Source organism: Alphaproteobacteria bacterium (assembly GCA_040216735.1).
GTDB lineage: Bacteria > Pseudomonadota > Alphaproteobacteria > SHVP01 > SHVP01 > CALJDF01.
On the sequence record JAVJOO010000004.1, the window covers coordinates 115,344 to 230,091 of the forward strand.

Here is a 114,748-nt window from a genome sequence, read left to right on the forward strand (position 1 = left end):
GCCAAAAGGGTTGCACCCAGATTAGCAAAACGTTAACCATGCTCGCGGTAGGAAGAAGCAGGACCGAGCTTTTTCAAACTGGGCAATCACATGCTTCATATGCGTATCTCATTTCGTTTTTCGTCGGTTCTCCGGTCGGCGCTGATCGTCCTTTTCCTCGTTGCGGGCATTGCAAACGCGGCGTCGGCGCAACTGCTCATCAGCCCGCTTCGGGTCATCTTTGAAGGGCGCGATCGTGCGGCGACCGTTATCCTGCGCAATCAGGGCAACAACGCGCAGACTTACCGCCTGGAATGGCAGGAGAAGGCGGCCACCCCCGACGGGCAATACGAAGAAGTTGCGGAACCCGGTCCGACCATGCGAATCGCAAGCCGCCATGTTCGTTTCAGCCCGCGCCAGGTTACGCTCGGCCCCGGCGAAACGCAGCAGGTCCGCCTTGCGCTTCGATTGCCGGCCGATCTCCCGCCGGGAGAATACCGTTCCCATCTCGCGTTTGTTGCGATCGACGAAAGCGCCCGCAGGGCGGCGCGGCAGTCGGCAGGCGGCGGCGCGGCCATTCAAGTATTCATGAACCTCGGTTTCGCCATTCCGATCATGATCCGCCACGGTCAAGGTGCGGCGGGCGCTCGCCTTGGCGGCGCCGAGTTCAACACCGACGAACTCAATCGATTGGGTCTTAAGGTCCAACTTCTTCAAGACGGGAATTTCAGCGCTTACGGCAGGCTGAAGGTTTTTCTGCGTAACACAACCAACGGACCGGAACGTCAAATCGGGTTGCTGCAAAACGTGGCGCTGTTCCCCGACGTTCAGTCCCGGACCTCGACGGTGCTCCTCGATACGGAGCCGTTTACTAGTGGGATCATTAGGATCCTCTACGAAGGTGCCGACGAATACGCCGGCCGAATATGGCTTGACCAAAGTTTTCAGGTAGGGAATTAGGCGCACCGGAACCGGAGCGCAGCCGTGCAGCGAAATGGCGACCAGGGAATTCGGCATGCAGTTGTGTGTGCTGCGGTTGGCCTTTGCTTCCTTGTCGCAGGCGGCCCGTCGGTCGCGCAGCAATCGTCGGGCCTGACCGGTCTTGCAGAGGAACTCCTCAAACGGCTTGAGAATCCGGAACGAGAATCCTCGGGCCCCGTCGAAGCGAGCGCCCCAGAAGGGCCCGTGGCGACCGCTCCCCTCATCCCACCACCGGCGCCCGCTGGAACGGATGAACCGCGACCCGACGATTTGCCGCCGGCCATCGCGGCCGCGCCGCCGCCGCCGCTAACCGGCCCCGAAGCCGACCTGGCCCGCCGGCTCCTTGCCCTGACCGACACCGAAGAAACGCAAGCCGACGCGCGGGAGCGTCTTGGACGTGAGTTCGTAAGCCGACTTCGCGGACCGTTACTCGACCGTCCTCTCGTAGAAGACGCTCCGGAGATCACTGAGGCGACCCTACGCCTCCAACGAGACGATGCGGGGATATTGGACGGAGAAGAACTCATTCTGGAAGTCCAGATTGACAACCGGCGATTCGTCCAATCGATCTTTACGATCAAGCAGGGCGACGGAATCATGGTCGATCTTGCGGAAATCTCGCAGCTTTTGGATTTCTCGATCGATGTCGATGCCGCAGCGGGGACGGCTTCTGGGTTCTTTATCGACCCGACCCATACGTTCGAATTGAATCTCGATCTCGGATCTGCGGTGATTGAGGGGGAGACTGTTCCGGTCGATCCAGCGGACGTACAGCGGACAGACGACACCATCTTCGTTCATAGCGACACCTTTGCCGCCTGGTTCGGGGTCAGATTGGATGTCGACTTTCGTTTACTCGTCGTCACATTGGTGCCGGAAACGCCGCTACCGCTCCAGCAGCGATTCGAACGTCAACAACGTTTTGCCGAGGCGCGCCGGGGCGCCATTCGTGCGCCTGAGCAGCCGTTCCAAGACGAACCCTATCGGCTCATCGCGCAACCTCTCATCGATGTGGCTTTGGCCTCGTCGTACTTTACGGCTCCTGGGCAGAGGGCGCGGACGACCCAAACCTATTCGGTTATCGGACGCGGCGACCTGGGCTTTGCGACCGGCGATGTGTTCCTTGGCGGCAACCAAGACGATCTGTTCAATTCCGCCCGTATTTCCTTGCGACGGGAAGATCCAACCGGCGGTCTGCTGGGGCCGCTCCAAGCGACCCGCGTGGAGGCGGGGGACGTTGCCGGCGTCGGCTTGCCGATCGCGAGCGGTGTCGGTGCGTTTGTGACGAACAATACGAGCGGCGTTCAGAATCTTGGCTCGACAACCGACTTCGTGGGGACCGAACAACCCGGGACGGACATCGAACTCTACCGGAACGATGTTCTCTTGAATCTGGTTACCGTCGGCGACGACGGACGCTACGAATTCCGAAACGTCCCGTTGCTGCTGGGTCAGAATAACTTCCAGCTGATCTTCTATGGGCCTCAGGGCGACCGGCGCGAACAACGCGAAGTGCGAAACGTTACCTCCGTCGGGGAACGCGCGAATTTGCCGACCTATTCGGCGGCGATCACAAAGCCGGGCAATCCCATTCTTCAACTCTCCGAGACAAACCTAGGGGATCAGCCGCTTGGCGCCGGCGTCACGGCCCAAAAAACTCTGGAGTCGGGGCAGAGCGTGAATGCCGGTTTGTCATTTACGAACGTCGAAGAACCGTCAACCGGCACGGTGCAAGCGGGATTCGGCTCACAACTTTACGGCGGGTTCGCGTCATTGAGCGCGACGTCGTCGCTGAACAAGGGCTGGTCGCTCAACAGTTCTTACCGGACTACCTTTCGAGATCAAAGCCTCAGCCTTCGTTACGACCTCACGCGCGCTTCAGGGACAGGGAACAACGATCGCTTTTCCGTCGGGCTCTCCGGATCGATCCCTGTTGCGGGCGCTTTTAGCTTACCGTATAGCGCCGATGCGTCGCGGTCCGTTGCCGGAACGGGCACGATCGTCGATCAGGCTACACTGCGCAATTCTCTTGGCAGCGGTCGGATTCGCGCCTCCAACAGCCTCGATTGGACGCGCACGGAGACGAACGCCGGTGTGACCCGTCAACTGAGCGGCTTGTTCTCACTGACCGGTTTGGTGTTTCCCGTAGTGGCAAGGCTCGGTACCAACTACCGCGTGATCGAGGAACAACGCCTGACGCAGCTAGACGCCGACTTCAATTGGACGGTCAACAGCCGAACGCAGGCGAGGCTTGGCCTGCAGCGTTTTTTGATCTCCCAGCGCGACGCGGTGAGCCTCGGCCTCAACTGGCAATTCGACCGCTTTATTCTCAGTCCCAGCCTGTCGTACGATTCGAACGATCAGCTCTTTGCGTTCGTCAACCTTCGCTTCTCCGCCGCGCGCGACCCCTTCAGCGGCAAGGCTATTCTCGCCGGCAACTCCTTTTCCAACGACGGCGCGGTTGCCGCGCGGGTCTACCGGGACGACAACCTCAATCAGGTTCTCGACCCCGGCGAGAGTGTAATCGAAGGGGCGCGAATCGAGGCCGTCCAATCCAATCGCTCCCAGCAGACGGACGAAGACGGCGTAGCGTTGGTGCAACGGCTACCGCCGTACCTTCTGACAGACGTTCGTATCCGGCCCGGCAGCCTGCCTGATCCCTTCTTGGCACCGGTCGGCACGGGGCGTTCAATTCTGCCGAGACCCGGATTCACCCATGTGTTGGAGTTTCCGGTAGCGTTGACAACCGAGGTCGATGGGACAGTCGTCGCCCTTCGACCCGATCAACCCCTGCTGCCGTTACCGGGAGCGACGGTGGAACTGCGCAACGCTGCCGGTGAGGTTGTCGACACCCAGACCACGTTGTTCGACGGTTTCTTTTTATTCGTCAACGTCTTACCGGGCGAGTACACGCTCCAACTCGCGCCGGAGAACGTCACGACGCAGGGATTTGTCATTCCTACGCCCCGTCGTGTCTCGATCGCCACGGCGGCCGAACCGGTGTTCGGGGTTCAGATTGTTACGGGCCCACCGGATATCGAGTTGCCGGTGCCCGCGGACGCCAAAATCGCCGGTGTTTCGATCGGTCAATACCCGACAATTGAAAGCGCCCAGGCGAGCCTGCGGGTGTACAAGGAACTCTTCCCCCAACGTCTCGGCAGCCTCCGCCTGATCACTGCGTTGGAAGAGCAGGCCTCTCCCTACGACCTTCTCCTTGGGCCGGTTTCCCGCGGAAACGCCGACAACATCTGTGCCCGTCTGGCTGAAGCCAAATCCCCGTGTGAGATCGTTCTGTTCCCGTATGTCGCCGAAGCGCCGATCGGACCGCCGGCACCGATCGAAAGAGAGGCGGAAGCTACGGACCCAGGTTCGAATACGCCGCTGCCGGCGCCGCCGCCTGTTGACCCCGATGTTCTCGTCGATCTCGGGCGCTACCCCAGCTCTGAACGGGCCGCAATCGCCTGGTCGTTGCTGCGCCGTCTTTACGCTAGCGACGTCGCCGGTGCCGAACGGCTGCCTGCCGCAAACTCCGGCGGCGAAGCTGATCTGGTGATCGGGCCGCTTGCGCGCACCCGGGCTGAATCGTTATGCGCGGCCCTCGGGGAGAGCGTACCGCGTTGCGCCCTTCGACCGATCGTGCCCGAAGTTCCTGTTGCCCTGGAAGCCCTGCCGCCGCCCGTATTGCCCGGTTTGAGTCCGGCTGAGCCTACGGTTGTCGCAGAACCCGTGCTGCCTGTTTTGGCGGCACCGCTTCCCCCGATCGCTGCGCCCCAACGAGCGCAGGCACAGTCGCCGCAGGAGGAGCCTGCGGAGGTTAGCGATCAAGGTGAAAGGGTGATTGCCGTGCGACTAGGCGACTTTGGCTCCCAGACCGGCGTGGATGCCGGTTGGCAATTGATGCGACGACTATATCCGGATGCCCTCGGCAGCGTGCGGCTGCTACATAGTGCCGAGTCGGTCGATGCGCGGCGTCCGCTTCTCGCCGGGCCGTTCAGCGAAATCGGCGCGCTCGCCGTGTGCGCCCGCCTTATCGCCGACGGACAGGCGTGCCGGGTTACCCAGGCGCGGTTGTGACTATTGCGTGCCGGTGAAGTCGCTGAGCACGCAATAGGCGTTGCGCGACTTCATCAAACGGCAAACTTCGTCGGCGCTGGCGGTATCAGTGAAGGGGCCTGCTTTGACGCGGTAGAACGTGCCCCGACCGCTGGAAAGATCGACCGCGCTGATTCGGTAATCCAGGCCGCCGAGCAAATCGCTGTGCGCGGCTTGCAGTTCCCGCCAACCCTGGCGGGCGGCTTCCAACTGGCGGAACGATGCGAGATGGACGCTGACCTGTTCGCCGGGGGCGACCGATGCTGTGATCGAGGTTAGTTGGGTTGGCGCGGCAGCGGGTTGGGCGGCGGGTGCTGGCGGTTGGATCGGGCGCAGCGATTGCGGTTGTCCCACCGGGGCGGGGGGCTGGGCTTGGTCGACCGGCCTTAGCGCCGGCGGATTAGCAGAAGCAACGGGTTGTGCCGGCGGCGGCTCGGCAGCAGGTGGGGGGGGCGCGGCGGCTTCCGGGGTTGCCGTCGGCACCCCAGGCGAACCGCCGGTGTCGGTCAGGCGCGACAGTTGCGTGAGAAGGATTCTGATGTCCCCTTCGATTCCCACGAGACGCTCGATACTGGGCTTCAGTTGTGCCAGTTCCTGCCGCAGCGACGTCACTTCTTGCTCTAAGCGGGCGATCCGTTCGTCCGAGGTTCCGCTGCCGAGCGGTGTCTCGTTCCGGGCAGTGGTTGCTTGTTGCGCGGCGACCGGCTGTGCCGCCTGGGCCGTTTGTGCGCTGTTTGCGCGGTCCCCGCCGGGGAAAACTGCCCCGCGGACGGAACTGCCGACCGACGAGAAGGCGCCGCCAATGGCATTGCAACTCCCGAGGGTCAGAACGAGCGCCGACAGGATCGCAATACGGCGCGAATGCCTGCCAAAGCTCCTCAAGACCATGCCGATCTGGTGATCCAAACTGTTTTGCACCCGGCCAATATTCAGGTCCACCATTCCCAATCGACGGCGGAATATGCCGAACGACCCCATTTGGGCACAGAATGTAGCATGGGGGAGGGCAGGGCTCTACCACATTTTGTGACAAATCAAGGTCATAACACGGGATCTACCCTTCAGCGCGGCGGATCGGCCAGAGGCGAAAGGCAACCCGGAAAAAAGGAGACTTTGGGCATCGACTGAATAGCGCCTAGCATGGGCGGCAGGAAAGGCTTCTCTGCGGGCCGATGGCCTGGGGGACGGGGGTAAAGCCGATGGCCGACCAGAAACGGTTCGAAGTTGTCGTCTACAATCGCGACGTGCGCGAACTCGTTGCGCGGCATGAACGTCACAAAGACCTCAAGGACGCCTGGGCCGAGAACCACTACCAGGAGGTCCGCGCAACGAGTGAAGATGAGGCACGGCGCAAGATCGAGGTCCGTCACCCCGCCCATAAGGGCTTCGTGGTCGAGGCGGTGCGCGAGATTCAGGCCTACGATGATGACGATGACGATGCGCCCTGACGGGCGACGAAGCGTCCTTAACCGCCTGTTAATCGACCGGGGATAATCTTGTCGGCATCGGTTACCGGAGTAGGTGTAGGCCAATGCTCATCGGCGCGCGGCGCTACGTTATCGTGGGCTTTGTTCTTCTGTTGGGCGGATGTGGCACGTCGTTTTCGTGCGGTTCCGAATTCGGCGCCCCGCCGGAGCGCGCTTTCTGGTGTGCGCCGGCCGCGGACCTCGGCAAGTTTTTCGAGGTGCCGCCGCCGCCACCTAAACCTGCGCCGGCCACGGTTTCCTGCACGAAGACCCTGGGCGAACGCGACTGCGTGGCCACAGGGGCCTAACATCGCGCCTACTCGTTTCGCTCAACGGCGACAGATTTGATCAACGCCGTCACCCGACGGCCCGGTTCCAGCCCCAGCTCGACGACCGAACGTTCGGTGATCCGCGCCAAGATCGTTACGCCCACATCGACCTGAATCTCGCGGTGGGCACGGTGTCGTTCGCCAAGCGCTGTGACGATTCCCGGCAAGCAGTTGAGCGTACTGATCTCGGTCGGCGCCGACGTCGCGATCGCCACATCGCGCGCCTGAATGCGCAATCGCAATGCGGTTCCAACCGCCCCTGGCACCGCCGGCACGATGAGGCGCCCCCCGGCGAATGCGACCGTTGTGAGGTGATAGGCCGTATCCTGACTCTCGATGGTGCCTGCCAAGACTGTTCCTGCATCGGAGCGGGCGATTAGCGGTGCCAGATCGAGCCGAGCGGTGATCTCCTGCACATTACCGGCGGCCAGAACCCTCCCCTGATCCATCACGATAAGCGTGTCGGCAAGCCGGGCGATTTCTTCGATGGCGTGGCTTACATAGACGATGGGCAGCGCAAGGTCGCGGCACAGTCCCTCGAGGAAGGGAAGGATCTCTCCGCGGCGGGCCGCATCAAGGTTGGCCAGTGGTTCGTCCATCAGCAAAAGCCGGGGACGCGAGAGGACGGCGCGGCCGATCGCGACACGTTGCTTTTCACCGCCCGACAGGCGGTGCGGCAGTCGAGAAAGGAGCGGCGCCAAACCAAGCAGGTCGACAACGTCGTCGAACGTAGGTTGGGGCCCCGGCAGCGCCCTACGCCGGCGACCGTAGACGAGATTGCGTCGCACGGTGAGATGGGGAAATAGGCGATCCTCTTGGAAGACGTAGCCGATGCCCCGGTGTTCGGTCGCCAAACTGACGCGGGCCGTTGAATCGAAGAGCGTCACGTCGTCCACCGCGATGCGGCCCGTATCGGGGCGCATCAAGCCGGCAATGGCGTTGACGACTGATGTCTTGCCCGCGCCCGACGCGCCGAACAGGGCGGTCACGCCGTCCCCCGATTCGAAGGTCGCATCGAGGGTAAAAGCGCCCATGGCTTTGCGGATGTCGACGCGAATCACAAGGGGCCGCCCCGGATTCGTGCAGCCACACGGCGGCTCAGGAATTCCGACAGCACCAATGCGAGCAAGGCCACGCCGATCGAGATCAAGACCAAGCGTAAAATGGCCGCGTCCGATCCTGGAATTTGCGTCAGGTTGTAGATCGCCAGCGGTAGGGTGCGGGTCTCGCCCGGAATATTCGAAACAAACGTAATCGTTGCGCCGAACTCGCCCAGGGAGCGGGCGAATGCGAGGACTGTGCCCGACAGGATGCCGGGCAGCGCCAGCGGCAGCGTAATGGTGGCGAACACCCGCACCGGACCCGCGCCAAGCGTGCGCGCCGCGGTCTCGATCCGTTTGTCGATCGCCTCGATCGATAAGCGAATGGCGCGTACCATCAGCGGGAAGGCCATCACCCCGGCGGCAACGGCAGCTCCTTTCCAGTTGAAGGCCAGCACGACACCGAAGGTATCGTACAGAAACGCTCCCACGACGCCTTGACGTCCGAACAGAACAAGCAGCGTGTAACCGACGATCACGGGCGGCACAACCAAAGGTAGGTGGAGGAGCCCGTCGACCAGCGCTTTGCCGGGAAACCTCGCCCGGGCGAGCAGCCAGGCGGCGAGGACTGCGGGGGGCAGTCCGACGAGGACGGCCCAGAGCGCGACACGCAGCGACAGCAAGACGACCTCGATCTCTTCGGCCGATAGCACCGTCATGCCTCCGGGAGAAAGCGAAAGCCGAAGCGTTCGAAGACATCTCGTGCCGCATTCGATGTCAGGTAATGCAAAAACGCTTCGCTTCCGGTCGTCGCGTTGCCGGCGACGGTGGCGATATCGTAGCGGATGGCCTCGTGCGTCCCGGCGGGGAAGGTGCCGACGATGCGCACGGCATCGCTCAGCGCGGCATCGGTGCGATACACAATGCCGAGCGGAGTTTCGCCGCGCGCCACGAAGGTGAGCGCGGCGACAGCGTCGCCCGCAGGGGCTAACCGGTTCGCGACCGTGTGCCACACGCCGAGTGTTTCCAAGGCTTGTTTGGCGTAGAGCCCAGCCGGTACATGCGTGGGATCGCCGATCGCCAGGCGGCCGTCGGACCCCAACGCTGCCGCGACGGCGAAACCGGGCGCGGGCTCCAGCGGTTCGGTGCGCGCCGCGGGCGCAATCAAGACAAGGTCGTTGCCCAACAGGGCGACGGTGTGGGCTGGGTCAACGACGTCCTTCGCCGCGAGGAACGCGATCCAGCGTGGATGGGCCGCGATGTAGAGATGGGCGGGCGCGCCGCGAGCGATCTGTTGCGCCAGGGCCGAACTTGCCGCGCCCGATACGGTAACGGCGACCCCGGTCTGCGCCGTGAAATCCTTCGCGGCCGCCTGAACCGCCTGGGCTACGCTTGCCGCGGCGAAGACTAGGACCGGCTGCGCTGCGCGCACCGGTCCCACGCTTCCAAGAAGGGCGGCAACGACAGCGATACACAGCGCGCGGACGGCAATCATCGGCGTAATATACGGCCATATATAACGCTGGGCGAAAAGAAAGGGCTGTCCGTGCAACCCTTTCTTTGCCGGCTTAAGTGCTCGCCGTTAGGTCCAGGTCTTACGGGCCGGCGATTTGATTTCAATCTGCGCGCATTCCTCCAGTGCTTCTGAGAAATGCGGCACGCCTGGCGGGTGGCGCCACACGTCGCCCGGACCGGCGATGAATTCTTTGTCGCCGATCTTCATCTTGAGTTTGCCGTAGAGCAGCGTCGCAACCGATTCGTGGTCGTCATGCTGGTGGATCGGGTCGATCAGGCCTTTGCCGCGCCAGGCTTTGAGCACCAGCATGTTCTCGGTCACCATTAACACCTTGAGCTTAAGCTCGCCCTGTTCGACCGCGCCTTCGACGGCGTGGATATCTTCCTCGGGGATGTCCTTGTCGGCGCGATAGAGGACATCCATCGGCGTCATCATGCGGTCTGCGGGTCCGTTCATTTTCTGCGTCTCCATTCGTAATGGGGTGGTGAAGTCCCTGAGGGTGATAGAGCGTTAGGCCGGGCGGTCGTCCGGATCGTAGTAATGGATTTCGAGGACGGTGCAGCCGGTATCGCTCGCGACCGGCCCGTGCCACGACCCAGGTGGGCGAACGGCGTAGGTCAGGGGCCCGAAACTTTCGCCACCCTTACCTTGCGCATCGTTCCCGACCCGCAGGTCGCCCTTGAACAAGAAGACCTCTTCCCAATAGTCGTGGACGAAGGGTTCGGTCGTGTAGGTGCCGGCGGCGATGGTCAGGACGCGGGTCCGGCTGCCGGTTTTGTTCTTCTCATCCAGGCTGCCGGAGATGATCTTTTGCTTGATCCCCTCAGGATAGCCCGCCGGCGTTTCCCACCCGGTGGCCATGTCGAGCTCATAGAATTCGTGGTGTTCTTTTGGGATCATGCCCGTTCCTCCCCGCTATTTTGCCGCAGTCTAGCGGGCGTCTGCGCACCTCGCTAGCGAAGCGCACCCCATAGATGCCGTTTTCTGCCATACTGGGGCCTCGCACCACGGAAGGGAGCCTCCGATGTCGTTGCAAGCCCATCACCCCATGTTGCCCGAACCGACCCACGATGAAGAGTCGCGGCAGGTCTTCATGAAGAGTATGCGCGAACACGTAACCGGTACGGTCACCGCGGGGAACAAGACGATCTACGAAGGTGCCGCGAAAAAATCCTTCGAACGTGCGATGGGCCGTCCGCCGCGCAATCGCCAGGAAGTGCGCAAGGCGATGATCGCCGAACCCTATCACCGGTATTGGAGCGCGTTCATGCGCACCACGCAGGAGATGATGTGGGATTCGGTGGGCGCAACGGTTGGCCGCACGATCGACGACCTGAACGGACGCGCAAAGAAGCGTGGCCGGACCAAGGGAACGCTGCGCCTGAACCCCGACCTGCCGCTGCCACGTTACGTGACCGCGGTCGATATCCATTGCATGCCCGGCAACTACACGACCGACGCGGCGCCGGACGACGTTTCCGCCGGCGCGCTCTATGACCGGGGCGTTTATCTCTACATGATGGGCGGTATGGGCGCGCACAACGAGTCCTGCGGCGCCACGCTGGTCGACCACCTCCAGACCAACTATGCAGACTTTGCACCGCGACGCATTCTCGACATGGGATGCGCCGTTGGGCACTCGACGTTGCCCTATGTCGACGCCTTTCCGGACGCCGAGGTGCACGCGATCGACGTTGGTGCGCCGATGCTGCGCTACGCTCACGCCCGCGCCGAGGGTCTGGGCAAGACGGTGCATTTTTCGCAGCAGAACGCCGAGCGCACCGACTTTCCCGATCAGTCCTTCGATCTCATCGTCTCGCACATCGCGCTGCACGAAACCTCATCCAAGGCAATGCGTAATATCATGGCCGAAAGCCGGCGCCTATTGCGGCCCGGCGGCATGGCGCTGCATCTCGAAGTGCCGCCGTTCGACGGCAAGGATCCGTTCGACCAGTACCTGACCGACTGGGACACCCACTACAACGCCGAACCGTTCATCGGCACGTTGCACGATTTCGATTTGCGCAAACTCATGCAGGACTCGGGCTTCGGGCATAACGAAGTGATCATGGACACGATCCCGGTCCACGTCAGCACCGACGACGGCAACGGCAACTACACCCACCATGTCGGTGGCTACCTACTAGCGCACGGCGGCAAGCGGGGGGCGTAACTGCGAGACCGCTCGCGACCACAGGCCAACCCAAACTCCTCCTCTCGGTAGAGGGGGAGGTCCAACCGCAGGCCGGGGAGGGGGCGGTGGCGAGCTTTTGTCAACAACCCCACCCTTGTCCTTCCCGTCATATCAGGGGACGGAAGGAGTCGTCCTAACGATTTCGGTCCGAGAACCTCGACCCGAATGTCCTGCGTGGGAGCGTCAGGCCTTCTCGCCATAAAGCGCCTTCGGGTCGGTTTCGACGGCGGCGATTTCGGTGAACGCGCCGCCGCGCACGGCGCGGTAGAAGCAATTGCGCCGCCCGGTGTGACAGGCGACGCCGGTTTGATCGACCATCACCAGAATCGTATCGCCGTCGCAATCCAGGCGAAGTTCCTTCAGTGCCTGAATCTGGCCCGAGGTCTCGCCCTTCTTCCACAACGACTGGCGCGAACGCGACCAATAACAAACGCGGCCCGAGGCCAGCGTCTCGCGGATCGCATCCGCATTCATCCACGCCATCATCAGCACTTCGCCGGTGTCGTGCTGCTGGGCGATTGCGGGCACTAAGCCGTCGGCGTCGAACTTGGTGGCGGCGAGGAGTTGGGTTAGTGCTGTGTCGGTCATGGGTAACTCGGCGGTTAGAGGTCGCCGGACCATACAGCGGCGACGTGCGGTCCGCCAAACGGCGCGGTCGTGGTTAGCGCAGTACTTCGTCCAGAAACGCAAAGACCGTGCGCCATGCCGCGAACTGCGCGGCGGAATTGCCTTGGGGGGTGCCGCCGAACCGCACCGCGCCCGGCGTTGTGGGCCCAATGCCGTCACCGTTCAGCGTCGGCCCTGCGTCGGCGTAGTTAAGGTGACGCACGCGGGCGCCGTGGCCTGCATCGGTCATGGCATCTGCAATTTCCCGCGCCATCCGCTCTGACGGTTGGAACCAATCGTCGGCGCCGGAGAGTAACAGAACCGGGCTCTCAATCCGTTCGACGGGAGTGCGCGCCGCGGCCACGGCTTCCTCGAAAAGCACTAGGCTCTTCTCAAGGATGTAGTAGTTGTGCCCGGTCCGGGCAAAGTCGTCGTCCCAATAGGCCAGCGGAACGTGGGGCCACAGGCGGCCGTCCTCGGTCCAGGGCGACCCGCTTTGCCTAGGGAATACGACCGAATGCGGGTTCGCTGCGACGACGGCGGCGAAGGCAGTTGGGTTTCGCGCTGCGAGCAAGAGAACGAGCCCCGCGTCCGGTCCGATCCCGAGCAGGGCGACCTTATCCGCAGCTACGTTCGGTTGTCGCTTTACCCACAACACCGCACCGTCGAAATATTCCAATGGCACTGCATTGGATGGCGGCGGCAAGTCTTCGACCCCGGTAAAAGCGAGGGCGAGAGTAGCGTAGCCCTGGCTTGCCAAACGCAATGCGATCGTCTGCGCGGTGCGATAGCCGAATCGCCCACCGGGCACCACCACGACCGGCCAAGGCGGCGGTAAGTTCGGTGTGACCCAGGTCCCGACCAACGCAGCGTCGCTGACCGCGCGCTGAGTAACGCCGCGCGCCGTTGTCGCAAACTCCGCGGTGGCCGAGGCCGACGTTCCGTCGGATAACGTCGCACGCAGGCTGACCCGGTTGACGCCGTCGCGGGTGAAGAAGAACTGCGGCAACTGTTGGGCGTATTTGCCGAATCCCCACTGCACCAAACGTTCTTGGCTACGTTTCATCGACCAAAACGGGCCAAGCGCGTCGACGCCTTCGTAGCTTCCCTCGAACGGCGGTTGTCGTCCGGGATCGACCGTACCTGCAACATCGAAGAGATAGACGTTTCGCGCCGACCAGGTATCGCCGAAGAAGTCGATTGCGCGGGTTTCAAGAACCACTTCTGTTCCTGGCACGCCGCCGCGGATTACGACGGCGAACGGTTCACCGGCGAGAAGCAACGGGGAGGGCAGGATATCGACGGCGAGATCGGCTGACCGTGCTGGTGTCGTGTTAAGCGCGCCCGCTGCGAGTGCAACGAGCGCGAACCGAATCCATGCGGGGCGGAAGAACGCCATGGCCAACCTCAAACCCTAGGTTGACGAACCGTAGCATTTTTGAAGGTTGGCGGGTACAGCCGCAGATCCGCGAACCATGCAAAGACCGGTCCTACGGACCGGCACGGTTACATCGCGGCGTTGAGGCGGTCGAAGGCGGCGGCGAGGTCGTCGATCAGGTCGTCGATGTCTTCGAGGCCGACATGGATGCGCATGCACTGGCCGCCCGGTTCCCACGTCGTCGCGGTGCGCATTTTTTCCGGCGCGGTCGGCATGCATAGGCTCTCGTAGCCGCCCCAGGATGCGCCCATGCCGAACAGCTTGAAGCCGTTGACCATCGCTTCGAGGGCGGGCCGCGGGCAGGACTTGATGACAAAGGCGAACAAACCGCAGGCGCCGGTGAAGTCGCGTTTCCACAGCGCGTGGCCGGGGTCGTCCGGCAGCGCCGGGTGGATCACTCGCACGACCTCGGGCCGGGTTTGCAGCCATCGGGCAATGCGCAGTCCCGATTCCATATGCTGGCGCAGGCGAACGCCGATGGTGCGGATGCCGCGCGCGCCGAGATAGAGATCGTCCGGCCCCGCGGCGAACCCCATGCTGTAGGTTGTGTCCTGTAACGCGTCCAGGCTTTCGGGGTTGGCCGTCACCGTGCCCAGCATCGCGTCGGAATGGCCGACGATGTATTTGGTCGCGGCTTGGATCGACAGATCGACGCCGTGGGCGAACGGCTTGAAGTAGATCGGCGAGGCCCACGTGTTGTCCATCAGCACTTTGGCGCCGCGTTCGTGGGCGGCGGCCGCGATCGCGGGGATATCCTGCACCTCGAACGTCAACGAGCCCGGCGATTCGGTAAACACAACCTTGGTGTTGTCTTTAATGAGACTGGCGATGTCGCCGCCGATCAGCGGATCGTAATAATCGGTGGTCACGCCGAGGCGCTTGAGCAACGTATCGCACAGCCGCCGCGTCGGCCCATACGCACTGTCCGACACGAGAAAATGCGCGCCCGTTTCCGCGTAGGTCAGGAGTGCACCCGACAGTGCGGCGAGGCCCGAGGGAAAGCTTACGCATCCCGCGCCGCCTTCGAGTTCGGCGACGGCCTCTTCGAACGCGTGGCTCGTCGGGGTGCCGCGCCGGCCATAGGCCATCACCGGTGGCTTGCGCTCGCGCAAGCCTTCGAGTTCCGCCAGGGTTTCCACCAGGACGGTCGAGACATGGTAGACGGGCGTGTTGACGGCGCCGCCATGGCGTTCCGGATGCCGTCCCGCGCGGACGATTTTTGTATCTTCTTTCATGGTGCGGCACTCATAGCATTGGGGGTGGAGGGGCGCTAGCGCGCGAGGTGCCTAGGCGTGAAAGTGCCAAGGCCCCGTTGCGCTGGAACGGATGACGGCGCTCATGCCGCGCTCTGTTTTGAGGGGCAGGGTACCGACCCGTAGGAGCAGTACACACAACAGTCGCCGGGTAGCGGACGCAGGACCTTGCCGCAGCCCGGGCAGTCATAAAAGAACTGACAAGAATCGGTGGGCATGGTTTCGAGCGCCGAGTGCCCGCAATCGGGGCAGGTCAGGCGCGATTCGAGAACCGTCGCCACCTCAGGTCTCGACAGGCGTATCGGTGCGGCCGCCCCATTCGGTCCAGGAGCCGTCGTAGACCGCCCACTTGTCGTGGCCGATGAGGTGCAGGCCGAGTGCCATTACCGACGCCGTAATCCCCGACCCGCAACTGGTAACGACGTTGTTCGAGAGATCGAGACCTGCACCCTGTAGCGCGGCACGGATCACCTCGGCATCCTTGAAGGTCCGGTCGGGGTTGAGGATGTCGGTATATACGAGGTTTTTCGCGCCGGGCATGTGGCCCGCCCGAAGACCGGGACGCGGGTCGGCCTCGGTGCCGTCGAAGCGACCCTTCGCGCGCACGTCGAGCACCTGTTCCTTTCGGCCCTTCACGAGGTCCAGCATTTGGTCGATGGTGCGCACAGCGCCGGAGTCGAGCTTGGCGCCAAAGGTTGCGCGCTCTGGCTTGGGCGTCACGGTTTCAAGCGGACGATTCTCCGCCTTCCACTTCGGCAATCCGCCGTTTAGGACCGCGACGTCGTAGTGCCGAAAGGCTCGAAACTCCCACCATACCCGCGCCGCGCTCTGCAGCCCGATGCCGTCGTAGACCACGACCCGATCGGCGTTGGTGATGCCCATCGCCCCGACGGCCTTCGCGAAGTCTTCTGCGGAGGGCAGCATGTGCGGCAAATCGGTATTCGGATCGGAAATCGCGTCGATGTTGAAAAACTGCGCGCCCGGAATATGTCCCGCATTGTACTCCGCTTCCGGATCGCGGTTCTGCGCTGGCAGGTACCACGATCCATCGAGCACCTTCACCTTGTCCAAGTTGTCGGCAAGCCAGTCGGTTTCGACAAGGGCGTCGGGGTGGCTATAGGGCATGGCTCAGATCCTCATAGTTGAAGACAGCTCAGGTTGGCATACGCCGACCGCTTAAGGGGACCGAAAATACCTCCCCCTGTCCGCAGGGGGAGGGTAGGGAGCCGGATTGTTCCAATCAAGGCAGGCGGTGGGTTAGGCGAACCGCAGATTGACCCGCCGGTTCTGGCGGCCCTTCTTTTCTATTTTGCCGATCTCGATGGCGCCGATCTCGCCGGTCCGTTTCACGTGCGTGCCGCCGCAGGGCTGGAGGTCGACGTTGTCGCCGATCCGCAGCAGCCGGACCCGTCCCGCGCCGCGCGGTGGCTGGACGGCCATGGTCTTGACCAGGTCGGGCTGGGCGTCGAGCTCGGCGTCGGTAATCCATTCATCGGTTACAGGATGGTCGGCGGCGATCAGCGCGGCGAGCTGCGCGGCGATGTCGTCCTTATCCAAAGTGGCTTCGGGAATGTCGAAATCCAGCCGGCCCTTTTCGTCCCCGACCGAGCCACCGGTAACGGGGTAGGGCAGGATCGCCGACAACAAATGCATGCAGGTGTGCATGCGCATGAGTTTGTGGCGCCGGTCCCAATCGATCGCCGCCGTCACCGTCGCGCCGACCGGCGGTGGCGCAGCACCCTCGGCCAACACATGCACGACGCTGCCCGGCGCCTCGCCTTTGACGGCGTTGACGACGGTCAGCGCCGTCCCGTCGCCCAGCATCAGCGTCCCGGTATCGCCCGGCTGGCCGCCGCCTTGGGCATAGAAGACCGTTCGGTCGAGTTCGATCCCGCCGTCGTGCACGGCGCTCACGGTTGCCGTGCAGTCCTTGAGGTAGGCGTCCTGGACGAACAGCTGTTCGGTCATCTCAAGCCATCCAATGGGGCACGGGCAGGCCCTTGTCCGCAAGGAACGCGGGGTTGAACATCTTGCTTTGGTAGCGCGTACCAAAGTCGCACAGGATGGTCACGATGGTGTGCCCGGGCCCCAGCGCCTTGGCCATGCGCACCGCGCCCGCGACGTTGATGCCGCTGGAGCCGCCCAGGACCAGCCCTTCCTGTTCGATCAAGTCGAACACGATGTGGAGCGCCTCGTCGTCGGGGATTTGGAATGGCAGGTCGACCGGCGCGCCTTCGAGGTTCTTGGTGATGCGGCCCTGACCGATGCCTTCGGTGATCGACGATCCTTCGGACTTGAGTTCGCCGTGGGCGTAGTAATTGTACAGGGCCGCCCCCATCGGGTCGGCAAGCCCGATCTTCACGTCGGGCTTTTGTTCCTTCAGGTACATGCCGACACCGGCCAGCGTACCGCCGGTACCGACGGCGCAGATAAAGCCATCGACGGTGCCGCCGGTCTGTTGCCAGATTTCCGGCCCCGTGGTTTTGAAGTGGCCTTGGCGGTTCGCGACGTTATCGAACTGGTTGGCCCAAATCGCGCTGCCGGGATTTTTGGCGTTCAACTCGTCGGCGGTACGGCCCGAGACTTTTACGTAATTGCCCGGATCCTTGTAGGGCTTGGCCGGCACGGGCCGCAGATCGACCCCGCACAGCTTCAGCATGTCCATCTTCTCTTGGCTCTGGGTCTCAGGGATGACGATGATGGTCTTGTAGCCCTTGGCGTTGCCGACCAAGGCAAGGCCGATCCCGGTATTGCCGGCGGTGCCCTCGACGATCGTGCCGCCCGGTTTGAGCGCCCCGGATTTTTCGGCGTCCTCGATGATCGCGAGCGCGGCGCGGTCCTTGACCGATCCGCCCGGGTTGAGGAACTCGGCTTTTCCCAGGATTTCGCATCCCGTCGCATCCGACAGTCGGTTCAGGCGGATCAGCGGCGTGTTGCCGACGGTATCGAGGAAGCCTTTGCGGATATCCATGGCGGGCCTAGGTCAGGGGAGGTGAGGCCTCGACCTTAAGGACCGCGCCAAGCTGCATCAAGCGCGGGACTAGCCCGGCAAGGCCGCGGTCAAACCGCCGTCGACGGTCAGCGCCGTACCGGTCACCCACTCTGCGTCGTCGCTGGCCAAATACAAAAACCCGTTGGCGATATCGCGGGCGAGGCCGAGGCGGCCCAAGGGATGCAAACCCGTGGCGAAGGCGCGCGCGGCCGCCGGATCGTCCTGGTCGTCGAAATAGCCCTGGATCATCGGCGTGTCGATGAATCCCGGGCATACGCAGTTGACGCGAATCCTGTCGCCCGCGCCGTCCTTGGCCATGCACCGGGTTAGCATGATGACGGCGGCCTTGGAGGCGCAATACGCCGCGTCCTGGGCAATGCCGATCTGGCCGGCGATCGAGGCGGTGTTGAGGATCACACCGCCTTTGCGCGCCTTCATGTGGGGCCACACCGCCTTGGACATCAGATAGATCGACTTCACATTGATATCCATCTCGGTATCCCATTGCGCTTCGCTCAATTGCTCGACGCTGCCGACGATGGTGATACCGGCGTTATTGACCACGATATCGAGGCCGCCGGTATGGTCGACTGCCTTGGCGATGGTGACGGAAACTTGATCGGCTTTGGTAACGTCCAATGTCAGGCCGATGGCTTTGCCGCCGATCTCCGCTGCGGTCTGCTGCGCACCCTCGCCGTTCTTGTCGGCGCATACGACGGTGCAGCCTTCTTCGGCAAACCGAATCGCCGTTGCCTTGCCAATACCCGAAGCTGCGCCGGTGACGAGCGCGGTCTTGCCCTTAAGACGCATGTCGAATCTCCCTACTGTGGTGAACGATCAGTTGTGGCGGTCGCGCGGCACATAGGTGCCGTCGCGGAGTTCGGCAAACAGATCCTCAACCAAAGGATGGTGAATGTCCGAATCGTCGTCGCTGCGCTCCAAGTGGCGTTCGGCGACGTAGGTCGTGTGCTCGCCGCCATCGACCAGCACGCTATACCAGGGCTTGTCCTTGGGTGGCCGCGAGCGGGCGACCTCTTCGTACCACGAATCGTCGAGGCTGAAGGTCGGATCGACGTCGTAGACGACGCCGCGGTAGCCTGCGCGGCGGTGGGCGACGATCTGGCCGACATGGAAACGGGCTCTTCTAGCGCTCACAGGTGACCTTTCGGCGGTCTGACGTGGTCTTCGGGGCCGGATCGGCTAGTCTGGCGGCCAACCCCAATGGAGAAGTCATAGGATGAAGAAAGGCTACAAGCAATTGGTCGACGAGGCCAATGCCGCGATCGAAACCATCGCGGTAAAGGAGGCTTTAGCGCTGGTCGGTGACGAAAGCGTGACGATCGTGGACATTCGCGATGTCCGCGAGCTGTGGCACGAGGGCAAGATCCCCGGTGCCGTTCACGCACCGCGCGGGATGCTGGAATTCTGGGTCGACCCCGACAGCCCCTACCACCGCGACGTCTTCGCCAGCGGCAAGAAATTCGTCTTTTACTGCAAATCCGGCTGGCGCTCGGCGTTGGCGGCCAAGCAACTCCAGGATATGGGTCTGGAGCCCGTGGCCCACATCGACGGCGGCTTCGGCGCCTGGGTCGACGCCGGCGGCCCGACCGAAAAGGTCGAGCAGAAGAAACCGAAGGGCTAGGGGACTACGCGCCGATTTGTGGGCAGAGCTTCTTCGGCGCGATTAGCTTGTAACTCTCCACCATCCAGCCCTTGAGTAGATTCACCGGAACGTCTTCACCCGGTTCGAACGACGCGGTGATCCATCCTGCCTTACCCAGGCCATAACCGGTCGCTTCGGTGAAGGGCAGGTGGCTGGCTTCGGCGTGGCTATCGCGCAGCTTGGCGGTGAACTTCAGCGCCTCGGGGCTACATACTAAGAACGTGAAGACCTTCTTGCGTACCTTGAACGCGCGGTCTCCCCAGGGCCATTCCTCAACCGCTTCGGGGAGGGACAGTGCATGGGTCACGAGTGCCGCCTCGGCGTTCTTGATCGACGCGGGCAGTTTGGAACTGGCCGGTGCCGCCATCGCTATTCGGCGGCGGCGCTTTGTTTTGTTGAGGCGATCAGCCGGGCTGTGGCTTCGCCTGCAAGCCTGCCCTGCGTCGTCGCGGTGAACAGCCCGGCCGCCGGAATGTAACCCCAGTCCGACGGTCCCGACGTCGAGCGCGCCGTGCCGCCCGCGGCAAACAAATTCGGCAGGAGCGATCCGTCCTCCCTGCGCACTTGCGCGTTGCCGTCGATGACAAGACCGCCCTGGGTGTGGAACAGCGCGCCGACCGATTTGACTGTGTACCACGGCGGGCCTTGCAGCGGCGTTTCGCTCGCGAAGTCGCGGCCAAACGAGTCTTTGCCGTTGCCGTTCTGCATGGCCATGACATCGGCCAAGGTTTTCTTGAGCGTTTCCAGCGGCATCTTGGTGATGGCGGCGAGTTCTTCGGTCGTGTCGGCCCGGCGCACCGCGCCGACCGCCATGGCTTCTTTATGTTCTTCGTACTTCATCACGAAGTCTTGGCGCTTTTGGTCGAAAATGAACCAGACATAGTGCTCGGGTTGTGCCGTGACCTTGCGGCCCATGCCCGAGATATCGGTCGATTCGTCGGTGAAGCGTTCGCCGTTCACGTTGACGACGATCCCGCCGTCGAGAATCACGATGTAATGGATCAACACCCGTGCCGGCTCGGCCAGCGCACCCAGCCCTTGAAATGCGGTCATGTCGCCGGTCGCGGCGCCCAGTTCCATCCCCCACCGAATGCCTTCGCCCTCGTTGCCCTCATGGCCGTGGTAGATCGCATCGGCCATTTCGGGAATGAACTGCTTGATCATGTCGCGGTTCGCGCCGAACCCGCAGGTCGCTAGGATCAGTGCGCCGCACCCGACCTCTTCGTCCGAGCCGTCGGGACGTTCGAAGCGCACTCCGCGCACGGTGCCGTCGTCTTCGGCAAAGACATCGACGACATGGGCATCGGTAATGAGGTCGACGCCCGCCGCTTCGCAGGCGTTCATCAAGCAACTCATCAACTCCGTACCGGTCTTGGTCGGTGTCGCGTGGATTCGCGCGCGCGAGTGCCCGAGCTTGGCGCCCCAATCGAGATCGACCTTGAGCGGAATGTTGTGCGTGGCGGTCAGCCAATCAACGGTCGCCCCGGACGCGTTGGCAAATACCCGTGCCAATTCGTGATCGGTCTGCCCGCGGGTCAGCTTGATGATATCGTCGGCAAACCGGTCGCCCGAGTCCTCAACGCCCGCTTCCCGCTGGCTCTTGGTCCCTGCCGCCGCGATGTTGCCCTGCGACATCGCCGTGGAACCGCGCGGCGTATGGTCCCGTTCGAGCAGAAGCACGTCCGCGCCGCCGTCGCGCGCCGCAAGTGCAGCGGTCATCCCCGCCGCCCCGGCGCCGACAACCACGACAGGCACGGTGTATTCGAAGGTCTTTCCAGCAGCGGGTTTAATCGGCATTGGCGGCTCCTATGGCGAGGGCACAGCCTAGCACAGCGCTGCGGCGGACCTAGCCTTTGACCTGCTTGGCCGCTTCGCGACCGGCGATGCGCCCCAGGACAGTCGCCGTCAGCAAACCGTTACCCGACAGGTAGCCCCAGCGCGACGGGCCAGACAGGCCGCGCGCGGCGCCGCCCCCGGCATAGAGGTTCGGCAGCGGTGTGCCGTCCTCGCGCAACACCTGGGCCTTGTCGTTGACTACCAGGCCGCCCTGGGTGTGAAACAATGCGCCGGTGATTTTGGCAAAGTGGTAGGGCGGCTCCATCAACTCGGTTTTGCTCCAGTCGCGGCCCCATGGGTCCGGCTTAGTGCCACTGCGATAGGCGTCGAGATCGGCGAAGGTCTGTTTGAGCGCGTCCAGCGGCAGGCCGGTCTGCTTGGCGATGCCCTCGACCGTGTCAGCCGTTTTGTGGGCACCCATCTCGATGCCGTTGCGGTAGTCGAGGAAATCGACGCCGAGTTTGTGTCCGCCTTCGTCCCAGATTTCCCACGCGACGCCCTCGGGTTGCGAAATGACGTCCACGGCTTGTTCCGAATAGCCGCGCACCTCGTTGGAAAAGCGTTCGCCGCCAAGATTCACTTGAATCCCGCCCTCAGTCAGGAGGCCCCAAAACAGCAAGGTCCCGTGCGGCTGGGTGACCGCGCCGTGTCCCTGATAGCCGCCCATGTCGGCGACGGCGCCGCCGAGCTGGCGCCCCCAATTGACCGCGTCGCCCTTGTTGCCGGTGTGCCCGAAGTACCAGGCGTCAGCCATTTCAGGGACGAACTCGCGCACCATTTCCGGGTTTCCGCCATAGCCGTTGCACGCGAGGATCAGGGCGTCGCAGCCGATGTCCTCGACGGCGCCGTCGGGCCGGGTAATTCGCACGCCGGTCACGCGACCGGTCGTTTGGTCGGCGAAGAGGCTGGTCACCGGGGCGGAGGTCGCGATATCGATCCCCTCGCGCCCGACCGCCTCGTTTAGCACCGCCATCAATTCCGTGCCGGTACGGTTGGGCGAGCCGTGCATGCGCCACTCGCTATGCCCGGGATATTTGAACCCGGTCAAAAGCGATAATGGCAGGCCGACGGTATCGACGAGCCAATCGACCGTGGACCCGCTGGCCTCGGCGACCCAATGCGCCATGTTGGGATCGTTCTTGTTCTTGGCCTTGGCGATCAGATCCTTCGCGAACTGCTCGGGCGAGTCCGTCACTCCGGCTGCCTTCTGCAACTTCGTGCCCGCGGCCGGGATCAAACATGTCGAGAGCGAGGACGACCCGCTCGGCGTCTCGTCGCGCTCCAGCAGCATCGCATCGGCGCCGTTTTCCTTGGCGGTCAGCGCGGCACTAATACCGCAGGCTCCGGCGCCGATAATGAGGACGGGGACCGAGATGTCGAAGGTCTTGTTTTCGGCGGGCAAGATCATGGCGATTTCCGGGTCAACGCAGTTTCAAGGGATGGGTTGATATAACATCGGTGGGCGGCGACTGACAGTGTTGCCGCCGGGCGGTCAGTGTGCGCGCACCAACCGACCAGGCAATTCGCCCGTCCAATCGCCGTCGCGCCGCGACACGACCCCTGATACGACCGTCGCGACGTAGCCTTCGGCCTGTTGCGACAAGCGCATCGCGCCCCCGGGAAGATCGTGGGTGGCCCGGGCGGCGTGCAGTTTGAGGCGGTCGTGATCGATCACGTTGATGTCGGCTTTCAATCCTGTCTTGAGGATGCCACGGTCGGGCATGCCCATGACCCGCGCGTGATCGCCGGTCAGCGCTTTGACGATCCAAGGGAGCGATAGGCGCTCGCCGTCGCGGTCGCGGCCCCAATAGGTCAGCAAAAACGTCGGCATGCTGCTGTCGCAGATCCGCCCGACGTGGGCCCCCGCATCTCCGAGGCCGATTTCCATTTCGGGGCGGCGCAGCATTTCCAAGCAGGTATCGAGGTTGTTGAACGCGAAGTTCCGTGCGGGCAAATAAAGCACGCCGTTCCCGTCGTTCTCCATCATGACGTCATAGGCGACGGCCAAAGGTGTGGTTCCCTTGCTTTCGGCGATCTTGTCGAGCCGGTCGCTGAGCGGCGGCGAATAGTTCGGCGGATCGCCCATGCGGTACAGCAGGTCGGCGCTGCGCGACATTTTCACTACGCGGTCGTCGGGGTTGGCGGGGTCTTCGTCGAGCAGACGGGCCCGCAGCGCCGGATCGCGCAAGGCAGCGACCCGCTTGGCCAGCGGCAGACTGGCAATGGCTTGGTAGGATGGGCAGGTCGTGAACGGGTTGTTGGTCATCTCCAGACCGAACAGCACGCCGACGGGTCGGGGCACGACCTGACCGTACATGCTGGCGCCGTTCTTGATGGCAGCCGCCGCGCCGTCGGCGATCTCGCGCCAGCGGTCGGGCGCGTCGCTGCCCTGCAGCATGGGGAAGTGGACCGGACGGCCCGATATCTCGGCGATGCGTCGCAGCATGTTGAACTCGGCCGAGACGCCGTTGACGCTGTTGAACTCCGACGCCGACATGAAATGCCCGCGCCCCTTGCGCGTCATCGCCAAGGCCAAGGCGAGCAGCTCGTCCTCGTCGGCTGTGGTTGAGGGGATGACGTCGCCGCTTCGCGCGCGATGCCCCGTCGCCCGCGATGTCGTGAACCCAAACCCGCCGGCTTCGATACCCTCTTCAACTAGCGCCGCCATTTGGCGGATGTCGGCGGGCGATGCAGGTTCGCGGCGAATGCCACGCTCGCCCATCACAAACACGCGAATCGGGACATGCGGGACGAAGGTGCCGAAGTCGACATCGGCGCGTCGCGTTTCGAGAACGTCCATGAATTCGGGGAAACTTTGCCACGTCCACGGCAACCCTTTGTCGAGGACGGCGGCGGGGATGTCCTCGACCCCATCCATCACATCGACCATGACGGCGCGATGCTCAGGTTTGCAGGGTGCGAAGCCGACGCCGCAGTTCCCCATCAGGACAGTCGTGACGCCGTGTTCGGAGCATGGGGTCAGATGCTGGTCCCACATCACTTGCGCATCGAAGTGCGTGTGAATGTCGATAAAGCCCGGTGTGACGAGGTGCCCTTTGGCGTCGATTTCTTCACTGCCGGCGTCCGCGACCTTGCCGACGGCTGCGATTTTGCCGTCCGTCACCGCGACATCGGCGTCAAAGGGCGCGCCGCCGGTGCCGTCGATAACGGTGCCCCCGCGGACAACAAGATCGTATTTCGCCATGTTCGTTCTCCCTCCCCAGGGCCGGCAATACCGCGACCTTGGCAATCCTAGCCCAGCCGGCGGCCTTATCCTTGTGGATTATAGACGAACGAAACGGCGACACGCCCCGTGGGCAGCCGCCCGTCTACTGGGGTAAACTGGCCCCAAGGGGTCCGCGACGGGAACACCCGGTCCGCCGACCCTGCATAGGGAGGACGTTGTGAGGATGGCTAAGGGAGCAGGTTTCTTCGTATCCGTCGTGGCAGTCGCCACGGCGGCACTCGTGTTTGATTCGGTCGGTGCACAGGCGCAAACGCTGCGCGTTTCGAACATCGGCAATCCGCCGAACCACGGCGACCCGACCACCAGCCTCAGCTACCAACACAGTTATACCTTCGAAGCGATGTTCGACGCTCTGACCACTGTCGACGGCGACGGCTCTGTGAAGGGACGGCTGGCGACAAGTTGGAAGAACGTCGATCCGACGACGTGGCGCTTTACGCTGGCGCCGGGTGTATCGTTCCATGCCGGCGCGCCGTTCAACGCCGACGCGATCGTCGCGGCGGTCAAACAATTGCAGTCGGACGATCAGAAGAAGTTCGGCGGTTCGGTCTACGGTAGTCTCAGGCATATCGTCGACGCCAAGAAGATCGACGATATGACGGTCGACGTCGTTACCGACCGGCCGGCGCCGATCCTCCCGCACGAGATCGCGGCGTTCCGCATTATCGACCCCAAAGCGTGGGCTGACTTGGGCCGCGAGAAGTTCGGCAACAGTCCGTCGGGTACCGGTCCGTTCCGCGCGACATCTTGGGACGATACCAAGGCCGAGATGACGCGGTTCGACAAAGGCGCCAGGAAGGCCAAGTTCGACGGTATCCTCATGTATTTCCAGCCTGAAGCGGCAACCCGCGTACAGGCTTTCCAAGGCGACGCAGTCGATCTCGCCTTCGGCATTCCAACCGATTCCGCCGGGTTGATCCGGCAGGCCGGCGGCACCGTGAACGAGGGGACGACGCCCTCGGTCTCGATCCTGGTCTTTAACATGAACAAGGGCGGGATCACCGCCGACAAGCGTGTGCGCCAGGCGTTCAACTACGCCATCGATAAGTCGTATCCCGAGACGTTGTTTAACGGGTTCGGCAAGGCGGGCAGCCAACCAGCGTCGGCGTCGGTCAACGGCTATCAGGCCGACATCAAGGCGTATCCATACGACACGGCAAAGGCACGCGCGTTGCTTGCCGAAGCGGGCTACGGCAACGGACTGACCGTCGATGCCGAGATCGTCAATAACAACGCGGATTTGACGAATCTGTACCAGCAAGTCGCCCAAGATCTGAAAAAGGTCGGAGTGACGATGAACCTAAAAATCATCACGCTACCCGATCTTTTCGGGCGAGTGACCGGGTCGAAGGAGTTCGAGGGTGAGATGCACATCATGAACTATGGTTCGAACCCGTCGAACGACGTCATGCGCTCGCTCAACGCGTTCCACTCCTGCACCGCAAGGGCCAAGTGGACCTGCCTGCCGGATGCCGAAGAGGCGATTAAAGGTGCGAACACCGAGTTCGATCCCGTGAAGCGCGCTGCGTATCTTCGCAAAATCGCGGAAGTCTATCACGACGAAGCGCCGGTCATCTTCCTCTACGAGCAGTTCGAACTCGACGCGACGTCGAAGAAGGTGAAGAACTACAAGAACGAGAATTGGCGCATTAACTGGGCCGATATCGAAATGGTGAAATAGGCCGCGTTTCATCGCCACGAAGAAAAGCTGCGGTGCCCAAAACGCCGCAGCTTTCTCTTTTGTGTGTGTCTCGTAGGAGAGAATCGTGCCCAAGGTGTTTGCGACCATCGACCGTCCGCCGCGCGAGCTCGTGGCGCAGGTGCGGCACTTGCGGCTCGACCAAATCGTCAAGGCGCTGGCGCCGACGCAGCTCATGGATTCGGCCATCAAACCGTTGGCGTTGCGTAACGTTCGAGCGGTCGGGCCGGCGGTGACGGTCGCATCGAACGGGCCCGATCCGATGCTTGGCATGATTGCCACGGGTGTAGCCCAGCCAGGCGACATCATTGTCGTTGCCGCGGGTGGCAGCACGGCTGGTTTTTCCTGGGGCGGCGGCTTGACGTTGTCGGCGGCAAATGTCGGCTGCGCGGGCGTGGTGGTCGACGGCGTTGTCATTGATGCGGGCGCGATCGTCGAGCAGGACACGCCGGTGTTCTGTCGTGGCGCGACGCTCCGCAGCGTACCGATCGCGGCAACGGGGTCGGTCAACGTGGCGGTGACCTGCGGCGGGGTCGTCATCCAACCGGGCGACGTGATCGTCGCGTCGCTGGATGGCGTATGCGTCATTCCGCGTGGCGACCTCGCGGATTTGATCGGCGTCGTGGTGCCAGAGTCTGCGCGCATTAACGCCAACATCGAGACGCTGAAGGCCAGCAAGAAGACGATCTTCGATCTGCGGGGAGGTCGGCAGTTCGCGGCCGACCTCGGCTTGGAATGGATCGACTAACGGCGGCTTTGAGAAATGCCGCATGGGACGAAAGTCTCCTGACACCATGCTGTCAGGAGGGGGTTGTTATGGTCTCCGGGCTGCAACGCACTGACCCAAACACGGAGACACACCGATGACCAATCCTTTCGTATACATGGAACTGCACCCGAGTAGCCCCGACAACGCCAAGTCTTTCTACGGCGATCTGCTGGGGTGGCGTTTCGCCGATATGGACATGGACGGCGCGACCTACACGATAGTCAGCACCGGAGCCGAGCCTTTCGCCGGGTTTGCCCCGTCGAACGGGGGTGCGCCCCATTGGCTGCCCTATCTGGGCGTCGCGGATCTCGATGCCGCGACGGCAAAGGCCAAGAATCTCGGTGCCAAAGTTGTGCAGCCCCGCGTCGATATTCCGGCCGGTAGCTTTGTCTGGATCGAGGATCCCGCCGGCGCAACTGTCGCCTTGTTTCAACCCAAAGGCTGAGGCTTTGGTATTCCTGGGGGCGAACGGGCCCTCAGGAATGCCGTCGCGCCCATTCGACGCCGTCGGCCCGGCGTTCTAGCATTCGCGATCACGCAAACTTTCGCAGGTGCGGTCGATTCTTTCGCCCGCATCCTACCAAGAGGCCCTATGCGCCGCGCTGATCGTCTTTTCGAGATTGTCCAAATGCTGCGCTCGCGCCGTTTCATGACGGCGGCGCAACTCGCCGGCGAACTCGAAGTATCGGAGCGGACGATCTACCGCGATATCAGCGATCTGATCGTGACCGGCGTGCCGATCGCCGGCGAGGCCGGCGTCGGCTACACCCTCGATAGAAAGTTCGATCTACCGCCGCTGATGTTCAACGCCGAAGAAATCGACGCGCTCATCCTGGGCTCGCGCATTGTGCAAAGTTGGGCCGATCCCGATCTGGCCGCCGCCGCCCATAGCGCACTGACCAAGATCGAGGCGGTGCTCCCCGAACCCCTGCGCATCAATATCGTCGAGAGCGCGCTCTTCGCCCCGCGCATCATGCCCGACACCGCCGTTACCGCGAACCTGGCCGTGGTGCGGCGCGCGGTCAACGACCGTTACAAGGTGACGTTTCGCTACACCCGGGCGGATGGCGAATCGACTAGCCGGGTCGTGCATCCGCTGGGTCTGTTCTATTGGGGATACGCCTGGGCGTTGGTCGCTTGGTGCGAGACCCGCGACGACTTTCGTAATTTTCGCCTCGATCGCATGGAGCAGATCGCGCGGCGCGACGAGAGGTTCGCCGACGTGCCGGGGCGAGGCTTGGCCGATTTCCTCAAACAACAGGGCCGCGAAAGGTGAAGGACTCCCGGGGACGGTGCCGTCCCCGGGAGCGGCGTTTTCAACCTTCGAGTTCGATCTCGTGCCAATTGATGGCACGGTTGAACAACCGGTAGTTCTTCACTTTCGGCGATAGACCGTCGATCACCGATCGTTCGTACATGTACGAAATCAACGCTTCGTCGTGATAGTGCTTCACGACCTGACGCACGAGTTCGGCGCGCTTGCTCTTGTCGAACTCCGCGTTGGCGGCGTCGATGGTGGGCTGGATCGACTTGTCGCAAATGAACGCGCCGAAGAAGCTGCACGAGTCGGTGGCAAAGGGGCGCATGACGTCGCCGGTCGGGAAGGACTCAACCAAGCCCATCCACATGTGGCCGTCCCACGGCTTTTGCCCGCGCAACTTGCCGAGCAAATCGGCCAACGCGATCTGCCGAAGCTCTAAGTTGATTCCCACCTGCCGCAGACTGTCGGCAATGAACTGCGACGTATCGGTGTAGTCGGTCGACGTTGGGATCAGTTCCATAATCAGGTTTAGACCGCCGCCGTGCCCGGCCTCCGCGAGCAATTTCTTTGCCTGCTCGGGGTCGTAGGGGTAGGGCTTAATGTCCGTTTGATGCCCAGCAACGGTACTTGCGCCCGACTGGCCGGCGGGAACCGTCAACCCACCCAGTACTTCCTTCACGTACTGGTCGCGGTTAATGGCAAAGTTGATCGCCCGCCGGACTCGGCGGTCCAGGATCGGCGCGTTGTCGGCCGTTGTTCGTTCTGGAACGGTGTTGAACTTGAACGACACCACATCGAAGATCTGGGTAATGTTAACCCGGTGACCGGAGGCGTCGAGGCGCGGAATGTCATCCGGGCTGAGGACCCAGGCGATATCGACCTGACCCGATTGAAGTGCGCTGACGCGTGCCGCGACCTCGGTGAGCGAATCGATGCGCAGCCGGTCGACCTTTGCTGGCCGCCAGGCGTCGGCAAACCGTTCGGCTTCTAGGGTTTCGCCGGTCCAACTCGTTACCTTGAAGGGCCCGGTCCCAATCGGTTTGACGGTGAAGCCTTCGATTCCGACATCCTTCTGGTAGTCGGCGTCCATAATTCTGAGCAATGCAAACCAGCGATCCAGAATCGGATTTGGCGTTTTGGTGGCGATTTCGACCGTTTGTTCATCGACTTTCTTGGCCCCGGCGAGGCCGAGGAAGTTCGCGGAAATACTGGTCTTGCCGGCGTCGTCGCTGATCAAGAACTCGACGTTCTTGACGATTTGATCGGCGGTCATCGGCGCGCCGTTGTGGAATTTTACGCCGTCGCGGATTTTGAAAACCCAGGTGGTCGGGTCTTTGACTTCCCACGATGTCGCGAGGCCGGGGTCGACCGACCCATTGCGATTCAAGTACGTCATGCTGTCGGCGAACGCCATCAACGGCAGGGTCGATTGGGCGCCGAACGCCATTTCGAACCGGCCCTTTTGTGGATTGAACCCGAAGTGCGCGACGCGGAGCGTTTTCTCCTGCGCCTGGGCGTCGTGCGCCGTGCCGAAGGCGACGGTTGCGGCGAGTACGGCGGCACCCGCAGCGGCAATAACCTGCTTCATTACTTTCTCCCTGTTTGGTCCTGGTTGTCCCAAAAACGGGGAATGCTAGTCCGATTGTCGCGGTGGACAAATACGCCCCGGCGGCTTGCCCACGGGGTGGTTTCTCGATTGCTAGAGATCTGGCTGCAGGGCGCTTTCGCGCCGGATCACGGTTCGCTTGGGTTCACGGCGCCGACGGTCATCACGCAATACGGTACCAGGTAGGAAATGACGATCTTCAGATAGGGCGGCATATGACTGGCCTTGACTAAGGACGGTCCGCATCGGTGCTGCAGGTCGCAGGGGTCAGCATAGCGCGATTGTCGGTCCGCGCCGGTGGGTGTCAAGCGTACCCGACAACGCGCGCAAGGGGCACGGGTCGGAGCCCGGCGGCTACCGCCCGGAACGCCCTTTCACATACAGAGTCGTGACAGGGTTGATCCGAGCGTCCGCCCTACATCGATCGGGATCCCGTGCCGAATTCGGGGTAGGCCTCGAGGCCGAGTTCGGCGCGGTCGAGACCCAGAGCTTCGCTTTCTTGGTCGGCACGGATCCCCATCGTGTACTTGATGGCAAACCATACGATTGCACTCGCCACGACGGTGAACGCCCCGATGGCCAAGATGCCTACAATTTGAGTGCCGAAACTGGCGTCGTTGTTGGTGAGGGGCACGGCCAGGGTGCCCCAAATGCCCGCCACCAAATGGGCCGAGATTGCGCCGACCACGTCGTCGACCTTGAATCTGTCGAACAGCGGGATGGCAACGACCGCGAGAATGCCGCCGACTCCACCGATCAAGATGGCTTCGAAGATCGAGGGGGTATCCGGCCCTGCGGTAATGGAGACCAAGCCGGCAATGGCGCCGTTGAGAACGAGGGTCAGGTCGACCTTTTTGTAAAGGATTTGCGCAAGCAGCATCGATGCCACGACGCCACCGGCGGCTGCCATGTTGGTGTTTACGTAGATATTGGCGATGGCAATCACATCCGCGGCCGATCCCATCGCGAGCTGGCTGCCGCCGTTAAAGCCGAACCAACCGAGCCATAAGATGAACGTTCCGAGAGTCGCGAGGGGCAACGACGATCCCGGCATCGGATTGACACGCCCATTTGCGTATTTGCCGCGCCGCGCTCCAAGGATCAGGCATCCGGTCAGGGCGGCCCAACCACCGACGGAATGGACTAGTGTCGACCCCGCGAAGTCGGCGAAACCCATTTCGCTGAGCCAGCCACCGCCCCACTGCCACGATCCGGTGATCGGATAAATAACAGCTGTGAGAACCACGACGAAGACCAAGAAGGACCATAGTTTGCTGCGTTCGGCGACTGCGCCCGACACGATCGATGCCGCGGTCGCAACGAAAACCATTTGGAAGAACCAGTCGGAGGAGGCGGCATAGTTGCCCGAGAAGTCGCCCGCGAGCGCAGCGCTGTCGTCGGCACGCCACCAGGAGATACTTCCGATAAATCCACCGTCAACGCCGGTGTACATCAGGTCGTAGCCGACGAGGTAGTAGGTGATCCCGGCGATGGCAAAGAGGGCGATGTTCTTTAGGCAAATCGTCGCGACGTTTTTGCTGCGCACCAGTCCGCTTTCAAGCATCGCGAAACCGGCCGCCATCCACATGACGAGGAATCCGTTCATCAGAAAAGAAAGCGAATTGAAGATGAAAGCGGTTTCGCTGACTTCCTGGGCCCACGCAGGCGTGGTGGCTAGGCAAAGAAGGCTGACGATGCTGACGCCGAGGGATTTGCGCATGGGGCTGACTCGCCTTTGGTCTAGGGGTTATTGAGCCCCATTACCCAAGAGTCGTGCCAGGTTCCGCGTGTCGAGCTAGGTAACTGAAATTAAAGGAAAAAATCTTCGAATCAGGCGCGGTAAGCTCTGCTTGGTGTCGATTTTCTGCATAGAACTTAGGCAGCGCCGTGCCATTGCCTATCTATTGTTCATTCCTTGACGCCGCCGAACACCATAAAGGCGCCCACGTTGCCGAAGTCGCCCGAGGCGAGCTCCCGGCGCCCGCGATTTTCGCGGTCGCGCCGCGCACTTGTTGCGGTCGTATAGATCACCTTGTCCCGCGCGAAGCCGACGTCGCTCGCCAGCTGCGGGAGGTCCAAGTCGTGCATCGGTCCGATAAAAGGTTCGTTGTTGAAATAGGTATCCCAATCCGGAACGAAGGCGTCGTAGGGATCCAGGCCACGCCAGTCGACCCCATCCATATGCAGCATCACGCCACCGGGCTTCAGGAGCCGGTGGCATTCGCGCAGGATGCGGGGCAGGGCGCGGCGGGAGGTTTCATGGATGATGATCTGCGACACGATCAGATCGAAATGGGCATCCGGAAAATCGGTCGTCTCGGCATTTTGTTGCGAAAAATGAACCGTCTTGCCCAAGGCTTGGGCCCGGGCGTGGGCATAGCGCACCATCGGCGCGCCGATGTCGAACGCATGCACTTCCGCGTTTGGAAAGGCGTCGCACCAGGGCAGTGTCCCGTGTCCGACTGAGCATCCCATGTCGAGGATTCGCTTAGGCGAAAGGCCGGGATGGTTCTCCTTGACCCACGCGACGAGGCTCTGACCGAAGTCGTCGTTGAGGGTCCCGCGCAGGCCCATCGAGAACAGATAGATACCGCGGTCGTACAGCGCGCCGGCGAAGAGATCGTCTTCGCCGAGTTCGCTGTGGTAGCCGCCTGGCATGCAATGAATATCGACTGCCGCGTGATAGCGCGGGATTTCCAGCGCCGGGTCGAGGCGCAGGGAACCTCGACCGCGGACCGTGCCCGCGCGGGCTTTCAGGTCGCTCCATCGACGTGCCACCGGTTCGCCGACCGAATCCCACATGAGCTCCTGTGCCGTACGCTTGAGCGCACTTGCAGCTTGGTAATAGGAATCTTCGGACAGGGCTCGTCGCACCTCGTGGCGCGTCGTTGGCACCCGGCCCTTGGCACGCCGAAAGGCGGGCTTGACCCGGTTCTCGTAGACCGATTTCGTGCCAGGCGCGACGTTCCCCGAAAGATGCGACTTCAGCCCTACAGCGAAGTGCTGCCGCGCCGCTTCGTCGTGATCCGCATCCACCAGTATTGCGTGTTTGGTTTGTGGCATGGCCGCTCCCTCGTAAGGCCGCAGTGTGGCGTCGGTGCGGGGCCGCCGCAAGCGGCACTCTTGCGCCGCGGCCCGCGCGCCGCGACACTGCGACCATCATGACCAGATTCGATATCCCTGCGATCCTCATCCCTGAACACATGGCGCTGCATGCGCGGCGGCATCCAAACAAGACGGCGTTGGTCTTCCACGACGACGCCCTCAGTTGGGGCGAATTCGACCGCCGCCAAAACCGGGTCGCCCAGGCGCTCGCCGCCCGCGGCATCGGGCGCGGCGACAAGGTCGGTATCCTCGCCGACAACAGCACCGATGCGGTGTGTGCCTATTTCGGTACGCTAAAAGCCGGTGCGGCCGTCGCGTCGCTGCCGACGATCGTTACCGCCGACAGCTTGGCGACGATGATCGCCGACTGTGCGGCCAAGGCGCTGATCGTGAGCGAAGGCTATCTCGACCGGATCGACGGCATCCGCACCGAACTGGATGTCGACCCGGCCGCTTTCATCGCGATCGGCGCGGCGCGGGCTGGCTGGCGGTCGTTCGACGAATGGCTGGCGGAGGCGAGCGACAGTGCTCCGGCTATCCGCAACGAACCCGACGACGATGCTTGTCTTATCTATTCCTCGGGAACGACCGGGGTCCCGAAGGGAATCGTGCTCACCCACCATTGCCGCCTCAACCACGCCTACCTGATGAGTGCGGAACAGCACTTCAACACCGATTCGGTGTTCATCGTCACGACGGCGTTGCACTCGAACACCGCATGGACTCTGTTGCTGTGTGCCTTCCTGTTCGGTGCCACGGCGGTGATCATGCCGAAGTTCGAGGCTGAGGAATGGTGCCGTTTGGTCGAGCGTTGGCGCGGTTCGGCGACGGTCATGGTTCCGGCGCAGTATCAGGCCATCCTCGATTCGCCGTCGTCCCAGTCGCGCGATTTGTCTTCGCTCAAGACCTTGGCCACGGTGGGATCCCACATGCGCGAGGGCATCAAGCGGCGCATGTTGGAAACTTTTCCGTGTGGCTACTACGAGGTCTACGGTCTAACCGAAGGCTTTGCGACCATCGTGCGGCCCGAAGACTTGCCCGCGAAGATCGTCTCGGTGGGCCGCGCCATGCTTGGCAACGACATCCGCATCATCGACGATTCGGGCGCCGAGCTGCCCCAGGGGGAGGCCGGCGAAATTGTCGGCTACAGCCCGATCCTCATGAAGGGCTACCACAACAGCCCCGACCAAACCGAGGCGGCGATATGGCGCGAACCGGTCAGTGGGAGAACCTTCCTGCGGTCCGGTGACGTCGGGCGACTGGACGAGGAGGGGTTCCTCTATTTGCTCGACCGCAAGAAGGACATGATCGTGTCCGGGGGCTACAACGTGTTCCCCGCCGATATCGAACGAATCTTGGGCGCCCATCCCAACGTGTACGATCTGTGCGTCATCGGCATTCCGCACGAACGCTGGGGCGAGACGCCGCTTGCCTTGATCGTGCCGACGCCTGGGGTCACCCCGGATCTTGTGGCGATGCGCGCCTGGGCCAACGAACGGCTCGGAAAGCATCAACGCATCGCAGCCATTGAGGTTCGCGACGAATTGCCGCGTAACCCGGCCGGCAAGGTAATGAAGGCCGAACTTCGCAAACCCTATTGGCAGGGACATTCCTGACATGGCCTACAAAGACATAAAGTATGCGGTGCGTGCGGGCGTCGCGACCATCACGATCAATCGGCCGCAGGTGCACAACGCTTTTCGCGGGCAGACTTGCGAAGAAATGGTCGATGCCTTCAACAAGGCGGCCTGGGACGACGACATCGGTGTCATCGTTCTGACGGGAGCGGGCAAGAAAGCCTTCTCGTCTGGCGGCGACCAGGGCGCCCACGACCATGTCTATGACGGACGGGGCACCATCGGGTTGCCGGTCGAAGACCTGCATTCGATCATGCGCGATGCGCCCAAACCGGTGATTGCCAAGGTGCGCGGCTGGTGCATCGGCGGGGGCAACGTACTGGCGACGATCTGCGATCTCACGATCGCGGGAGAGAGCGCGATCTTCGGCCAGGTTGGCCCGAAAATGGGATCGATCGACCCAGGATTCGGCACCAACCTTTTGGCGCGTCATGTCGGCCAGAAGAAAGCCAAGGAAATTTGGTTTCTTTGCCGCCGCTACAGCGCGTTCGAAGCGATGGAGATGGGGCTCGTCAACGCGGTCGTTCCTGATGCGCAACTCGATGCCGAGGTGCGGCGCTGGTGCGACGAAATTCTGGAAATGAGCCCGACGGCAATCGCGTTAGGCAAGCGGGCATTCAACGCCGAGACCGAATCGATTCGCGGTCTTTCCAATTTGGGCAACATCGCGGTGCGGCTGTACTACGATTCCCCCGAAGGTCGCGAAGGCGAACGTGCTTTTCGCGCTAAGCGCAAACCCCGTTTCAGGAAGGTGGCGCAAAAGCGTTGAGGGCGTCGGTTCTCGGTATCGACTCTTCGGCGATAAGGGCCCGCAGGTGATCGAGGGCGGCGGCGAGGTCGTCGCTCTTGTCGTCGCTGCGATAGACCGCAAATGCCGGTCGCGTGAATGCCGGGGCCGCGGCAATCCTGAATAGGATGCCTCGTTCGATTAGGGGCTGCACGACTCGCGATGGGAAGTAACCAGCGCCGCCAAATTCCAAGATGTATTGGAGGCCGATCACGCCGACACTGACCTGGAGGCCGGCGGCGTCGGTATCGGCAAAGGTTTGCTGATGACTGTTGAGGAAGGCCGATCCCCAATCGACAAAGACATAGGGAACGTTGGGCGAGTCGGCGTAATTCTGAGCGCTGCTGACTAGAATCAGCGACTCGTCGAGCAGCGGTTCCACGATGAGGCCCGAACGGGACTCCGGCGAATACAGTACGGCGACATCGAGAAACCCTTCGGTCATCTGTCGCATGAGGCCCTCCGGTTGATCGACGTCGCCTTGCAGCGCGACATCCGGCATTGCCGTTCTCAGCCGTCCTAGCCAGCGGACCAGAACCCGATCCCACAAACTGAGTTGTCCCCCGATGCGCAGACTGGCGCGGTAGGTGGCAGGTAGAGCAACCTCCTGCTTTGCCTGTTGCCAAACCCGTAGAATTGCCGTGGCGTGGCGTCTCAGGCGCCGCCCAGCAGGCGTGAGAACTGCGCCGGCGCGACCGCGGACGAAAAGTTGCCGCCCTAGAGCCAGTTCGAGTTCTTTGATCCGTGCGCTGACCGTCGACTGGGTAACATTTAGGCGCTCAGCCGCCGCCACGAATGTCCCGGCTTCGATGATCTCCAAGAAGGTGCGTGCTTGGACGTCGTCCATGTTAATCCATCGAAAAAAGCGATAGTAAATACATAAAACATTCGTTTGTTCGATGAAAGGTCTGAGACTACATTTCGTTGTGCCAGCAGATGCTGGTTTTTTTGGAGAAGACCCTACATGGACACGAAGAAACCCGGCGCGAAACCCGCCGCGTCCGCGAAGCCCGCTGCAAAACCCGGCATTTCCGCGAAACCTGGCGCAAAACCCGGTTCGGGAAAGAAATAGCTGATCGGTAGCTTATTTTCCGCGGTCCTCCCGGCCTTCGGCGTGGCGCGGAAAAGATCATCGATCGGTTGGAACGGCGCGTGACGAACCCCTAACGCGGTCCGCGCCATTTCCAGATCAAGGCCGTCCAGCTCTGCTGGACGGCCTTTCTCTATTTTGTGTCCGGGCTCTCGGGGTCGACGAGTAGGCGCTGAACCATAGCCGGGGTGATGTTGCCGCCGGTTACGAGGGCAACGGTCTTCTTCCCTGCGCTAACCCGCCCGGACAGGAATCCCGCAGCGGCGACGACGCCGGCCGGCTCTCCCAAAACCTTTCCACGGTACAAGAGCGTACGAAACGCCGACTCGATATCGATCTCGGTGACAAGAACGATCTCGTCGACGTAGCGCTGGACATGGGCAAACGGGAATGCCCCAGGCCGCACGGCGGAAAGCCCATCTGCAATACTGTCCCAATAGTCGATCGTCGCCGGTGTCCCGGCACGCAACGAAACGTAGGCCGCGTTGGCGCGCTCGGGCTGCACGCCGATGACGGCAACGTGCGGTGCGCTCTCCTTGATCGCTGTGGCGACACCGGCGATCAGGCCGCTACTGCTGACCGGCACCAGGACCTGTTCCACATCGGGCATTTGATCGAGTAGTTCCAGGCCCAGGCTCCCGTGCCCGGCGGGGATGGGGCGTTCCTCCCATGTATCGATGACGGTCATGCCCCGCTCCCGGGCGACGGCCTCGGCAGCCGGTTGCCGCGCCAGTGCATCGTTGCCGCAAAACACCACTTCTGCGCCATACCCGCGTGCCGCCTCGACCTTAAAGGGGCTGGTGCGGTCCATCATGACGACGACGATCGGGATATCGTGGCGCTGGCCGGCGAGCGCGAAGGCTTGGGCGAAGTTGCCGGAGGACGTCAGCACCAGGCCGTGCTTGAGATTCTGCGGGCCCATGACACGGATTGTGTTGAACGCCGCCCGCACTTTGTATGCCCCGGTGACCTGAAGATTCTCAAGCTTCAGGTAAAGCGATTCGCGCCCGATCTCCGAGGGCGTGCGGGCGAGGGGGACGATCGGGGTGCGCCGAACTATCGCCGGCAAATTTTCATGGGCGGCGCGAATCTCTTCCAAGGTGACGAATTGGGTCATACCACCAGTCCGGTAATGGCGAAGGATTCGATGACGCGCACGCCCGCTTCCTTCATCGCGGTAACCGCGCCGTTAACGCCCCGCTCATCGAGACCCCGGCAAGCATCGACGATCAGTACGGTGTCGAAGCCATGATTGCGCGCATCCATTGCGCTGAAGCGGACGCAGACGTCGGTTGCCAGACCAGTCAGGAAGACGCGGTCGATCCCACGCTCGCGCAGGTATCCGGACAAGCCGGTGGTCGTCGTGCGGTCGTTCTCGAAGAAGGCCGAGTACGAATCGATCTCAGGGCGAAACCCCTTGCGAATCACCAAGTGGGCGCGACCCTGGTCGAGGGCGGGATGAAAGGCGGCGCCGTCGGTCCCCTGGACACAATGGTCGGGCCACAACACTTGGTCGCCGTAATCGAGCGTGACCGTCTCGAAGGCCTTTCGACCGCGGTGTTGCGCGGCAAAAGAGGTGTGGTTCGCGGGATGCCAATCCTGCGTCAGGACGACGTTGTCGAAGTGAGTCTGAAGCCGGTTGACGATCGGTATGATCCCATCGCCCTCGGGCACGGCAAGGGCGCCGCCAGGGCAAAAATCGTTCTGGATGTCGATCGCCAACAGAACGTCGGTTTTGGAAGGCGCAAGGCGCATCAAGTCTCTTTCGGGTTCGCTTCGGGTCGGGAGACGAGTGGGAAGTATGCGGCGTGGCCCCAACTTGTCCAACGAAACTGTGGGCTGCGGCGCAGCGTGGGCGCCGCCGATCAAGTCGATTGGATCGGTTGACCCGGGCGCATACACTCCTGCGCGTCCGCCGCGACCTTCCTATTTCCGTCCCGCTATCCAAGGATCACGCCCATGGCTACCAAGGTACTGCCGATCGCGCATTCGATTCTCGATTCGCCGGCGCTGCGCGATCTCATCGCCGACGCTTACGAGTTGCCGCAGCCCGTCCATTGCGAACTGCTGACTCGGGGTATGAACGATGTCTACCTCGTCCGCGGCGGTGAGACGACTTACGCCAGCCGGGTCTGGCGGGCAGGGTTCCGGAGCGAAGCGGATGTGGCGTACGAGACGGCCTTCTTGAACTTCCTCGATGCGGCTGGCTTCCCCGTTCCCGAAGCGGTGCCGACCCGCGCCGGTACCCTCTATGTGCCGCTTCTGGCCCCCGAGGGTCAGCGCCACCTATCGCTGTTTCGTTGGGTCGCCGGTACGCCGTTCGCGGAGGACCCGGACCCGGCGATCGCGCACCGCCTGGGGGCCCTTTTTGGGCGCTTGCACCTGGCCGCCAAGGGATTCGCGCCGAAAGCCGTGCGTCAGATCGACAGTGCGGGCCAGCTCCGTCGTGGACTTCCCGCGCTACAACGCATGGTGGCCCACCGCGAAGGCGATAGCGCGTGGTACGCGCGCGCGGTAGAGGCGATGGCCACTGCGTTGAAAAAGCTTCCCGAAAAGGACGCACCGAAGGGGCCGAGTCACGGCGACTTCCATTGCCACAACGCCTTCATCGAAAACGACGAGATCACACTGCTCGATTTCGACAACTGCGGTGTCGACCATTGGGCCGCGGAGATCGTCAGCTTCACCTGGGCCAACGATTACATCGGCGGCTTCGACCCAGCCGTCAACGAATCGTTCGTCGCGGGCTACGAGAGCGAACGACCGATGGGGGCGGCCGAACGCGCGCTGCTTCCTCTATTCTATGCGGCCAAAGAGCTGCGCTTCTTGATCGGTTTTGCAAACAACGTGAACGCCGTCGGCCACACGCCGCTGCTCAATCCCGACTTGGATTGGTTTGCCGAGCGCACCCGCCGCCACATCGGCGCTCTGGGCATTCTTTAACCGGCGCGGATGATCGCCGAGACCGACCCGCCGCAGCCCGCGGCGCACGATAGCCCCTACCGCTGGGTCGTTCTGAGTGGAATCTGGTTGATCTATTTTTCCTTCGGTCTCCAGATCAATGCACTGGCGCCCCTGGTCGGTCCGATCAGCGTCGATCTTGGCCTCAGTTACTCGGCGATGGGGACGGTTCTGAGCGCGTGGCCGCTCTTTTATGTTTTCGCCTCCATCCCGTGCGGCGCGCTGGTCGATCGGATCGGGACGCGGCGCGCGCTCCTCATCGCGGCAGCGGTGATGTCGGCCTCGGCGCTCGCCCGCGTCGCTGCTGTCGATTTCTGGAGCCTATTTTTCGCGATCGCCCTCTTCGGTATCGGCGGTCCGTTGCTCTCGATCACGGCACCCAAAGCAGTCGCTAAGTGGTTCGTCGGACGCGAGCGCGGCTTGGCGATGGGGATCTACTTCACCGGCGTATCGATTGGCAGTGTCGCCGCCCTCGCTTTGTCGAACACTGTCTTGATGCCGCTCGCCGACGGTAACTGGCGGCTGGTGCTCTTTTTCTACGCGGCGATTACGGGGGTGGGCGGCGCGTACTGGTATGCCATTTCGCGCCGTAAAACGTTCCGCCGCGCGGATACCGGCGCGGACGAGGCGGGCAGGGGCACCGTGCGCCAACAAATCGCGGTATTCGGCTATCTGCTACGTATCCCCGCGGTAGTGCTCATTCTGTTGATGAGTATGGGCATGTTCTATTTCTACGATTCCACCACGAATTGGTTGCCCGAAATTCTCATCGCCCATGGATTGGCGCCGGGGCAGGCCGGCCTCTGGGCCGCAGCGCCGGTCGCGGTTGGGGTCGCCGCGTCTTTGCTCATTCCCCGCCTAGCGACGCCCGAGCGGCGCGGCGTCATTCTGTTGATGCTGTTCGTGTGTGTTGGGTTGGGGGCGGTGCTTCTGCTGTCGTCGAACCCGATCGCACTGGGCGGCGCATTTATCGGCCACGGGATCGCGCGCGGCGCCCTGATGACTGTCGCCCTAATGATGCTCATGGAAACCAAGGGTATTGCCGCCCATCAAATCGGTGCGGCGGGCGGGCTCTTCTTTACGGCGGCCGAGATCGGCGGCGTCTTCGGGCCATTGAGCTTTGGCGTTCTCTTCGATATCACCGGGACGTTTGCGGCACCCCTTTTCGTCCTGACAGGGGTTAGTGTCGCGCTTATCATCTTGCTCGGCCTACATCGGCGCGCGGTCGAACGCGACGCACCGCATGTCGCCGCGGTAACCTAAGGAATGACGGTTCTGACCAGTACACCCAGCGACGCCCGCGTGATCGATCCGGCCGGACACCCGTTTCGTTGGGCCATGCTGGGGGGCGTCTGGTTAATCTATTTTTCGTTCGGATTGCTATCGGCATCGATGGCGCCGCTCGTCGCGCGCATCACGGCGGATCTCGAGATCAGTCACACCGCGATGGGCAGCATCCTGGGAGCATGGCCCCTGGTGTATATCGTTGTGGCAATCCCATGCGGTGCGTTCGTCGACCGGGTTGGCCTGAAATGGTCGTTGTTCCTGGCTGCGTTGATCATGGCGACGTCGGGGGGACTGCGTGCAGTCGCACCCGATTTCTGGACCATGTTCCTCGCGGTCGGAATTTTCGGGATCGGGGGCCCGCTGATTTCCATCGGTGCGCCGAAGGCGATTGCGCAATGGTTCAAAGGCCCCGAACGCGGCCTCGCGATGGGCATCTATATCACCGGCCCTGCGCTCGGCAGTGTCCTGTCGCTCTCGTTGACCAATAGTGTGCTGCTGCCGTTGGTGGGCGGTGAATGGCGTTCGGTCCTACTGGTTCATGCCGGCTTGGTGGTCGCCGCTGGATTCGCATGGCTGCTCGTGGCGATGAACCCGATCAACCGCGCCGTCGAGGCCACGCACCGGCGCCGTGGCTCGATGGGCGAGCAGATCGCGGTCTTCGGTACGCTGCTGCGGATTCCGTCTGTCGTACTCGTGCTGATGATGAGCGTTGGGATATTTTTCTTCTATCACGGCATGGGAAACTGGCTGCCCGAGTTGCTGCGGCACGGTGGCATGGCGCCCTCGGCGGCGGGTCTCTGGGCCTCGTTACCCGTGATCGTCGGGATCGTCGGGTCGCTGGTGGTACCGCGCTTGGCCACACCGGGCCGCCGGTTCGCGATTCTGCTGATTTTGTTCGTCAGCATCGCCCTCGGCGCGATCCTACTGTTCAGCCCGGCGATGCCGAGCATCGTCGCCTCGCTCATCGTGCAGGGGCTGGGGCGCGGTTCTTTGATGGCCGTGGCGATGCTCATCTTGATGGAGACCCGCGGCGTGGAGGCCCAACATATGGGCGCGGCAGGTGGTCTGTTTTTCTCGGCTGCCGAGATCGGCGGCGTCCTTGGGCCGCTTACGATCGGCATGGTTTCGGACCTTACCGGTGGGTTCGACGGCGCCCTGTGGATGATGATCGCGATCAGCGGCGCCCTGGTGCTGCTGCTGTTCGCCCATCGCGCAGCCGAACGCCGGGCGGCTCTCCTGGCCGGTGCGAATTGACGTTTACTTGGTGAAGTGCGGGTTAAGAATCACGCCAAACGGGTTGCCGAATGGGTCGAACACGGCCGCCACGACGATGCCGCCGCCGACATCGTGCGGGGGTTCCAGCGCGGTTGCTCCCAAACCCAGTAATCGCTGATAGGCGGCTTCGGCGTCGCCGACGCCCCAATAACAAAGCATCGTCGGTGTCGCCGGCGGCGCAGTCTCAGCGGGCATCAAGCCAAGCTCGTAGCCCGACACACTGAAGCCGACATAAAAGGATTCGTCGAACGAGGGTGGAGAGCCGAGAACCTCGGTGTACCACGCCTTTGCAGCGTCCAAATCGGCGACCCGGTAAATGCATGTTTGAAGGTTGAGGAACGGACTTGTCGCGTCGGTCATGGGAACCCTCCTTCGGTGCGGCATCAGTGTAGCGCGCCCCGCCCTTGCGCGCTGTCGGCACTATGCCAGCATTGCGTCGGGGGCGGCGCCGGGTAGGATGATGAGATACAGGGGAGGAACGATGAACCAACACGTTATTCCGGCGGCCCATACCATTCTTGACGCCGTCGCGTTGGGCGAAGCGATCAACGCCCACTATGGATTGGGCACCCCATTCGTTTGCGAACTGCTGCACCGAGGGATGAACGATTTTTACCTCGTCCGTGCAGCCGGAAAAAAGTATGTGGCGCAGGTTTGGCGACCGGGTACGACGCCTGTCGACAAGGTCGACTACCAAATGGATTTTATGCTGCACCTAGATGCGGGGGGGATTCCTCTGCCGGTACCGCAGCGCGGAGCGGACGGATCGGGTCACTTGATCGTCGCTGGTCCCGAAGGCGAGCGCCCCGTCGCTCTATTTCGGTTCGTCGAAGGTAAGGCGTTCTCGTCGGACCCGACCGCGTCGGTGTCGCGCAAGATGGGCGTGATCTTCGGTCAGATTCATAAACTTTCGGAAGGCTGGGACCGGACGAAAGAGGCGCGCTTGATCGACCGCGAAAAGGGAATTGCGAGTTCCTTTCCCTACCTTGAAAAACTGGCCGCCCATCGCCCCGACGACCTCGCCTACTACCGCGAGGTGGCCGACGCGGTGACGGCGGGGTACCGCACGGTGAGGACGGCGGGGAACGTACCGTCGGGCGCTATCCATGGCGATTTCCATATCCACAATGCGTTCGTGCGGGCGAATGACGACGTAACCATCATGGATTTCGATGCCTGCGGCCTGGATTATTTCGCCCAGGAACTCATGAGCTACCGTTGGTCGATCGAGAAGAACGATTTGCCGATGTCGCTGTGGGAGGTGTTCTTGGAGGGGTACGAGACGGTGCGGCCGCTCTCCGATCTCGAGCGCAGCCATATCCCGCTGTTCCTGGTCGGCAAGGAGTTTCAGTACCTGTGCGGCTTTTCACGCGCGGTCAACGCGATCGGCCATGTCGCGTTCCATTTTCCAGGCTTCGACTGGTTCGCCGAAAGCGTGCGCCGCCATGTCGACGACGCCAAACTGCTTTAGGGACTCTGCACCGCGAAAAAGCGATTTGCGTCCAAGGAATTCGACAACGGCCCTGGGCCAATGGGGCCGATTGCTGTTAGAACACCGCTACTAGCGCCCCTTCAGTTCCCTAAGCGAGTCCGCCGTTGCCGACGCCCTTAGCTATCTTGCCCGTATCCGCCTTGCTACTCGGCGTGACCGGGCTCGTGGTCGGGACCGGCGTGTTGGGTGTGCTTCTGCCCCTGCGTGGTGTTGCCGAAGGATTCTCTACCTATGGCGTCGCCGTGATGGGCGGCGGTTACTTCCTTGGGTTCATCGCGGGATGTTTGCTGACGCCGAGGCTGGTCGAGCGCGTTGGCCACATTCGGCTTTTTGCCTCATTGGCGGCGATTTGCGCGGCGACCGTGCTGGTCCATGCGCTGGCGGTCAACCTGCCGGTCTGGATCGCCGCTCGTATGGTAACCGGTTTCGCCGTCGCGGGTCTCTACATCGTCATAGAAAGCTGGCTCAACCATCAAGCGACGAACGAGACCCGCGGACGGCTCTTCGCGGTCTACATGGTCGTGAATTTCGTTGCGCTGATGACGGGCCAGTTGCTGATGGTGGTGATGGAAGTCGGGGCGGTGACGCCGTTCCTCGTAACCTGCCTGGCCGTGTGCCTTTCGCTGGTGCCGGTAGCGTTGTCGCGGACGACGGCCCCCGTGGCGGAACCGACCGAACCGTTGAGCCTTCTCGCGCTCTATCGAATTTCGCCGCTCGGCACTGTGGGGTGCGTGCTTGTCGGCATCGCGAACGGCTCATTCTGGTCGCTCGGACCGGTCTTCGGCGCCGAGCAGCTCGGATCGACGGCGCTTGCCGCCGTCTTTGTCAGCGTCTTCGTTTTAGGCGGGGCGGTTGGCCAGTGGCCGATCGGGCGCCTGTCGGACCGTTGGGACCGTCGCAAAGCCATCGTCGTAACCTGCCTGGCGGCGGGTTTGGGCGGCGTACTGATGGTCGTTTGGCCAGGCGGTTCCTTGGCGACGCTGGTCTGGGGCGGGGTGACCGGCGTCTTCATGCTGTCGATCTACTCGCTGTGCGTTGCGCACACCAACGATCACGTTCAAAGCAAAGACTTCGTCGCGGCGAGCAGCGGGCTCTTGCTCTACTACGGACTGGGCGCTGTGAGCGGCCCAATCTTGGCTGCCGCGTTGATGTCCGAACTTGGGCCGCGCTTTTTGTTCCTGTGGACGGCTGTAGCCCACCTCGCGTTGGCGGGGTTTGCGATGTACCGCATGGGCCGCCGCGGCCCGGTCGCGGCGACCGATCGCGAGGACTTTGTACCGATGTTGCGGCCCGTGCCGGTCGCTACCGACATGGATCCGCGGGCGCCCACCGACTCTGCACCCTAGCGCCGAAAAAGCCCGCCGCCGCCTGTTGCCTGCCGTCCAAGCCGCCTAAACTGAGGTCATGTCCACTCCGCCCAAGCAAGAAGTCCACGTCAACGGACTGTTCCAGACCCCGGTCTTGGCGACGGTCCTGCCCGATAGCGTGACGCTCAGCCCGGCCCTCGAAAAAATCGTCCTGGCGCGCGAGAAATCCCATCCCTCGACCCAGCACAGCAACTTGGGCGGTTGGCAATCAGACACCGAGTTCTTGTCATGGGGCGGCCCCACCGCGGCATCGCTCGTCGGCCAAGCCCGCGCCTTGGTCGACCGGTTGACTGCCGATCGACATGGCCGGGCCGTGAAGGTCGACTGGCACATCAACGCGTGGGCCAACGTCAACCGCCTGCACCATGGCAACGAGTACCATACCCATGCCGGCTGTTTTTGGTCGGCGGTCTACTACGTCGCCGACGGCGGGATCGCCGACGACCCGGCCCTTGGCGGTCAGCTTGAGTTCGCCGATCCGCGCGGTGTCGGACCGGCGATGCACGCACCGCTGCTCGCGTTTAGTTTTCCCGGCGGGCAATCCCTCGGGGCATCCGAGTCGATCACGCCGCGAAGCGGCATGATGGTGATCTTCCCGTCCTTCCTTAGTCACGGGGTCCGGCCTTACCTTGGGAAGAGCGTCCGGATATCGATCGCCATCAACTTCTCTGCGACGCCGGCCCTAAATCCCTTGCTCGCTTAACGCGCAACGCGCCAAATCGCGCACACCGCCTGAACCCGAGGACCCTCGATATGCCGCTGCCTGTCGTTGCGATTGCCTTCAACCCCGAGGATGAACGCGTCCGCCGGGAATTCGACGATGGACTGGCCGGGAAAGCCGGTGTGGTGTTCCTGCCCTCGCTCGAAGACGCCGCGCGCATCGATGCGTTTACGTCGGCAAAGGCCGTTGTGGTGCGCGGATTCAAATCGGATTTGAGCTGGATCGATCCGAAGCTGATTGTGGGCAAGCTTATTCAGACGATGATCGCCGGCGTCGATCAGCTCCCCTTCGATAGCCTGCCGCCCGGCGCGATGGTCGCCCACAACGGCGGCGCTTTCGCGCCGCAGATGGCCGAGCACATCGTTGGAATGATTTTGGCGGCCAAAAAGGATCTACTGGGCCGGCACCAGGCACTGGCGCGTGGCGCGTGGATGCAAGCCGACGGGACCCGTGAACTGCGCGGGGACACTTGTCTGATTGTCGGGTTCGGCGGGATCGGCAAGGCAACGGCGAAACTTCTGCGTGCTTTCGACGTTCGGATCGAGGCAGTCAATCGCAGCGGGCGAACCGACGAGCCGGTCGATACGATCGGAACGCTCGCGTCGTTGAACGAGCTGCTCCCGCGGGCCGATATCATTGTGCTCTCCCTTGGTCTGAACGCGCAGTCGCGGGACTTGATCGATCGCGAGGCCCTGGCATCGATGAAACGCGATGCAACGCTGGTCAACGTCGCCCGCGGCGCGGTGATCGATGAGGCGGCGCTCTTTGAGCACCTCCAGGCAAACCCATCCTTCTACGCCTGCATCGACACCTGGTGGGGGGAACCGTATCCCGACCGCAAATTCAGCGCGGCCTATCCGTTTATCGATTTGCCGAACGTGATCGGCTCGCCGCATAACTCGGCCACGACCGGTACCTATTTCGTCAACGCTGCCCGTCATGCGGTTGCCAACGTCTGCCGCTACCTGGAAACCGGTACCGCAGAGCGCCTTGTCACCGAGGCCGATCGCCCCTGAACCCGGCATTTCCGACGCTGGATGCGCGACCCAGTTAGAAATAGCGGGGCCAAGGCTGGGGAAAGGACGCGCGCCGTGACGACGGTCACAGCCAACTCCCGAAACCCGTGGAATACTGCGGCATTGAGTAACCACGACGCGTAGTAAATTTTGTAAGGCGGTCCCCCCGCTGGCCCTGGAGGGGGACCGCCCTTTACCCCTGGGCCCTAAATGACAGTATCCTGCGACGGGCCGACACGCGTCGTTTAAGGGGATTGGAACTGTCGACTTCAAACGCTGGCCAAGACCGACCGAAGCTCACCGAGCGGCTGAACCGCGCGATGTCCAACGTCCCCACTCGACTCGGCGTCTGGCCCAGTGCGGTGCTGGCAAGCGTCTTGTTCACCCTCGTTCTGAATGCAGTAGCGCTTCTCTCCTTCTGGGTATTCGATCTTCCCGGATATAGGGAACGACCGGCGAATGGCGTCTTTCTCGCCATTATTCCGTTGGTTGTGGCCGTGCCGATTTGGTTGGCGGTATTCGCGGCGTTGGATCGGGCGAGACGCGCGGAACTTAGGGCCCGCGACAATGAAGCGAAGTTTCGGGACCTCGCCGAGGGGTCGGTCCAAGGCATTTGTATTCAACGCAATTTCGAGCCGCTCTATTGCAACCGGGCCTTTGCCGACATCTTTGGCTTTGGATCGGTGGCCGAAGCGCTCGAATCCGGCACGATGAGTTGGATGTTGCCCGAGGCGGCACGCACGGCGGCGCTCGAACGATCAAAAGAAAGCCGTCAACTCGGTCGTGCCCGCGAGGCCATACACCCGGCGTTCCGTAAAGACGGGAGCGAAGTGTGGGTCGAAAGTCATATCCAGCATGTCATTTGGGACGGGGTCGAGGCGGTTCAACTGACCGTCCTCGACGTCAGCGAACGCCGACAGATCGAGCGAATGAAGAACGAATTCGTTTCGACGGTCAGTCACGAATTGCGGACGCCATTAACCTCCATCAAAGGCGCCCTTGGCCTCCTCGAATCGGGCATGGTCGGACACATTTCCGAACGAGCCCAGGAAATCGTCACGATCGCCGCGAACAACAGCGACCGGCTCATTCGATTGATCAACGATATTCTCGACATTGAGCGTATCGAAGCCGGTCGCTCTTCGCTCCGCAGAGAATCCGTTGACCTCATCTCGTTGGTTCGGCTGGCGGTAGATCAGTCTATTGGATTAGCGCATGGCGAAGGGGTCAGCCTCTCGGTGCTCGACACACATACCCCTGTTCATGCCGAGGGCGACCGGGACCAACTCTTGCAGGTCTTGGTGAATCTTCTCGCGAATGCGATCAAGTTCTCGCCCCGCGGCACGGATGTGGTCGTGCGTGTCGTTTCTGCCGAAACGTCGGTGCGCGTCTCTGTGACCGACCGCGGTCCGGGCATCTCGGAGGAGTTTCGGCCGCATCTATTCGAGAAATTTTCCCAAGCCGATGCGTCGACTGCGCGCAAACACGGCGGCACCGGCCTTGGTCTCCACATCTGCAAACTCATCGTCGATCGTCATCGCGGCACGATTGGGTACCAGCCGGCCCCAGGTGGAGGATCGATCTTCTACTTCGACATTCCCAAGACGATCGCCGCGACAAGCCCAAAGCGCCTCGCGGCCGAGTAGGGCGGTGCCGGTTTGGCCGAGTGGCGCGGCGATCCCCCGCGTCGTAGGTGGAGCTTTCAGGTTGTTCGGCCTTTTTAGGGGGCGGAGATGACTCCCGACGAGGCGTTTGCGGAAGGAATCAAAGCGCTGCGACAAGGGTCGCCTGGCCGCGCCGAATCGGTGTTCCGCGATATCTTGAAGGTGGCCCCGGATCACGCGCCGAGCATCCATTTTCTCGGCGTCGTATTGTTCCAGGGCGGCCAACGCGACGAGGCGCTGAAAATGATGACGCGCTCAATTGCTTTGCGGCCGAAAGAGGCGTCGTTTCACCAGAACCTCGGCGGCGCGTTGCGCGACCTCGGCCGCTATGACGAAGCACTACCGGTTCTGCGCCGCGCGCTTGACCTATCGCCTAACGATGCGACGGCGGCGGCCAATGTCGCCACGGTGCTGCACCGGCTTGGACAGCGCGGCGAAGCGGTAAACGCGGGGCAACACGCCTTGGCGATGAAGGATCGTCAGGCTGTCGCCCGCGCGGGGGTGGTTCCCCTTCGGGCGGACGCAATAGTGGTTCCACCGTTCCGAGCCGATGCGCCGGCACGCAATGTCATCGCTTTCTCGCTGTGGGGGAGCGGCGGAGAATATCTTGCTGGCGCGCTCGAAAACGCCGAGCTCGTCGGTACCGTCTACCCCGGTTGGACCGCGCGATTCTATGTCGATTCCACGGTTCCACAGCCTGTCGTCGGCGTTCTGAAGAAACTTGGCGCCGAGATCGTCGTCCGGCCGAAACCGCCACAGGCGGCGCGGGGGGCATTCTGGCGCTTCGAGGCAGCGAACGATCCGACCATCGACCGATTTTTGTGCCGTGACTGCGACGCCCGGCTCAACGCGCGCGAGGCGGCAGCCGTCGCCGAGTGGATCGACGAGGGGAGCGCTTTCCATGTCATGCGGGACAGCCCGGCCCATATCGAACTTGTCCTCGCGGGGATGTGGGGCGGCGTTGCCGGCGTTCTGCCGGCGCTGGGTCCGATGATCGAGGCCCAAATGACGCAGTACGGCGGCCGCTGGGCCGATCAGGTTTTCCTCCGTCAGGAAATCTGGCCTCGTATCCGTCCGGTCGCTCTCGCCCACGATTCGGTCTTTCAGATCGCGCGGTCGCGACCGTTTCCCAAGGGCGCAGACCTCGCGGCCGGTCGACATGTCGGTGGCGCAGTCCTGGCGGGTCGCCGCGGTAGCCTTTGAACGTCGGGCACGTCCGTCACCCGGTGGGCGGCCATTTGCCTTGGTTTCGCCCGGTTGCTGTCACCCACTCGTCATGAACCTCCTGTACTGGAAGGCGGATGATGAAGCGGGACGCCTGTACCGAATTGAGGCGGCGCCCATACAAGAGTTGGAAACGATGTATCACACGACACGCGACAAACTGGTTCCCTTGGACGTGCGACTGCCGGAGGCCGTTATCGCGCGGCTGGAGGCGACCGCCTACCGCGAGGGCGTGCGGCTCTCGGATATGATCCAAACGATAATCGAAACGGGGCTGGATACGCACAACGGACAGGAGATCCGCCGCGCCGCTTAACCCGTGACAAATCCGCGGCGCGGCTTCTGACCTATCCGCGGTCAGGTCGCCGGTTACTCTGCGGCCTGCCGGTTGGCCGGGTTGCGGGGATCCTCGGTCCACGGGGTATAGGGGCGTCCGTTATCGACACGTACCATCGTGATGCAGTTATCTACCGGACAGACCAACATACATAGATTGCAGCCCACGCATTCCGCATCGACCACTTCGTAGCGCCGAACGCCGTTACTGCGCGCGGTAATCGCTTGGTGCGCCGTATCCTCACAGGCGATGTGGCACAGCCCGCACTTAATGCATGCATCCTGGTCGATCCGCGCGACAATCTCGTAGTTGATGTCGAGGTTTTCCCACCGAACGTAGTTCTCGACGGCGCGTCCGCGCACATCGTCGATCGTGCGGTAGCCCTTCGAATCCATCCAATTCGACAAGCCGTCGATCATGTCTTCGACGATCTTGAACCCTTGATGCATGGCCGCGGTGCAGACTTGAACGGTCCCGGCACCCATTGCGATATGTTCGGCGGCGTCGCGCCACGTTGAAATACCGCCGATTCCTGAAATCGGCAAACCCGATCCGAACTCGCGGGCGATGTCGCCGATCATGCGCAGGGCGATCGGCTTGACCGCTGGGCCACAATAGCCGCCGTGACTCCCCTTGCCGTTGACCTCGGGTAGCGGCGACATCGTATCGAGATCGACACCGATGACGGAGGCCACGGTATTGATGAGCGAAACGGCGTCGGCCTTGCCATCTACCGCCGCCTGGGCGGGGAACAGGACGTCGTTGACGTTTGGCGTCAGCTTCACGATCACCGGTAAACGGGTGTGCTTCTTGGCCCACTCGGTGACCATCGTGACGTATTCGGGCACCTGGCCGACTGCGGCGCCCATGCCGCGTTCGGACATGCCGTGTGGACAGCCGAAATTCAGCTCCACGCCGTCGCAACCGGTGTCCTCCACCTGGCGGAGAATGGTTTCCCACGCGGGTTCCTCGCACGGGACCATCAGCGACACGACGATAGCCCGATCCGGCCACCGTTTTTTCACGTCTTTGATTTCCTGCAGGTTCACCGCGACCGGGCGGTCGCTGATCAGTTCGATGTTGGTAAATCCGGCAACCCGCGTGCCGTTGTAGCCGTTGGCGCCGTAGCGCGACGACACGTTCACGACCGGTTCGCCGACCGTCTTCCAAACCACGCCGCCCCAACCGGCTTCGAAGGCGCGTTCGACGTTATAGGCTTTGTCGGTTGGGGGGCCCGAGGCGAGCCAAAAAGGATTGGGCGATTTGATCCCGGCAAAGTTTGCGCGCAGGTCGGCCATGGTGGGTTCCTCTCTCGTTCAGCCGCGCAGGTCGCCGTCGATGGCGCGCGCGGCAATCTTACCGTCCTCGACGGCCTGTACCGTCAGATCTTTTCCGTCGATGCAATCGCCCCCGGCGTAGACGCCCTTGAGCGACGTGCGCCCCATTGCATCGGTAACGATGCGGCCGCCGCGTACGTCGAGGGGCTCCTTCGCACCTCCCTGAACGGGGTCGGCGACCAGAACCTGGCCCACCGCGGTCAACGCCATGTCGGCGGGGACCAGATAGGTCTCGCCGGTGCCTTCGATTCTGCCACCTGTCATGCGGGTGCGTTCGAACTCGACGCCGGTTAGGCCGCCGCCCGAGCCGACGAACCGTACAGGCTTGGACCAATATTTGATCTTCACTCCGTCGGTTTGCGCGAATTCCTGCTCGTGGTCTGTGGCGCCCATTTCGTCCGGGCCGCGGCGATAGATCATCGTGACATCGTCGGCACCGAGGCGGCGGCTCTGGATCGCCGCGTCGATCGCCGTGTTGCCGCCGCCAATGACAACGACCCGGCGACCGACGGCAAGCGCGGCGAGATCGGGGGCCTGCCGCAGCCGTGCAATGAAATCGACAGCCGGTTCGACGCCATCGAGGTCCTCGCCGGCGATCTCGATGGCGCGCACCCCCGTTTGGCCGATGCCCAGGAACACCGCATCGTAGTCGCGCCGCAGTCCCTCCAATGTCAGGTCTTTGCCGAGGGTCTTGCCGGTCTCGATCGAGATCCCGCCGATCCCAAGAATGAAATCGATCTCCCTTTGGGCGAAGCCGCCAACCACCTTGTAGGCCGCAATGCCGTATTCGTTCAGGCCGCCCGGCTTGTCGCGGGCATCGTACACGGTGACGGCGTGGCCGAGCCGGGCCAACCGGTGGGCGCATGACAGGCCGGCAGGGCCGGCACCAACGACGGCGACCTTCTTCCCGGTGGCTGCGGTGCGCGCGAACGGCTGTTCGCCGGTTTCGAAAAATAGATCGGTGGCGTAGCGCTGCAGCAAACCTATCGCGACGGGTTTGGTTTCTTGGGCGTCGCGCACGCAGGCTTCTTCGCACAGTTCCTCAACCGGACAAACCCGCGCACAGGCGCCGCCGAAAATGTTGGGTTCGAGAATATCGAGCGCTGCGCCGCGGATATTGTCCGTCGATATCTTGCGAATGAAGGATGGAATATCGATCCCGGTGGGGCAGGCTTCGACGCAGGGCGCGTCGTAGCAAAAGTAGCACCGGCTGGCCTCGATCAAGGCCCGCCGGCGGTCGAGAGGAACCCTGGCGTCGGTCTCGAACCCAGCGGCATAGGCTGCCGCATCGAGGCGTCCAGCGGCGATGTCACGTTGTTCTGCCATGGTTCCCTACCGACCAAAACGCAATACCAGCATGTTGCGGGTCGGCAATGCCAGTCAAAAAGGTGGCAATACCCCGTGCATGGTCCCTTCGAGGCAGTCGCTCCGCCGGTTAGATGCGCGCAATCCCGTTGCGTGCGGGCGCCGGAGTGCTATACCCGAGCGATCTTTCTCGACGGGGATGATCGATGAAACTCTTGAGCTACCGGCATAACGGCAACGATACCTATGGCGTGGCGCTCGACGACGGGGTTGCCGACCTTGGCCGCGAGTTCGCCGATCATTGGTCCAGCCTCGGCGATGCGATCGCCGACGGTGGATTGGACGATTTGATGCGGGCCGGCGCGGGCAAGTCCGCCGAAGTGCCCTACGCCGAGGTCGAGCATCTACCGACAATCGTCGCGCCGCCCAAAATCATTTGCGTTGGGCTGAATTACAAGACGCATATCGAGGAAATGGGGCGCGACGCCCCGGCCTACCCCATGCTGTTCGCGCGCTACGCCGATTCCCAGGTTGGGCACGAGCAACCGATGGTACGGCCCAAGGTCTCCGAACAGTTCGACTTCGAAGGCGAGCTTGCCTTTGTGATCGGGCGCTCTGGCCGGCACATCGCGGCCAAGAACGCGCTCGACTATATCGCTGGTTACACCTGCTTCAACGACGGCTCGATCCGCGACTATCAACGTCACACGACGCAGTTCATGCCGGGGAAGACCTTCTGGCATTCCGGGGCTATCGGGCCATGGATGGTCACCGCGGACGCCATACCCGATCCCACCGCGCTGTCCCTCACAACCCGGCTCAACGGGACCGTTATGCAAGAGGCGCGGACCGACGATCTGCTATTCGATATCCCGACCCTCATCGAATATCTCTCCAAGGTCGCCCCCCTGGTGCCGGGAACGGTGGTCGCCACCGGTACGACTGGCGGTGTCGGCGCCGGCCGCACGCCGCCGGTGTGGATGAAGCCGGGCGACGTCGTCGAAATCGATATCTCGGGGATCGGCGTCCTACGCAACCCCATCGTCGACGAGCGCTGAGTCGGTGAACCTGCCGCCGGTGTTCCAGCGACCGGCCCAAGAGGCCCGGTGTGCTATCCCTGGCGGCCTTTCGCTTCACTACCTCGATTGGCCCGGGGAGGGTGTGCCGGTCCTCCTCCTGCACGGCAACAAGTCCCATGCCCGGGTGTGGGACTTCGTTGTCGACGCGAGCGCGCTCGCGTCCCACCGATTCCTTGCACCAGACCTACGCGGTCATGGCCTGAGCGACGCGCCGCCCAGCGGCTACCGCATCGAAACGTTGGTGGACGACATCTGGGACTTTCTCGACGCGCTTTCTATTGATCGCGTGATTGTCGTCGGGACCGCAACAGGCGGCTACATGGCGTTGACTATGGCCGACGCACGGCCCGACATGGTTGCCGGGATTGCCGTCGTCGATTCGGGCATTTGGATCGACCCGAAGACGAACTTCGCCCCGCGCAAGCGGATCTACGCCGATCTGGAAACAGGACGGGCGGCGTTGGATCGCAGCGACCGATGGTCTGACGCGGCGAAGGATCACTACGCGCACCATTCGTTTCGACCGCTACGCAACCGGCAAGTCGAATACCGTCATTTTGAGCAAAGCGAGACCGCCGAAAGTCGCGCCGCCTTCGGTATCGAGGCCCTGTCCGTTGCGTGTCCCGCTCTACTGGTCCGCGGCGAACACTCGGATATCACATCCGCGGACGCGTTGGAGCGCTTGGCGGGTTACATCCCCCAGGCGACAACCACCGCCGTCGCCGACTCGGGCCACCATGTCCCCTTGGACAAACCGGCGGCATTCGCCAAAGTTGTCGATCACTTCGTCTTGACCTTGCGTTAACCGAATGGCGCAAAGAACGGTCGTGGTGGCGTCGGTTTCCCGCTAATGTAAGGCGCTAGTCAAAGGCGCCCCGGTTAGAGGGCGGCAGGTAGCAAGGGAAGCGACCGTGACGTCTGAGCCGCTACTTCGGGCCGAGGGAATTGAACTGAGCTTTGGCGGCGTGGCGGCGCTCAAACAAGTGTCGCTCGATGTTGCCGCCGGGGGCATCACCGCGCTGATCGGTCCAAACGGCGCCGGCAAAACTAGCCTGTTCAACGTCATTTCGGGGTTCCATCGCGCCGATGCCGGTCGCCTGGTTTTCGGCGGTAACGATTTCACCACGCTGGCGACTCACAAACGCGCAGCCCTCGGGATGGCGCGGACTTTCCAGAACATCGCGCTGTTTCCAGGGATGACGGTGCTCGACAACATCAAACTCGGCGCCCACACCCATTTGAAAACTGGCGTCCTCGCCGCGGGGTTGTTTTGGGGGCCGGCGCAGCGCGAGGAAACGGCGCTGCGGGCACGCATCGAACGCGACATCATCGATTTCCTCGAAATCGATCACATTCGCAAAACACCGGTGGCAATGTTGCCCTACGGTTTACAAAAACGTGTCGAGTTGGGCCGCGCGCTGGCGATGCAGCCCAAGCTGTTGCTATTGGACGAGCCGGTCGCGGGCATGAACCGCGAAGAGACCGAGGATATGGCGCGCTTCATCCTCGACCTACAAGAGGAGTGGGGGGTCACCGTTCTATTGGTCGAGCATGACATGAGCATGGTGATGGACATCTCCAACCATGTCGTCGTGCTGAACTTCGGTGAGAAAATCGCCGAGGGCCCGCCCGAACAAATTCAGAAAAACCCCGCCGTGATAGAGGCCTATCTCGGCGTTGCACAGGACGCAGCCTGATGAACCTCGCCTTCGTCATCGAGGACAGTATCACCGGCCTCATGACCGGTGGGGTCTATGCGCTTATCGCCGTCGGGATCGTCTTGGTGTTTCGCGCGACCAAGGTTTTCAACTTTGCCCACGGCACCGTCATGATGGTCGGTGCCTATTTCTATTACACCATCGCCCTGGTGCTGAACGATCTCGGGCTCGGGACGTGGGCGATCTATTTCATCGGCGTCCCGTTGACGTTGCTCGCCGCCGCACTGTTCGGCGCGGTCGTGGAGCGCATCGTCATGCGGCCGATGCTGGGGCAACATCCGTTCGCAAAGATCATGGTCACGATCGGTCTGATCTCCGTGCTGGAGGGCGGCGCGGCGGTAATTTGGTCGACCAATGCACAGTACCCGCCTGCGCTGGTCGGCTTGACCATGGATTTCGTTGCAGGATTGGCGGTTAACCGTCAGATGCTCGCAAGTTTCCTGATTGCGGGGCTGGTGTTTGCGTTGATCGCCATCCTGTTCCTCAAGTCTAAGGCGGGCGTGGCGATCCGCGCCACGGCATCGGACCAGTCCACGGCCTATGCGATGGGGATCAATGTTCCGCGCGTCTTCACCGTGACCTGGATGGTGGCCGCCGCCACGGGGGCGCTGGCCGGTATTCTGCTTGCACCGCTGAACAGCCTGACGCCGGTGTTGGGGCAGGTCGGATTAAGCGTCATTGCCGTGGTCATCTTGGGCGGCCTGGATTCGGTCATCGGCGTGTTGCTCGCGGCCTTTATCGTCGGATGGCTAGAGGCGATGGCCAATCACTTCCTCGGCGGCAACTTCAAGGAAATCGTGCCCTACGTTGTCGTTCTATTGATCATTCTTGTCCGTCCGCATGGCCTGCTCGGGACGCCCGACGTGGAGCGGGTCTAGTCCATGCTGATTGGCAACTACAAGGCAAGCTACGCCGCCGACGAATCGATCTTCGGCAGTTGGCCCATGCGTTACGGCTTCGCCGCGATGGTCGTGGTTCTCGCGGTCCTCCCCTTCGCGGCCAACAGTTTCATTGTCTTCCTCGCCGTTCAGGTCGCGATCTACACCGTCGCGATCACTGGCCTCAATATCCTAACCGGATACACCGGATTGATCTCGCTCGGCCATGGCGCTTTGGTGGGAGTTGGTGCCTACGCGACGGCGATCTTCGGTAACTGGTTGGGGGTGCCGTTCTGGGTCGTGATCCCAATGGCCGTCGTTACGACCGCCGTCATTGGTCTGGGTTTCGGCTTGCCGTCGTTACGGATTCGTGGGCTCTACTTGACCATCGCGACGTTGGCCGCGAGCTTCATCATCATTTTCGTCATCGAACACTGGAAGTCGGTGACCAACGGTGACAGTGGCATTACCCTCGCACCAGCGTCGGTATTCGGGATCGATCTGGTGAGCGACGCGCAAAAGTACGCGCTGATCGTTCCCATTGCAGTTCTTGCAGTGTTGTTCGCCCAGAATCTCTTCCGTACTCGCGTCGGGCGCGCCTTCATTGCGATCCGCGACTCCGACTACTCCGCGGAGATCATCGGTGTCGGGTTGACCCGCTACAAGCTTCTCGCTTTTGCGCTGGGCTCGGCCTATGCCGGGCTGGCAGGTTCGCTCTGGGCGTACAATTTTTTGGCATTGCTGCCGACCCAGTTCGAACTACAGCTCTCGATTGTATTCCTGGCGGCCCTAGTGGTCGGTGGCTCAGCGCGCACGCTTGGGCCGGTTTTCGGCGCTATTTTCGTGATCTTGATTCCCGAGTTTCTCAAATGGGTATTCGGATTTCTGACACCGTTCAGCCCGACCATCGTGGAATACACCGCGCCAGCCAACACAATCGCGTACGGCCTTTTGATAATTGTGTTTATGATCTTCGAGCCGATGGGTTTGGCGGCGATCTGGACACGATTCTGGCGCTATCTCAATTTGTGGCCATTTTCACCGTAACCAGTCCATCACCGAATCAAAGGGAGAGAAGCAATGAAAGTCGATCGTAGAACGGTACTCAAAGGCACCGCAGCGGTTGCGGCAGCTTCAATCATGGGCATGCCCGCGATCGTTCGCGCGCAAAGCAAGAAGTGGGTCTTTGCCGGTTCGTCGCCGTTGACGGGACCGTTTGCCCAAGCCGGCACCACGGCGCTCAAAGATCTGCTCGACTGGGTCGAGATGACCAACGACATGGGCGGTATTGCCGGTCGTCCGGTGGAACTCATCCACGAGGACTCGGGCTATGTGCCGACCAACTCGCTCGCGAACTTCAAGAAGGCGATGTCGGCCGACGAAAAGCCGATCTTCTACTCCGGCGACTCGACCGGCTTTATGAAGTTGGTGGCGCCAGAGTTGACCCGCACGCCGGTTCTGTGCGGTGGGACGTCGTTTGCTTCCGATCTCGCAAATCCGGCGACCAACCCGTACCAGTACATCGCGGGCCCGACCTACCAGGCGATGTTCGATATTTTGCTGAAACACGTGAAGGACAACGGCGGCAGCACAGTTGCGTTCGTCTACTCGGACACGGAATTCGGTCGCGATCCGATCGAACATGGCCGGGCGGCGGCGGCGGCGCTGGGCCTCAAGGTCGTGCACGAGGAAATCACCAAGGCCGCGGGTGCCGAGGTCCAGACTCACGTCGCCCAATTGCGCCGGGCGAATCCCGACTTCGTCATTTTGCACGGCTATGTCACCGGTGTGTGGCCGGAAATCATTGGCACCGCACGGGCATTCAAGATGGAGACCAAGTTCCTGGGCACGTTCTGGGGCATGGAAAAGGTCATCGCCGACGGCGTCACGGCCAAGGCCGGTCCGATCCTCGACGGCTATGCTGGTGTTCTCCCGTATCGCTATTTCTATGAAGCCAAGGACTCGGCGTCCTATTCGAAGTTCTTCGCCTTCAAGAAACAAAAGTACGGCGATCAATTCCCCGGCTATGTCGTGACCTGGTCGCTCCAACCGATGTTCAGCCACGAGTTGGCCAAGAACGCGATCGAAGCGACAGTCAAAGCGGACAAAGAAGTCAATGCCGCGAACCTGATCGCGGCCCTTGCGGCGATCAAGGACTGGGACTCCGGCGGCTACATGGGGCAACCCGTCACCGTGGTGAACCACTCGGTGCCGCAGGGCCGGGTCTACTCCTACAACGCGGAGAACAAGCTGTTCCTGCCGGTCTCCGATTGGATCGTCACGTAGGACAGCGCAACACGGCGGCGCCCTTGGCGCCGCCGAAGCGCGGGAGGGGCCGTTGCTGAGCGTCAGCAACATCGAAGTATATTACCACCGCGTGGTCCAGGGCCTGCGCGGGCTGTCCTTCGACGTGCCCGAAGGCAAGGTCGTCGCCTTATTGGGTGCCAACGGTGCCGGTAAGACCACGGCGCTCAAAGCTATTTCCGGTTTGTTGCCGTTGGAGAACGGCGAGGTCACGGCGGGCGACATTTTGTTTGGCGGGCGGTCCGTCCTACGCGACGAACCCCACACTTTGGTCCGGCGCGGCATGGGCCACGTGCGCGAAGGGCGGCGGGTATTCGCCGACCTCACCGTCCACGACAACCTTGTTGCTGCAAGCTTCGCCCTGTCGGGGCGCAAAGACGCACATCCCGATTTCGACGACATCTACGATCTGTTTCCGCGTCTCAAGGAACGGCGTAGCCAACTGGCGGGCTACCTATCCGGCGGCGAGCAGCAAATGCTTGCGCTTGGTCGGGCGTTGATCGGCAAGCCCCAGATTATTCTTCTCGACGAGCCCTCGCTTGGATTGGCACCCAAGCTCGTCCTCGAAATATTCGACACGATCTCGCGCATCAACGAAGAGCGCGGCGCGACGATCCTATTGGTCGAACAGAACGCCAATATCGCCTTTTCCCACGCCCATTACGGCTACATCTTGGAGAACGGCAGAGTCGCAATCGAAGGTGCGGTCGACAAACTGCGCAGCGACGACGACGTGCGCGAGTTCTACCTCGGCGTTGGTGGCGCGGAGCGCAAATCGTTCCGCGACGTGAAGCACTACAAGCGCCGCAAGCGCTGGTTAAGTTGAGGGGGTCATGGCGCTAGCCGAGAACATAGATGTAGCGCACGAACGCTCACCTGAGGTTCTCACGCTGCCTCGACTCCTGCGGCACCATGCGCGCACCCGGCCGAACGTAGCGGCCCTGCGGCAAAAGCGATTCGGCATTTGGAACGAACTGACTTGGGCAGAATACGAGCGCGCCGCCAGCCATTTTGCCCAAGGTTTGGCCGCGTTGGGCTATGGCCGCGGCGACCATATCGCGGTCTTGTCCGAGAATCGCCAGGAATGGGTCATCGCCGAACTCGGGGCGCACTTGGCTGGGGCGGTGGTGGCGGGGGTCTATCCGACCTCGCCGGCGCCCGAAATCCTCCACGTACTCGAACTCACCGAAGCGAAGGCGATCGTCTGCGAAGACCAAGAGCAAGTCGACAAAGTGCTCGAAATACGCGATCGCCTGCCGCTGCTGCGCCATATCGTCTATGTCGAAGGGAAGGGCATGGCAGGCTACGACGACCCCGGCCTAATGCCCTACAACGATGTGATGGAGTCGGGGGCTGCAGCCGCGCGGCGCGATCCCGGTTTTCTAGACCGCGCGTTGGCGGACCATGATCCCGACGACGTCGCCTTGATCGTCGGTACCTCGGGCTCGACGGGGCCGCCGAAGGCCGCCCTCATCACCTTCCGCAACATCGCTTTCGTCGGCACCGCGTCGGCGCGCAACATCGGCCAGACCCTGGAGGATTCGGCGGTTTCGTACCTGCCGCTCTGTCACGTCGCCGAACAGTTGTTTTCGGTCTTCTTGGCAATGAACGGTGGCTACGCCGTGAGTTTTGGCGAAAGTTTGCGCACAGTGCAGTCGGATCTACGCGAGATCGCGCCGACAATTTTCCTCGGGGTCCCACGGATTTGGGAAAAGATGCGCAGCGACATCCTGATTGGCGCGCGTAACACCGGTTTCCTGCAAGGCATCGTTCTACGCGCCGCCCTACGCGATTCGCGCCGCTTCGACGATCCATGGAAAACCGACTATAGCCTCGCCGACCGCCTGCGCCGCTGGCTTTGGGAACGTCTAGCCTACCGTCCCCTGCGCAACGCGGTGGGCCTCACCCGCTGCAAGATCGCGATTTCGGGCGCGGCACCGATTTCCCTCGAGACCCTCAAGTTTTTCCGCGGTCTCGGCATTCCGCTGATGGAGGGTTTCGGGATGACCGAAACCGCGGGGGCCTGCGCCATCCAATTGCGTGAGCGCAAAATGGCAGGACGCATCGGCGCACCGCTAGAAGGCATTGAGATGAAGACCGCATCGGATGGCGAACTCCTGATTCGTGGCGGCTGCGTCTTTGCCGGTTACTACCGCAATGAAGAAGCGACTCGCGAGGCGCTACGCGACGGATGGCTCCACACCGGGGATATCGCTGAGGTATTCGACGACGGGTCGGTCTCCATCGTCGATCGCAAGAAGGATATTGCGATTACCGCGGGTGGCAAGAACCTGACGCCCAGCCTGATCGAAAACGCGATAAAGGCCAGTCCTTACATCAAAGAATGCATCGTGGTCGCCGACGGACGCCGCTTCGTCACGGCGTTGATCCAGATCGACTTCGACATGATGGCGAATTGGGCGGAACGCGAGGGGATCGGATACACGACCTTCCGCTCGTTGGCCGAACATCCGCGGGTCCGCGAGCTAGTCCAGCGCGAGGTCGATCGCGAGAACGCGCAGCTCGCCAATGTCGAGCGGGTCAAGAAGTTCCACCTTCTGACCAAAGAGCTCGACCACGACGACGGCGAGGTCACCGCGACCATGAAAATTCGCCGCGCCAAGATCACCGAAGCCTACGAACGCGAAATCGCCGCGCTCTACGCGTAGCCGGTAGGCTGGTAGGCGGAATTCCTGAACGATGTCCGCGCCAGGACAGAGCGTCATAGAAGGTTCTGGGAATTTCAGTTCGATTCGTTGGAGAAACTCATCGACAGCCGATAGACCTGCCCTAGGATAGGGCCCGCGTCCATCGCGACGTCTTTGTCCAAGGGCACCGATGATCTTTCACGTCTGTAAATCCGCTGACTGGGAAGCGGCCAAAGCATCCGGCCGCTATGCAGGGTCGGCCGACGATACCCGCGACGGCTTCATTCATTTCTCGGCCATCGAGCAACTCCGCGAAAGCGTGGCGCGGCACCGCGCCGGTCAGTCGGGCCTGGTGTTACTGGTGGTCGATCCGACCCCGCTCGGCGAGGCGCTGAAGTGGGAGCCTTCGCGCGGCGGCGCGCTCTTTCCCCACCTTTATGGTTCCCTGCCGGTCGAAGCGGTGGCCGCGGCCCACGATCTTCCGCTCGGTGCAGACGGCGCTCATATCTTTCCGGAGTCGGTTTTCGCGTGACGACGGCCGGTTATTGCTAGGATCGTGTCAGAGAACAGGGGAGGAGTCATGTTTCCCATACGTCATTCGGTCGTCGACAACGTCGCGCTGGGCGAAGAGATTCGCCGGCGCTGGGATTTGCCGGGTCCTTTCCGGTGCGAACTGATCACCCGCGGTATGAACGACGTCTACGTCGTGCACAGTGGGAAGGACCGTTTCGCCGCCCGTGTCTGGCGCGCGGACAAGCACACCGCAGACAGCGTAACCTGGGAGCTCGACTATCTGGCCCACCTTAAGAAAAAGGGTGTCCCTGTCATCGCGGCGGTTCCCGACAGCCAGGGCGCGCTGTCCTTTGGGATCGACGCACCCGAAGGAACCCGCCGCGTTTGCCTGTTCGAATGGGCCGATGGCGATCAGTTCTTTGCCGACCCCAAGCCCGACTTGGCGCAGAGGGTCGGCGCCACGGTCGCGCGCATGCATGCCGCAGGCGCCGACTTCAAGGGCAAGACCGCCCGCCCGATCGACTTCCCCGGCGAAATCCGGCGTAAGTTTCCGGCGTTGCTGGCCCGCCTCGACGACCGCCCCGACGACCGGACCTACTACACCAAGGTCGCGGAGGCGCTTCCTGAAAAACTCGAAGCTGCATACGCCGCCGGAGTTCCCTACGGGCCGATCCACGGTGACATCCACCTCCGGAATGTCTTCGTCACTCCGGGCGATGGTTTCACCATTCTCGATTTCGACACCTGCGGCGAGGCGCATTTGATGCACGACTGCATGAGCCCCGCCTGGGCCAACACCTACTTCATGCATAACGGCAACAAGAAGATCACCCCCGAAACCACAGCCGCCTATATGCGCGGCTACGAAGAGGTCCGTCCGCTGGAGGACTTCGAGCGCGCCTGCCTACCCCTGTTCATGCTGTCCAAGGAATTCAGCTACATGTGTGGTATGTCCGACGGCGTCAATGTCGTCGGCCACATGTCGTTCGGCCCACACCATTTCGACTGGTTCGCCCAGTCGGTTCGTCGTCACGTCGCCGAGGCAGGCCTGTTTTAGTTCCGTCGGCGGGCGATCGTTTCGGCCGGGTTGCGCAGAAGTATTGCCGCAAGAAGGGCGATAACACCCGCGGCAACGACGACCAAAAAGCCGTCGATGATTGCCATGCCGAGCGGCTCTGCAGGCATCCCTATTAGGTTCGCCGGCACCGGGCCGCCCAGCCGCGTCGCCAACGAGTGGGTGACGACTGTTCCGACCACGGCAACGCCCATCACTTGGCCGGTCGAGCGGAAGTAGGTGACGTTGGCGGTTGCCGCGCCCATCAGGTGTTTCGGCGCCGAGGCCTGGGCCAGCAACGTGATCAACGGGAAGGTCGAGCCGATACCGAGACCGGCGATCACCATGCTCGCGATCGCATGGGGGAGCGAGGATTGCGGCGTCATCAGGGCCAGCATGATGCCGCCGGTGAGCAGCACCGCGCCGGCAACAAACGCCATCGTCTTGTAATTACCGAAGCGTCCGACGATTAAGCCTGTCAACGTCGCGCCGCCGATGAAACTGAGCATCATCGGTGTAATGGTCGCGCCAGACGATGTTGCGGACATGCCCAGCACGTTCTGCATGAATAGCGGCATGTAGGTCGCGATGGCCAACATTGCCGCCCCGGCCGTGAGCGCCAGGATCGCATTGCCGATGTACGCACGATCGTTGAACAACGACAGTGGCAGCAACGGCGTTGCAACCCGAGTTTCGACCGCGATGAAGGCGGCAAGCAAGACGATCGCGGCGGCAAACAACCCAATCACTTCGGTTGATCCCCAACCGTATTGAGCCTGGCCGCCCCACACGAGCCCGAGCAGCAGCGCGACGGTGCCCGCGGTGACCAGAACAGCACCGGCAAAGTCGATCCGCCGATGCAACGGCACACCCTGAACGTTACTGCTCTTGCCGGGGAGCGACGGCATGAATTTCCACAGAGCAGCGAAGGTGGCGAGGCCGACCGGCACCATCGCGAAGAAGATCCAACGCCAACGTGTCGTCTCGTCGACAAGGCCGTCGATCAACGGGCCGTTATCGGTGAACCAGCCGCCGACCACCGGGCCGACGATGCTGGCGACGCCGAAGGTCGCCCCGAACATGCCTTGCCAGCGTCCACGCTCCTTTGGCGTGAACAGGTCTCCCAAGGCGATCATCACCAACGTCATTCCCATGCCGCCGCCGATACCTTGGATCGCACGTGCCACGATCAGCACATCCATACTATTGGCGAAGCCGCCAAGAAGCGTTCCCGCCATGAAGACGACCACGCCGCCCAATAGAAAGCGCCGCGCGCCGAATTGATCCGACAACCGCCCGACGATAGGAACGACTGCAGTCATGCCGAGGAAATAGGCCGTCATCACCCAGGTGAAGCGGTCTAGTCCGTGCAATGAAATGATGATCTTGGGCAGCGCCGTGGACAATACCGTCTGGAACAACGCCTGCAGCAGCATCGTCGCCATCAATGAGCCCACGATCGACAGTACCGCGAGTTTCGACATGCTCTGTGCCGGAGACGTTTCGAGATAGGGGATCGTTGTCGTGCGGACGGTTTGGTCCATGGTGTTCCTTATTCGACGTTCGGGCGCGGTGCGCACCCGCTGGTCAGGCCATTGAGAATGAGATCGGTAACGGTGCGGCCGATTCGGTCGGGCGGTGTCGGTGCGTCGGTGAGGGTCGCGCCGCGCAACATGCCGAGAATGAGGGACGGCAGCAGGTCGGAGTCAGCGTCGCGGTAATCGCCGCGCGCGATACCGTCCTCGATGTTGTGTTTGACGACGGCCAGGAGACGTTCGCGGCGACTCATCATCAGGCGCCGCGCGTCCTCGTCGATTTCGGCTTTGCGCCGAGTCAGCATGCGTAGAAACGACTTGTGGCGTGTGAGGACGTCGGTCGCGACGCCGATCAAGGATACGAGGCGCGCCCGCGGCTCGGCGTCTTGTGCTTCGGCCTGCTCTACGCGCGCGCAAAGTTCGGACATGAATGAATCGAAACAGGCCAGGATCAAGGCCTGTTTGGACGGAAAATATCGGTAGAGCGTCGCCTTGCCGACGGCGGCGGCGGCGGCGACCTCGTTCATCTGGACCTGCTCAAGGTCGCCTTCGCGTAACAGGTCGACCGTAGCGTCGACAATCCGGTCGCGCCGTTCGGTCCGCCAGCGCGGTTCGGCGTCGTAAGAAATAGAACTCATGAGTTCTATTTCTAGGAAGGCACCCGCTTCGTCAACGGGAAACCGTGCGGACTGCCGGAAACCAGCAGAAACGGCTAAGGTCCGGGCATGGTCGCGGCGCGCGGCCGCTCGTTTGTTCGTCCCGGAGGGAACCCACCATGCACCGCGGCCTCGTGATTGTCCCGTTTCCCCTCGACGACGAGGGGGTTGCCAACCGCAAACTTCAATTGAAGTCGGTCAAGCTCGGTCCCGATATCGACTTCGATTTCCGTCCCGTGCTGGCAAGTTGCACCAGCTTCATGAGCGACCACGATTGGTTCTTGATGGATGCCGGTTGCTTGGAAGCGGGCCTCACCGCCCAGGAAGAAGGCTACGACGCAGTGGTGATCGACGCGACGTCGGACTCCGCGGTCCTCGCACTGCGCAGCGTGCTCGACATCCCGGTAATCGGTCCGGGCCGCACCGCCATGCTGTATGCATTGATGCTCGGATCGCGCTTCGGCATCTTGGCGATGAACGAAGCCGGGTGCCTCAATCACCGGCAGTGGGCCGAGCATCGCAATTTGTCGCAGTACCTCGCTGCGGTCGAACCCATCGGCGGCGGCAAGACCGATGTCGCCAAACTGATGACCGGCAAGGAAGAAGACATGTTCCCGCTGATGAAGGCGGCCGCCGAGCGCGCCATCGCCAAAGGCGCCGATGTCATCCTGCTTGGTTCGACCACGATGCACCAGGCCGGTACCTGGTTGAACGAGAACCTGCCGGTGCCGGTCGTCAATCCGGGGCCGCTGACCTACAAGATGGTCGAGACCATGCTAAGCCTTGGCCACACCCATTCGCGCACCGCCCATCCCCGGCCCCAGGTCGAGAGGCCCGGGATGATTCACGCTATGCTTCGCGCCGCCGCCGCCTTCGAAAAACGCGAAGCGACCGACGGTGCGGCGAGCGCCCCGAAAAAGAAGATCGCTGCCAAGACAACGAAGAAAAAGACGAAGGCAGCCAAGGGGAAGCCCGCGGCGGTCAAGAGTCGCGCCCGGTCCGGTGGGGCCAAGCCCAAGAAAGCGGCGCGCCGCACCAAGTAATGATCCGGCGCGAGCAAAACCACGCGGCAGCGGGCGTTATGCCCGGTAGGCCGCTGCGGCTTGCGTCAATCGCTGTCGGCCTCGTCCTGTTGGGTCTCGCATTGACGGACCCTGCCGCTGCCCAAGGGCAAAGCGCCCAAACCGTCCAGCGCGCCGCCGTCCACCAAACGCCCGGCGGCGCGATTGTCGACGGCGTTCCAGGGGGGCGGTCAGTGCAGGTGCTGTCGCGTCAGGGCGCGTGGGCGGAGATCGCTTACGACAAGGGCGGGATCGCGTTGAAGGGGTGGGTTGAACTCGCGCGCCTCCACCTCGGTGCGGGTGCGGCGGCGCTGCCGCAGCACAAACCTGAGCCCACGCTGCCCAAGGGTTCCTACGTGACGATCATGACCACCAACTTGGACTGCAAGGAGAAGGCGTTCGGTGACGGTTTTGAATCGTGCGCCGTCCATGTTCAGGCCACGGTGTCGCTGGATGCGGTGCCGCCCGCACGTCCGACGGTGCGGCTGTCCTGCGGCGCGGAAATTACCACCCATAGCCAGTTCTCGCCTTACAGCAAGGTGCGCGAAATGACGAGCAAGACGTTCCCACTCAATCGTGTTTTTTCCTTGCATCAGATGACCATCGATTTTCGCTTCCCAGGGCCGGTCACCTCGGTCGACGGCGAAGAAGTCCGTTGTCTTTTGCAACCCCTGACATAGAAATTAGGCGCCGATGGACTTCACGCTGAGCGACGAACAAAGGGCGATCCAGGACGCGGTCGGCAGGATCTGCGCCGGCTTCGATGAAACCTATTGGCTAACGCGCGACCGCGAGGGTGGCTTTCCCGCCGACTTCGCGAAGGCCATGGCCGACGACGGGTGGCTCGGCATCGCCATGCCCCAGGCCTACGGCGGGGCCGGGCTCGGCATTACCGAGGCTGCGCTCATGATGCAGACCGTCGCGGGCGGCCCCGGCGCGTTCGGGGCGGCCTCGTCGATCCACCTGAACATCTTCGGCCTCAACCCGGTTGCGGTCTTCGGCACGGCGGAACAGTGCGCGCGCATGATGCCGCCCATCATTGGCGGCGAGCATCGCGCCTGTTTCGGCGTGACCGAACCCGACGCGGGCCTCGATACCGGCAGCATTAAAACCAAAGCGGTCCGTAATGGTGATATCTACATCGTGCAGGGCCGCAAGGTCTGGACCTCGACCGCGCAAGAAGCCGATCACATTCTGCTCCTAGCCCGCACTAGTCCGCGCACCGAGGGGGCGCGCGGTACCGACGGCCTCTCGTTGTTCTATACCGCGCTGGACCGCGACTACGTGACGGTGCGCGAAATCGACAAGATGGGCCGCAAAGCCGTCGATTCGAACGAGGTGTTTATCGACGGATTGCCGGTACCGGCCGCGGACCTGATCGGGAAGGAGGGCGACGGGTTCCGCTACCTGCTGCACGGCCTCAACCCCGAACGCATCTTAGTGGCCGCCGAGGCCATCGGGATCGGTCGGTATGCCATTCAGCGGGCCGCCAAGTATGCCGGCGAACGGGTCGTATTCGGTCGCCCGATCGGACAGAACCAAGCCATCCAACATCCGCTGGCCGAAAGCTGGGCCGAACTCGAGGCCGCCGACCTTCTCATGCTCAAGGCCGCCCAACTCTACGACGCCGGTAAACCCTGCGGCGCCGAAGCCAATGCGGCCAAGTACCTTGCCGCCGAGGTCGCCTACCGCGCCTGCGAGCGCGCGGTTCTCTCCCATGGCGGCTATGGTTATGCGAAGGAATTCGTCGTCGAGCGCCTCCTGCGGGAAGTGATGATCGCGCGCATCGCGCCGGTGAGCCAACAGCTCATCCTGTGCTACATCGCCGAACGGGTGCTCGGCCTGCCCAAAAGCTACTGACCCTGGAAACGCGAAAGGGCGGCCCATTGGACCGCCCCCGCGTGAATAGGCGTAAACGCCCTTGGACTATCGTCCGTTCGTCACGACGCCTGCGAAGGTAGTCTCACCGTCGCCGCACCGAACTGGCGTTTGTCGCCACACATTCCGCTAGACAATGGATCACCTCCTTCTGATTTGTTGAAGACGCACAAACTCTAGTGCAAATGGAGAAGCGAGGCCAGATATCTTGTGGTTCATGCCCAAAAAATTTGCCCCAGAAAACCGCTCGTCGGGCGGCCATTCCCGCTAACATCCGCCTTCGTCGGTTGAATTGTCGCTGCATCTAGGGGGTATAGGAAGTTGACCGAAGACCGTCATATGGCGCCGTTTGAGGCACTCTTTCTGCGCGACGACGCGCTGGAGCGGGTGAAGATCGAATCGGTCGAGGGCGTCATGGAGCCCGAGGGCCTCTACCTCAAGGTTCTGATGGTCACCGACAACATGCTGGTCTTTAAGGCCTGGAAGATGAAGGGCATCACCGACCCGTGGCAAAAGCACGACGACCACGAATCGGTGGCGACATTGCTGGAGGGGAAACTGCGCATGCACATCGGCGACGAGGTGTTCATGTGCAATCCAGGCGACGTCTGGCGTCATCCGGTCGGGGTCTTGCACATGAGCGAAGCGCTGGAAGATTGCGTTCTCATCGAGATCAAGTCGCCGGCCCGAAAGACCTGGACTTAGGAAGACCCGGACTTAGAAACACCTGGACCTAGAGGAGCGGCAAGATGGGCGATGGACTGGCGTGGCGGATGAAGTTTGGGGTGGTGACGCCCTCGACCAATACGATCGTGCAACCGGAATACGACGATTTGCGCCCGCTCGGCGTGACCAACCACGTCGGGCGAATGCATATCCCGGACGATCCGGTGACGAACGACGCGGACTTTGAAGAACTCATCCGCCGGATCGATGTCGCGCTGGAAGAAGCCGTCGACCGCGTCATGACCTGTAAACCCGACCATATGATCCTGGGGATCTCGGCTGAAAGTATCTGGGGCGGCGGTCTCGAAGCGGCGGAATTGGTCAAGGCGCGGATGAGCAAGCGCTCCGGCGGTCTCGGCGTCACCCTTGCGGCCGATGCCTTGCCGGCGGCACTCAAGGCCCACGGCGTGGCCGGTAAGGTGGGGTTGCTCACGCCCTATATGCCGACCGCCGAACAGCACATCCAAAAATTCATGGACGATATCGGCTATGCGGTCAGTGGCATGGTGCATCTGGAGTGCGGCGGGCCGGTCGTCATCGCCCACACGCCGCGCAGCGCGTTGCGTGATGGGCTGCAGGCCCTGGTCGACGGCGGGGCAGATGCCATCGTTCAATTCGGCGCCAATCTGCCCATGGGCAAATTTGCCGCCGTTGCCGAACAATGGTTCGACCGACCGGTTATTTGTGTCAATGTCGCCACCTACTGGCACGCGCTACGATCCAACGGCATTACCGACCGTGTGGGTGGCTATGGCGCGTTGATGGAACGGTACTGAAGACCCGATGAAGCCCCTTGTGACCGCTCTTGCGGCGATGACCGTCGCGTGCCCCGAACCCGCACGCTTTGCCCGCTTCCTCACCGATGTGTGGGGTTGGGAGCAACTGGCTGATGGACCGATCGATGCCGATCTCGAGGCGACCTGGGGCGTCGCCGCCGGGAGTGCCGGCGATCGCTTCACGGTCTTGCGTTCGCCCGGCGCGAACCGGGGGATGCTCCGGCTTGTTACCGGACCGGCGCGCCAGCGGACGCGCCAACGCGCGGCCCATTGGGGAGGTTTCGAGATCGTCGTATCGCGGGATATCGACGACCTCTATGCAGCCATGCTGGACGATCCTGTGTCCGCTCCCATCGCCCCGCCGCAGGATTTCGATTTCACTGCCGTCAAGAGCAACATCCACAGGGCATTTAGCGCGCACCTGCCTGGCGGTACCCATGTCACCATGACGATGGCCGTGACCCAACCCGAGGGCCGAACCTTTCCCGAGACCGACGCCCAGGTCGGTTACATTTTCGAATCGCCCGTAAACACTCCGGACTACCCGCGGTGCCGCCGGTTCTACGGCGAGACGCTGGGCATGATCCCGCTCCTCGAATCGCAATCGACCGACGGCCCGATGCACGCAGCGTGGAACATTCCACCCGGGCCGCTCTACCGCCTCGACATCTTGAAAGGCGATGCGCCCGGCGCCGGTCTCGGCGCCGTCGAAATCCACGGGGTCGAAAGCGCGTTCATCGACGACAGTCCCAACGACCGGGCGCTGTTCGACGGCGGGACCTGCATGGCAACCCTTACGACGGTCGATCTCGATGCGGTCGTCGCGGCGGTGCGCGGCACGGCGGACGCGGGGTTCATCGGCCAACCGCGCACTGTACAGGCGGCGCCCTATTCCGGTGCGCGCACCTTTTGTTTTTTCGGCCCCGATGGGGAACGCGTTGAAGTCTGTGAGGCGATGTGGGCGTGATGCAAAGCGACGAAGCGGCACCTGAGGGCGAGGACACTCGCCCCGTCGTCATGGTGACACGCACCAAACGGGTGCGCCGCGGTACACCGTGGGTCTTCTCCAACGAAATCGAAATGAGCAACGCGACCAAGGCGATCCCGCCCGGGAGCGTCGTGCGCTTGCAAGAACAAATGGGCCGCCCGCTTGGGGCTGCTTTCTTCAACCCGCACAGCTTGATCGCGGCGCGTGTTTTTGCCGGTAAAGCAAGCCAAGTATTTGATCAGGCTTTTGTGGCCGACCGACTGCGGCGCGCCTGCGCTTTGCGTGACCGGCTCTACGCCGCACCGTTCTACCGCTTGATTCACGCCGAAGCCGACGGCCTGCCCGGCATCATCGTCGATCGTTATGGCGACGTTGCGGTCTGTCAACTCAACACCGCTGGCGCCGAACGCCACCGGGACGCGATCACCGGGGCCATCGCCGAAGTCCTGGGCACGCAGGCGATCGTCCTCAAGAACGACTCGCCCGTTCGCGAACTCGAAGGCCTCACCTTGTACGACGAGGTCATCGGTACGTTGCCCGGCGACCCGCTGATCATCGAGGAAAACGGCGCAACGTTCCTGGCGCCCGTCGCGGGCGGGCAGAAGACCGGCTGGTTCTACGACCAGCGCGACAACCGCGCCTTCGTTGCCTCTCTTGCAAAGGGTGCGCGGGTTCTCGATCTCTACTGCTACCTCGGTGGCTTCGGGATTCAAGCGGCAAAAGCCGGTGCCAGCCGCGTCCTTTGCGTCGACCGCTCCGAACAGGCGCTCGCGCTAGCCCGCGAAGCAGCCGTCCGCAACGGCGTGGCCGAGGTATGTAGCTTCGAGGCCCACACGTTGCCGGGATTCATGGAGGACTTTGCGGGCGGCGGCGAGCGTTTCGACATCGTCGTGTGCGACCCGCCTGCCTTCGTCAAATCGCGTAAGAACCTGGCAACCGGACTGAAAGGCTACCGCAAGCTCTTTCGCCTTGCCGCCGATCTCGTCACCCCGGGCGGCTTTCTCTTTGCGGCGTCGTGTTCCCACTTGGTCGAACGCGATGCGTTCGAGGACGAAGTGGCGCACGCGCTCTCACTGGCGGGACGCAAGGGACGGGTCTTGCGGGTAGCCGAAGCGGCGGCGGACCACCCCGCCCATCCGATGCTGCCGCAGAGCCGCTACCTCAAGGCAATGGTGTTACAGCTCGACTAAGGGATCTCAACCGACCGGCGGGCGCGCCATGTGCCATGCTGTGGCCGCTTGGAACGCGGCACCTGCCCGCAATACCGTGGCGTCGTCGTACCGTTTTCCCATCAGTTGCACGGCAAGCGGCAACCCATCCGATGACATCCCGGCCGGGATACCCAGTGCCGGGACGCCGAGGACGTTCGCCGGCATGGTCACGAGCGGCTTCTTGAAGAACTGAAAGGCGCCGACGCTGGCCGCCTTCGGTGCCGCGCCGGGCGCGCCAGGTGCTAGAAGCACATCTATATCGCGCATAGCCGCGACATAATGGGCAATCAGCGATTCGCGCAAACGCAGCGCCCGGGCGTAGTCGACCGCCCGGATGAACGGACCCAACGAAAGCCGCATCCGGGTGTGGTAGCTGTAGTCCTCGCGCCGGTCGCGCAAATCGCGCTCGTGCAACGCGTACCCTTCGACAATGGTGATGACGATTTGCGCGGTCGCGAAATCGTCGAACGGCGGCAGGTCGACGTCCCGAACCGTCGCCCCAAGGTCGCGGAAGGTTGCCGCCGCCGCGCGGTAGGCGGCGATCCCTTCGGGCGACACAGCGTCGTCCTGGGCCAGAGATCCGGCAAGGCCGATCCGCAAGCCCTTGGCACCATCGCCGAGGTTTGCGGTGTAATCCGGCCGGGCCTGCGCAACACTCCCCGGATCGGCAGCATCGTGTCCGGCCAGCGCGTTCAAGAGGATGGCGCAATCTTCGACCGACCGCGCCATCGGCCCGACGTGATCCAATGTCGCCGACAACGGAAAGACTCCAGCGCGGCTGACGAGTCCATAGGACGGCATCAGCCCGGTAATCCCGCAGTAGGCCGCGGGCAGGCGGATCGACCCGCCGGTGTCGGTGCCGAGTGCCCCAAGGATCTGACCGCTCGCCAGCGCCACACCGGCGCCGCTCGATGATCCCCCGGCGTAGCAGGCGTGGTTCCACGGATTGCGCGCCGGCCGAAACAGACTGTCGTCCGACGGGCCGCCGTAGCAGAACTCGGTCGTTTCCAATTTTCCCAAGAGAATGGCGCCGGCATCGCGCAGGCGCGTCCAGGCCGTCGCGTCGCGCGTCGGCACATTGTCGCGTAGCAATTTGGAGCCGACTGTGGTGCGAATGCCGGCCGTCTCGAAGGCTTCCTTGAGGGCGATCGGAATGCCGTGCAACGGTCCCTTGTATTGTCCAGCGGCGATTTCGGCCGCCGCCGCCTCGGCCTGGGACCGCGCCAATGCATCGGTTCGGGTGACGAAACTGCCCAGCGCGCCGTCGATGGCAGCAGCCCGCGCGATCATGGCGTCGGTGAGATCGACCGGCGAGAGTTCGCGCGCCGCGATGCGCCGCCCAGCTTCGGCGATCGAGATGTAGGCGAGGTCGTCGGTCATGGCCGTTTGCCGCGGGGCTGGGCAGGCGATTCGGTGAGGGGTCGGTCGTCCAACCTGGCGACGACCGTCTCGAGAATCGTGATCCCCTCGGTCAAGGTATCTCGTTCATCCTCGGGCATACGCAAGCCGGCGTCGTGCAGGACACGCGTGATTTCTTCTTTGGACACAGCTGATCTCATGGGAGGGCGATGAGCGAAGTATAGCGCTTGGATCGATGGACGCGATTCATCCGATCGTCTCTTCCTCTGCCATTTCCCATGGCGGTACCGGCCCGAAGGCCGCGACGACATGGGTGATGAAAGCGCGCACCTTGGCCGGGACAAACCGGCCGTGCGGATAGACGATGTAGATGCCCGACGCGTCGCCGAGGCTGTACTCCTGCAGAATTGGTTGCAAACGTCCGGTTCGGACGTCCGCGCCGAGCATGAACGCGGGCGCGGCGACGATCCCAGCGCCGCCCAGAAGAACCGTGCGCATAGCACCGCCGTTGTTGGAGATGAAGCGGCTGGCCACGCGCACTTTGTTCCGCTTGCCGTCAGGTCCGATGAGAATCCACTCGTTCGGGGCGGACGCGTAGCTGTAAATCAGGCAGTCGTGACCGGCGAGATCGTCTGGGGTCGCCGGTGTGCCATGGCGCTCGAGGTAGGACGGGGCAGCGCAGATGATCATCCGGTTGTCCGCGATTTTACGCGCCACGAGGCTCGAGTCGCGCAACTTGGCGATTCGAATCGCGAGGTCGAAGCCCTCGTCCACAAGGTCGACGTAGCGATCATTGAGTGTGAGGTCGAGCGTGATGTCCGGATAGTGCGCAAGGAAGGCAGGCAGGATCGGCGAGAGGTTCTCCCGCCCGAAATCGATCGGCGCGTTCACCCTAAGCAGGCCACGCGGTTTGGCGTGGAGCTGCGTGACGAGCGTTTCTGCCTCTACGGCTTCGGCGACGATCCGCGTCGCTTGTTCGTAAAGGACCGCGCCTGCTTCCGTTAGGCTCAGTTTGCGGGTCGTCCGGTGGAGGAGACGCAAGCCCAGTCGGCTCTCCAGCGCGGCTACGTGCTTGCTGACCGACGACTTAGACATCCCAAGTTTGCGTGCGGCGCCAGTAAAACTCGCCGCCTCAACGACATCGTTGAACACAGCCATGCTGGTCAGGGTGTCCACGTGGCTCCCGCCTATGTTTCTAAGTTGGAAACAGTATTTCCACTATTAGGTTAATTGTCTACAGGCTCTGCGGTTCGTATGTGTGCGGGAGAGGGGCAATTTAGCCCCATGCCAACCCCATCGGAGGCCTACGTCATGACCAAAGTTCTCGTTCTCTATTACAGCTTCTATGGCCATATCGAAGCGATGGCCAATGCCGTTGCCGAGGGCGCAGGCAAGGTCGGCGGCGTCGAGGTTTCGGTGAAGCGGGTTCCTGAGACCATTCCAGAGGACGTGCTTAAGAAGGCGCACGCCAAACTCGATCAGGACGCGCCCGTCGCAACGGTCGACGAACTGGCGAACTACGACGCGATCGTTCTCGGCATTCCGACCCGTTACGGTCGCATGGTCGCGCAAATGGCCAACTTTTGGGATCAAACCGGTCCGCTTTGGGCCAAGGGCGCCCTAGTCGGCAAGGTCGGCAGCATCTTCACCGCGTCGGCCACCCAACACGGTGGACAGGAAAGTACGATTCTCGGTTCGCTCCCGATGCTGCTGCATCACGGCCTTGTCTACGTTGGTCTGCCGTATTCGGCTCAGGGGCAAACCCGGATTGACGAAATGACCGGCGGCTCGCCCTACGGCGCCTCAACGATCACCGGCGGGGACGGGTCGCGCATGCCCAGCGACAACGAACTCGAACTGGCGCGCTTCCAAGGCCAACATGTGGCAGAAGTCGCCCGCAAACTTGCTGCCGGGGCGAAATAGGGTAGCCGTTGCAGACTGACTGGAACCAGGGTCCGGTCGATTTCCGGGCTCTGGTGACTGTCCCGCGATTTGCTACACTTACGTGTTCCATCCTCGGAAGGAGACGCAGGTGATTCGCAATCAGCGCCACCACGCCGTTCTACCCGACGCCACCCACGACGAGGCCGCACGCCAAGACTTCGTCGCGGGCTTACGCGTGCACATGATGCGCGAGGTTTCGTCCGGCAACCGGCCGCTCTATGACACCAAGGTCCGCCCAGCCTTTCACCGGACGCACGGCCGCGACCCTGTTGACCGCCACGAAGTTCGGCGGGCGATGGACAAGGAGCCGTATCACCAAGCCTGGGGATCGCTCCTGCGGACAACGCAGGAACTCATGTGGGAGTCCGTGGGCAGTTCGATCGAACGTCAGATGGACGACCTCGTCGCCCGCGCCGGCGCCAATCCCGTGCGGCCAAAGGGTAGCCTTAGGCTCGATCCCGGTCTTGCCGTCCCGCGCTATCAAACCGCGACCGATATCCACGTGATGCCCGGCAGCTACCATACCGACTTGGCCGACGGCGATCTCACCGCCGGCGCGATCTACGACAAGGGGCTCTATATCTACGCAATGAGCGGCCTCGGCGATTCCAATCAAGACATCGGGCGCGGATGCATTGCCTACCTCAAGCAGACGTTCCCCGATCTGCGGCCCCTACGCATCCTCGATATGGGCTGCACCGTCGGTCACTCGACCGTGCCGTTCGTGGAAGCCTATCCCGGCGCCGAGGTTCACGGTATCGATGTCGGCGCGGCGAGTTTGCGCTACGCCCATGCGCGGGCCGAATCGCTCGGCGCGGCGGTGCACTTCTCCCAACAGAATGCCGAACGGACAGACTTTCCGGACGGACATTTCGATTTGATTGTGAGCCACGTCCTGCTTCATGAAACCTCAGGTACGGCATTGCCCAACATCATCCGCGAGTGCCGCAGGCTCCTCGCGCCGGGCGGGGTGATGACCCATTGCGATGTGCCCCAGCGCGAGGGCGATGCCTTCGATCTCGCGATCCCCGATTGGGATACCTACAACAACAACGAACCCTTCATGGGCCGGATGCGCGATACCGATATGCGCGCTCTGTTCACCGATTGTGGTTTCGCGCGCAATCGATATTTCGACGGCTATGTCCCTAACGACGCGTTGAACCGCGACAAAAAAGTCACGTTCCGTGGTGGCGACGGCCGTAAAGGCAAGCCGTGGGCGGTTTACGGTGCGCGCCTGTAATCCATTTCGGTATCGACGCGGTATTCACTGAGAAGGCGGCGGTGATCGCCCCAGTGAAAGGAAATTTTGCTATGCGCACGATCTTCGTCTTGGCCGCGGCGCTGATCTTGAGCGCCTGCGGATCGATGTCGCTCAAATCGTTCGAGGGAACGACACCGCCCCTGGTTCTCGAAGACTATTTCGCCGGCGACACCCGCGCCTGGGGTATTTTCGAAGACCGCTTCGGCAATCTGCGGGCGCAGTTCACCGTCGATATAAAGGGCACCTGGAACGAACCGACCCTCGTGCTGGAGGAGGACTTCCTCTACGCCTCGGGCCGTGCCGACCGGCGCGTGTGGACGTTGACCAAATCACCGACCGGCGCGTACAGCGGTACGGCGGGCGACGTCATCGGCGCGGCTGCGGGCGCGGCATCCGGCAATGCCTTCAACTGGACCTACGTGATGGATCTGCCGGTCGGCGACCGGACCATCCGTGTGCGCCTCAACGATTGGCTGTGGCTCCAGCCGGACGGCGTCCTCATCAACCGGGCCCGCGTTACCAAGTTTGGCGTCGAGCTTGGCGAACTGACGATCTTCTTCAAGAAACCTTAGGCAACAACCGGGTCGCTGCCCTTGGTCAGCCCCGCCGTGACGTCACGGCGTCGGCCAGAACCTCGAGGCACGCAGCCGTGCGATCCCAGTCGAGGCAACCGTCGGTGATGCTCTGGCCATACACGAGCGCCTGACCGGGCTTCTGGTCCTGGCGGCCGCCGACAAGGTGGCTTTCGATCATGACACCGACGATCCGCCGGTCGCCGCCTGCCACTTGGGCGGCGATATCGTCGATCACGGCGGGCTGGTTGTCCGGGTTCTTGCCCGAATTGGCGTGGCTCGCGTCGATCATTAGCATCGGTGTGACACCCGATTTTTCGGCGACCGCGCAGGCCGCGGCAACGCTTGCGGCGTCATAGTTCGGCGCATCGCCGCCGCGCAGGATGATGTGGCAGTCCTCGTTGCCGGTGGTTTGGGCGATGGCGCATTCGCCGTTTTTGGTCACGGCCAGGAAATGGTGCGGGTTGGAGGCGGACTTCACCGCATCGACAGCGATCTTGATGTCGCCGCCGGTACCGTTCTTGAAACCGACCGGGCACGACAGGCCGGACGCCATTTCCCGGTGGATTTGACTCTCGGTCGTGCGCGCGCCGATGGCGGCCCAGGCGACGAGGTCGGCGAAGTATTGCGGCGTCGTGGTATCGAGGAACTCGCAGCCGGCCGGTACGCCCAATCCATTGATATCGGCCAGCAAACGGCGCGCGAGGCGGAGCCCCTTGTTGATTTTGAAACTGTCGTCGAGATCGGGATCGTTGATCAATCCTTTCCACCCGACCGTCGTACGCGGCTTTTCGAAGTAGACCCGCATGATGATTTCGAGTCGGTCGCCCAAGCGCGCCCGCAATGGCACCAGACGCTGTGCGTACTCCATCGCCGATTTCGGATCGTGAATCGAGCAGGGGCCGACCACGACGGCAAGCCGGTCGTCGCGCCCGTGCAGGATGCCCTGCAGGGCGTGCCGCGAGTCCGAAACCGTCTGCATCGCAGCAGGCGAGGGGGCGACCTCGCGCATTACGGTGTCGGGCGTGTTGAGCGCGATAATTTCTTTGATCCGCAGGTCGTCGGTGGCGATCGTCATCGTGTGTTCCTCGTGTTGTCCGTACCTGGGGCAACAAAAAAGCCGCCAGGTCGCTGGCGGCTGGGGAAATGGTCGTTCACGTGGTGCTAAGCCGTGCGAACCCCTCCCGCCGCCAGAGGCGCCGGATAGCTAAAGTAGAAATAGAGGGTCGCAAGGGCGTTGTTCATCGCCGCTTTATAGCGGGCGTTGGGGCCGCTGTCATCTCTGGTGCGCGCGGTGGCCTAGGCACCGGCTTCACCGGCGATCGCCGACAGAAAAGCGGGGCCGAAGTCCTTTAGCTTGGCCGGGCCCACGCCGTTGACTTCGGCCATCGCGTCCAGCGACTCCGGGCGTAGCGCGCACATGTGCTGCAAGGTCTTGTCCGAAAAAACGACATAGGCCGGAACGCCGCGCACCCGCGCAAGTTCGCGCCGCAACTCTTTGAGACGGGCCAGCAGAACAGGATCGATGTCGCCGATGTCGGGGGCCGGCGCTTTCGCTCGTTTCGCGGCGGCGGCGGCGGCGAGGGTGAATCCGGCCGCCTCGTGGTAGGCAAATTTCTCGTCGTTCTTGAGCACGCGCCGCCCGCGCTCGCTGAGCCGCAGGCCGCCATAGCGGTCGATGTCGATCACGAGATAACCGCCCGCAACCGCTTGACGGATGAAGGCCTGCCAAAAGGGTTTGGCCCTCGCCGCGCCGACACCGAAGGTCGGCAGCCGGTCGTGACCCAGTTTCGCGATGCGCTCGGACGTCTTGCCCAACAACACATCGATCAGGTGCGCGGTACCGAATCGCTCACCGGTGCGCAGGACGGCGGAAAACAGCATCTGCGCCTCGGTGGTCCCATCGACCATGTTGGGCGGGTCCTGGCAGATATCGCAGTTGCCGCAGGGTGCGGTGGTCTCGCCGAAATAGGATAGCAACGTAACCCGGCGGCACTGCGAAGCTTCGCAATAGGCAAGCAGCGAATCGAGCCGCCGGTGCTCGCGCCGTTTATGGTCGCCGTCCTCGCCGTCCTGTTCAATGAACTGACGGCGCATCCGGATGTCGTCCAATCCGTACACCATGAAGACGTCGGCGGGCGTCCCGTCGCGCCCCGCGCGGCCGACCTCTTGGTAATACGCTTCCATACTGCCGGGCAGGTTGAGATGAAAGACGAACCTGATATCCGGCTTGTCGATACCCATGCCAAACGCGATCGTCGCCACCATCACGACGCCGTCTTCGGCCATGAAGGTTTCTTGGTTTTCCTTGCGCACACTTGCGTCGAGTCCGGCGTGATAGGGCAGGGCTTGCACCCCGGCACTTTCAAGGAGGGTGGCGACTTCCTCCGTCAGTCGTCGGGACAGACAATAAACGATCCCGGATTGACCGCGGCGCGAGTCGAGAAAGGCGAGAAGTTGATCGCGCCATTTCGTCTTCGGGGTGACGCCCAGCCACAGGTTCGGTCGATCGAAGCCCTGGACCACGACCTCCCCACGGCCGCCAAAAAGTTTGTCGGCAATGTCACGTTGGGTGGCGGTATCAGCGGTCGCGGTGAAGCCGGCGATCGTTGCACGGGGAAACCGTTCCTTGAGGGCCGCAAGCGCGCCGTATTCGGGACGAAAGCTGATCCCCCACTTGGACACGCAATGCGCTTCGTCGATCACGAACATCGCCGGGTCGAGGCGTTCCAGCGCCGTCAACATCCGCTCGCTCATCAAGCGCTCGGGCGACATGTAGAGCATTCTGGCATTGCCCGCCTCGGCTTCGCGCCAGTCATCGACATTGTCCTCGCGCGACCGTCCGGAATGAATCCGTGCCGCGGCGACGCCGTTGGCCCGCAACGCTGCAACCTGATCGTCGATCAGTGCCACCAAAGGCGAGACGACCACCGTCAAGCGCTCCTGAATGAGGGCCGGTACCTGGTAGCACAGCGATTTACCCGCCCCGGTCGGCATCACCGCCAGGACATGCCGACCCGCAAGCAACGTTTCCACGATCTCCCGTTGCCCCGGTCGAAAGGATCGGAACCCAAAGGTATCGCGCAGGATGTCGTCAGGACTAGCGGCAGGCACAGGCGGTCCGTTGAAGCATGGACGGGTTTCTAGCACACCTGGGCCGAGTGCGCCGTCAGCGGGGTCTTTCGTGGATTGCGATCAGGACCACCGCAGGTCGAGCGTGTAGGGGAACTCCGGTCGTACGGTCTTGCGAGGCGCCGGGCTCGTACCCGGGGTGTGTCCCTCGGTGAAAAACCGGGCTAGACGCCGACTCTCTGCCTCGTAGGAGTTGACCGGAAATGTCTCGTAGTTGCGCCCGCCGGGATGGGCGACGTGATAGGTACATCCGCCCACGGCCCGCCCGGTCCACCGGTCATAAATGTCAAAGACCAGTGGTGCATCGACGTCGATCGAAGGGTGCAAACTCGACGACGGTTTCCAGGCGCGGTACCGCACTCCCGCGACCTGCTCGCCCGCAACGCCGGTCTCTCGCATCGGAACTTCGCACCCGTTGCAGGCAATGGCATAACGATCGCCCGACATCCCGGTGGCCCGTACCTGTAGTCGTTCAACCGACGAGTCGACATAGCGCACGGTGCCGCCGACGGAACCTTCCTCACCCAAGACATGCCAAGGTTCCAAGGCCTGGCGCAGTTCCAATTCGATGTCGCGGTAGCGCACTGCGCCGTAGCGGGGAAAACGAAACTCGTAGTGCGGCGCGAACCACTCTTCGTCCATCGCGTAGCCCGCGCTTTGCATGCCGGTAACCACGTCGCGCAGATCCTCCCGCACGTAATGCGGCAGCATGAATCGATCATGCAGTTCTGTCCCCCACCGAACCAAATTGCCGGTGTAAGGTTCGCGCCAGAACCGCGCGACCAGCGCACGCAACATCAACTGCTGGACCAGACTCATCCGGGCATGCGGTGGCATCTCGAAGGCGCGGAACTCGACCAGTCCAAGTCGGCCGGTAGGGCCGTCGGGCGAGTACAACTTGTCGATGCAAATCTCGGAACGGTGCGTGTTCCCGCTCACGTCGGTGAGCAGGTTACGGAAAATGCGGTCGACCACCCAAGGCGCCACGTTGTCGGCATCCATCGACGGAACCTGGGTGAACGCCAGTTCCAGTTCATGCAACGTATCATGCCGGGCTTCGTCGACACGCGGTGCCTGACTGGTCGGTCCGATGAAGAGGCCTGAGAACAGATAGGAAAGAGACGGGTGATGCTGCCAATAGGTCAGCAAACTGCGCAGCAAGTCCGGCCGCCGCAGGAAGGGGCTATCGGCGGGGTCCGCTGCGCCAAGAACGACATGGTTGCCGCCGCCGGTCCCGGTGTGGCGGCCGTCGATCATGAATTTCTCGGTCCCGAGCCGGGACAGGCGCGCCTCTTCGTAAAGCCCCTCCGTGATGGCCTGCATTTCTTGCCAATTACCCGCGGGCTGCACATTGACCTCGATAACGCCCGGATCGGGGGTAACCTTGATCACGTTCAAGCGGTGGTCTGTCGGCGGCACATATCCTTCCATTCGGATTGGCAGGACGCTTTCTTCGGCGGCATCCTCAACAGCGGCGACAAGGTCGAGATAGTCCTCCACCGACTCGACCGGCGGCATGAACACCCACAGATAGCCGCCGCGCGGTTCGACGGTCATGGCGGCGCGTACAATGCGTCCGTCACCACCCTTCGCGTTTTGCCCTACGACGGTTTGGCGCACGGCGTTGGGGTCGCCGTTCTTGCGCAGGAATGGTTGCCGCTGGGGATTGGTATCGGGTAACGGACCGCGGGCCGCAAAGGGGTCGGTCGGGACTATGTAGGGATAGTTGACCGGGGGGACGTAAGGCAGCGACGGGAGCGGCAGGCGCAAGCCCATGGGCGAATCGCCAGGCAACAAGTAAAGGTGCTTGGCCCGCGTCGACCACGCCTGGCTGTACCAGCGCGACCCAGCCTTGGATTGCCAACGCTGCACCGGCAGGACGTACCCGGTAGGCCGGCTCAGACCGCGCTCGAAGACCTGGGCCAAGCGCTGCCGCGCCATCGGATCGTCGAGCTTATTACTGCCCGGGTCTAGGTTCTCGGGCAGCTTGCGTTCTTGATCGACGAAGTGCCACGGATCCTCGTAAGCGGGGGTGATGGCGCCGGGCCCGATTTCGAGACGCGCTGCGATGCTCTGGGCGAATTTTCGTGCGTCGTTGTCGTTTGGCGGCGTCGCCTTCGACGAAATCGCAATCAATTCGTCGTGGCGCCACACCGGTTTGCCGTCGGCGCGCCAATAGAGCGAATAGGCCCAGCGCGGCAGTTGTTCGCCGGGGTACCATTTACCCAGACCGAAGTGAATGAATCCGTTCGGCGCGTATCGTGCTTTCAGGCGTCCGATGAGATCGGCGGCCCGTGCCTCCTTAGTTGGGCCGATCGCGGCCGTGTTCCACTCCTCTTCGTCAGGGTGGTCGATGGAAACGAAGGTCGGTTCGCCGCCGATCGTCAAACGGACGTCGTGCTCGGTCAGATCGGCGTCGATCTTTTCGGCAAAACGCTCGACCGCCTGCCACTGCTCTTCGCTATAGGGTTTGGTCACGCGCGCCGTTTCGAAAACGCGAGTCACCTTCATGTCGTGGCTGAACGTCGTCTCGGCGTATTCGAGGGCGCCGCTGATCGGCGCGGCGCTGGACGGATGCGGTGTGCAGGCGAGGGGAATATGGCCCTCGCCTGCAAACAACCCCGACGTCGGGTCGAGGCCAACCCAACCGGCGCCAGGCAGGAAGACCTCAACCCAGGCATGCAAGTCGGTGAAATCGCGATCGGTGCCTGACGGTCCGTCGAGGGATTTAACGTCTGCGACAAGTTGAATGAGGTAGCCCGAGACGAACCGCGCCGCGAGGCCGAAGTGGCGGAGAATTTGAACCAGCAACCAGCTCGAATCGCGGCACGAACCGCGCGCGATCTGCAGCGTCTCCTCCGGGGTTTGGACACCGGGCTCCATGCGGATGACATAGTCGACCGATTCTCGAAGTTTTTGATTGAGCGCGACTAGGAAGTCGACCGTCGGGACGTCCTTTGGTTTGGGATAGCGGGCAAGCCAATCCTTGAGGAGCGGGCCGGGGGCCGCCTTCTCCAGGAACGGTTTGAGGTCTTGCGCGAGGTCCGCGTCGTAGGAGAAGGGGAACGTTTCGGCGGCGGGTTCCAAGAAGAAGTCGAACGGGTTGAATACGACCATGTCGGCGACAAGGTCGACTTCGACCGAAAACTTCCGAACCTTTTCCGGGAAAACCACGCGCGCCAGGTAGTTGCCGAACGGGTCTTGCTGCCAGTTCAGGAAATGCCCCGAGGGCTCGATCTTCAGCGCATAGCTCTCGATCGGTGTGCGGCTATGCGGTGCCGGGCGTAGCCGAATAACTTGCGGTCCCATCTCGACCGAACGGTCGTAGTCGTAGAGGGTCTTATGATTGAGTGCGATATGGATGGTCATGGCACAGGAATCCCGTACAAAATCTCGGTTTCGTTGGGGCGGGTTGCTCGCAATCGTTGAGGAAGCAACTCTCTAGGGTACGATCCGCTTGGCCCTACTGGGTCATATGGACCCTACTGGGCCATATAGACCCTTTCTGCTATATGCCTACGTGACGTCACTGGCGTCTAGGTGTTCTTTTTTGTCGAGCGTCCCCTGGATCCGGCGGATTTTGAGATACCGGCTACCTTCCTGCGCTGTGTTGCGTGCCCAAGGGGCCCGGTCGCCTGACGAAACTCATTTTGCTGGCGTTCGGAAAGGTCTAGAACACGCTTCGAAGGGTCGGCGAGTTCCGTCGTGCCTAATGAACGACGCCGCTATGCGGCGAAGACTACGAAACCGGAGTTCGAATGACCTATTGCGTAGGCTTGCTGCTCAACGAAGGTTTGGTGATGCTGTCCGATTCGCGCACCAACGCGGGCGTCGACTACATTTCCACATATTCAAAGCTGACGGTGTGGGAAACGCCGGGAGAACGGGCGGTCGCGCTCTCCACAGCCGGCAACCTCTCGATTTCCCAGAATGTCGTGACGATGCTCGATGAGGGGCTTCCGGACGCGAGCGGGAAGCTTGTCAGCATGCGCACTGTCGAATCCATGACCGAAGCGGCTCGTCTGGTCGGTCGCGCAATCCGCGAGGTCGAACGCCTCGAAGGACCCAATATGCGCCAAGCCGGCGTCGGCTTCGACGTGAGCTTCATCCTCGGCGGTCAGATCAACGGACGCCAACTGCGGATGTTTCTCTTCTATACGGCGGGCAACTATATCGAGGCCTCGACGGAATCGCCCTTTTTCCAAATCGGCGAACTCAAGTACGGCAAGCCAATTCTCGATCGCATCGTCAATTTCGAGACCTCGCTTGAGGACGCGACGAAATGCGCGTTGATCTCGATGGATTCGACCATTCGGTCCAACATCTCCGTCGGTCTGCCGCTCGACTTGCTGGTGTTCCGTCGCAATGCGGCGGACATCGAAACCCTGCGTGTGATTCCGGTGGACGACCCTTACTTCAAAACCGTTTCTGAAGGCTGGTCCAGCGGCCTTCGAGAAGCCTTCGAGAAAATCCCAGCCCCCCAATGGGGTGAATCGTCCGGCCCTGTCGTTACGCTCGTTAGCTAGCCGCAGGTCGCCGACTCGGCGACAACGGGCAGGCGAGAACGGTTTCGTTCCAAGCGACACTCGGGGGTCTTGCAGGAATCGCCCAGGCCAATGCCAAACAAGCCCGCGATGGCCTGGACCTAGCATTGCTCTGGGGGACGTTGGTCGCTCAGTGCGATGCCACTCTTCCGTCGCTGGGGCCCACGTGTCGAGTGGGTCGGCCCGCGCTATCCCATTAAAGCTTTTCAGGTCTATCCTTGGCTCACATGGCGTGCCGAACCTTAGAGCGGCGACGAAATGAATATGGAGGCCTTACCCCGATGAGCTCTGTGACACTTTCCTACAGCGATGGTAAGCCAGCGACCACAGGGGTCGAGGCCGTCGGTGCGGTTCTGCGAACCATCGGGGTTAACGTCGACACTATGCCCCTGCCAAAAGAAGCCGCATCAATTCTCAAAGCGTCGCAATCCCGCGCGGTGACAGACGCGGAAATCGCGACGCTGCTGTCGATTTTTTCGCTGCATCGCGGCGAATTGCTTGACGAGATTCGCAAAGCCGGTCGAGAGCCGGCGGCACCTCGCGGCGGGTTCCTGTCGATATCGGAAATCGATGTGCCGCCGTATCCAAAAGTCTACGACACCAAGGCAATGACCCCGGACGTGAAGGTTTTCCTCCAGGGGAAATTCGGCAAGCTGCACGTCAACAGCGCCGAGAACGGCGTGGGCATTGACGAGGTCATGACCTTCGTATCGGGCGGTCCCTGGACGTGGTTCTTCGTCTTGCCCGATCAGGTGATCGGAAAACTAACCCTGGGACATGTCGGATTGGACGGGCCGGGTTGGCGGATTAGTTATCCCGGCCTGGGCCCCCACGGCGCCTTTCTCGATTCGGACTACGGCTTGGTCGTCGCCCACGCCCATGGGCCGGAAACCTTCGTCATGCGCTACGAGGAACCCAGTGTCGATGGCGCCGAGTTGCTGGGCACCAATTCATGGATCGATTTTTCCGGGAAGACGCCGAAGGTGCTCGCGCGCCCGCCGGAAACCGCCTGAGCGGAGGGGACATGACCGACACCAAGGTCGCGCACGGCGGCGGCAGCCTTTTCGAGGACCTGCGGCATGCGCCGATGGACGCGGTGCGCGCGGCGATCCGCTCGGGCGCCTATCGTGGGCACACGGCCGGCATCGGGCTGGGGCGTCTGCAGGGAAATCTTGCGATCCTTCCCGCCGATTACGCGCTCGATTTCTTCCGTTTTTGTCAGCGCAACCCCAAGCCCTGTCCGTTGGTCGGAGTTTCGGACACCGGCGATCCCATGATGCACACGCTGGGCGACGACATCGACATTCGCCGCGATGTGCCGCTCTACAACATCTACCTGGATGGGCAGTTGGAGCGACAAGCGACCGATATTGACGATCTGTGGCGCGACGACCTTGTCGCCTTTGTGCTCGGATGTTCCTTCACCTTCGAACAGGCGCTTTTGGCCGAGGGCATACGCCTCGCCCACATCGAAGACAACAAGACCGTGGCGATGTATCGAACCTCGATAGAGACGCAGCCCGCCGGACCGTTCCGCGGACCGGTCGTCGTCTCGATGCGTCCCATGCGCGCGGCCGAAGCGATCCGGGCCGCGGTGATCACCGCACGCTTTCCCCACGCCCATGGTGCGCCACTTCACATCGGCGACCCCGTCGAAATCGGGATACGAAACCTATCGGAACCGGATTGGGGCGATCCTCCCGTCCTGGAAGACGGTCAAGTGCCGGTTTTTTGGGCCTGCGGTGTAACCCCCCAGGCGGCCGTTCAGGTGGCGAAGCCCTCGCTGTGCATCACCCACGCGCCGGGCGCGATGTTGATCACGGATGTGCTGGACCGCGGCCCCGGAACCTGATCTGGGCCAAGGGGCCTTGCGCTTCAGAAAGCGGATACCCATATTAGAATTATTCTAATATAGCCAGCGGACGCGTTGATGCCGCGGCGATTCGCTTGCGGTCGGTGGCTCGGTTTTTGCCGATTGGCATGAACCGACCAAAGGCTGGGGCAGGCCGGCAACGAAGGAGAACAATCGTGGATCAAAACAAACGGAACGCGCCGGGCAAGTGCCCAGTAATGCATGGCGGGAATACGACCGTCGGCACCTCAAAGAAAGATTGGTGGCCCAAGGCCCTCAACCTCGACATCCTCCATCAGCATGATGCCAAGACTAACCCCTTGGGGGAGAGCTTCGACTATCGCGAAGAACACAAGAAACTCGATGTCGCGGCGCTCAAAACTGACCTTCACGCCCTGATGACCAACAGCCAGACATGGTGGCCCGCGGACTGGGGCCATTACGGTGGCCTGATGATCCGCATGGCATGGCATGCGGCCGGTTCGTACCGGACCGCCGACGGGAGAGGCGGTGGTGGCACCGGGAACCAGCGCTTCGCGCCACTCAACTCCTGGCCCGATAATGCGAACCTCGACAAGGCCCGCCGTCTCCTATGGCCGATCAAGAAGAAGTACGGCAACAAGATCAGTTGGGCCGATCTCATCATCCTCGCCGGAACCATCGCCTATGAATCGATGGGCCTGAAATCCTTCGGTTTCGGTTTCGGTCGCGAGGATATCTGGCACCCGGAAAAAGACACCTACTGGGGTTCTGAAAGCGAATGGCTCGGTGCCAACCGTTACGGTGACGACGACCGCGACTCGCTGGAAAACCCGCTCGCTGCCGTGCAGATGGGTCTGATCTATGTGAACCCGGAGGGTGTCGGCGGTAAGCCGGATCCGCTGCGTACTGCGCAAGACGTGCGTGAGACATTTGCGCGCATGGCAATGAACGACGAGGAGACCGTTGCACTCACCGCCGGTGGCCATACGGTCGGAAAGACTCACGGCAACGGCGACGCGAAGCTCCTCGGACCTGAACCGGAGGCAGCCGATGTCGAGGATCAGGGCTTCGGCTGGCTCAACAAGACCAAGCGCGGCATCGGTCGCGACACCGTGACGAGCGGGCTCGAGGGCGCCTGGACCACCCACCCCACGCAGTGGGACAACGGCTATTTCGATATGCTTCTCAGCCACGAGTGGGCGTTGAAAAAGAGCCCTGCCGGTGCTTGGCAGTGGGAACCCGTAGACATCGCGGAGGAAGATATGCCGGTCGATGTCGAGGACCCCTCGATCCGCTGCAAACCGATCATGACCGACGCCGATATGGCGATGAAGGTAGATCCGGCCTATCGCAAGATATCCGAACGGTTTCACAAGGACCCCGCGTACTTCTCGGAAACCTTCGCGCGCGCTTGGTTCAAGCTGACGCACCGCGACATGGGACCGAAGGTGCGCTACCTCGGGCCCGACGTGCCGCGGGAAGATCTGCTCTGGCAGGACCCGGTCCCAACCGGCGACGCGGCCTATGACGTCGCCGCGGTGAAGGCCAAGATCGCAGCGAGCGGTTTGACGGTTGCCGAAATGGTGGCGACAGCCTGGGACAGCGCCCGCACCTTCCGGCGCTCGGACATGCGGGGCGGCGCCAACGGCGCACGTATCCGTTTGGCCCCACAGAAGGACTGGGAGGGCAACGAGCCCGCACGTCTAGCTAAAGTTCTGTCGGTACTCGAAACGATCTCGGCGCAAACCGGGGCGAGCGTTGCCGATGTGATCGTTTTGGCGGGCAATCTCGGCATCGAACAAGCCGCCAAGGCGGCCGGCTTCGATACTGCCGTACCTTTCTCACCTGGCCGCGGCGACGCCACAGACGAGATGACCGATGCCGACTCGTTCGACGTGCTGGAACCTCTCCATGACGGCTATCGCAACTGGCTTAAGAAGGACTACGCAGTCAGTGCCGAAGAACTGATGCTCGACCGAACGCAGCTTATGGGGCTGACCGCCCACGAGATGACGGTGCTTGTCGGTGGGATGCGTGTTCTTGGTACCAACCACAGCGGCACCAAACACGGTGTTTTCACCGATCGGGTGGGTGTCTTGAGCAACGACTTCTTCGTTAACCTGACGGATATGGCCTTTGCGTGGCAACCCGCGGGCAAGAACCTCTATGAGATCCAGGACCGCACGACGGGTGCGGTCAAATGGACAGCAACGCGGATCGACCTTGTCTTCGGTTCTAACTCCGTTCTTCGCGCCTACGCCGAAGTCTATGCCCAAGACGATGCCAAGGAGAAGTTTGTGAAAGACTTTGTCGCCGCCTGGACAAAGGTCATGAACGCGGATCGTTTCGATCTCGCCTAGGAGACCGCACACCAGGTTGTTGAGTCAAAGGCAGCAACAGGAAGGCGCGGTGGGGGCGTCAAAGCCCCCGCCGCGCGACTCAACTCAACCCGCGATCACAGTCCAACGAAAAAGGGGCTAGGCCTAAGGCCTAACCCCTTGATCTAAACTGGCTCCCCGGGCCGGACTCGAACCAGCGACAAAGCGGTTAACAGCCGCTTGCTCTACCAACTGAGCTACCGGGGATCGGTGGGCGTGCTATAGCAAATCGATTGGGGCTTCGCCAGCCAAAAGCCCATTCGGGCCGCGGCCTTTTACCGCGCGGTTGGCTCCCCCATAATCGTGGGCGCGTTGCGCACGACATTCACCAGAGGAAGGGCGCCATGCCGACAGTGATGATTACCGGAGCAAACCGGGGGCTGGGCCTTGAATTTGCGCAGCAATACGCTGCCGACGGCTGGTCGGTGATCGCGTTCTGCCGCGATCCGGCCCAGGCCGGCGAACTCGCCGCGCTCTCCGGCACAGCCGGTGGCCGCGTCGAGGTCCATGCCCTCGATATCCTCGATTTCGCCGCGATCGATACCGCCGCCGCACGCCTTGCCGGTCGGCCGGTCGACCTGCTGATCAACAATGCCGGGATTATCGGCCCGGTGCGCGCCGAGCTCGCCAAGCAGAGCTTCGGCACGATGGATTACGCCGCCTGGGAACGGGTCTTGCGCACCAACACGATGGCGCCGTTCAAGGTGACCGAGGCGTTTTTCGACAACCTGATGCGGGGCGACCAAAAGAAAGTCGCCGTGATTTCGTCGACCGTCGGCTCGAATGTGGAGATGCAAGCGCCGGTCTTTGCCTATGCCGCCTCCAAGGCCGGGGTGACCAAGACCTTTACGACGCTGGCCTCGGTTCTGCGCGACAAAGGTGTAACGGTGATGGTGTTTTGCCCCGGCCACGTCAAAACAGATATGGGCGGGGAGGGGGCGGCGGTCGAGCGTGTCGATTCGATCGCCGGCATGCGTAAACAAATCGCTGCCTGGACGCTTCAAGAGTCCGGCGCGTTCAAGCGCTTTAACGGCGAAACCGTCGCGTTCTAGCGCCCGCGCCCCGGAGCCGCCAACCATGCCCAAAATCGCGATCATCGACGACTACGTCGGCAACGTGCAGGATTACGCCGACTGGGCCCAACTGCCGGCGGACTGCACGCTCGATGTCTTTCACGCCCATGCCGAGACCGTGGATGCCCTGGTCACCCGTCTCGCGCCCTACGACATCGTCTGTTGTATGCGCGAACGCACGCGCTTTGACGCAGCTACGCTGGCCCGTTTGCCCAATTTAAAACTGCTGTGCTCGACCGCACCGACCAACGCCGCAATCGACGTCGCCGCTGCGGCCGCGCGTGGCATCACGGTGTGCGGGACCGGCGTTCCCGATCCAGGATTGGCGGCTGCCGAAATCACCTGGGCGCTAATCCTGGGCCTCACCCGCCAAATCCACATCGAAGACGCCAACATGCGCGCGGCTCGTTGGCAGTCGACGATGGGCCGCGACTTGAAAGGCCTCACGCTCGGCGTCATTGGCCTGGGCCGTTTGGGGACGCCGGTTGCGCGCGTCGGCGCCGCGTTCGGTATGACGGTGATCGCGTGGAGCCCCAACATGACCGACGCGCGGGCTGCCGAAGCCGGAGCCACGGCGGTGACGAAGGACGAACTCCTAACGCGCAGCGACGTGATCGCCATCTTGATGGTGCTGAGCGCGCGCACCCGTGACCTCATCGGCGAAACCGATCTGCGCAAAATGAAGGCCGATGCCATCTTGGTGAATGCCTCGCGCGGGCCGCTGATCAACGAGGCAGCTTTGATCCAGGCCCTCAAGGAAAACCGGATCGGCGGTGCGGCGCTCGACGTGTATGACCAGGAACCCTTGCCCGGCGACCACCCGTTGCGGCGCCTGCCCAACACATTGCTGACGCCGCATATCGGCTATTCGACCGAGGCCACCTACCGCGTATTCATCCCGCACACGGTGGAAAACATCCTGGCCTATCTTGCTGGCACCCCGGTCCGTGTGATGAACCCCAAGGCGCTGGACGACCGAACGCAACCCAAGTTCCTGGACTGACGATCGCCAAAACGCCCGCCCGCAGGTCAAAGCGATAGGCCGAGCTGGCACCCCCGGACCTGTTAGCGAAGGTGTCCGCTGCTGGGATGTCGCCCGGACGGCACTCCCGGCACTCCTTTTGAGCAAAAAATGCGCGCGCGGCTTCTTGACAGGGGCGGAGCCCTCTCCTAAATCCCCGCCACGAGTCATCTGGCACTCGCGGCTAAAGAGTGCTAAGCACTCCAGCCGGAACACTGCTAGACGCAGGAATGGGAGAAAAATCTATGAAATTCAGACCGTTACACGATCGTGTCCTCGTCCGCCGCTCGGCCGAAGAGGAACGTACGGCCGGTGGGATCATCATTCCCGATACCGCCAAGGAAAAGCCCATGGAGGGCGAGGTGATCTCGGTCGGCCCCGGGGCCCGCAACGAAAAGGGTGAAATCATCACCCCCGACGTCAAAGCCGGAGATCGCGTCCTGTTCGGCAAATATGCCGGCACCGACGTGACCATTGGGGGCGAGGATCTCGTCATCATCAAGGAAAGCGACGTCATGGGCATCATCGAAGGCAAGACGGCGTCCAAAAAGAAAGCCGCGTAGCTCGAACAGCCCAAGAAAGAAGGAAGAAACTCAATGGCGAAACAAGTTAGATTCGGCAACGACGCACGCGAGCGGATGCTCCGCGGCGTGGACGTTCTTGCCAACGCGGTCAAAGTGACGCTCGGTCCGAAGGGCCGCAACGTCGTGATCGACAAGTCGTTCGGCGCACCCCGCATCACCAAAGACGGTGTGACGGTCGCAAAAGAGATCGAGCTTGCCGACAAGTTCGAGAACATGGGCGCCCAGCTCGTCAAAGACGTGGCGCAGCGCACCAATGACGAAGCCGGCGACGGCACCACGACTGCGACCGTACTGGCCCAGGCCATCGTTCGCGAAGGTGCCAAGGCCGTTGCCGCCGGCGCCAACCCGATGGACCTCAAGCGCGGCGTCGATCTCGCCGTGAAGAACGCCGTTGCCGATATCAAGAGTGCCGCCAAGAAGATCAAAGGGCACGACGAGATTGCCCAGGTCGGCACCATTTCGTCGAACGGCGAAGCTGAGATCGGTCAAATCCTCGCCGAGGCGATGGACAAGGTCGGCAAAGAAGGGGTCATCACCGTCGAGGAAGCCAAGGGCTTCGCGACCGAGCTCGAAGTCGTCGAAGGGATGCAGTTCGACCGCGGCTACCTGTCGCCGTACTTCGTGACCAACGCCGAGAAAATGCTCGTCGACCTGGAAGACCCCTACATCCTCATCAACGAGAAGAAGCTCTCGAACCTGCAGGCGATGCTGCCGGTGCTCGAGGCCGTGGCCAAGTCCGGCCGGCCGCTTTTGATCATTGCCGAGGACGTCGAGGGCGAAGCCCTGGCCACCCTCGTGGTCAACAAGCTGCGTGGCGGCCTGAAGGTCGCCGCCGTGAAGGCACCCGGCTTCGGCGATCGTCGCAAGGCGATGCTCGAAGATCTGGCGATCCTGACCGCCGGCACCGTGATCTCCGAAGACCTCGGGATCAAGCTTGAGAATGTCACGCTCGACATGCTCGGCAGGGCCAAGAAGGTCTCTATCTCCAAGGAGGAGACCACGGTCGTCGACGGCGCCGGCAAGAAAGGCGATATCGAAGGCCGTTGCGCGCAAATTCGTGCCCAGGTCGAAGACACGACCTCCGACTATGACAAGGAAAAGCTGCAAGAACGTCTCGCCAAATTGTCGGGCGGTGTTGCGGTGATCCGGGTCGGGGGCGCCACCGAGATCGAAGTGAAGGAGCGCAAAGACCGCGTCGACGACGCGCTCAACGCAACCCGCGCTGCGGTCGAAGAGGGTGTCGTTGCCGGTGGCGGGTCGGCGTTGCTGTACGCCAGCCGCGGCCTCGACAAGATCAAGGTCGACAACGAAGACCAAAAGATCGGCGTCGATATCGTACGGAAGGCGCTGCAAGCGCCGGTCAAGCAGATCGCCGAGAATGCCGGCGTCAATGGCGGCGTCGTCGTTGGCAAACTGCTTGAGCAAAACAGCCGCAGCTTCGGTTTCGATGCGCAAAAGGAAGTCTACGGCGACTTGATCAAGTGGGGCATTATCGACCCTGCCAAAGTCGTACGGACCGCGCTCGAAGACGCAGCGTCGGTTGCGAGCCTGTTGATCACCACCGAAGCTGGTGTGACCGACAAGCCCGAGAAAAAAGACAGCCCCGCCCTGACGCCGGGCGCGGACATGGGTGACATGGATTTCTAAGAAATCCTGCCCACTGAGAGACGAAAAAGGGCGCCTTCGGGCGCCCTTTTTGCTGGCCCTAAACCGGCGCCACCACAATTACTCCAGGAGCAGGTTGCGCAGTCGCGCGATCGTTGCGCCCTCCATCCGCAGACCCTGGGTGAGATAGGCGTCAAGCGACTCGTGAACCTCGTGCAGCGTGTCGATCGCGGCGCGCAGGTAGGCATCGTTCGCGGCAATCACAGCGTCGCGCAATGCGTCTGGCAGGATCCCAGGTACCCGCTGGCGGCCTTCGGTCCAATAGGTATTGGTCAGCCGGTAATCCTCAAAAATCGTCTCCTCGGGCACACCCAGCGTCATCAAGACCAGGGCTGCGCCAAATCCGGTACGGTCCTTGCCGGCAGAACAGTGGAAGACCAAAGGGTGATTGTCGGCGTCCGCGAGTCGGTGCATCAGGTCGCCATAAACATCGGTGTGGTCGCGGACATAGCAGCGATAGGATTCGGTGAGTGTTTCGTGAACGTCCTGCGCCGAGTCCGGGTCGCGCCGCTCGAGCAATGCGCGCAACCGACCGTTGGCTGCGGTTCGAATCGGCAGATTGAAGACGATCGGCGGGTCGGTTTGGGGTAGTCGGCTTGGGTTCGCCTTAACTTCGTCGTCGTGGCGTAGGTCGCACACAGCGCGCAGACCTATTGCTTTGAGCGACGTGAGGTCTCCATCGGTGAGCCGGTCCAAGGCACCCGAGCGAAAGACCGTGCGCCAGCGCACCGTTTGCCCGCCGCGCGTTTCGTAGCCGCCGAGATCGCGGAAGTTGCTGGCGCCTTCGAGCGCGACACGGCGCGTCGGTGCTGATGGTATGTCGGAGGTGATGTTCATGGAGTGCCGCCTATGCCGCTGTTGAGGTTTGCCGTGAAATGTCGCCGGTAGCGTGGCGCCGCCATCCATCGAGGCGTCGGCCGTCCGCAGCGAAGACGTGAAAAGCGCTCGCATCGACAAAACAGTCGATCGCGGCGCCGGCGCGAACCGCGACGCCCCCAGGAATTCGCGAAAGGATGTCGCCCGCCTCGGTTTCGAGGTGGAGCAGCGTTTCCGATCCAAGGGCCTCGGCGTAGTTGACTTCAGCGCGAAAGGTGATCGGGTCGCGGCAGGAATCGGCGCTGAGGACCACATCTTCGGGGCGAAACCCCAGGGTTAGCCCGTCGCCTCCGATCCCGTTGGCAACGTCGAGCGCGATGGCCCCCGCGACAATGGCGTCGGAGCTTGGGCCCGCAGTCCCTATGCCCGGTACGAGGTTCATTGCGGGGTTGCCGATAAACGAGGCGACGAAAACGTTCTCCGGCCGGGCGTAGATGTCGAGCGGTGGGCCGACCTGCTGGACCACTGCGTCGTTCATGACGACGATCCGGTCGGCCATCGTCATCGCTTCCACTTGATCGTGGGTCACGTACACCGTCGTGACGCCGAGCTGCTGTTGTAGCTTGCGGATTTGTGCCCGCGCACTGGTACGCAGTTTGGCATCGAGGTTCGACAGGGGTTCGTCGAACAGGAACGCTTCGGGGTCGCGCACGATCGCGCGGCAGACGGCAACGCGCTGCCGTTGTCCGCCCGATAGTTCACGGGGCCGCCGTTCGAGGAGTTGGTCTATTCCCATAAGGCCGGCGGCGCGGCGCACGGCACCGTCGATTTCACTCTTGCTGCGCCGTTGCAGTTTGAGGGCGAAACTGACGTTGTCGAAGACCGTCATGTGCGGGTAGAGCGCATAGTTTTGGAAGACCATCGCGACATTGCGATCCTTGGCGTCAAGGTTGGTGATGTCACGGTCGCCCAACCATATTTCACCGGAGGTCGGCGGGGTCAGGCCCGCCAGCATGCGCAACGACGTGGTCTTGCCGCAACCCGAGGGGCCCACCAGAACGACAAACTCGCCGTCGGCGACATCCAGTGAAAACGAATCCACCGCGGCAAAGTCGCCGAACATTTTACCTAGGCCGCGGAACGAGATGGTTGCCATGGTCTACCCCTTGATGCCGGACGAAACGAAGGTTTCCATCACCTGGCGTTGGAAGAAGAAAAAGATCGCAAGGGCGGGAAGGCTGGCTAGCGTAATACCGGCCATCAGCGCGCCGTAGTCGTCGTATTCTTCCTGGAGGAATTGGCGCAGCCCGACTTGGATGGTCCGCGAATGCGGCGTGTCGGTGACCAGGAGCGGCCAGAAGTATTCGTTCCAAGTGTCGATGAACAAAATGATGGTCAGCGCCGCCAAGGCCGGGCGCAAATTGGGGATCACCACCAGCCAGAGCGAGCGCCAATGGCCGGCGCCGTCGATCTCAGCGGCCTCGAACAACTCCTTCGGGAAACTCAGAAAGTGCTGGCGCAGCAGGAACACGCCAAACGGCATGGCGAGGTTGGGGACGATCAAGGCTTGCCAGGTATCGAACCACTGGAGTCGCGCGACCAGAATATAGATCGGGATCATGGTGAGTTGGTGCGGAATCATCATCGCGCCCAGTACTAGGGCGAAGATCGCGTCGCGCCCGCGGAACTCCCAGCGCGCAAAGGCATAGGCGGTCAGCACGGCGATCAGCAACTGTCCGCCCACGCGCAATACCGTGGTGCCGGTACTGTTCCACAGGTAAATCCCGAAAGGCGTATCGGTAAAGATGCGCACGAAGTTGTCGAGCGTCGGTGACGCCGGCCATAGCGAGATCGAATAGACCTCGTTGGCCGGTTTGAAAGCGGTGCTGATCGTGACAGCCATGGGGATCAGGATCGACAGGCAGATCAGCAACAGCGCCGTGTGCCCAACCACCCGCCAGGGAATGCTCAGTTGCATCTGAACCGCCTATTGCTGGTAGTGCACGCGGCGATCCAGGATCCGCACCTGGAACAGCGTGATGACAAGGAGGAGGGCGAACAACATGACTGTACCAGCCGCGCCGTAGCCCACGTTGAAGGTTACGAAGGCGTACTGGTAGACCATGTAGAATAGGTTGGTGGTCCCGTTCGCCGGTCCGCCCTCGGTCAGGAGGTCGATTGGCGTGAAGACCTGCTGGATCGAAAAGATCACCGTTGCGATCAGCACGAAGAACGTTGTCGGCGTGAGCAACGGCCAGATCAGATGGCGCAGAATCGTCCAGTCGCCGGCACCGTCGATCCGCATCGCCTCGATATAGTCGCGGTTGATGCTGGCGAGGCCCGCCAGATAGAGCAACGTGTTGAAGCCGATCACTTTCCAGGTTGAGATCAGCAGGATCGTCCACAGGGCAGAGTTCGGTGCCGCCAGAACGTTGGGGAAGGCGATACCGAACATGGCGAAGAATTGCTGGGCATGGCCGCCGATCGGGTTGAGAATCCAAAGGAATGCGACGGAGACCACGACAAAGCTGAACAGCGTCGGCAGGAAAATGAGCGACCGGTATATGTGCCCCCCGCTGCCGAGGCTCCACAGAAAGACCGCGATCGGGATCGGTAACAGGACCTTCAACGGGATCGATCCGGTGACGTAAATGACGGTGTTGCGCAGGGCATCTAAGAAGAGCTGGCTCTTGATGATGCCTTCGAAGTTCGATGTCCCCGACCACTTGATCGGCACGTCCGGGTTCAGGTTCCACTCGGTAAAGCTGAGAAAGATCGTATGGATAAACGGCCAGTAGGTGAAGATGCCGAGGAGCACCAGGATCGGCGCGAGGTAGTAGTAGGGCGTAGCCGCCCGGCTGCGAAGCGCTCGGGCCGTGGTTTGCCACAGGCCCGCCGCGCCGAGGGCGGGGCTTGGGTTGGTGCCGGTAATGGTCACATCGTCTCCCGTGCGGGGTCGCAAGGTGGGGGGCGGTCCGTTGCCGGCGCCGCCCCCTAGTTGTCGTCGTCCGCTACAGGCGGCTCAGTTGGTCTTCTTGTTCGGTGCGAGGGCCGCATTAACCCGGGCCACCGCCTCCGGCACGATTTCCGAGGCTGGCCGTTTGCCGGCCCACAACTCGTCCAGCATCGCTCGGATCGTAGTTTGCGCTTCGAGCGTTCCGACCGCGGGCCACGTCGCGGTAGGTACCGTGTCCGCCATTTGTGCGATCACCGGTTGGACATAGGGAAAGCCTTCGATGTAGGCCTTCATCTCAGGATCGTTTTCCGGGTTTTGGATAACCGGCATGTAGCCGGATTCGCGCGACCACTTGTTCGAAACCGTCTGCTGAGAAATGTAGCGCAGCAGCTTCATCGACGCCTCGCGCCGTTCGCCCTCGGGGGCATACAACATCAGTGCTGCACCGGAATTGTTGACGCGCCTCGGTTGGTCTTTCCATTGGGGATAGTTCGCGACCCCAAGATCGAAGGTGTCTTTGGCTGCAGCGATGTAGCCACGCAACGCGGCGCTCGAGGTCAGATACATACCCATCTTGCCGCCCTGGAATGCCGAGCCCCACTGCCGGTCGTTGGCGACCGGCATCACACCGCTGGTCGCGAGGTCTTGCCACATTTGCAGAATTGCGATCCCGTTGGCGTCGTCGAATCCCGCCTCGGTGCCGTCTTTGGTCAAATAAGTCGAACCGGCATTGGTCACCATCACCATGGTGCCATAGTCGCCCATCGATGCATGTAGGTGTGCCACACCGAATTTGTCGGTTTTGGATTTGATCTGCTTGGCCGCCGCGAAGACCTCATCCCAGGTCTTGGGTGGGTTCTCCGGATCTAGGCCCGCTTCGCGGAAAATGTCTTTGTTGTAATAGATCATCGGCGTGCCGTAGGCGTGCGGGATCGCGTAGATTTTGTCGCCCACCCGGCCGAGGTCGAGGAAGTTCGGCAAGTAAGCGTCGAGCCATGCGGTGTCGCCATCGTTGTTGAGCGGGACCGCAGGGGTGTTGTTCAAGAAGAAAATGATGTTCTTGCCGATCACCGTGGCGACGTCGACCGGTCGACCCGCGGCGAGCGCGGCCTGCACGTCGGCGGTAATCGTCGACGACTGCTTGAAAACGTCGGTGACTTCGGTGCCTGGATTGGCTTTTTCGAAATCGTCGAGGATGGAGCGGAAGACTTGGTAATTTCCGCCTTGCTGATAGTGGTAGAAGACGATTTCGACGGCACTGGCGTTGCCTGCTGTGAAAATCGTGGCGAGCAACGCGAATGCGGCGCCCCTAAGAATCCTAGTCATCGGATCGCTCCTCGGATCGGAATTGCATGTCGTGCGGGTTGCACGCTGGCACCGTGATCGGATCGGGTGACATATCGGCGAACGCCGTGTGACTCTTTTCTGAGTGTGTTGTGACGACGATGCGACTCGCTCGCCGCCTAAAATGTCATTCGCGCGTCATCCAGGTGCCATCGACGTTTGCGACAAGGGAAGAAACCCAAAGGAGCATCCGATGACCGCCTTTCGCGTAGTTCAAATTTCCGATACGCACCTCAGCCGCGCCAATCCGCATTTCGTCGCCAATTGGGATGCGGTGGTGGCGCATATCGACGGCCTGAAACCCGACTTGGTCTTGAACACCGGCGATATCGCGCTCAACGGGCCCGATGTCGAAGACGACCTCGCGTTTGCCGCCGAACAGCATGCCCGATTGGCTGCGCCGCTACGGACCATTCCGGGCAACCACGACCTCGGCGACAATCCGACCGACCCAACGCATCCGCCCAAGCAACCCGTCACGTCGGCCCGGATGCACGCCTACGAACGGCGCTTCGGCCTCGGCTTCTGGTCCATGAATGCTGGCAATTGGTTGCTCATCGGGATGAATGCTCAATTATTCGATACAGGCTTGGCGGCGGAGGAGGCGCAGTGGGCTTTTCTCGATAACGTTTTCGCCGACGCCGGTGCGCGGCCGGTCGCGGTGTTCCTCCACAAGCCGCTATTCAAGGATCGTCCCGACGATGTCGACACGGCAAAGCATCGCTACGTGCCGCTCAAACCGCGCCTCCGGCTGTTGGGATTGATGAAACGGGCGCAGGTTAAGGTAATCGGGTGCGGCCACGTACACCAATACCGATCCTTTAGCTACGGCGGCATCGATCATGTCTGGTGTCCCTCCACGGCGTTCATCCTGCCTGACGATCTCCAGCCGCGCTTGGGTGACAAGCGGGTCGGATTCGTCACCTACGCGTTCGAAGATGATCGGGTGACTTTCGACTACGGTCGGGCGGAGGGTATGCAGGATACGTTGATCACCGACGTAGCCGCCTATGGCGACATCCGGCAGAAAATGCGAGAGGCCGGCGTTGCACCGGCCGCCGCCTGATTACTCCAGCAGCAAGTCGCGCAATTGCGCGACCGTCGTTCTATCCATTCGCAAACCGCGGGTCAGGTAGCTATCGAGCGACGTGTGGACCTCGTGCAGGGTGTCGATCGCGGCGCGGAGGAAAACGGTGTTGGCGGCCTTCATTTGATCGCGCGCCGCTTCGGGGAGGTCGATTTGAACCCGGAGACCGCTTTCCGTCCAGTAGGTATTTGTTGCGAGATAATCCTCGATCACGGTTTCCTCGGGAACGCCCAGCGTCATCAAGATGAGGGCTGCCGCGAATCCGGTACGGTCCTTGCCCGCCGCGCAGTGAAAGACCAACGGATGATTGGCAGGGTCGGCAACCGTGTGCATCAATGCGCTATAGGCGTCTGTGTGGTCGCGCACGTAGCAGCGGTACGCCTCGCTCATATACGCCAGCGCGAGCTCGCCCGCCTCGGGGTCGCCCGCCTCGATCCGCTCCCGGTAGTTGCCGGGCACGGTGGGTCGAATCGGTAGGCTATGAATTGTCGGCGGCGCCTGTTCTGCCCGTCGGGTGGGGAACGCCGATTGCTCCTCGGGGTGCCGCAGATCGCAAATCGTCCGCAAACCCAGGGCCGACAGGGTCGCAAGATCGCCGTCGGTCAGGCGGTCGAGCGCCCCGGAGCGAAACACCTTACCCCAACGCACCTGGCGGCCCTCGTCGGTCCGGTACCCACCGAGGTCGCGAAAATTGCTGGCGCCCTCAAGCGGTACTTGGCGTTGGTTCGTTCCGGTCGACATGGCGCCCAATTTACGCCGCTGGCAATAAAAAGCGAACGACCTTTGCAGGACGCGGTGTGATTTCCTGCACGCCGCCCGTTATGCTCCCAGCCTCCAAGAACAGGAAGCTAGGGCAGATGAAGGCGGTTGTACTGAAAGACCTAGGGGGGCCGAAAAGCCTGACACTGGTGGAGCGTCCCGATCCCGTCGCCGGTCCGGGCGAGGTGCTGGTGCGGCTGCGCGCCGCCGCACTCAACTACCGCGACACGCTGGTCACCACCGGCGGCTACGGTTCGCGCCAGAAAAAAACCGATCTCGTCCCGCTCTCGGACGGGGCCGGCGAGGTTGTCGCGGTGGGCGAGGGCGTGACGCGCTTCAAGCCCGGTGCGCGCGTCACCGTGAGTTTCTTTCAAAGTTGGGTCGGCGGTCGCCCGACCCAGGCGTTGCTCGACGACGATCTTGGCCGCGCCCATGACGGAACCCTGTGCGAGCTTCGAGTCTTTAAGGAATCCGGTCTCGTTCCCACGCCCGATGCCCTGTCGGATATCGAGGCAGCCAGTACGCCGTGCGCGGGTCTCACCGCGTGGACCGGGATCGTGACGATGGGCGCGACCCAACCGGGCGACGTCGTGTTGGTCCAGGGGACCGGCGGCGTCTCGTTGTTCGCGCTGCAATTCGCCAAGCTCGCCGGTGCCGAGGTGATCGCCACCTCGTCGAGCGACGCGAAACTCGCCCGCGTCCGCGACCTCGGGGCCGATCACACGATCAACTATGTTGCCGATCCCGATTGGGGCAAGACCGCCTTTGAGCTGACCGGTGGTCGCGGGGTGGATCACATCATGGAGGTGGGCGGCGCCGGCACCATGAAACAGACGCTGCGCGCGATCCGGCCGGGTGGCATGGTCAGCTTGGTCGGCGTTCTCGCCGGGGCCAAGTCGGACCTGCTGATCCCGTTGATCGGGTCGCGCAACATCCGCTTGCAGGGGGTGACCGTGGGCACGACCGAGGGGCTCGCGACGATGCTACGCGCCATGGCATTGCACGGGACCAAGCCCGTGATCGACCGCGTCTTCCCGATGGAGCAAGCGAGCGAAGCCTACGAACACCTCATGGCGGGGCGCCATTTCGGCAAGGTCTGCATCGAGATTCCGTGATCCCGCGCCGCTTCGGTGGACCGGGGCGCCGCGGGACCGTAGACTTTGCGGGTCAACTAGGGGAGGCCCGCCATGAAACAGCCCTTTGCCCATCCGATGATGCCGCTGGCCCAGCACGACGAATTGGCCCGCCAGGAATTCGTCGTCGATCTCAAGATCCACATGGAAGAGCAGGTCTACCCCGTCGATGCGGCGGTGTACGAAAAGAAGGCGCTACCGGCATTCAAGAAGGAGGCCGGGCGCGCGCCGCGGGACCACCACGAAGTGCGCAAGCTGATGGAGCGCGAGCCCTCCACCAAGATGTGGAGCGCCATGGCGCGCACCATTCAGGAGATGCTGTGGGACGGGGTCGGTGAGAGCGTCCAGCGTCAGCTCCCTGACTTGATTGCCCGCGCGCAAATCGCCAAACCGCTCGGCTCGTTGACCCTCGACCCCAGTCTCAAAGTGCCGCGCTACAACGGCGAGATCGACATTCACTGCATGCCGGGCGGGTACCATACCGATCTGACCGCCGACGACGTCTACTCGGGCGCGATCTATGATCGTGGTGCCTACTACTATGTGGCGGGTTTGTTGGGCCGGAGCGCCCACGACATCAACGATCGTCCCGACAATCCCTTTGGGCTCTTTCTCGAGTATCAAGGCCGGGCCACCATTGCCTACATCAAGAGCCGCTATCCCGACCTGAAGCCGCGCCGCATTCTCGACATGGGCTGCACCATCGGCGGATCGACCTTGCCCTATACCGAGGCGTTTCCCGAGGCGGAGGTTTATGCCATCGATGTCGGTGCGCCGAGCCTGCGCTACGGCCACGCGCGCGCCGAATATTTGGGCAAGAAAGTCCACTTCTCGCAGCAAAGCGCGGAAGCAACCAATTTCCCCGACGGCCACTTCGATTTGGTCGTCTCGCACGGTCTGCTCCATGAAACTGCGACGCAAGCGACGCGGAACATTCTCAAGGAGGCCAACCGCGTTCTCGCGCCAGGCGGGGTGACGATGCACGCCGATCCGCAGTTCGACATCGGCCTCAATCTGCACGACCAGTTCATGCACGATTGGGATACCCGATATAATGCCGAACCCTATTGGGGGAAGTTGCACGACCAAAACCCGCGCGACCTAATGCGTGGCGCAGGGTTCCCGTCGCAAAATGCGACCGCCGTATGGATGACCATCGGCCAGGACGGCAACCCGGCGTTTCCCGACGTTTGCGACGATCCCGCGGCATCGTCGCTCAATCGCGGGATCATCTTCGGCGCCCACCGCTAAGCCGAGCGGCGCGCCGTGCCCGCCGCTCCATCGGACACCGAATCGAACCGTCTGACGGGCGCACAGGTGGTCGCCCGCGTGCTCGGTCGCTATGGCGTGCGCACGGTTTTCGCCCTCGCCGGTGCATCGCAAACCGTGCTGCTCGACGAGCTCGACAGGGGTGGCGTCAAGATCGTCCCGAGCCGCCACGAGTCCGCCACCGTTGGCGCGGCCGATGGCTACAGCCGAATCACCGGCAAGGTCGGCGTCGCCATGATCAACGTCGACCAAGGCATGCCGAACGCGATCACCGGCATCTCGTCGGCCTTCGAGGCCTGTTCGCCGGTTCTCATCCTGGTCGGCCGTGAACCCGATACCTGGACCGAACCCGAACACCAGATCGATCACGATGAACTCGCCCTAGTGCGCTCAATCGTGAAGTGGGCCCGCACGGTGCATGCGCCCGAACGGCTCGGCGAATATGTCGATGCGGCCTGCCGCCGCGCCCTAGCGGGACGCCCCGGTCCCGTGGTGCTGTCCTTCCCCAAGGATTTTCTGACCGCAACCGTCGTCCCCGGCACCGATCTCGATACGCCGGTTAGGGCAACGCCAAAGCCCGCGCCCCGGCCCGACGATATCGCCCGCGCCACCGACCTGATTGCCGCGGCCGAACAGCCCTTGATCCTGGCCGGTACCGGCGCGGCCCGTGCCGGGGCCGGTCCGGCGCTGCGGCGCCTAGCCCACGTGTTGCAGATCCCGGTCATGACCAATGCCATGGCGCGCGGGCTCGTGCCCGAGGACGAGGCGCTCGGGTGGTCTTGGCCGCTGGCCCAGACCGCGGCGAAGCACGCCGATCTTGTTGTTTGGCTCGGGCTCCGCATGGGTAAACGCTTCGGCTACGGTCTCGCACCGCGCTTCGATCCGGCCGCGGCGATGATCCAAGTCGATGTCCACGCCGACGAGATCGCCCGCAACCGCCCGGTCGAGGTCGGCATGGTGGCCGACGCGGCGTTGACCGCGACCGCGCTCGCCGACGCCCTTACGGCGAGCGGCTATATCGGTCGCCCGGCGTGGCTCAAGGACGCGATGGCGGAGCGTCTGGCCGCGATCGATGCGCTCGGCCGTGCCGACAACGGCCCGATTCATCCCTACCGTATCGGCCGCGAAATCATGGCCCACATGCCGGCCGACGCGATCTTCGTCAACGACGGCGCCTCGATCCTGTCATGGATGTTCGGCGTGATGCGAATTCAAAGCGAAGGCGGCTACGCCGATCACTTCCCGCTGGGGTCGATGGGCATGGGGGCGCCGCTGGCGTTGGGCATCGCCGCCGGTGCCCGCGAAATCGCCGCTGAAACCGGCACGGAACCGAGACCTGTCGTGATGGTTACGGGCGACGGCTCTTTCGGCTTTTATCCGTCCGAATACAACGGCGCAGTGCTGGCCGGGCTAAACCGCTTCGTCACCGTCATCGCCAACAACGGCGTATGGGGCAACGAACACCATGCCCAACCGCGCCAGATCGGCCGTACCATCAACGCGACCTTCGGCGACGTGCGCTACGACGCCATCGCCCAGGGCTACGGCTGCCACGGTGAGCGGATCGAGACACCGGCCGACCTCGGCCCGGCGCTGCGCCGCGCCTTCGCCCGGCGCGACAAGCCGACCGTCCTCGATGTCATCTGTCCCGAACCCGAATCGGCCATGGCCAATCGCAATCTAGCGACGATCATCTATAGCGATGTCGAAGAAACCCGGAAGGCCCACTGGGCCGACCGATCGGGCTGAGCCGCGTTAGCCGCGCTGCGAGATTTTCGACCGGGCTGTGACGCAATTACACCGCTGCAGGGGCCGGTTTGACGCGCGCCGCGCGTTGCAACACGAGCGTCGCGGCCAGCGCAATGGCGACGCCGGGGAGAACCCGCATCGGCGGGAGGCCCTTGCCGATGATCCAGTCGATCGCTACCACGAGCAGCGGGTTGAGATAGTAGAACGCGGCGACGCGGTTGGGCCCGAGCTTGATGGTCGCCGCTTGGAATAGGAAGGTGCTGAGAATGGTGGTGAAGACCGCGAGGTAGACGATCCCTAGGATCACTCCGGAATCGATGGCCGCCCAATCGGTCCGAACCAGCTTGACGTTGGAAAACAGCGTCAACCAAACGCACCCGGTCAGGACCGACCAAAAGGCGACAATCGCCGGCGGTTCCTTTCGGTGGAGCTTTTTCACCAGGGGCGGATAGGCCGCCATGACGAAACAGCCGGCGAGGAAAATCAAGTCGCCGCGATTGAACTGCAGACCTAGCAGCCGGTCGATATCGCCGCGGAAGATCACCCAGACCGCGCCAAGCATGCCGAGAACCAATGCGGTCAGCCGGTAGCGGCCCAACCGGTCGCCCAGTAATACGAAGCTGTAGACCGCCGCGATGCTCGGGATTAGCACGAAAATCGTCCCGGTGTTGAGCGCCGTGGTGTAGCGCAGCGCCTCGAACATCGACCAAAAGAATCCGGTCATGCACAGGCTGATCCCGGCATAGCCCGCCAGTGCGCGCCACCCGGGCCAGGACAGGCCGTAGCGCCACGCAACGATCGGCGCGAACAGTAGGGCGGCGACCAAAAAGCGCAGCAACGTTAGTACCGCCGGATCGAGGCCGCTGGCGATCGCCTGACCCACCGGAAAAGAGGTCGCGATCAATACCGTCGACCCCCAGATCTGGAGCTGGCCGGTCGTCGCGTCTTTGGATGGATCGGCGGGGGCGTCGGCGCTCATATCAAGCCAGTTCGCTGCGGGTTGGGCCGGTCACAATGCGTGAACCCTGGGGTGTCGTCCAGCCACTCGTCGCGGGGCGGCGTTGCCAAAATTCCGTTGTATCGCTTCATAACAGAGGGCTAGGGCACCAAGGTCGACTCTATTGTCAGGTTTGATCCATAACGAACTGAAACAAAACATATTTTTTACTAGACGCGAGACTCGCTTTGATTCAACATCTGGGCGCGTCGTAGCGAAAAGGCACAAGGGCTTGGATATCCGATGAAAAAACTGCTCCTCTTGGCCGCGCTCCTCACGTTACCGGCCTGCGTCGCCCCGCCGGTTATTACCATGGCTTCCTTGGCTCTGAGCGGGGTGAGTTACGTCCAAACCGGCAAGACCCTTCCCGATCACGCACTTTCCTCGGTCTCGCAGCGCGACTGCATCATGTTCCGCGCCGCAAAAGGGGAGCAAGTTTGCCAGATCGACCACGGAGACGTTGCCGCCAAGGAGGGCGCGGACACGGAAATCGCGCTCGCGGGCACGCCGATTTCCGGCGTCGAGACCGTTGCCGAGGCGATCTCGCCGACCGGCGCGGTTGCGATCGTCCCCGCCGACCCGGTGGGCCCGGTCACAGTCGCCGCGCTGGCGCCGCCGACCGTGCAGGAACTGGCGGTAGAACCACCTGAAGCCTTCGCCCCGGATCGCCGCGCTGCCAGCGACGCTATGAGGTCGTCGCTTGGTTCCGTGGCCCCAACCTCCACCGTCTCGGATGCTCTCTTTGCCGCGATGCCCTGGGACGCTGTCCCACGGGCGGTCGCCGCGTCAGGCCCCGCTGCTGGCAAATCGTCGATCGCGACCACTGCCCTACGGTCGCAGCCGGCTGCTGGGCCGCGGCGGGCCGCTTCCCCGTCGGTGGATCGTACGTTGCACCTGGTAGTCGGCAGTTTTCGCGACCGCGAGCGAGCGGTCGTTCACATCGCCAATCTGACCAACGAAGATCTACGGATCGTCGAAACCACGGTGAAGGATCGGGTTCAGTACCGCGTGGTCGCGGGTCCGTTCGCCTCGGGCGACATCAAGGCGGCGCGTGCGGCCTTTAGTGCGCAAGGCGTCAAGGGAATCTGGGCGCTCCGGTTACCCGCCGATACGCAGATCCAGGTCGCGTCGCGCTAGGGCCTCGGGGCCGCTCGATCGCCCTTCGTCGCCCCTAGGGAGGGCATCCCGTCTCCCGATTGTCCGAGACGTAGCGCCCGTCGCGGGTGCGGTATTTGATGACCTGGGCAACTGCCTTGGTCGGCGAGAAGGCCCGGTACATAACGCAGCCCTCGGCGTCCGGGCCCACCGGGACCATGTAGACGTCGTCGCCGATCGCGATTGCGTTCGAGGGAATCCCTGCCGCGGGTTGAACCGGCCCGTTGCCCTTCTGCGTAGTGCCGTCCGCACCAAGGTCGTCAGCGCACGCCGCGGCCATCAGGACGGCGGCCGCCAGGCCCGCGCCTAGAAGTCGAACCATAACCGTACCCCCGCGCCGAGCGCTGTCCTGGCCGCCTCGTCGTGGCCCGGGTTCATCATCACCACACCGTAGGTCGCCGCGTTCAAGATGTCGGTCGGCTTCCAGCGATAGGCGAGTTGTAGATCGATCTCGCGTCCGCTCGGCGTCACGTCGACGCGCTCGGTTTGATAGTGGATCGCGCCGCCCGGTACTGGATCGGTACCGACCGGGATTGTCAGGTCGGCCCGCGCACCGTAGACCCGCAGCGGCTGAGAGATCGCGATCCCGGCGCTATCTCCTTTGCGCAACAGACCCTGCCGGGTCAGGCCGGCTGAGAATGCACTGGCCCGCACCGCGCTCCAGTTTTTCAAGTATCCGTCACTGGCATAAAGAACCTCAGCGCTCACGTCGGTGTAACTGACGTGCGCGGCCAGTCCGGTACCTATCGGGATCGAGGCGCCCACGTTGACGAATGTCCCGTCGGTGTCGCCGACCGCCCCGAACGCTCCGCTAGCGGTCGTGTTGAACAGCGCCGCGGTTTCGTGGGTCCGGCCGATGCCGACCCGGAGGACTGGACCGAAGGAGAGGCCGTGGGTGAGGGCGGCCTGCATCAGGCTGTTGCCAGGCGCGCCGGTTACCGGGTCTGCCGCACTCTCCATGAAGCCGAGCGTCACCCGGGTGCGCGGATCGAGGAAATAGGAAGCGCCGGCGCCATCGCCTCGGTCGACCAAGGTGAGCTGCGGCGCACTCGCGAATTCGAGCCCCTGGAAAGGACTGGAGGCACCGGCGAACGCAGCGATGTCATTGAACAACTGAACGCTCGACGCATTCAGCGCCACGGAAAGGTCGGTGGCGCTACCGAAGGATCCTGAAAAGAATGCGGAGTCGACACGTTCCGTGTCGCGGTCCGGACGGACGTTGCCGAATTCGAGCAAATCGCTGCGCGAGCGGAACGCGGGCACCATCGACAGCGACAGCGCGCCGGCGGCGCCGGTCGAGACGGTTTGGTGGCGCCCCTCGGGTGGCGCGACGAAATGGGCGATCCCCGGATCGACGGTCCCGCCCAGGACGACGCTGCCGAGGTCCGTGTTGAAGGGCCGCCTATAGGAATCGAGTACGATCGATTTGCCGAGCAGGTCATTGGTCTTCAAGGCATTGCCGAAGGCCGCCCCCAACTTGACGGTCGAACCGCCCAGCGGCACCGAACTGCCGCCGATGTTGCTGCCCGTGGGCAGGACCGCCAGTCCCTGGGCGGAGAAGGCGCCGGCGAGGTTCAAGAGGCCGCGGCCGAAAACGGTATCGGTGCCGGAGATACCGAGGTCGGTCGCCGTACTCAGCAACAAATTGACGGCTTGCGAGGACGTCAACGTCGGGAATTTCTGGCGAATGACCGCCAGCGCACCGGCGACGTGCGGGGCTGAAAAGGACGTGCCGCTCACCGTCGTCGTGCCGCCGCCGAGGGCGGTGGTGACGACGCTTACGCCGGGCGCGACCAGGAACGCCGAGGCGGTATCGCCGGCCCGGGCGCTAAAGTTCGCGAGTGCGTTGTTGGTGTCGCTCGCCCCAACTGCAATCATGTTCCCCTGGGCATTGAAGCCGTTGCAAACGAGGGCCTGCCCGGTGCAGTTCGCAAGTCTTGCCGGGAACTCGGCCTGCGCCGTACTCGAATTACCTGCGGCAACGGCGACAGTGATGCCTGCGTTGACCGCGGCTTGGAGCGCGTTCTGAAACGCCGCCGTCACGCCGTTGGCCCCGAAACTCAGATTGAGGACGGTGGCCCCATTGTTCCGGGCATAGTCGATCGCCGTCGCGGCATCGCTGAACGCGACCGTTGTGTTGTCCGTGACTTGAACGGCGAGGATGGTCGAACTAAACGCTACGCCGTGGATCCCTACGTTGTTGCGCGCCGCGCCAATGATGCCGGCGATTTGGGTGCCGTGCCCATCGGTGTCCTGCGCGTTTGAGTTGTCGCGGATATCCTTGGAGGCGGCGGCGATCCGCCCGGTAAATTCCGTGTTGCTGAGGTCGATCCCGGAATCAATGATCCCAACCGTGATCCCTGCGCCGGTCCCGCCGTTGTCGTAGGCTTTAAGGGCGCTGATACGGGCGAGCCCGTAGTTGGTCTGAAACTCGGTGGTGTTGAAGGCGCTGGTGGAACCGCCGCCGCCACCACCGCCGCCACCGCCACCGCCGCCGCCACCACAGGCGGCAAGGAAGAGCGTGGCGCCCAGGGCCATCAAAAGCGAAATAGATTTTGCGGAATCGGAACGTACGGTCGCCATGTTCGAGCCCCTTGATGCCAATGTCTCGCCTATGGAAGGACGATAGTCGTTTTCCTTTGTCCGAGGGAGGGCGTGGGCGGCGACGGATGAAGCGTTCCCGCGGCGCGGCGCGTTCGGCGGCGGTCGCGCTTAGTCGCCGATCAAATGCAGGGTGATGCGGCGGGTTTGGGGCAGGTGGCGGTGCTCAAAGAGATAGATTCCCTGCCACCGGCCAAGCGCCAACGTCCCCGCGCTGACGGGCACGGCGATCTGGGTTTGGGTCAACGCCGCCCGAAGATGGGCCGGCATGTCGTCCGGTCCTTCGGTTCGGTGCCGGTAGCGACCGCTTTCGGGCGCGATCGTGGCAAAGAATGTTTCGAGGTCGCGCAGCACATCGGGGTCGGCGTTTTCCTGGATCGTCAGGGAGGCCGAAGTGTGATGGATGAACAACGTCAACAGGCCGGTGTCCGTCGCACACCCAGCCACCCAGGACCGCACGGTATCGGTGATCTCGAACAACCCTGGCCGAGACGCGCGGACCGCCATTTGATGTTGGAATTGTCTCATGGACAGTCTAATGGCATTTGATCCGCAGCAAAAATTGGCTCACCCTCTGATGCAGCGCGCAATCGGTAAGGGAGGTGTGGCCCATGGTCCGCTCGTTCAGCACGTATTGGTTCGCTTCGCTTGTCCTAGCTCTCATGATGTTGTTGGCGTCGATCTCCGCATCGATCGCCCAAGGCGCAGGAGCCGAACGCTTCGATGGTGAGTGGAAATTCAACCTGCGCATGCGGGGCGGCAACGTTCAATGCGACGGTGTCGAATGGAAGAACTCCACCGCTACCGGCGGCAAGATTGTGGGTCAATTGTACCACGGCCAAGTGGGCGCAATTCCGTTGACCGGTACGGTATCGCCGACCGGCCAGATTTCGATCCAAGCCTTCAACAGTTTTGTTAATGGATCGGCTAGCGGCCAAGTCGAGGGCAATACGGCAAGCGGGAAATTCGACGCCCAAGTTGACATCGAGAACTGCCGCGGCACCTGGACTGCGACGCGACTCGAAAAATAACTATCGGCAAGCGAAGCGGTTGACCAGTGCGACCGTGACGCCGTCGGCGGCTGGTTTGTCCGCCGCGCTCTGTTGCTTCTCGAGATGCGCGACAACGGCGTCGCGCATCGCTGACAGCTTGGCGTCTTTGTCGAAACACGCTTTGCGTTTGCCGACACCCTCGCTGCCCAGCGCATCTGAAATCGCCGCGATATAGCCCAGGCAAATGCTGCGCCGGACCGATCCAGACGGTTCGCTGCACGCTTCGAGCAGCGTCTTTCCCGTCATAAGTGCGGCACCCGCTGGAAGGGGCGTCATCAGGAGGAGGAGCGCTGTGAGTGGTGCCAGCGCCGCGACGCGGGTGATCGTGGTGATTTTGAATGGCATAGACGGCAACCCTGCCGCCGTCTCCCCTTCGATGCAACCCCTAGGGGGCGCTGGGCCGGCGCGTTACACCAGCCGTCCACGCGTCGCCGGATAGATCGGCTCGACCCGGCGGGGTTGATTTTCGAAGAGATTCAGCTTGGCCAGCGCACCCGATAGAATAACAGGCGGCGGTGCGACGACGGGGCCAACTCGGCCCGCCACCGCGGTGTGGTCGTCCTGGACCTCAAGGGCAGGGCGGGGCGCGTTGCGCGCCGCGCGGGAATGGGACGACGTTGCGAGCCCAAGGGTCTCGGCCATTAGGATTCTCCTCCGCTAAGCCTCGTTCTAAGGCCTCCCCACAGCGCGCCTCCCTGCGGCACACCATGGTTAAGGCCTATGGTTAACGAACATGGTTAACGATGGGAATGAAGAATTGGTTAACCGGCCCCGATTGGGGCGGGATTTGCTGGCCGGTGTGATCGGTGTCACACGGGCGACCTGGAACGCCTACAAGATGTAGCGTGGTCGGCAGGGGATTCGCCTAGGGGATTTGGAACCCCTACCGTATGGTCGCGGGAGACTGAGGCCGGGTTCTACTCCCGCGGCGCGTCCGGCGGATCGTCGCGGTTGATCGGATAGCCCGAGGCTGGGCCGAGCAGGGGTTGGATCAAGAGGCGGTCGAGCCAGCGGTCGCGGTCGGTGCGAAATTGCTCGATCCCGATGGTCATGCCGGTATGGCCTGCCGCGGGTTGAGCGCGGTAGGTGCCGAACAGCCGGTCCCACCACGACACGCTGAATCCGAAATTGCTGTTGGTCTCGCGCGGCACGATCGAATGGTGCACGCGGTGCATGTCGGGCGTCACCACGACCAGCCGCAGGGCCGCATCGACGGATCGGGGCAAGCGCACGTTGCCGTGGTTGAACATCGAGGTGGCGTTCAGCACGACCTCGAAGATCAGCACCGCCACCACCGGCGGACCCAGCGCCGCGATCACGCCGATCTTGATCGCCATCGACAGTAGAATCTCGACCGGATGAAACCGCAGACCCGTGGTGACATCGAAACCGCGATCGGCGTGATGGACGCGGTGCAGGCGCCACAGCAACGGCACCGCGTGGAACAGGACGTGCTGGACATAGATCGCCACATCGAGGGCGATCAGCGCGACCGCCAACGACAGCCAAAACGGCACATCGATGGCATTGAGCAGCCCCCATCCGGCACCCTGGGCGTAGGCCGCGAAACCGACCGCGGCGGCCGGAAAGACCAACCGCAGCACCGCCGTGTTCAAGACGACGATGCCGAGATTGTTGGTCCAGCGCACTAGGCGGGTGACATCGGCCCGGCGCGGCGCAAGCGCTTCCCACAAGACCATCGCCGCCAAGACGCCGACAAAAGCGCCCAGCCGCACCGTCGGCTCGTTTTGCTCCAAAAACCCAATCACGGCGGTTACGGTCGCGCGTCGGGGGGAAGGTGGCCGGGGCCGTTCGCGGCGCGAGCCATCGTTGCGTCCAGCGCACGGACCGCGGCGTCGAGGTCGTCCCAGGCATAACCTACGGTGGCGACGGTCGTGCCCCACAGGTGCTCGCGGCGATTGTGCCGCGCGGTGCCGCCCATCGCCTCGTAGAAAAACCGGGCGGGGTTTTGGGCAACGACCCACACCAGCGCGCGCGTCATGCCGTGGCGCCGCAACGCGTCAAACGAGTCGCGCAGCAAGGCGCGGCCCAAGCCGCGTTCCTGGTAGTCGCCCAGAACGTAAAGCATGGTTACTTCGCCGGCGTCGGTGCCCCAGTGGCGCCGCGCCGGGCCCGCGGTTGCGAACCCGACCACGGTGTTGTCCGCGACGGCAACGGTGATGTTTTCGCGCCGCCGCCGTTGCCGCAGCGTCTTGAGCCAGCGCTCGGTGTGGCAGGACGCGGAGAGCCCGACCAGCATCTCGCGCGGCAGGATATCGGCATAGGCGTCGCGCCACGTCGCGACGTGGACCGCCGCAATGGGCGAAGCGTCGTCGGGGGTAGCAGGGCGCAGCCGAACCATGGCGATAGTCTACACCTCCGGACGTCCGCTGCGGTCACGTTTTGGCGCGCGCGACAACGGACGGCGATCCGCTTAATCTGCGGCCACGTTCGTCTTCGCCGAGGAAAGCAGACCACCGTTGGACCAAAAGATTCTCGATGCCCTCAAGGCCCATGCCGCCTGGGCCGCCGGCCGCGGCGGCAAGCCGGCCGATTTTACCGGCGCGGAACTGCGCCGCCTGGATTTCGCCAAGCGGTCGCTGCGCGAGGCCAAGTTCGTCCGCGCCGATTGCGAAGGCGCGTTCTTCCGCGATGCCGACCTCAGCCGCACCGATTTCTTCGGCGCTAACCTTGCCAATACCAGCCTTGAAAACGCCAACTTGACCGGGGCCAATCTGCGCGGCGTCAACCTCTATGGCGCGCTGCTGGATGGTGCGGATTTGACCGACGCGGATTTGCGCGGCGGCACGGCCATCAACTACGAAACCGGCAAGGCCTTCGGCGCCAAGGTCACCAACGTGGCTAAAGGCCGGTTCGATGCGGCGACTCTGGCAGGAGCCCAACTCAGTGGTGTAAATCTTGAAGGGTCGAGCTTCGTCGGCGCCAATCTCAAGGGCGCCAATCTCGCCGGTGCCAATCTGACGCATGTAGACTTGTCCGACGCCGATCTTCGCGGCGCGAACTTGCGCCAGGCCGATCTCGGCGGTGCGATTCTGGCCGAGGCGAACTTGGAGAACGCCGACCTCACCAAGGCTTCGGTCAAAGGTGCGACCTTCGAGGGCGCCAATTTGAAGGGCGCCCGCCTCGACGGCGTGGCCCGGGCGGAGAGCGATCTCGACGGGCCGCCGGTGTCGGCCGACGACCGGATCTACGACGAGATTCCGGTCGAGGATGTGCTGCGCGATCACGCAGCCTGGGTCGACTCAGGCGGTTCGCGTGGCGCGCGCGGCGATCTCTCGGGACGCACGATGAAGGCGTTGGATGTGGCGGGGCGCGATCTCAGCGGCATGGCCTTCCACGACGCCGACTTGGCCGGCGCGAATTTCGCCGACTGCCGACTGATGCTGTGCGATTTCAACGGCGCCCAGCTTGCCAAGGCGGTCTTCAACGGCGCCGACGCGTCGGGCGCGACCTTCGTCGGCGCCGATTTACGCGGCGCGCAGTTGCGCGGCGTTGTTTTGGATGCCGTCCCGATCAAGGCCCCGGGCGGCGGCACCACCGGTCGGGTCAAAGCACCGACCTTCGCTGGAGCGTTGTTGGCGGGCACCGACCTGACCGGTTCGGATACCTCGGCCTGCGGCGATCTATAGGGAGATTAGGGGATGGTGTTGGACTTAATTCGAATCGTGATCGCGATCTTCATCCCGCCGCTAGGGGTTTTTCTCCAGGTCGGCCTAGGTCTGCATTTCTGGCTCAACATCGTACTGACGCTGCTGGGCTACATACCTGGAATCGTTCACGCGGTGTGGGTGATTGCAACGAAGTAGGCGAACGCTTCTCCTGCGACACGAAAGGCGGGCTGGGACCGGCGCGCGCCCCAATTCGAGCGCCGGTCAATAGCCTTACTGGTTCGCGATCGTGAACGTTAGCGTTTCGCTGTAGTTCGTCGCCTGCGGCAGGTTCGCGCTGGAACCGTCATAGCTGATCTTGGCGTCGTAGTTGTCGCCGCCCACGATCGAGCGAGACGTCTTGTTGATGAACGTGCCGTTCGCACCGGTAAAGGACACGCCGACACTGTCGCGCACGACGGTGAAGCCGAGCTTGGCGCTGGCGCTGACCGGGCTGTAGAAGCAGGCGCCCGTCGTCGTTGGGCAGTTGCCGCCGGTTTGGTTAGCGGAACTGACAGAGACAACGTAGCCCGAAACGCTGTTCGATTCGGCTTTGACGGTCGCGATCTTCAACTGCGAAACCAGCGCGGTGAGGTCGAGACCCGAGGCTGAGGCGGTCGGCGTGACGGTGACGGCGAGGATCGATTGGACGGCACCGGTCAAGGTCAGGCCGGCGGTCGTTGCAGCGTGGCTGAGCGGGGAGGCGGCAAGCACACCGATCCCGACGACAGCCGCGGCTACCTTTTTAAGCGTAGACATTCTGGGGTGAACTCCAAAGTGGGCCACCGACTCCGGATGGCCCATGCGGGTCGCGATCCCTCGCGACCGTCTAGAGATAATCCCGCCCCCTGGAGCAAACAAGATAGCATTCGAAATAAATACGAGGAGTATCCGAAATAGAAAATACAGCTTTTTAGAGAGATTATATTTTAGATAATCAATCTATGGTAGTTTTGCCACGATTACCTAAAGGCCTTGGCAATGCCGTGCAGGCAAGCGGAGCGAGAGTGCAGGCCCGAAAGAAATGACCGGACAGCTTGGAATGTCTGGGGTAAGGTGGCCCGGTCTTAACAGGGCGGTCTTAACAACAAATTTGGGACAAGACGTATGAACCTATTGAAGAAGCATGTGCTGCCTCTCGCCGGGGCGGCCGTAATGAGTTTGGCGGTGGTATTGCCACAAACCGCGTCGTCGG

General features: G+C 62.6%; 110 protein-coding genes and 1 tRNA gene (1 of these 111 running past the window's edge). 59 read left to right on the top strand and 52 right to left on the bottom strand.

Going from position 1 to position 114,748, the window contains the following annotated elements:
- Window positions 1–90: 90 nt before the first annotated feature.
- Window positions 91–939, top strand: coding sequence for a hypothetical protein (locus RID42_10910; protein ID MEQ8248175.1), 849 nt, complete (start codon window positions 91–93; stop codon window positions 937–939).
- Window positions 940–963: 24 nt separating this feature from the next.
- On the top strand, window positions 964–5,034 hold the full coding sequence (locus RID42_10915; GenBank protein MEQ8248176.1) for a hypothetical protein: 4,071 nt from the start codon (window positions 964–966) through the stop codon (window positions 5,032–5,034).
- Here RID42_10915 and RID42_10920 read toward each other — a convergent pair whose 3' ends face one another.
- Complete coding sequence (locus RID42_10920) at window positions 5,035–5,994, bottom strand: SPOR domain-containing protein (protein ID MEQ8248177.1); 960 nt, start codon at window positions 5,992–5,994, stop codon at window positions 5,035–5,037.
- A 257-nt stretch (window positions 5,995–6,251) separates the two neighbouring features.
- On the opposite strand from RID42_10920, the gene RID42_10925 reads away from it, so the two are divergent.
- Both RID42_10925 and RID42_10930 read left to right on the top strand, forming a co-directional pair.
- A complete protein-coding gene (locus tag RID42_10925; GenBank protein ID MEQ8248178.1) occupies window positions 6,252–6,500 on the top strand; it encodes a hypothetical protein in 249 nt (82 codons plus the stop codon).
- Between the two features lie 83 nt (window positions 6,501–6,583).
- Window positions 6,584–6,826, top strand: coding sequence for a hypothetical protein (locus tag RID42_10930; protein ID MEQ8248179.1), 243 nt, complete (start codon window positions 6,584–6,586; stop codon window positions 6,824–6,826).
- Between the two features lie 8 nt (window positions 6,827–6,834).
- Here the strand turns inward: RID42_10930 and modC are convergent, their stop codons facing one another.
- The 5 genes from modC to RID42_10955 all read right to left on the bottom strand — a co-directional run bounded on the left by modC (window position 6,835) and on the right by RID42_10955 (window position 10,264).
- Window positions 6,835–7,908 (bottom strand): molybdenum ABC transporter ATP-binding protein, encoded by a 1,074-nt coding sequence (gene modC, locus RID42_10935; GenBank protein MEQ8248180.1) that lies wholly within the window; start codon window positions 7,906–7,908, stop codon window positions 6,835–6,837.
- Window positions 7,905–8,606: a molybdate ABC transporter permease subunit gene (modB, locus tag RID42_10940; GenBank protein ID MEQ8248181.1), complete on the bottom strand. Its 702-nt coding sequence runs from the start codon at window positions 8,604–8,606 to the stop codon at window positions 7,905–7,907. The genes modC and modB overlap by 4 nt, the downstream gene beginning before the upstream one ends.
- Window positions 8,603–9,382, bottom strand: a complete 780-nt coding sequence (gene modA, locus RID42_10945) for a molybdate ABC transporter substrate-binding protein (protein MEQ8248182.1) — start codon at window positions 9,380–9,382, stop codon at window positions 8,603–8,605. Before modA ends, modB begins: the two co-directional genes overlap by 4 nt.
- Before the next feature lie 87 nt (window positions 9,383–9,469).
- Window positions 9,470–9,859, bottom strand: a complete 390-nt coding sequence (locus RID42_10950) for a cupin domain-containing protein (GenBank protein MEQ8248183.1) — start codon at window positions 9,857–9,859, stop codon at window positions 9,470–9,472.
- Between the two features lie 54 nt (window positions 9,860–9,913).
- Complete coding sequence (locus RID42_10955; protein ID MEQ8248184.1) at window positions 9,914–10,264, bottom strand: cupin; 351 nt, start codon at window positions 10,262–10,264, stop codon at window positions 9,914–9,916.
- Window positions 10,265–10,427: 163 nt separating this feature from the next.
- On the opposite strand from RID42_10955, the gene RID42_10960 reads away from it, so the two are divergent.
- The gene (locus RID42_10960; protein MEQ8248185.1) at window positions 10,428–11,576 is read left to right on the top strand and encodes a class I SAM-dependent methyltransferase; all 1,149 of its coding nucleotides are present in this window, start codon (window positions 10,428–10,430) and stop codon (window positions 11,574–11,576) included.
- Between the two features lie 204 nt (window positions 11,577–11,780).
- Here RID42_10960 and hisI read toward each other — a convergent pair whose 3' ends face one another.
- From hisI to hspQ, 9 genes are all read right to left on the bottom strand, one after another.
- A complete protein-coding gene (gene hisI / locus RID42_10965; GenBank protein ID MEQ8248186.1) occupies window positions 11,781–12,185 on the bottom strand; it encodes a phosphoribosyl-AMP cyclohydrolase in 405 nt (134 codons plus the stop codon).
- A 73-nt stretch (window positions 12,186–12,258) separates the two neighbouring features.
- On the bottom strand, window positions 12,259–13,602 hold the full coding sequence (locus RID42_10970) for an acyl-CoA thioesterase/bile acid-CoA:amino acid N-acyltransferase family protein (protein ID MEQ8248187.1): 1,344 nt from the start codon (window positions 13,600–13,602) through the stop codon (window positions 12,259–12,261).
- Between the two features lie 107 nt (window positions 13,603–13,709).
- Window positions 13,710–14,876, bottom strand: coding sequence for a cystathionine beta-lyase (gene metC, locus RID42_10975; GenBank protein ID MEQ8248188.1), 1,167 nt, complete (start codon window positions 14,874–14,876; stop codon window positions 13,710–13,712).
- Between the two features lie 101 nt (window positions 14,877–14,977).
- Entirely contained in the window at window positions 14,978–15,175 is a 198-nt protein-coding gene (locus RID42_10980) for a GDCCVxC domain-containing (seleno)protein (GenBank protein ID MEQ8248189.1), read from the bottom strand.
- 1 nt (window position 15,176) lies between these two features.
- Window positions 15,177–16,019 carry a 3-mercaptopyruvate sulfurtransferase gene (sseA, locus tag RID42_10985; GenBank protein ID MEQ8248190.1) on the bottom strand — a complete coding sequence of 281 codons (843 nt, stop codon included), beginning with the start codon at window positions 16,017–16,019 and terminating at the stop codon, window positions 15,177–15,179.
- Window positions 16,020–16,151: 132 nt separating this feature from the next.
- Window positions 16,152–16,862, bottom strand: a complete 711-nt coding sequence (locus RID42_10990) for an alanyl-tRNA editing protein (protein MEQ8248191.1) — start codon at window positions 16,860–16,862, stop codon at window positions 16,152–16,154.
- A 1-nt stretch (window position 16,863) separates the two neighbouring features.
- Complete coding sequence (locus RID42_10995; GenBank protein MEQ8248192.1) at window positions 16,864–17,865, bottom strand: cysteine synthase A; 1,002 nt, start codon at window positions 17,863–17,865, stop codon at window positions 16,864–16,866.
- A gap of 69 nt (window positions 17,866–17,934) precedes the next feature.
- The gene (locus RID42_11000; protein ID MEQ8248193.1) at window positions 17,935–18,696 is read right to left on the bottom strand and encodes an SDR family oxidoreductase; all 762 of its coding nucleotides are present in this window, start codon (window positions 18,694–18,696) and stop codon (window positions 17,935–17,937) included.
- A 27-nt stretch (window positions 18,697–18,723) separates the two neighbouring features.
- Window positions 18,724–19,041 (bottom strand): heat shock protein HspQ, encoded by a 318-nt coding sequence (gene hspQ / locus RID42_11005; GenBank protein ID MEQ8248194.1) that lies wholly within the window; start codon window positions 19,039–19,041, stop codon window positions 18,724–18,726.
- An 82-nt stretch (window positions 19,042–19,123) separates the two neighbouring features.
- Here hspQ and RID42_11010 point away from each other — a divergent pair, with 82 nt between their 5' ends.
- Window positions 19,124–19,528: a rhodanese-like domain-containing protein gene (locus RID42_11010; GenBank protein ID MEQ8248195.1), complete on the top strand. Its 405-nt coding sequence runs from the start codon at window positions 19,124–19,126 to the stop codon at window positions 19,526–19,528.
- 4 nt (window positions 19,529–19,532) lie between these two features.
- Here RID42_11010 and RID42_11015 read toward each other — a convergent pair whose 3' ends face one another.
- From RID42_11015 to RID42_11030, 4 genes are all read right to left on the bottom strand, one after another.
- Entirely contained in the window at window positions 19,533–19,916 is a 384-nt protein-coding gene (locus RID42_11015; protein ID MEQ8248196.1) for an MmcQ/YjbR family DNA-binding protein, read from the bottom strand.
- Between the two features lie 2 nt (window positions 19,917–19,918).
- Window positions 19,919–21,346 carry an FAD-dependent oxidoreductase gene (locus RID42_11020; protein ID MEQ8248197.1) on the bottom strand — a complete coding sequence of 476 codons (1,428 nt, stop codon included), beginning with the start codon at window positions 21,344–21,346 and terminating at the stop codon, window positions 19,919–19,921.
- A 49-nt stretch (window positions 21,347–21,395) separates the two neighbouring features.
- On the bottom strand, window positions 21,396–22,793 hold the full coding sequence (locus RID42_11025; GenBank protein ID MEQ8248198.1) for an FAD-dependent oxidoreductase: 1,398 nt from the start codon (window positions 22,791–22,793) through the stop codon (window positions 21,396–21,398).
- Window positions 22,794–22,877: 84 nt separating this feature from the next.
- Window positions 22,878–24,590 carry an amidohydrolase family protein gene (locus tag RID42_11030; GenBank protein MEQ8248199.1) on the bottom strand — a complete coding sequence of 571 codons (1,713 nt, stop codon included), beginning with the start codon at window positions 24,588–24,590 and terminating at the stop codon, window positions 22,878–22,880.
- A 205-nt stretch (window positions 24,591–24,795) separates the two neighbouring features.
- Here RID42_11030 and RID42_11035 point away from each other — a divergent pair, with 205 nt between their 5' ends.
- From RID42_11035 to RID42_11050, 4 genes are all read left to right on the top strand, one after another.
- Complete coding sequence (locus RID42_11035; protein MEQ8248200.1) at window positions 24,796–26,313, top strand: ABC transporter substrate-binding protein; 1,518 nt, start codon at window positions 24,796–24,798, stop codon at window positions 26,311–26,313.
- A gap of 85 nt (window positions 26,314–26,398) precedes the next feature.
- Window positions 26,399–27,079 (top strand): 4-hydroxy-4-methyl-2-oxoglutarate aldolase, encoded by a 681-nt coding sequence (locus tag RID42_11040; GenBank protein MEQ8248201.1) that lies wholly within the window; start codon window positions 26,399–26,401, stop codon window positions 27,077–27,079.
- Between the two features lie 115 nt (window positions 27,080–27,194).
- A complete protein-coding gene (locus RID42_11045; GenBank protein ID MEQ8248202.1) occupies window positions 27,195–27,545 on the top strand; it encodes a VOC family protein in 351 nt (116 codons plus the stop codon).
- A gap of 147 nt (window positions 27,546–27,692) precedes the next feature.
- Entirely contained in the window at window positions 27,693–28,376 is a 684-nt protein-coding gene (locus RID42_11050) for a YafY family protein (GenBank protein MEQ8248203.1), read from the top strand.
- Between the two features lie 40 nt (window positions 28,377–28,416).
- Here RID42_11050 and RID42_11055 read toward each other — a convergent pair whose 3' ends face one another.
- The 3 genes from RID42_11055 to RID42_11065 all read right to left on the bottom strand — a co-directional run bounded on the left by RID42_11055 (window position 28,417) and on the right by RID42_11065 (window position 33,030).
- Complete coding sequence (locus tag RID42_11055) at window positions 28,417–29,949, bottom strand: ABC transporter substrate-binding protein (GenBank protein MEQ8248204.1); 1,533 nt, start codon at window positions 29,947–29,949, stop codon at window positions 28,417–28,419.
- A gap of 433 nt (window positions 29,950–30,382) precedes the next feature.
- On the bottom strand, window positions 30,383–31,687 hold the full coding sequence (locus RID42_11060; GenBank protein ID MEQ8248205.1) for an ammonium transporter: 1,305 nt from the start codon (window positions 31,685–31,687) through the stop codon (window positions 30,383–30,385).
- A gap of 188 nt (window positions 31,688–31,875) precedes the next feature.
- Window positions 31,876–33,030: a class I SAM-dependent methyltransferase gene (locus RID42_11065; protein MEQ8248206.1), complete on the bottom strand. Its 1,155-nt coding sequence runs from the start codon at window positions 33,028–33,030 to the stop codon at window positions 31,876–31,878.
- 98 nt (window positions 33,031–33,128) lie between these two features.
- On the opposite strand from RID42_11065, the gene RID42_11070 reads away from it, so the two are divergent.
- Both RID42_11070 and RID42_11075 read left to right on the top strand, forming a co-directional pair.
- Window positions 33,129–34,688 carry an AMP-binding protein gene (locus RID42_11070; protein ID MEQ8248207.1) on the top strand — a complete coding sequence of 520 codons (1,560 nt, stop codon included), beginning with the start codon at window positions 33,129–33,131 and terminating at the stop codon, window positions 34,686–34,688.
- 1 nt (window position 34,689) lies between these two features.
- Window positions 34,690–35,478, top strand: coding sequence for an enoyl-CoA hydratase-related protein (locus RID42_11075; GenBank protein MEQ8248208.1), 789 nt, complete (start codon window positions 34,690–34,692; stop codon window positions 35,476–35,478).
- On the opposite strand, the gene RID42_11080 is transcribed toward RID42_11075, so the two are convergent.
- The 3 genes from RID42_11080 to pncA form a co-directional block, all read right to left on the bottom strand.
- Window positions 35,453–36,343 (bottom strand): LysR family transcriptional regulator, encoded by an 891-nt coding sequence (locus tag RID42_11080; protein ID MEQ8248209.1) that lies wholly within the window; start codon window positions 36,341–36,343, stop codon window positions 35,453–35,455. The genes RID42_11075 and RID42_11080 overlap by 26 nt on opposite strands.
- 376 nt (window positions 36,344–36,719) lie before the next feature.
- Entirely contained in the window at window positions 36,720–37,703 is a 984-nt protein-coding gene (locus RID42_11085) for a threonine/serine dehydratase (GenBank protein ID MEQ8248210.1), read from the bottom strand.
- On the bottom strand, window positions 37,700–38,341 hold the full coding sequence (gene pncA / locus RID42_11090; protein ID MEQ8248211.1) for a bifunctional nicotinamidase/pyrazinamidase: 642 nt from the start codon (window positions 38,339–38,341) through the stop codon (window positions 37,700–37,702). The genes RID42_11085 and pncA overlap by 4 nt, the downstream gene beginning before the upstream one ends.
- Before the next feature lie 204 nt (window positions 38,342–38,545).
- Between pncA and RID42_11095 the strand changes: the two genes are divergently transcribed.
- From RID42_11095 to RID42_11105, 3 genes are read left to right on the top strand one after another with little or no spacing between them, the layout of a single operon-like run.
- Window positions 38,546–39,529, top strand: coding sequence for a phosphotransferase (locus tag RID42_11095; protein ID MEQ8248212.1), 984 nt, complete (start codon window positions 38,546–38,548; stop codon window positions 39,527–39,529).
- A gap of 9 nt (window positions 39,530–39,538) precedes the next feature.
- A complete protein-coding gene (locus RID42_11100; GenBank protein ID MEQ8248213.1) occupies window positions 39,539–40,810 on the top strand; it encodes an MFS transporter in 1,272 nt (423 codons plus the stop codon).
- Between the two features lie 3 nt (window positions 40,811–40,813).
- Window positions 40,814–42,088 carry an MFS transporter gene (locus RID42_11105; GenBank protein ID MEQ8248214.1) on the top strand — a complete coding sequence of 425 codons (1,275 nt, stop codon included), beginning with the start codon at window positions 40,814–40,816 and terminating at the stop codon, window positions 42,086–42,088.
- A gap of 3 nt (window positions 42,089–42,091) precedes the next feature.
- Here RID42_11105 and RID42_11110 read toward each other — a convergent pair whose 3' ends face one another.
- Window positions 42,092–42,469, bottom strand: coding sequence for a VOC family protein (locus RID42_11110; GenBank protein MEQ8248215.1), 378 nt, complete (start codon window positions 42,467–42,469; stop codon window positions 42,092–42,094).
- A gap of 121 nt (window positions 42,470–42,590) precedes the next feature.
- Here RID42_11110 and RID42_11115 point away from each other — a divergent pair, with 121 nt between their 5' ends.
- The 7 genes from RID42_11115 (at window position 42,591) to RID42_11145 (ending at window position 49,909) form a co-directional block, all read left to right on the top strand.
- Window positions 42,591–43,580 carry a phosphotransferase gene (locus tag RID42_11115; GenBank protein MEQ8248216.1) on the top strand — a complete coding sequence of 330 codons (990 nt, stop codon included), beginning with the start codon at window positions 42,591–42,593 and terminating at the stop codon, window positions 43,578–43,580.
- A gap of 125 nt (window positions 43,581–43,705) precedes the next feature.
- Complete coding sequence (locus RID42_11120; GenBank protein ID MEQ8248217.1) at window positions 43,706–44,947, top strand: MFS transporter; 1,242 nt, start codon at window positions 43,706–43,708, stop codon at window positions 44,945–44,947.
- A gap of 58 nt (window positions 44,948–45,005) precedes the next feature.
- Window positions 45,006–45,671: a TIGR02466 family protein gene (locus RID42_11125; protein ID MEQ8248218.1), complete on the top strand. Its 666-nt coding sequence runs from the start codon at window positions 45,006–45,008 to the stop codon at window positions 45,669–45,671.
- A gap of 50 nt (window positions 45,672–45,721) precedes the next feature.
- Complete coding sequence (locus tag RID42_11130) at window positions 45,722–46,705, top strand: 2-hydroxyacid dehydrogenase (GenBank protein ID MEQ8248219.1); 984 nt, start codon at window positions 45,722–45,724, stop codon at window positions 46,703–46,705.
- A gap of 320 nt (window positions 46,706–47,025) precedes the next feature.
- The gene (locus RID42_11135; GenBank protein ID MEQ8248220.1) at window positions 47,026–48,351 is read left to right on the top strand and encodes an ATP-binding protein; all 1,326 of its coding nucleotides are present in this window, start codon (window positions 47,026–47,028) and stop codon (window positions 48,349–48,351) included.
- 87 nt (window positions 48,352–48,438) lie between these two features.
- On the top strand, window positions 48,439–49,572 hold the full coding sequence (locus RID42_11140; GenBank protein MEQ8248221.1) for a tetratricopeptide repeat protein: 1,134 nt from the start codon (window positions 48,439–48,441) through the stop codon (window positions 49,570–49,572).
- Between the two features lie 157 nt (window positions 49,573–49,729).
- Complete coding sequence (locus RID42_11145) at window positions 49,730–49,909, top strand: hypothetical protein (protein MEQ8248222.1); 180 nt, start codon at window positions 49,730–49,732, stop codon at window positions 49,907–49,909.
- 53 nt (window positions 49,910–49,962) lie between these two features.
- Here RID42_11145 and preA read toward each other — a convergent pair whose 3' ends face one another.
- The gene (preA, locus tag RID42_11150; GenBank protein ID MEQ8248223.1) at window positions 49,963–51,228 is read right to left on the bottom strand and encodes an NAD-dependent dihydropyrimidine dehydrogenase subunit PreA; all 1,266 of its coding nucleotides are present in this window, start codon (window positions 51,226–51,228) and stop codon (window positions 49,963–49,965) included.
- Window positions 51,229–51,246: 18 nt separating this feature from the next.
- On the bottom strand, window positions 51,247–52,593 hold the full coding sequence (locus RID42_11155) for an NAD(P)-dependent oxidoreductase (GenBank protein MEQ8248224.1): 1,347 nt from the start codon (window positions 52,591–52,593) through the stop codon (window positions 51,247–51,249).
- Window positions 52,594–52,778: 185 nt separating this feature from the next.
- Here RID42_11155 and RID42_11160 point away from each other — a divergent pair, with 185 nt between their 5' ends.
- From RID42_11160 to RID42_11205, 10 genes are all read left to right on the top strand, one after another.
- Window positions 52,779–53,630 (top strand): fumarylacetoacetate hydrolase family protein, encoded by an 852-nt coding sequence (locus tag RID42_11160; GenBank protein ID MEQ8248225.1) that lies wholly within the window; start codon window positions 52,779–52,781, stop codon window positions 53,628–53,630.
- A 4-nt stretch (window positions 53,631–53,634) separates the two neighbouring features.
- Entirely contained in the window at window positions 53,635–54,456 is an 822-nt protein-coding gene (locus RID42_11165; protein MEQ8248226.1) for an alpha/beta hydrolase, read from the top strand.
- A 106-nt stretch (window positions 54,457–54,562) separates the two neighbouring features.
- Entirely contained in the window at window positions 54,563–55,348 is a 786-nt protein-coding gene (locus RID42_11170; protein MEQ8248227.1) for an ABC transporter ATP-binding protein, read from the top strand.
- Entirely contained in the window at window positions 55,348–56,247 is a 900-nt protein-coding gene (locus RID42_11175) for a branched-chain amino acid ABC transporter permease (protein ID MEQ8248228.1), read from the top strand. Before RID42_11170 ends, RID42_11175 begins: the two co-directional genes overlap by 1 nt.
- A 3-nt stretch (window positions 56,248–56,250) precedes the next feature.
- Complete coding sequence (locus tag RID42_11180) at window positions 56,251–57,294, top strand: branched-chain amino acid ABC transporter permease (protein MEQ8248229.1); 1,044 nt, start codon at window positions 56,251–56,253, stop codon at window positions 57,292–57,294.
- 33 nt (window positions 57,295–57,327) lie between these two features.
- A complete protein-coding gene (locus RID42_11185; GenBank protein ID MEQ8248230.1) occupies window positions 57,328–58,533 on the top strand; it encodes an ABC transporter substrate-binding protein in 1,206 nt (401 codons plus the stop codon).
- Window positions 58,534–58,585: 52 nt separating this feature from the next.
- Window positions 58,586–59,377: an ABC transporter ATP-binding protein gene (locus tag RID42_11190; protein ID MEQ8248231.1), complete on the top strand. Its 792-nt coding sequence runs from the start codon at window positions 58,586–58,588 to the stop codon at window positions 59,375–59,377.
- Window positions 59,378–59,384: 7 nt separating this feature from the next.
- Window positions 59,385–61,220 (top strand): AMP-binding protein, encoded by a 1,836-nt coding sequence (locus tag RID42_11195; protein ID MEQ8248232.1) that lies wholly within the window; start codon window positions 59,385–59,387, stop codon window positions 61,218–61,220.
- A 169-nt stretch (window positions 61,221–61,389) separates the two neighbouring features.
- The gene (locus tag RID42_11200) at window positions 61,390–61,731 is read left to right on the top strand and encodes a DUF952 domain-containing protein (GenBank protein MEQ8248233.1); all 342 of its coding nucleotides are present in this window, start codon (window positions 61,390–61,392) and stop codon (window positions 61,729–61,731) included.
- Window positions 61,732–61,779: 48 nt separating this feature from the next.
- A complete protein-coding gene (locus RID42_11205; protein ID MEQ8248234.1) occupies window positions 61,780–62,769 on the top strand; it encodes a phosphotransferase in 990 nt (329 codons plus the stop codon).
- On the opposite strand, the gene RID42_11210 is transcribed toward RID42_11205, so the two are convergent.
- Window positions 62,766–64,310: an MFS transporter gene (locus tag RID42_11210; protein MEQ8248235.1), complete on the bottom strand. Its 1,545-nt coding sequence runs from the start codon at window positions 64,308–64,310 to the stop codon at window positions 62,766–62,768. The genes RID42_11205 and RID42_11210 overlap by 4 nt on opposite strands.
- Before the next feature lie 8 nt (window positions 64,311–64,318).
- Window positions 64,319–64,939 (bottom strand): TetR/AcrR family transcriptional regulator, encoded by a 621-nt coding sequence (locus RID42_11215; protein MEQ8248236.1) that lies wholly within the window; start codon window positions 64,937–64,939, stop codon window positions 64,319–64,321.
- A 137-nt stretch (window positions 64,940–65,076) separates the two neighbouring features.
- Between RID42_11215 and RID42_11220 the strand changes: the two genes are divergently transcribed.
- From RID42_11220 to RID42_11250, 7 genes are all read left to right on the top strand, one after another.
- Entirely contained in the window at window positions 65,077–66,000 is a 924-nt protein-coding gene (locus tag RID42_11220) for an aspartate/glutamate racemase family protein (protein MEQ8248237.1), read from the top strand.
- A gap of 38 nt (window positions 66,001–66,038) precedes the next feature.
- Complete coding sequence (locus RID42_11225) at window positions 66,039–66,698, top strand: hypothetical protein (protein ID MEQ8248238.1); 660 nt, start codon at window positions 66,039–66,041, stop codon at window positions 66,696–66,698.
- 13 nt (window positions 66,699–66,711) lie between these two features.
- Window positions 66,712–67,878 carry an acyl-CoA dehydrogenase family protein gene (locus RID42_11230; protein ID MEQ8248239.1) on the top strand — a complete coding sequence of 389 codons (1,167 nt, stop codon included), beginning with the start codon at window positions 66,712–66,714 and terminating at the stop codon, window positions 67,876–67,878.
- Between the two features lie 357 nt (window positions 67,879–68,235).
- A complete protein-coding gene (locus RID42_11235; protein MEQ8248240.1) occupies window positions 68,236–68,601 on the top strand; it encodes a hypothetical protein in 366 nt (121 codons plus the stop codon).
- 44 nt (window positions 68,602–68,645) lie between these two features.
- Window positions 68,646–69,398: an IgiC gene (locus tag RID42_11240; GenBank protein MEQ8248241.1), complete on the top strand. Its 753-nt coding sequence runs from the start codon at window positions 68,646–68,648 to the stop codon at window positions 69,396–69,398.
- A gap of 7 nt (window positions 69,399–69,405) precedes the next feature.
- The gene (locus RID42_11245; protein ID MEQ8248242.1) at window positions 69,406–70,365 is read left to right on the top strand and encodes a hypothetical protein; all 960 of its coding nucleotides are present in this window, start codon (window positions 69,406–69,408) and stop codon (window positions 70,363–70,365) included.
- A complete protein-coding gene (locus RID42_11250; protein ID MEQ8248243.1) occupies window positions 70,365–71,576 on the top strand; it encodes a class I SAM-dependent rRNA methyltransferase in 1,212 nt (403 codons plus the stop codon). Before RID42_11245 ends, RID42_11250 begins: the two co-directional genes overlap by 1 nt.
- Window positions 71,577–71,582: 6 nt before the next feature.
- On the opposite strand, the gene RID42_11255 is transcribed toward RID42_11250, so the two are convergent.
- Genes RID42_11255 through RID42_11265 form a run of 3 tightly spaced genes read right to left on the bottom strand, consistent with a single transcriptional unit; the run spans window position 71,583 to window position 74,132 of the window.
- Window positions 71,583–72,977, bottom strand: a complete 1,395-nt coding sequence (locus RID42_11255; protein MEQ8248244.1) for an amidase — start codon at window positions 72,975–72,977, stop codon at window positions 71,583–71,585.
- The gene (locus tag RID42_11260; GenBank protein ID MEQ8248245.1) at window positions 72,974–73,144 is read right to left on the bottom strand and encodes a hypothetical protein; all 171 of its coding nucleotides are present in this window, start codon (window positions 73,142–73,144) and stop codon (window positions 72,974–72,976) included. Before RID42_11260 ends, RID42_11255 begins: the two co-directional genes overlap by 4 nt.
- Before the next feature lie 58 nt (window positions 73,145–73,202).
- Window positions 73,203–74,132: a LysR family transcriptional regulator gene (locus RID42_11265; protein ID MEQ8248246.1), complete on the bottom strand. Its 930-nt coding sequence runs from the start codon at window positions 74,130–74,132 to the stop codon at window positions 73,203–73,205.
- A 135-nt stretch (window positions 74,133–74,267) separates the two neighbouring features.
- On the opposite strand from RID42_11265, the gene wrbA reads away from it, so the two are divergent.
- The 3 genes from wrbA to RID42_11280 all read left to right on the top strand — a co-directional run bounded on the left by wrbA (window position 74,268) and on the right by RID42_11280 (window position 76,736).
- Complete coding sequence (gene wrbA / locus RID42_11270) at window positions 74,268–74,879, top strand: NAD(P)H:quinone oxidoreductase (protein MEQ8248247.1); 612 nt, start codon at window positions 74,268–74,270, stop codon at window positions 74,877–74,879.
- Between the two features lie 109 nt (window positions 74,880–74,988).
- The gene (locus RID42_11275; protein ID MEQ8248248.1) at window positions 74,989–76,143 is read left to right on the top strand and encodes a class I SAM-dependent methyltransferase; all 1,155 of its coding nucleotides are present in this window, start codon (window positions 74,989–74,991) and stop codon (window positions 76,141–76,143) included.
- A 71-nt stretch (window positions 76,144–76,214) separates the two neighbouring features.
- Window positions 76,215–76,736: a DUF3833 family protein gene (locus RID42_11280; GenBank protein ID MEQ8248249.1), complete on the top strand. Its 522-nt coding sequence runs from the start codon at window positions 76,215–76,217 to the stop codon at window positions 76,734–76,736.
- 25 nt (window positions 76,737–76,761) lie between these two features.
- Here RID42_11280 and RID42_11285 read toward each other — a convergent pair whose 3' ends face one another.
- From RID42_11285 to RID42_11295, 3 genes are all read right to left on the bottom strand, one after another.
- On the bottom strand, window positions 76,762–77,814 hold the full coding sequence (locus RID42_11285; GenBank protein ID MEQ8248250.1) for a 3-deoxy-7-phosphoheptulonate synthase: 1,053 nt from the start codon (window positions 77,812–77,814) through the stop codon (window positions 76,762–76,764).
- 221 nt (window positions 77,815–78,035) lie between these two features.
- The gene (recQ, locus tag RID42_11290; GenBank protein MEQ8248251.1) at window positions 78,036–79,850 is read right to left on the bottom strand and encodes a DNA helicase RecQ; all 1,815 of its coding nucleotides are present in this window, start codon (window positions 79,848–79,850) and stop codon (window positions 78,036–78,038) included.
- 81 nt (window positions 79,851–79,931) lie between these two features.
- Entirely contained in the window at window positions 79,932–83,237 is a 3,306-nt protein-coding gene (locus RID42_11295) for a transglutaminase family protein (GenBank protein ID MEQ8248252.1), read from the bottom strand.
- A 389-nt stretch (window positions 83,238–83,626) separates the two neighbouring features.
- On the opposite strand from RID42_11295, the gene RID42_11300 reads away from it, so the two are divergent.
- The 4 genes from RID42_11300 to katG all read left to right on the top strand — a co-directional run bounded on the left by RID42_11300 (window position 83,627) and on the right by katG (window position 88,606).
- Window positions 83,627–84,394 (top strand): peptidase, encoded by a 768-nt coding sequence (locus tag RID42_11300; GenBank protein MEQ8248253.1) that lies wholly within the window; start codon window positions 83,627–83,629, stop codon window positions 84,392–84,394.
- Window positions 84,395–84,693: 299 nt separating this feature from the next.
- On the top strand, window positions 84,694–85,425 hold the full coding sequence (locus RID42_11305; protein ID MEQ8248254.1) for a hypothetical protein: 732 nt from the start codon (window positions 84,694–84,696) through the stop codon (window positions 85,423–85,425).
- An 11-nt stretch (window positions 85,426–85,436) separates the two neighbouring features.
- Window positions 85,437–86,264, top strand: a complete 828-nt coding sequence (locus RID42_11310) for a putative hydro-lyase (GenBank protein MEQ8248255.1) — start codon at window positions 85,437–85,439, stop codon at window positions 86,262–86,264.
- Window positions 86,265–86,440: 176 nt separating this feature from the next.
- Complete coding sequence (gene katG / locus RID42_11315) at window positions 86,441–88,606, top strand: catalase/peroxidase HPI (GenBank protein ID MEQ8248256.1); 2,166 nt, start codon at window positions 86,441–86,443, stop codon at window positions 88,604–88,606.
- Between the two features lie 149 nt (window positions 88,607–88,755).
- Here katG and RID42_11320 read toward each other — a convergent pair.
- Window positions 88,756–88,831: transfer RNA gene (locus tag RID42_11320), tRNA-Asn, on the bottom strand.
- Window positions 88,832–88,968: 137 nt separating this feature from the next.
- Here RID42_11320 and RID42_11325 point away from each other — a divergent pair.
- The 4 genes from RID42_11325 (at window position 88,969) to groL (ending at window position 92,949) form a co-directional block, all read left to right on the top strand.
- Complete coding sequence (locus RID42_11325; GenBank protein MEQ8248257.1) at window positions 88,969–89,676, top strand: SDR family oxidoreductase; 708 nt, start codon at window positions 88,969–88,971, stop codon at window positions 89,674–89,676.
- A gap of 25 nt (window positions 89,677–89,701) precedes the next feature.
- Window positions 89,702–90,700 carry a D-2-hydroxyacid dehydrogenase family protein gene (locus RID42_11330; GenBank protein ID MEQ8248258.1) on the top strand — a complete coding sequence of 333 codons (999 nt, stop codon included), beginning with the start codon at window positions 89,702–89,704 and terminating at the stop codon, window positions 90,698–90,700.
- Window positions 90,701–90,963: 263 nt separating this feature from the next.
- Window positions 90,964–91,281: a co-chaperone GroES gene (locus RID42_11335; GenBank protein MEQ8248259.1), complete on the top strand. Its 318-nt coding sequence runs from the start codon at window positions 90,964–90,966 to the stop codon at window positions 91,279–91,281.
- Between the two features lie 33 nt (window positions 91,282–91,314).
- Window positions 91,315–92,949 carry a chaperonin GroEL gene (groL, locus tag RID42_11340; protein MEQ8248260.1) on the top strand — a complete coding sequence of 545 codons (1,635 nt, stop codon included), beginning with the start codon at window positions 91,315–91,317 and terminating at the stop codon, window positions 92,947–92,949.
- A 78-nt stretch (window positions 92,950–93,027) separates the two neighbouring features.
- Here groL and RID42_11345 read toward each other — a convergent pair whose 3' ends face one another.
- From RID42_11345 to RID42_11365, 5 genes are all read right to left on the bottom strand, one after another.
- Complete coding sequence (locus tag RID42_11345; GenBank protein MEQ8248261.1) at window positions 93,028–93,804, bottom strand: tyrosine-protein phosphatase; 777 nt, start codon at window positions 93,802–93,804, stop codon at window positions 93,028–93,030.
- Between the two features lie 10 nt (window positions 93,805–93,814).
- Window positions 93,815–94,939, bottom strand: coding sequence for an ABC transporter ATP-binding protein (locus RID42_11350; protein ID MEQ8248262.1), 1,125 nt, complete (start codon window positions 94,937–94,939; stop codon window positions 93,815–93,817).
- Between the two features lie 3 nt (window positions 94,940–94,942).
- A complete protein-coding gene (locus RID42_11355; protein MEQ8248263.1) occupies window positions 94,943–95,761 on the bottom strand; it encodes a carbohydrate ABC transporter permease in 819 nt (272 codons plus the stop codon).
- A gap of 9 nt (window positions 95,762–95,770) precedes the next feature.
- Window positions 95,771–96,721, bottom strand: a complete 951-nt coding sequence (locus RID42_11360; protein ID MEQ8248264.1) for a sugar ABC transporter permease — start codon at window positions 96,719–96,721, stop codon at window positions 95,771–95,773.
- Between the two features lie 84 nt (window positions 96,722–96,805).
- Entirely contained in the window at window positions 96,806–98,065 is a 1,260-nt protein-coding gene (locus tag RID42_11365) for an ABC transporter substrate-binding protein (protein ID MEQ8248265.1), read from the bottom strand.
- Between the two features lie 211 nt (window positions 98,066–98,276).
- Between RID42_11365 and RID42_11370 the strand changes: the two genes are divergently transcribed.
- On the top strand, window positions 98,277–99,149 hold the full coding sequence (locus RID42_11370; GenBank protein MEQ8248266.1) for a metallophosphoesterase: 873 nt from the start codon (window positions 98,277–98,279) through the stop codon (window positions 99,147–99,149).
- On the opposite strand, the gene RID42_11375 is transcribed toward RID42_11370, so the two are convergent.
- On the bottom strand, window positions 99,150–99,911 hold the full coding sequence (locus RID42_11375; protein ID MEQ8248267.1) for a tyrosine-protein phosphatase: 762 nt from the start codon (window positions 99,909–99,911) through the stop codon (window positions 99,150–99,152).
- Between the two features lie 116 nt (window positions 99,912–100,027).
- Here RID42_11375 and RID42_11380 point away from each other — a divergent pair, with 116 nt between their 5' ends.
- The 3 genes from RID42_11380 to RID42_11390 all read left to right on the top strand — a co-directional run bounded on the left by RID42_11380 (window position 100,028) and on the right by RID42_11390 (window position 104,080).
- Complete coding sequence (locus tag RID42_11380; GenBank protein MEQ8248268.1) at window positions 100,028–101,044, top strand: NAD(P)-dependent alcohol dehydrogenase; 1,017 nt, start codon at window positions 100,028–100,030, stop codon at window positions 101,042–101,044.
- 72 nt (window positions 101,045–101,116) lie between these two features.
- Complete coding sequence (locus RID42_11385) at window positions 101,117–102,313, top strand: class I SAM-dependent methyltransferase (GenBank protein MEQ8248269.1); 1,197 nt, start codon at window positions 101,117–101,119, stop codon at window positions 102,311–102,313.
- 15 nt (window positions 102,314–102,328) lie between these two features.
- Window positions 102,329–104,080: a thiamine pyrophosphate-binding protein gene (locus RID42_11390; GenBank protein MEQ8248270.1), complete on the top strand. Its 1,752-nt coding sequence runs from the start codon at window positions 102,329–102,331 to the stop codon at window positions 104,078–104,080.
- Between the two features lie 46 nt (window positions 104,081–104,126).
- On the opposite strand, the gene RID42_11395 is transcribed toward RID42_11390, so the two are convergent.
- Complete coding sequence (locus tag RID42_11395; protein MEQ8248271.1) at window positions 104,127–105,059, bottom strand: DMT family transporter; 933 nt, start codon at window positions 105,057–105,059, stop codon at window positions 104,127–104,129.
- Window positions 105,060–105,320: 261 nt separating this feature from the next.
- On the opposite strand from RID42_11395, the gene RID42_11400 reads away from it, so the two are divergent.
- On the top strand, window positions 105,321–106,214 hold the full coding sequence (locus RID42_11400) for an SPOR domain-containing protein (GenBank protein MEQ8248272.1): 894 nt from the start codon (window positions 105,321–105,323) through the stop codon (window positions 106,212–106,214).
- A gap of 34 nt (window positions 106,215–106,248) precedes the next feature.
- Here RID42_11400 and RID42_11405 read toward each other — a convergent pair whose 3' ends face one another.
- The 3 genes from RID42_11405 to RID42_11415 all read right to left on the bottom strand — a co-directional run bounded on the left by RID42_11405 (window position 106,249) and on the right by RID42_11415 (window position 109,361).
- A complete protein-coding gene (locus RID42_11405; GenBank protein MEQ8248273.1) occupies window positions 106,249–106,554 on the bottom strand; it encodes a hypothetical protein in 306 nt (101 codons plus the stop codon).
- The gene (locus tag RID42_11410) at window positions 106,539–108,815 is read right to left on the bottom strand and encodes a S8 family peptidase (GenBank protein ID MEQ8248274.1); all 2,277 of its coding nucleotides are present in this window, start codon (window positions 108,813–108,815) and stop codon (window positions 106,539–106,541) included. Before RID42_11410 ends, RID42_11405 begins: the two co-directional genes overlap by 16 nt.
- 129 nt (window positions 108,816–108,944) lie before the next feature.
- Entirely contained in the window at window positions 108,945–109,361 is a 417-nt protein-coding gene (locus RID42_11415; GenBank protein ID MEQ8248275.1) for a secondary thiamine-phosphate synthase enzyme YjbQ, read from the bottom strand.
- Window positions 109,362–109,444: 83 nt separating this feature from the next.
- On the opposite strand from RID42_11415, the gene RID42_11420 reads away from it, so the two are divergent.
- On the top strand, window positions 109,445–109,864 hold the full coding sequence (locus RID42_11420) for a hypothetical protein (GenBank protein MEQ8248276.1): 420 nt from the start codon (window positions 109,445–109,447) through the stop codon (window positions 109,862–109,864).
- Here the strand turns inward: RID42_11420 and RID42_11425 are convergent, their stop codons facing one another.
- The 4 genes from RID42_11425 to RID42_11440 all read right to left on the bottom strand — a co-directional run bounded on the left by RID42_11425 (window position 109,865) and on the right by RID42_11440 (window position 112,247).
- Window positions 109,865–110,230 (bottom strand): Rap1a/Tai family immunity protein, encoded by a 366-nt coding sequence (locus RID42_11425; protein MEQ8248277.1) that lies wholly within the window; start codon window positions 110,228–110,230, stop codon window positions 109,865–109,867. It abuts the gene before it with no gap.
- A gap of 63 nt (window positions 110,231–110,293) precedes the next feature.
- A complete protein-coding gene (locus RID42_11430) occupies window positions 110,294–110,527 on the bottom strand; it encodes a hypothetical protein (protein MEQ8248278.1) in 234 nt (77 codons plus the stop codon).
- Window positions 110,528–110,802: 275 nt separating this feature from the next.
- Complete coding sequence (locus RID42_11435; protein ID MEQ8248279.1) at window positions 110,803–111,585, bottom strand: sterol desaturase family protein; 783 nt, start codon at window positions 111,583–111,585, stop codon at window positions 110,803–110,805.
- Between the two features lie 74 nt (window positions 111,586–111,659).
- Window positions 111,660–112,247 (bottom strand): GNAT family N-acetyltransferase, encoded by a 588-nt coding sequence (locus RID42_11440; protein MEQ8248280.1) that lies wholly within the window; start codon window positions 112,245–112,247, stop codon window positions 111,660–111,662.
- A gap of 118 nt (window positions 112,248–112,365) precedes the next feature.
- On the opposite strand from RID42_11440, the gene RID42_11445 reads away from it, so the two are divergent.
- Together RID42_11445 and RID42_11450 are read left to right on the top strand one after the other, a co-directional pair.
- Window positions 112,366–113,535, top strand: coding sequence for a pentapeptide repeat-containing protein (locus RID42_11445; protein MEQ8248281.1), 1,170 nt, complete (start codon window positions 112,366–112,368; stop codon window positions 113,533–113,535).
- Window positions 113,536–113,553: 18 nt separating this feature from the next.
- Entirely contained in the window at window positions 113,554–113,712 is a 159-nt protein-coding gene (locus tag RID42_11450; protein ID MEQ8248282.1) for a YqaE/Pmp3 family membrane protein, read from the top strand.
- A 75-nt stretch (window positions 113,713–113,787) separates the two neighbouring features.
- On the opposite strand, the gene RID42_11455 is transcribed toward RID42_11450, so the two are convergent.
- Window positions 113,788–114,312, bottom strand: a complete 525-nt coding sequence (locus RID42_11455) for a hypothetical protein (protein ID MEQ8248283.1) — start codon at window positions 114,310–114,312, stop codon at window positions 113,788–113,790.
- A gap of 348 nt (window positions 114,313–114,660) precedes the next feature.
- On the opposite strand from RID42_11455, the gene RID42_11460 reads away from it, so the two are divergent.
- Window positions 114,661–114,748 carry the 5' portion of an ABC transporter substrate-binding protein gene (locus tag RID42_11460; protein ID MEQ8248284.1) on the top strand. It continues 1,478 nt past the right edge of the window, so 88 of the gene's 1,566 nt are visible here — the first part of the coding sequence; it begins with the start codon at window positions 114,661–114,663; the stop codon falls past the right edge of the window.

Bases quoted from the DNA above. Each gene is read 5' to 3' on its own strand.
- RID42_10910 (MEQ8248175.1), top strand. From the start codon at position 91: ATGCTTCATATGCGTATCTCATTTCGTTTTTCGTCGGTTCTCCGGTCG.
- RID42_10920 (MEQ8248177.1), bottom strand. From the start codon at position 5,994: ATGGTGGACCTGAATATTGGCCGGGTGCAAAACAGTTTGGATCACCAG.
- RID42_10925 (MEQ8248178.1), top strand. From the start codon at position 6,252: ATGGCCGACCAGAAACGGTTCGAAGTTGTCGTCTACAATCGCGACGTG.
- RID42_10930 (MEQ8248179.1), top strand. From the start codon at position 6,584: ATGCTCATCGGCGCGCGGCGCTACGTTATCGTGGGCTTTGTTCTTCTG.
- modB (MEQ8248181.1), bottom strand. From the start codon at position 8,606: ATGACGGTGCTATCGGCCGAAGAGATCGAGGTCGTCTTGCTGTCGCTG.
- modA (MEQ8248182.1), bottom strand. From the start codon at position 9,382: ATGATTGCCGTCCGCGCGCTGTGTATCGCTGTCGTTGCCGCCCTTCTT.
- RID42_10950 (MEQ8248183.1), bottom strand. From the start codon at position 9,859: ATGAACGGACCCGCAGACCGCATGATGACGCCGATGGATGTCCTCTAT.
- RID42_10955 (MEQ8248184.1), bottom strand. From the start codon at position 10,264: ATGGCCACCGGGTGGGAAACGCCGGCGGGCTATCCTGAGGGGATCAAG.
- RID42_10960 (MEQ8248185.1), top strand. From the start codon at position 10,428: ATGTCGTTGCAAGCCCATCACCCCATGTTGCCCGAACCGACCCACGAT.
- hisI (MEQ8248186.1), bottom strand. From the start codon at position 12,185: ATGACCGACACAGCACTAACCCAACTCCTCGCCGCCACCAAGTTCGAC.
- RID42_10970 (MEQ8248187.1), bottom strand. From the start codon at position 13,602: ATGGCGTTCTTCCGCCCCGCATGGATTCGGTTCGCGCTCGTTGCACTC.
- metC (MEQ8248188.1), bottom strand. From the start codon at position 14,876: ATGAAAGAAGATACAAAAATCGTCCGCGCGGGACGGCATCCGGAACGC.
- sseA (MEQ8248190.1), bottom strand. From the start codon at position 16,019: ATGCCCTATAGCCACCCCGACGCCCTTGTCGAAACCGACTGGCTTGCC.
- RID42_10990 (MEQ8248191.1), bottom strand. From the start codon at position 16,862: ATGACCGAACAGCTGTTCGTCCAGGACGCCTACCTCAAGGACTGCACG.
- RID42_10995 (MEQ8248192.1), bottom strand. From the start codon at position 17,865: ATGGATATCCGCAAAGGCTTCCTCGATACCGTCGGCAACACGCCGCTG.
- RID42_11000 (MEQ8248193.1), bottom strand. From the start codon at position 18,696: ATGCGTCTTAAGGGCAAGACCGCGCTCGTCACCGGCGCAGCTTCGGGT.
- RID42_11010 (MEQ8248195.1), top strand. From the start codon at position 19,124: ATGAAGAAAGGCTACAAGCAATTGGTCGACGAGGCCAATGCCGCGATC.
- RID42_11015 (MEQ8248196.1), bottom strand. From the start codon at position 19,916: ATGGCGGCACCGGCCAGTTCCAAACTGCCCGCGTCGATCAAGAACGCC.
- RID42_11020 (MEQ8248197.1), bottom strand. From the start codon at position 21,346: ATGCCGATTAAACCCGCTGCTGGAAAGACCTTCGAATACACCGTGCCT.
- RID42_11025 (MEQ8248198.1), bottom strand. From the start codon at position 22,793: ATGATCTTGCCCGCCGAAAACAAGACCTTCGACATCTCGGTCCCCGTC.
- RID42_11030 (MEQ8248199.1), bottom strand. From the start codon at position 24,590: ATGGCGAAATACGATCTTGTTGTCCGCGGGGGCACCGTTATCGACGGC.
- RID42_11035 (MEQ8248200.1), top strand. From the start codon at position 24,796: ATGGCTAAGGGAGCAGGTTTCTTCGTATCCGTCGTGGCAGTCGCCACG.
- RID42_11045 (MEQ8248202.1), top strand. From the start codon at position 27,195: ATGACCAATCCTTTCGTATACATGGAACTGCACCCGAGTAGCCCCGAC.
- RID42_11050 (MEQ8248203.1), top strand. From the start codon at position 27,693: ATGCGCCGCGCTGATCGTCTTTTCGAGATTGTCCAAATGCTGCGCTCG.
- RID42_11055 (MEQ8248204.1), bottom strand. From the start codon at position 29,949: ATGAAGCAGGTTATTGCCGCTGCGGGTGCCGCCGTACTCGCCGCAACC.
- RID42_11060 (MEQ8248205.1), bottom strand. From the start codon at position 31,687: ATGCGCAAATCCCTCGGCGTCAGCATCGTCAGCCTTCTTTGCCTAGCC.
- RID42_11065 (MEQ8248206.1), bottom strand. From the start codon at position 33,030: ATGCCACAAACCAAACACGCAATACTGGTGGATGCGGATCACGACGAA.
- RID42_11070 (MEQ8248207.1), top strand. From the start codon at position 33,129: ATGACCAGATTCGATATCCCTGCGATCCTCATCCCTGAACACATGGCG.
- RID42_11075 (MEQ8248208.1), top strand. From the start codon at position 34,690: ATGGCCTACAAAGACATAAAGTATGCGGTGCGTGCGGGCGTCGCGACC.
- RID42_11080 (MEQ8248209.1), bottom strand. From the start codon at position 36,343: ATGGACGACGTCCAAGCACGCACCTTCTTGGAGATCATCGAAGCCGGG.
- RID42_11085 (MEQ8248210.1), bottom strand. From the start codon at position 37,703: ATGACCCAATTCGTCACCTTGGAAGAGATTCGCGCCGCCCATGAAAAT.
- pncA (MEQ8248211.1), bottom strand. From the start codon at position 38,341: ATGCGCCTTGCGCCTTCCAAAACCGACGTTCTGTTGGCGATCGACATC.
- RID42_11095 (MEQ8248212.1), top strand. From the start codon at position 38,546: ATGGCTACCAAGGTACTGCCGATCGCGCATTCGATTCTCGATTCGCCG.
- RID42_11100 (MEQ8248213.1), top strand. From the start codon at position 39,539: ATGATCGCCGAGACCGACCCGCCGCAGCCCGCGGCGCACGATAGCCCC.
- RID42_11105 (MEQ8248214.1), top strand. From the start codon at position 40,814: ATGACGGTTCTGACCAGTACACCCAGCGACGCCCGCGTGATCGATCCG.
- RID42_11110 (MEQ8248215.1), bottom strand. From the start codon at position 42,469: ATGACCGACGCGACAAGTCCGTTCCTCAACCTTCAAACATGCATTTAC.
- RID42_11115 (MEQ8248216.1), top strand. From the start codon at position 42,591: ATGAACCAACACGTTATTCCGGCGGCCCATACCATTCTTGACGCCGTC.
- RID42_11125 (MEQ8248218.1), top strand. From the start codon at position 45,006: ATGTCCACTCCGCCCAAGCAAGAAGTCCACGTCAACGGACTGTTCCAG.
- RID42_11130 (MEQ8248219.1), top strand. From the start codon at position 45,722: ATGCCGCTGCCTGTCGTTGCGATTGCCTTCAACCCCGAGGATGAACGC.
- RID42_11135 (MEQ8248220.1), top strand. From the start codon at position 47,026: ATGTCCAACGTCCCCACTCGACTCGGCGTCTGGCCCAGTGCGGTGCTG.
- RID42_11140 (MEQ8248221.1), top strand. From the start codon at position 48,439: ATGACTCCCGACGAGGCGTTTGCGGAAGGAATCAAAGCGCTGCGACAA.
- RID42_11145 (MEQ8248222.1), top strand. From the start codon at position 49,730: ATGTATCACACGACACGCGACAAACTGGTTCCCTTGGACGTGCGACTG.
- preA (MEQ8248223.1), bottom strand. From the start codon at position 51,228: ATGGCCGACCTGCGCGCAAACTTTGCCGGGATCAAATCGCCCAATCCT.
- RID42_11155 (MEQ8248224.1), bottom strand. From the start codon at position 52,593: ATGGCAGAACAACGTGACATCGCCGCTGGACGCCTCGATGCGGCAGCC.
- RID42_11160 (MEQ8248225.1), top strand. From the start codon at position 52,779: ATGAAACTCTTGAGCTACCGGCATAACGGCAACGATACCTATGGCGTG.
- RID42_11175 (MEQ8248228.1), top strand. From the start codon at position 55,348: ATGAACCTCGCCTTCGTCATCGAGGACAGTATCACCGGCCTCATGACC.
- RID42_11180 (MEQ8248229.1), top strand. From the start codon at position 56,251: ATGCTGATTGGCAACTACAAGGCAAGCTACGCCGCCGACGAATCGATC.
- RID42_11185 (MEQ8248230.1), top strand. From the start codon at position 57,328: ATGAAAGTCGATCGTAGAACGGTACTCAAAGGCACCGCAGCGGTTGCG.
- RID42_11195 (MEQ8248232.1), top strand. From the start codon at position 59,385: ATGGCGCTAGCCGAGAACATAGATGTAGCGCACGAACGCTCACCTGAG.
- RID42_11200 (MEQ8248233.1), top strand. From the start codon at position 61,390: ATGATCTTTCACGTCTGTAAATCCGCTGACTGGGAAGCGGCCAAAGCA.
- RID42_11205 (MEQ8248234.1), top strand. From the start codon at position 61,780: ATGTTTCCCATACGTCATTCGGTCGTCGACAACGTCGCGCTGGGCGAA.
- RID42_11210 (MEQ8248235.1), bottom strand. From the start codon at position 64,310: ATGGACCAAACCGTCCGCACGACAACGATCCCCTATCTCGAAACGTCT.
- RID42_11215 (MEQ8248236.1), bottom strand. From the start codon at position 64,939: ATGAGTTCTATTTCTTACGACGCCGAACCGCGCTGGCGGACCGAACGG.
- RID42_11220 (MEQ8248237.1), top strand. From the start codon at position 65,077: ATGCACCGCGGCCTCGTGATTGTCCCGTTTCCCCTCGACGACGAGGGG.
- RID42_11225 (MEQ8248238.1), top strand. From the start codon at position 66,039: ATGCCCGGTAGGCCGCTGCGGCTTGCGTCAATCGCTGTCGGCCTCGTC.
- RID42_11230 (MEQ8248239.1), top strand. From the start codon at position 66,712: ATGGACTTCACGCTGAGCGACGAACAAAGGGCGATCCAGGACGCGGTC.
- RID42_11235 (MEQ8248240.1), top strand. From the start codon at position 68,236: ATGGCGCCGTTTGAGGCACTCTTTCTGCGCGACGACGCGCTGGAGCGG.
- RID42_11240 (MEQ8248241.1), top strand. From the start codon at position 68,646: ATGGGCGATGGACTGGCGTGGCGGATGAAGTTTGGGGTGGTGACGCCC.
- RID42_11245 (MEQ8248242.1), top strand. From the start codon at position 69,406: ATGAAGCCCCTTGTGACCGCTCTTGCGGCGATGACCGTCGCGTGCCCC.
- RID42_11250 (MEQ8248243.1), top strand. From the start codon at position 70,365: ATGCAAAGCGACGAAGCGGCACCTGAGGGCGAGGACACTCGCCCCGTC.
- RID42_11255 (MEQ8248244.1), bottom strand. From the start codon at position 72,977: ATGACCGACGACCTCGCCTACATCTCGATCGCCGAAGCTGGGCGGCGC.
- wrbA (MEQ8248247.1), top strand. From the start codon at position 74,268: ATGACCAAAGTTCTCGTTCTCTATTACAGCTTCTATGGCCATATCGAA.
- RID42_11280 (MEQ8248249.1), top strand. From the start codon at position 76,215: ATGCGCACGATCTTCGTCTTGGCCGCGGCGCTGATCTTGAGCGCCTGC.
- RID42_11285 (MEQ8248250.1), bottom strand. From the start codon at position 77,814: ATGACGATCGCCACCGACGACCTGCGGATCAAAGAAATTATCGCGCTC.
- RID42_11295 (MEQ8248252.1), bottom strand. From the start codon at position 83,237: ATGACCATCCATATCGCACTCAATCATAAGACCCTCTACGACTACGAC.
- RID42_11300 (MEQ8248253.1), top strand. From the start codon at position 83,627: ATGACCTATTGCGTAGGCTTGCTGCTCAACGAAGGTTTGGTGATGCTG.
- RID42_11305 (MEQ8248254.1), top strand. From the start codon at position 84,694: ATGAGCTCTGTGACACTTTCCTACAGCGATGGTAAGCCAGCGACCACA.
- RID42_11310 (MEQ8248255.1), top strand. From the start codon at position 85,437: ATGACCGACACCAAGGTCGCGCACGGCGGCGGCAGCCTTTTCGAGGAC.
- RID42_11325 (MEQ8248257.1), top strand. From the start codon at position 88,969: ATGCCGACAGTGATGATTACCGGAGCAAACCGGGGGCTGGGCCTTGAA.
- RID42_11330 (MEQ8248258.1), top strand. From the start codon at position 89,702: ATGCCCAAAATCGCGATCATCGACGACTACGTCGGCAACGTGCAGGAT.
- RID42_11335 (MEQ8248259.1), top strand. From the start codon at position 90,964: ATGAAATTCAGACCGTTACACGATCGTGTCCTCGTCCGCCGCTCGGCC.
- groL (MEQ8248260.1), top strand. From the start codon at position 91,315: ATGGCGAAACAAGTTAGATTCGGCAACGACGCACGCGAGCGGATGCTC.
- RID42_11345 (MEQ8248261.1), bottom strand. From the start codon at position 93,804: ATGAACATCACCTCCGACATACCATCAGCACCGACGCGCCGTGTCGCG.
- RID42_11350 (MEQ8248262.1), bottom strand. From the start codon at position 94,939: ATGGCAACCATCTCGTTCCGCGGCCTAGGTAAAATGTTCGGCGACTTT.
- RID42_11355 (MEQ8248263.1), bottom strand. From the start codon at position 95,761: ATGCAACTGAGCATTCCCTGGCGGGTGGTTGGGCACACGGCGCTGTTG.
- RID42_11365 (MEQ8248265.1), bottom strand. From the start codon at position 98,065: ATGACTAGGATTCTTAGGGGCGCCGCATTCGCGTTGCTCGCCACGATT.
- RID42_11370 (MEQ8248266.1), top strand. From the start codon at position 98,277: ATGACCGCCTTTCGCGTAGTTCAAATTTCCGATACGCACCTCAGCCGC.
- RID42_11375 (MEQ8248267.1), bottom strand. From the start codon at position 99,911: ATGTCGACCGGAACGAACCAACGCCAAGTACCGCTTGAGGGCGCCAGC.
- RID42_11380 (MEQ8248268.1), top strand. From the start codon at position 100,028: ATGAAGGCGGTTGTACTGAAAGACCTAGGGGGGCCGAAAAGCCTGACA.
- RID42_11385 (MEQ8248269.1), top strand. From the start codon at position 101,117: ATGAAACAGCCCTTTGCCCATCCGATGATGCCGCTGGCCCAGCACGAC.
- RID42_11395 (MEQ8248271.1), bottom strand. From the start codon at position 105,059: ATGAGCGCCGACGCCCCCGCCGATCCATCCAAAGACGCGACGACCGGC.
- RID42_11400 (MEQ8248272.1), top strand. From the start codon at position 105,321: ATGAAAAAACTGCTCCTCTTGGCCGCGCTCCTCACGTTACCGGCCTGC.
- RID42_11405 (MEQ8248273.1), bottom strand. From the start codon at position 106,554: ATGGTTCGACTTCTAGGCGCGGGCCTGGCGGCCGCCGTCCTGATGGCC.
- RID42_11410 (MEQ8248274.1), bottom strand. From the start codon at position 108,815: ATGGCGACCGTACGTTCCGATTCCGCAAAATCTATTTCGCTTTTGATG.
- RID42_11415 (MEQ8248275.1), bottom strand. From the start codon at position 109,361: ATGAGACAATTCCAACATCAAATGGCGGTCCGCGCGTCTCGGCCAGGG.
- RID42_11420 (MEQ8248276.1), top strand. From the start codon at position 109,445: ATGGTCCGCTCGTTCAGCACGTATTGGTTCGCTTCGCTTGTCCTAGCT.
- RID42_11425 (MEQ8248277.1), bottom strand. From the start codon at position 110,230: ATGCCATTCAAAATCACCACGATCACCCGCGTCGCGGCGCTGGCACCA.
- RID42_11430 (MEQ8248278.1), bottom strand. From the start codon at position 110,527: ATGGCCGAGACCCTTGGGCTCGCAACGTCGTCCCATTCCCGCGCGGCG.
- RID42_11435 (MEQ8248279.1), bottom strand. From the start codon at position 111,585: ATGGTCTTGTGGGAAGCGCTTGCGCCGCGCCGGGCCGATGTCACCCGC.
- RID42_11440 (MEQ8248280.1), bottom strand. From the start codon at position 112,247: ATGGTTCGGCTGCGCCCTGCTACCCCCGACGACGCTTCGCCCATTGCG.
- RID42_11455 (MEQ8248283.1), bottom strand. From the start codon at position 114,312: ATGTCTACGCTTAAAAAGGTAGCCGCGGCTGTCGTCGGGATCGGTGTG.